General features: G+C 73.8%; 101 protein-coding genes and 1 riboswitch (2 of these 102 running past the window's edge). Of the genes, 50 read left to right on the top strand and 51 right to left on the bottom strand.

Annotated features, from left to right (window positions below):
- A protein-coding gene (gene fabG, locus IE109_RS02790; RefSeq protein WP_189548781.1) for a 3-oxoacyl-[acyl-carrier-protein] reductase crosses the window boundary here: on the bottom strand, positions 1-667 show its 5' portion. Its footprint begins 50 nt before the window's first position; only the first 667 of its 717 coding nucleotides appear in the window; it begins with the start codon at positions 665-667; its stop codon lies off the left edge, out of view.
- A gap of 198 nt (positions 668-865) precedes the next feature.
- Between fabG and IE109_RS02785 the strand changes: the two genes are divergently transcribed.
- The 3 genes from IE109_RS02785 (at position 866) to tyrS (ending at position 5112) form a co-directional block, all read left to right on the top strand.
- Entirely contained in the window at positions 866-2389 is a 1524-nt protein-coding gene (locus IE109_RS02785) for a TldD/PmbA family protein (protein ID WP_189548780.1), read from the top strand.
- Entirely contained in the window at positions 2386-3777 is a 1392-nt protein-coding gene (locus IE109_RS02780) for a metallopeptidase TldD-related protein (protein WP_189548779.1), read from the top strand. The genes IE109_RS02785 and IE109_RS02780 overlap by 4 nt, the downstream gene beginning before the upstream one ends.
- 66 nt (positions 3778-3843) lie before the next feature.
- The gene (gene tyrS, locus IE109_RS02775) at positions 3844-5112 is read left to right on the top strand and encodes a tyrosine--tRNA ligase (RefSeq protein ID WP_189548778.1); all 1269 of its coding nucleotides are present in this window, start codon (positions 3844-3846) and stop codon (positions 5110-5112) included.
- Between the two features lie 89 nt (positions 5113-5201).
- Here the strand turns inward: tyrS and IE109_RS02770 are convergent, their stop codons facing one another.
- Positions 5202-5477: a GlsB/YeaQ/YmgE family stress response membrane protein gene (locus IE109_RS02770; RefSeq protein ID WP_189548777.1), complete on the bottom strand. Its 276-nt coding sequence runs from the start codon at positions 5475-5477 to the stop codon at positions 5202-5204.
- A 229-nt stretch (positions 5478-5706) separates the two neighbouring features.
- Here IE109_RS02770 and IE109_RS02765 point away from each other — a divergent pair, with 229 nt between their 5' ends.
- Both IE109_RS02765 and IE109_RS02760 read left to right on the top strand, forming a co-directional pair.
- Positions 5707-6162, top strand: a complete 456-nt coding sequence (locus tag IE109_RS02765) for a DUF3099 domain-containing protein (RefSeq protein ID WP_189548776.1) — start codon at positions 5707-5709, stop codon at positions 6160-6162.
- Positions 6163-6416: 254 nt separating this feature from the next.
- Positions 6417-6641 carry a hypothetical protein gene (locus IE109_RS02760; protein ID WP_189548775.1) on the top strand — a complete coding sequence of 75 codons (225 nt, stop codon included), beginning with the start codon at positions 6417-6419 and terminating at the stop codon, positions 6639-6641.
- Positions 6642-6659: 18 nt separating this feature from the next.
- Here IE109_RS02760 and moaA read toward each other — a convergent pair whose 3' ends face one another.
- From moaA to IE109_RS02745, 3 genes are all read right to left on the bottom strand, one after another.
- On the bottom strand, positions 6660-7649 hold the full coding sequence (gene moaA / locus IE109_RS02755; RefSeq protein ID WP_189548774.1) for a GTP 3',8-cyclase MoaA: 990 nt from the start codon (positions 7647-7649) through the stop codon (positions 6660-6662).
- Between the two features lie 163 nt (positions 7650-7812).
- Positions 7813-9453 (bottom strand): monocarboxylic acid transporter, encoded by a 1641-nt coding sequence (locus IE109_RS02750; protein ID WP_189548773.1) that lies wholly within the window; start codon positions 9451-9453, stop codon positions 7813-7815.
- Positions 9450-9827, bottom strand: a complete 378-nt coding sequence (locus IE109_RS02745) for a DUF485 domain-containing protein (protein WP_189548772.1) — start codon at positions 9825-9827, stop codon at positions 9450-9452. Before IE109_RS02745 ends, IE109_RS02750 begins: the two co-directional genes overlap by 4 nt.
- Before the next feature lie 240 nt (positions 9828-10067).
- On the opposite strand from IE109_RS02745, the gene IE109_RS02740 reads away from it, so the two are divergent.
- The 8 genes from IE109_RS02740 (at position 10068) to IE109_RS02705 (ending at position 21616) form a co-directional block, all read left to right on the top strand.
- Positions 10068-11609: a S8 family peptidase gene (locus IE109_RS02740; protein ID WP_189548771.1), complete on the top strand. Its 1542-nt coding sequence runs from the start codon at positions 10068-10070 to the stop codon at positions 11607-11609.
- 211 nt (positions 11610-11820) lie between these two features.
- A complete protein-coding gene (locus IE109_RS02735; protein ID WP_189548770.1) occupies positions 11821-13230 on the top strand; it encodes a CoA transferase in 1410 nt (469 codons plus the stop codon).
- A gap of 185 nt (positions 13231-13415) precedes the next feature.
- The gene (locus tag IE109_RS02730) at positions 13416-16523 is read left to right on the top strand and encodes an NACHT domain-containing protein (RefSeq protein ID WP_229890466.1); all 3108 of its coding nucleotides are present in this window, start codon (positions 13416-13418) and stop codon (positions 16521-16523) included.
- A 131-nt stretch (positions 16524-16654) separates the two neighbouring features.
- Positions 16655-17641, top strand: a complete 987-nt coding sequence (locus IE109_RS02725) for a DEDDh family exonuclease (RefSeq protein ID WP_189548768.1) — start codon at positions 16655-16657, stop codon at positions 17639-17641.
- Between the two features lie 66 nt (positions 17642-17707).
- Positions 17708-17944, top strand: a complete 237-nt coding sequence (locus tag IE109_RS02720) for a metallothionein (RefSeq protein WP_064071372.1) — start codon at positions 17708-17710, stop codon at positions 17942-17944.
- Positions 17945-18243: 299 nt separating this feature from the next.
- Positions 18244-19041 carry an SURF1 family cytochrome oxidase biogenesis protein gene (locus tag IE109_RS02715; protein WP_189548767.1) on the top strand — a complete coding sequence of 266 codons (798 nt, stop codon included), beginning with the start codon at positions 18244-18246 and terminating at the stop codon, positions 19039-19041.
- 30 nt (positions 19042-19071) lie between these two features.
- Positions 19072-20856, top strand: a complete 1785-nt coding sequence (locus tag IE109_RS02710) for a glycoside hydrolase family 15 protein (protein WP_189548766.1) — start codon at positions 19072-19074, stop codon at positions 20854-20856.
- A gap of 4 nt (positions 20857-20860) precedes the next feature.
- On the top strand, positions 20861-21616 hold the full coding sequence (locus IE109_RS02705; RefSeq protein WP_189548765.1) for an SDR family oxidoreductase: 756 nt from the start codon (positions 20861-20863) through the stop codon (positions 21614-21616).
- Positions 21617-21749: 133 nt separating this feature from the next.
- Here the strand turns inward: IE109_RS02705 and amaP are convergent, their stop codons facing one another.
- From amaP to IE109_RS02680, 5 genes are read right to left on the bottom strand one after another with little or no spacing between them, the layout of a single operon-like run.
- Entirely contained in the window at positions 21750-22313 is a 564-nt protein-coding gene (amaP, locus tag IE109_RS02700) for an alkaline shock response membrane anchor protein AmaP (RefSeq protein ID WP_189548764.1), read from the bottom strand.
- Between the two features lie 5 nt (positions 22314-22318).
- Positions 22319-22918, bottom strand: a complete 600-nt coding sequence (locus IE109_RS02695) for a DUF6286 domain-containing protein (RefSeq protein WP_189548763.1) — start codon at positions 22916-22918, stop codon at positions 22319-22321.
- On the bottom strand, positions 22915-23373 hold the full coding sequence (locus tag IE109_RS02690; protein ID WP_189548762.1) for a hypothetical protein: 459 nt from the start codon (positions 23371-23373) through the stop codon (positions 22915-22917). The genes IE109_RS02695 and IE109_RS02690 overlap by 4 nt, the downstream gene beginning before the upstream one ends.
- Positions 23348-23539 carry a hypothetical protein gene (locus tag IE109_RS02685; protein WP_189548761.1) on the bottom strand — a complete coding sequence of 64 codons (192 nt, stop codon included), beginning with the start codon at positions 23537-23539 and terminating at the stop codon, positions 23348-23350. The genes IE109_RS02690 and IE109_RS02685 overlap by 26 nt, the downstream gene beginning before the upstream one ends.
- A gap of 22 nt (positions 23540-23561) precedes the next feature.
- Complete coding sequence (locus tag IE109_RS02680) at positions 23562-24071, bottom strand: Asp23/Gls24 family envelope stress response protein (protein WP_189548760.1); 510 nt, start codon at positions 24069-24071, stop codon at positions 23562-23564.
- Positions 24072-24161: 90 nt separating this feature from the next.
- Between IE109_RS02680 and IE109_RS02675 the strand changes: the two genes are divergently transcribed.
- On the top strand, positions 24162-24893 hold the full coding sequence (locus IE109_RS02675) for an Asp23/Gls24 family envelope stress response protein (protein WP_189548759.1): 732 nt from the start codon (positions 24162-24164) through the stop codon (positions 24891-24893).
- 94 nt (positions 24894-24987) lie between these two features.
- Here the strand turns inward: IE109_RS02675 and IE109_RS02670 are convergent, their stop codons facing one another.
- The 3 genes from IE109_RS02670 to IE109_RS02660 all read right to left on the bottom strand — a co-directional run bounded on the left by IE109_RS02670 (position 24988) and on the right by IE109_RS02660 (position 28139).
- Positions 24988-25788: an enoyl-CoA hydratase/isomerase family protein gene (locus tag IE109_RS02670; RefSeq protein ID WP_189548851.1), complete on the bottom strand. Its 801-nt coding sequence runs from the start codon at positions 25786-25788 to the stop codon at positions 24988-24990.
- 146 nt (positions 25789-25934) lie between these two features.
- Positions 25935-26156 (bottom strand): helix-turn-helix domain-containing protein, encoded by a 222-nt coding sequence (locus IE109_RS02665; protein ID WP_006123601.1) that lies wholly within the window; start codon positions 26154-26156, stop codon positions 25935-25937.
- 384 nt (positions 26157-26540) lie between these two features.
- A complete protein-coding gene (locus IE109_RS02660) occupies positions 26541-28139 on the bottom strand; it encodes an ABC-F family ATP-binding cassette domain-containing protein (protein ID WP_189548758.1) in 1599 nt (532 codons plus the stop codon).
- Positions 28140-28555: 416 nt separating this feature from the next.
- Between IE109_RS02660 and IE109_RS02655 the strand changes: the two genes are divergently transcribed.
- Complete coding sequence (locus tag IE109_RS02655) at positions 28556-28960, top strand: VOC family protein (RefSeq protein WP_189548757.1); 405 nt, start codon at positions 28556-28558, stop codon at positions 28958-28960.
- Between the two features lie 4 nt (positions 28961-28964).
- Here IE109_RS02655 and IE109_RS02650 read toward each other — a convergent pair whose 3' ends face one another.
- From IE109_RS02650 to IE109_RS02640, 3 genes are all read right to left on the bottom strand, one after another.
- Positions 28965-30380 carry a hypothetical protein gene (locus IE109_RS02650; protein WP_373297611.1) on the bottom strand — a complete coding sequence of 472 codons (1416 nt, stop codon included), beginning with the start codon at positions 30378-30380 and terminating at the stop codon, positions 28965-28967.
- Positions 30381-30561: 181 nt separating this feature from the next.
- A complete protein-coding gene (locus IE109_RS02645) occupies positions 30562-31689 on the bottom strand; it encodes an alpha/beta hydrolase (RefSeq protein ID WP_189548756.1) in 1128 nt (375 codons plus the stop codon).
- 111 nt (positions 31690-31800) lie between these two features.
- Positions 31801-32451 (bottom strand): class II aldolase/adducin family protein, encoded by a 651-nt coding sequence (locus tag IE109_RS02640; protein ID WP_189548755.1) that lies wholly within the window; start codon positions 32449-32451, stop codon positions 31801-31803.
- 400 nt (positions 32452-32851) lie between these two features.
- On the opposite strand from IE109_RS02640, the gene IE109_RS02635 reads away from it, so the two are divergent.
- The 9 genes from IE109_RS02635 to cobC all read left to right on the top strand — a co-directional run bounded on the left by IE109_RS02635 (position 32852) and on the right by cobC (position 42760).
- Positions 32852-34117 carry an inorganic phosphate transporter gene (locus IE109_RS02635; protein ID WP_189548753.1) on the top strand — a complete coding sequence of 422 codons (1266 nt, stop codon included), beginning with the start codon at positions 32852-32854 and terminating at the stop codon, positions 34115-34117.
- 12 nt (positions 34118-34129) lie between these two features.
- On the top strand, positions 34130-34351 hold the full coding sequence (locus IE109_RS02630) for a hypothetical protein (protein ID WP_189548750.1): 222 nt from the start codon (positions 34130-34132) through the stop codon (positions 34349-34351).
- Positions 34352-34519: 168 nt separating this feature from the next.
- Positions 34520-34602: riboswitch (cobalamin riboswitch) on the top strand.
- 120 nt (positions 34603-34722) lie between these two features.
- Entirely contained in the window at positions 34723-35673 is a 951-nt protein-coding gene (locus IE109_RS02625) for a cobalamin biosynthesis protein (protein WP_189548748.1), read from the top strand.
- Positions 35670-37184, top strand: a complete 1515-nt coding sequence (locus IE109_RS02620) for a cobyric acid synthase (protein WP_189548747.1) — start codon at positions 35670-35672, stop codon at positions 37182-37184. Before IE109_RS02625 ends, IE109_RS02620 begins: the two co-directional genes overlap by 4 nt.
- Positions 37181-39220, top strand: a complete 2040-nt coding sequence (locus tag IE109_RS02615; protein WP_189548746.1) for a putative cobaltochelatase — start codon at positions 37181-37183, stop codon at positions 39218-39220. The genes IE109_RS02620 and IE109_RS02615 overlap by 4 nt, the downstream gene beginning before the upstream one ends.
- Positions 39220-39828 (top strand): cob(I)yrinic acid a,c-diamide adenosyltransferase, encoded by a 609-nt coding sequence (gene cobO / locus IE109_RS02610; RefSeq protein ID WP_189548745.1) that lies wholly within the window; start codon positions 39220-39222, stop codon positions 39826-39828. Before IE109_RS02615 ends, cobO begins: the two co-directional genes overlap by 1 nt.
- On the top strand, positions 39822-41198 hold the full coding sequence (locus tag IE109_RS02605) for a cobyrinic acid a,c-diamide synthase CobB (protein ID WP_189548744.1): 1377 nt from the start codon (positions 39822-39824) through the stop codon (positions 41196-41198). Before cobO ends, IE109_RS02605 begins: the two co-directional genes overlap by 7 nt.
- Entirely contained in the window at positions 41195-41614 is a 420-nt protein-coding gene (locus IE109_RS32945; protein ID WP_373297610.1) for a cobalamin biosynthesis protein, read from the top strand. Before IE109_RS02605 ends, IE109_RS32945 begins: the two co-directional genes overlap by 4 nt.
- 78 nt (positions 41615-41692) lie before the next feature.
- The gene (cobC, locus tag IE109_RS02600; RefSeq protein ID WP_229890462.1) at positions 41693-42760 is read left to right on the top strand and encodes an Rv2231c family histidinol phosphate aminotransferase CobC; all 1068 of its coding nucleotides are present in this window, start codon (positions 41693-41695) and stop codon (positions 42758-42760) included.
- Positions 42761-42773: 13 nt separating this feature from the next.
- Here cobC and IE109_RS02595 read toward each other — a convergent pair whose 3' ends face one another.
- From IE109_RS02595 to IE109_RS02585, 3 genes are all read right to left on the bottom strand, one after another.
- Positions 42774-44741: a caspase family protein gene (locus tag IE109_RS02595; RefSeq protein WP_189548743.1), complete on the bottom strand. Its 1968-nt coding sequence runs from the start codon at positions 44739-44741 to the stop codon at positions 42774-42776.
- Positions 44738-45124, bottom strand: a complete 387-nt coding sequence (locus IE109_RS02590; RefSeq protein WP_189548742.1) for a hypothetical protein — start codon at positions 45122-45124, stop codon at positions 44738-44740. The genes IE109_RS02595 and IE109_RS02590 overlap by 4 nt, the downstream gene beginning before the upstream one ends.
- A gap of 126 nt (positions 45125-45250) precedes the next feature.
- Positions 45251-46171: an SCO1860 family LAETG-anchored protein gene (locus IE109_RS02585; RefSeq protein ID WP_189548741.1), complete on the bottom strand. Its 921-nt coding sequence runs from the start codon at positions 46169-46171 to the stop codon at positions 45251-45253.
- A gap of 333 nt (positions 46172-46504) precedes the next feature.
- Between IE109_RS02585 and IE109_RS02580 the strand changes: the two genes are divergently transcribed.
- Positions 46505-48577: a penicillin acylase family protein gene (locus tag IE109_RS02580; protein ID WP_189548740.1), complete on the top strand. Its 2073-nt coding sequence runs from the start codon at positions 46505-46507 to the stop codon at positions 48575-48577.
- Entirely contained in the window at positions 48564-49130 is a 567-nt protein-coding gene (locus tag IE109_RS02575) for a GNAT family N-acetyltransferase (RefSeq protein ID WP_189548739.1), read from the top strand. The genes IE109_RS02580 and IE109_RS02575 overlap by 14 nt, the downstream gene beginning before the upstream one ends.
- Before the next feature lie 81 nt (positions 49131-49211).
- On the opposite strand, the gene IE109_RS02570 is transcribed toward IE109_RS02575, so the two are convergent.
- On the bottom strand, positions 49212-50297 hold the full coding sequence (locus tag IE109_RS02570) for an amidohydrolase family protein (protein ID WP_189548738.1): 1086 nt from the start codon (positions 50295-50297) through the stop codon (positions 49212-49214).
- A gap of 77 nt (positions 50298-50374) precedes the next feature.
- On the opposite strand from IE109_RS02570, the gene IE109_RS02565 reads away from it, so the two are divergent.
- Complete coding sequence (locus IE109_RS02565; RefSeq protein WP_189548737.1) at positions 50375-51478, top strand: pyridoxal-phosphate-dependent aminotransferase family protein; 1104 nt, start codon at positions 50375-50377, stop codon at positions 51476-51478.
- A 39-nt stretch (positions 51479-51517) separates the two neighbouring features.
- Here the strand turns inward: IE109_RS02565 and IE109_RS02560 are convergent, their stop codons facing one another.
- Positions 51518-52522, bottom strand: coding sequence for a LysR family transcriptional regulator (locus IE109_RS02560; protein WP_189548736.1), 1005 nt, complete (start codon positions 52520-52522; stop codon positions 51518-51520).
- Between the two features lie 563 nt (positions 52523-53085).
- Between IE109_RS02560 and ectA the strand changes: the two genes are divergently transcribed.
- The 4 genes from ectA (at position 53086) to thpD (ending at position 56384) form a co-directional block, all read left to right on the top strand.
- Positions 53086-53631: a diaminobutyrate acetyltransferase gene (gene ectA, locus IE109_RS02555; RefSeq protein WP_189548735.1), complete on the top strand. Its 546-nt coding sequence runs from the start codon at positions 53086-53088 to the stop codon at positions 53629-53631.
- A gap of 166 nt (positions 53632-53797) precedes the next feature.
- Positions 53798-55066 (top strand): diaminobutyrate--2-oxoglutarate transaminase, encoded by a 1269-nt coding sequence (gene ectB, locus IE109_RS02550; RefSeq protein WP_189548734.1) that lies wholly within the window; start codon positions 53798-53800, stop codon positions 55064-55066.
- Positions 55067-55097: 31 nt separating this feature from the next.
- On the top strand, positions 55098-55496 hold the full coding sequence (locus tag IE109_RS02545) for an ectoine synthase (RefSeq protein WP_189548733.1): 399 nt from the start codon (positions 55098-55100) through the stop codon (positions 55494-55496).
- A 3-nt stretch (positions 55497-55499) separates the two neighbouring features.
- Complete coding sequence (gene thpD, locus IE109_RS02540) at positions 55500-56384, top strand: ectoine hydroxylase (protein WP_189548732.1); 885 nt, start codon at positions 55500-55502, stop codon at positions 56382-56384.
- A 164-nt stretch (positions 56385-56548) separates the two neighbouring features.
- Here thpD and IE109_RS02535 read toward each other — a convergent pair whose 3' ends face one another.
- Both IE109_RS02535 and IE109_RS02530 read right to left on the bottom strand, forming a co-directional pair.
- Positions 56549-58099, bottom strand: coding sequence for a glycoside hydrolase family 53 protein (locus tag IE109_RS02535; protein ID WP_189548731.1), 1551 nt, complete (start codon positions 58097-58099; stop codon positions 56549-56551).
- A gap of 80 nt (positions 58100-58179) precedes the next feature.
- Positions 58180-60201: a beta-galactosidase gene (locus tag IE109_RS02530; protein WP_189548730.1), complete on the bottom strand. Its 2022-nt coding sequence runs from the start codon at positions 60199-60201 to the stop codon at positions 58180-58182.
- Positions 60202-60415: 214 nt separating this feature from the next.
- Here IE109_RS02530 and IE109_RS02525 point away from each other — a divergent pair, with 214 nt between their 5' ends.
- The 4 genes from IE109_RS02525 (at position 60416) to IE109_RS02510 (ending at position 64759) form a co-directional block, all read left to right on the top strand.
- Complete coding sequence (locus IE109_RS02525; RefSeq protein WP_189548729.1) at positions 60416-61741, top strand: ABC transporter substrate-binding protein; 1326 nt, start codon at positions 60416-60418, stop codon at positions 61739-61741.
- 134 nt (positions 61742-61875) lie between these two features.
- Entirely contained in the window at positions 61876-62769 is an 894-nt protein-coding gene (locus tag IE109_RS02520) for a carbohydrate ABC transporter permease (RefSeq protein WP_189548849.1), read from the top strand.
- Positions 62766-63692, top strand: coding sequence for a carbohydrate ABC transporter permease (locus IE109_RS02515; protein WP_189548728.1), 927 nt, complete (start codon positions 62766-62768; stop codon positions 63690-63692). Before IE109_RS02520 ends, IE109_RS02515 begins: the two co-directional genes overlap by 4 nt.
- 23 nt (positions 63693-63715) lie before the next feature.
- Positions 63716-64759 carry a LacI family DNA-binding transcriptional regulator gene (locus IE109_RS02510; RefSeq protein ID WP_189548727.1) on the top strand — a complete coding sequence of 348 codons (1044 nt, stop codon included), beginning with the start codon at positions 63716-63718 and terminating at the stop codon, positions 64757-64759.
- Between the two features lie 7 nt (positions 64760-64766).
- On the opposite strand, the gene IE109_RS02505 is transcribed toward IE109_RS02510, so the two are convergent.
- A complete protein-coding gene (locus IE109_RS02505; protein WP_189548726.1) occupies positions 64767-65849 on the bottom strand; it encodes an alkene reductase in 1083 nt (360 codons plus the stop codon).
- A gap of 122 nt (positions 65850-65971) precedes the next feature.
- Between IE109_RS02505 and IE109_RS02500 the strand changes: the two genes are divergently transcribed.
- On the top strand, positions 65972-66586 hold the full coding sequence (locus IE109_RS02500) for a MarR family winged helix-turn-helix transcriptional regulator (protein ID WP_189548725.1): 615 nt from the start codon (positions 65972-65974) through the stop codon (positions 66584-66586).
- On the opposite strand, the gene IE109_RS02495 is transcribed toward IE109_RS02500, so the two are convergent.
- The 4 genes from IE109_RS02495 to IE109_RS02480 form a co-directional block, all read right to left on the bottom strand.
- A complete protein-coding gene (locus IE109_RS02495; protein WP_189548724.1) occupies positions 66538-67581 on the bottom strand; it encodes an aminotransferase class V-fold PLP-dependent enzyme in 1044 nt (347 codons plus the stop codon). The genes IE109_RS02500 and IE109_RS02495 overlap by 49 nt on opposite strands.
- A 69-nt stretch (positions 67582-67650) precedes the next feature.
- Positions 67651-68349, bottom strand: coding sequence for a DsbA family oxidoreductase (locus tag IE109_RS02490; RefSeq protein ID WP_189548723.1), 699 nt, complete (start codon positions 68347-68349; stop codon positions 67651-67653).
- 313 nt (positions 68350-68662) lie between these two features.
- Positions 68663-69274: a DUF1349 domain-containing protein gene (locus IE109_RS02485; protein WP_189548722.1), complete on the bottom strand. Its 612-nt coding sequence runs from the start codon at positions 69272-69274 to the stop codon at positions 68663-68665.
- A 4-nt stretch (positions 69275-69278) separates the two neighbouring features.
- Positions 69279-70808, bottom strand: coding sequence for an aldehyde dehydrogenase (NADP(+)) (locus IE109_RS02480; protein ID WP_189548721.1), 1530 nt, complete (start codon positions 70806-70808; stop codon positions 69279-69281).
- A 110-nt stretch (positions 70809-70918) separates the two neighbouring features.
- On the opposite strand from IE109_RS02480, the gene IE109_RS02475 reads away from it, so the two are divergent.
- The 8 genes from IE109_RS02475 to IE109_RS02440 all read left to right on the top strand — a co-directional run bounded on the left by IE109_RS02475 (position 70919) and on the right by IE109_RS02440 (position 79847).
- Positions 70919-71689, top strand: coding sequence for an IclR family transcriptional regulator (locus IE109_RS02475; RefSeq protein ID WP_189548720.1), 771 nt, complete (start codon positions 70919-70921; stop codon positions 71687-71689).
- Positions 71690-71847: 158 nt separating this feature from the next.
- The gene (locus IE109_RS02470) at positions 71848-72915 is read left to right on the top strand and encodes an FAM174 family membrane protein (RefSeq protein ID WP_229890460.1); all 1068 of its coding nucleotides are present in this window, start codon (positions 71848-71850) and stop codon (positions 72913-72915) included.
- Positions 72912-74162 (top strand): sensor histidine kinase, encoded by a 1251-nt coding sequence (locus IE109_RS02465; protein WP_229890458.1) that lies wholly within the window; start codon positions 72912-72914, stop codon positions 74160-74162. Before IE109_RS02470 ends, IE109_RS02465 begins: the two co-directional genes overlap by 4 nt.
- Before the next feature lie 29 nt (positions 74163-74191).
- Positions 74192-74821: a response regulator gene (locus IE109_RS02460; protein ID WP_229890490.1), complete on the top strand. Its 630-nt coding sequence runs from the start codon at positions 74192-74194 to the stop codon at positions 74819-74821.
- A gap of 147 nt (positions 74822-74968) precedes the next feature.
- The gene (locus IE109_RS02455) at positions 74969-76417 is read left to right on the top strand and encodes a peptidoglycan D,D-transpeptidase FtsI family protein (RefSeq protein WP_189548719.1); all 1449 of its coding nucleotides are present in this window, start codon (positions 74969-74971) and stop codon (positions 76415-76417) included.
- A gap of 121 nt (positions 76418-76538) precedes the next feature.
- On the top strand, positions 76539-76928 hold the full coding sequence (locus IE109_RS02450; RefSeq protein WP_189548845.1) for a hypothetical protein: 390 nt from the start codon (positions 76539-76541) through the stop codon (positions 76926-76928).
- Positions 76929-77016: 88 nt separating this feature from the next.
- Positions 77017-78045: a LacI family DNA-binding transcriptional regulator gene (locus tag IE109_RS02445; protein WP_189548718.1), complete on the top strand. Its 1029-nt coding sequence runs from the start codon at positions 77017-77019 to the stop codon at positions 78043-78045.
- A gap of 635 nt (positions 78046-78680) precedes the next feature.
- Positions 78681-79847 (top strand): GH12 family glycosyl hydrolase domain-containing protein, encoded by a 1167-nt coding sequence (locus IE109_RS02440; RefSeq protein ID WP_189548717.1) that lies wholly within the window; start codon positions 78681-78683, stop codon positions 79845-79847.
- Positions 79848-79993: 146 nt separating this feature from the next.
- Here the strand turns inward: IE109_RS02440 and IE109_RS02435 are convergent, their stop codons facing one another.
- From IE109_RS02435 to IE109_RS02360, 16 genes are all read right to left on the bottom strand, one after another.
- Positions 79994-81382, bottom strand: a complete 1389-nt coding sequence (locus IE109_RS02435) for a glycoside hydrolase family 6 protein (RefSeq protein ID WP_229890457.1) — start codon at positions 81380-81382, stop codon at positions 79994-79996.
- A gap of 22 nt (positions 81383-81404) precedes the next feature.
- Complete coding sequence (locus tag IE109_RS02430) at positions 81405-83513, bottom strand: cellulase family glycosylhydrolase (RefSeq protein ID WP_229890455.1); 2109 nt, start codon at positions 83511-83513, stop codon at positions 81405-81407.
- A 240-nt stretch (positions 83514-83753) separates the two neighbouring features.
- Complete coding sequence (locus IE109_RS02425) at positions 83754-85037, bottom strand: pectate lyase family protein (RefSeq protein ID WP_189548716.1); 1284 nt, start codon at positions 85035-85037, stop codon at positions 83754-83756.
- Between the two features lie 23 nt (positions 85038-85060).
- Complete coding sequence (locus IE109_RS02420) at positions 85061-85870, bottom strand: rhamnogalacturonan acetylesterase (RefSeq protein ID WP_189548715.1); 810 nt, start codon at positions 85868-85870, stop codon at positions 85061-85063.
- A gap of 449 nt (positions 85871-86319) precedes the next feature.
- Positions 86320-87675, bottom strand: coding sequence for an ABC transporter substrate-binding protein (locus IE109_RS02415; RefSeq protein ID WP_189548714.1), 1356 nt, complete (start codon positions 87673-87675; stop codon positions 86320-86322).
- Between the two features lie 2 nt (positions 87676-87677).
- Positions 87678-89675, bottom strand: a complete 1998-nt coding sequence (locus IE109_RS02410) for a pectinesterase family protein (RefSeq protein ID WP_189548713.1) — start codon at positions 89673-89675, stop codon at positions 87678-87680.
- Positions 89676-89712: 37 nt separating this feature from the next.
- Positions 89713-91287 (bottom strand): glycoside hydrolase family 43 protein, encoded by a 1575-nt coding sequence (locus IE109_RS02405; protein WP_189548712.1) that lies wholly within the window; start codon positions 91285-91287, stop codon positions 89713-89715.
- A complete protein-coding gene (locus tag IE109_RS02400) occupies positions 91284-92114 on the bottom strand; it encodes a DUF6807 domain-containing protein (protein ID WP_189548711.1) in 831 nt (276 codons plus the stop codon). The genes IE109_RS02405 and IE109_RS02400 overlap by 4 nt, the downstream gene beginning before the upstream one ends.
- Positions 92111-93256 carry a Gfo/Idh/MocA family protein gene (locus IE109_RS02395; RefSeq protein WP_189548710.1) on the bottom strand — a complete coding sequence of 382 codons (1146 nt, stop codon included), beginning with the start codon at positions 93254-93256 and terminating at the stop codon, positions 92111-92113. Before IE109_RS02395 ends, IE109_RS02400 begins: the two co-directional genes overlap by 4 nt.
- Before the next feature lie 3 nt (positions 93257-93259).
- Positions 93260-94171 (bottom strand): carbohydrate ABC transporter permease, encoded by a 912-nt coding sequence (locus tag IE109_RS02390; protein WP_189548709.1) that lies wholly within the window; start codon positions 94169-94171, stop codon positions 93260-93262.
- Positions 94168-95106 carry a carbohydrate ABC transporter permease gene (locus tag IE109_RS02385; protein ID WP_189548708.1) on the bottom strand — a complete coding sequence of 313 codons (939 nt, stop codon included), beginning with the start codon at positions 95104-95106 and terminating at the stop codon, positions 94168-94170. Before IE109_RS02385 ends, IE109_RS02390 begins: the two co-directional genes overlap by 4 nt.
- A gap of 92 nt (positions 95107-95198) precedes the next feature.
- Entirely contained in the window at positions 95199-96923 is a 1725-nt protein-coding gene (araD, locus tag IE109_RS02380; RefSeq protein ID WP_189548707.1) for an L-arabinonate dehydratase, read from the bottom strand.
- Complete coding sequence (locus tag IE109_RS02375) at positions 96920-97822, bottom strand: dihydrodipicolinate synthase family protein (protein ID WP_189548706.1); 903 nt, start codon at positions 97820-97822, stop codon at positions 96920-96922. Before IE109_RS02375 ends, araD begins: the two co-directional genes overlap by 4 nt.
- Before the next feature lie 20 nt (positions 97823-97842).
- Positions 97843-98490, bottom strand: coding sequence for a GntR family transcriptional regulator (locus IE109_RS02370; RefSeq protein ID WP_189548705.1), 648 nt, complete (start codon positions 98488-98490; stop codon positions 97843-97845).
- A 499-nt stretch (positions 98491-98989) separates the two neighbouring features.
- Positions 98990-100180 (bottom strand): hypothetical protein, encoded by a 1191-nt coding sequence (locus IE109_RS02365; RefSeq protein WP_189548704.1) that lies wholly within the window; start codon positions 100178-100180, stop codon positions 98990-98992.
- The gene (locus tag IE109_RS02360) at positions 100177-101106 is read right to left on the bottom strand and encodes a 5-dehydro-4-deoxyglucarate dehydratase (protein ID WP_189548703.1); all 930 of its coding nucleotides are present in this window, start codon (positions 101104-101106) and stop codon (positions 100177-100179) included. The genes IE109_RS02365 and IE109_RS02360 overlap by 4 nt, the downstream gene beginning before the upstream one ends.
- Positions 101107-101350: 244 nt before the next feature.
- Here IE109_RS02360 and IE109_RS02355 point away from each other — a divergent pair, with 244 nt between their 5' ends.
- Genes IE109_RS02355 through IE109_RS02345 form a run of 3 tightly spaced genes read left to right on the top strand, consistent with a single transcriptional unit; the run spans position 101351 to position 103688 of the window.
- A complete protein-coding gene (locus IE109_RS02355; protein ID WP_189548702.1) occupies positions 101351-102160 on the top strand; it encodes an NAD-dependent epimerase/dehydratase family protein in 810 nt (269 codons plus the stop codon).
- 44 nt (positions 102161-102204) lie between these two features.
- Positions 102205-102435, top strand: a complete 231-nt coding sequence (locus IE109_RS02350) for a hypothetical protein (RefSeq protein WP_189548701.1) — start codon at positions 102205-102207, stop codon at positions 102433-102435.
- 44 nt (positions 102436-102479) lie between these two features.
- Positions 102480-103688, top strand: a complete 1209-nt coding sequence (locus IE109_RS02345) for a TerD family protein (protein ID WP_189548842.1) — start codon at positions 102480-102482, stop codon at positions 103686-103688.
- On the opposite strand, the gene IE109_RS02340 is transcribed toward IE109_RS02345, so the two are convergent.
- Positions 103663-106851 (bottom strand): cytochrome P450, encoded by a 3189-nt coding sequence (locus IE109_RS02340; protein ID WP_189548700.1) that lies wholly within the window; start codon positions 106849-106851, stop codon positions 103663-103665. The genes IE109_RS02345 and IE109_RS02340 overlap by 26 nt on opposite strands.
- 74 nt (positions 106852-106925) lie before the next feature.
- Between IE109_RS02340 and IE109_RS02335 the strand changes: the two genes are divergently transcribed.
- Positions 106926-107564: a helix-turn-helix transcriptional regulator gene (locus tag IE109_RS02335; protein ID WP_189548699.1), complete on the top strand. Its 639-nt coding sequence runs from the start codon at positions 106926-106928 to the stop codon at positions 107562-107564.
- Between the two features lie 31 nt (positions 107565-107595).
- Positions 107596-108363, top strand: a complete 768-nt coding sequence (locus IE109_RS02330; RefSeq protein WP_189548698.1) for an SDR family NAD(P)-dependent oxidoreductase — start codon at positions 107596-107598, stop codon at positions 108361-108363.
- A 49-nt stretch (positions 108364-108412) separates the two neighbouring features.
- Here IE109_RS02330 and IE109_RS02325 read toward each other — a convergent pair whose 3' ends face one another.
- Positions 108413-109879, bottom strand: coding sequence for an amino acid adenylation domain-containing protein (locus IE109_RS02325; RefSeq protein WP_189548697.1), 1467 nt, complete (start codon positions 109877-109879; stop codon positions 108413-108415).
- A gap of 197 nt (positions 109880-110076) precedes the next feature.
- On the opposite strand from IE109_RS02325, the gene IE109_RS02320 reads away from it, so the two are divergent.
- Positions 110077-111957 carry a DUF8508 domain-containing protein gene (locus IE109_RS02320; protein WP_189548696.1) on the top strand — a complete coding sequence of 627 codons (1881 nt, stop codon included), beginning with the start codon at positions 110077-110079 and terminating at the stop codon, positions 111955-111957.
- A gap of 279 nt (positions 111958-112236) precedes the next feature.
- Here the strand turns inward: IE109_RS02320 and IE109_RS02315 are convergent, their stop codons facing one another.
- From IE109_RS02315 to IE109_RS02295, 5 genes are all read right to left on the bottom strand, one after another.
- Positions 112237-112374 (bottom strand): hypothetical protein, encoded by a 138-nt coding sequence (locus tag IE109_RS02315; RefSeq protein ID WP_189548695.1) that lies wholly within the window; start codon positions 112372-112374, stop codon positions 112237-112239.
- Positions 112375-112568: 194 nt separating this feature from the next.
- The gene (locus tag IE109_RS02310) at positions 112569-112850 is read right to left on the bottom strand and encodes a DUF4235 domain-containing protein (protein WP_189548694.1); all 282 of its coding nucleotides are present in this window, start codon (positions 112848-112850) and stop codon (positions 112569-112571) included.
- A gap of 8 nt (positions 112851-112858) precedes the next feature.
- Positions 112859-113116: a DUF3618 domain-containing protein gene (locus IE109_RS02305; RefSeq protein ID WP_189548693.1), complete on the bottom strand. Its 258-nt coding sequence runs from the start codon at positions 113114-113116 to the stop codon at positions 112859-112861.
- The gene (locus IE109_RS02300) at positions 113113-113502 is read right to left on the bottom strand and encodes a phage holin family protein (protein ID WP_229890453.1); all 390 of its coding nucleotides are present in this window, start codon (positions 113500-113502) and stop codon (positions 113113-113115) included. The genes IE109_RS02305 and IE109_RS02300 overlap by 4 nt, the downstream gene beginning before the upstream one ends.
- A gap of 257 nt (positions 113503-113759) precedes the next feature.
- Positions 113760-113927, bottom strand: the 3' portion of a protein-coding gene (locus IE109_RS02295) for a hypothetical protein (protein ID WP_189548692.1). 39 nt of this gene lie beyond the right edge of the window; the window shows 168 of its 207 coding nt (coding positions 40-207); the start codon falls outside the window, past its right edge; the stop codon is at positions 113760-113762.

Below are 113927 nucleotides of genomic sequence, written 5' to 3'. Positions count from 1 at the left end.
TGTACGAGGCGTCGTCGGACGCGAGGAACCGCACCGCGGCGGCGATCTCGTCGGGCTGCGCGTAGCGGCCGAGCGGCACCTGGGCGACGATGCCCGCCCGCTGCTCCTCGGTCAGCACCTTGGTCATGTCGGTGTCGACGAAACCGGGTGCGACGACATTGAACGTGATGTTGCGCGAGCCGAGCTCGCGGGCGAGGGAGCGGGCGAAGCCGACCAGCCCGGCCTTCGAGGCGGCGTAGTTCGCCTGGCCCGCCGAACCCAGCAGGCCGACCACGGAGGAGATCAGGACGACCCGGCCCTTCTTGGCGCGCAGCATGCCGCGGTTGGCGCGCTTGACGACCCGGAAGGTGCCGGTGAGGTTGGTGTCGAGGACGGACGTGAAGTCCTCCTCGGACATCCGCATCAGCAACTGGTCCTTGGTGACACCGGCGTTGGCCACCAGCACCTCCACCGGACCGTGCTTCTCCTCGATCTCCTTGTAGGCCTGCTCCACCTGCTCGGCGTCGGTGATGTCGCACCGGACGGCGAGGAAGCCCTCCCCGGCGAGCTCCGCCGGGTCGCCCGAGCGGTACGTGATCGCGACCTTGTCGCCGGCGTCGGCGAAAGCGCGGGCGATGGCGAGGCCGATGCCCCGGTTACCTCCGGTGACGAGAACCGAGCGGCTCAACGGATCACCCTTTCCATAGCGGTGTGGTACCTCGGAAACCTATCGGTCCGGCCCCCGCTACGGAGAATCGACCCCTGACAGTGGCGTACGGGTGTCACTGTCGGGTCCCTACAGAAAGGGCCCGCCGAAAGCACTGGGCACGGGGCGGCCCGGCGCGACATGATCGGGACGACCGGTCTCATACGACAGGAGACATTCGTGCCTCATTCCATCGACGAAGCCTTCACGGCACTGCCGCTGCGGGCGCTCGCCGACGCGGCGCTCGCGCGGGCCAGGGCCCTCGGCGCCGACCACGCGGACTTCCGCTTCGAGCGTGTGCGCAGCGCCTCGTGGCGGCTGCGGGACGCCAAGCCCGCCGGGTCCTCGGACACCACCGACCTCGGGTACGCGGTACGGGTGGTGCACGGCGGGGCCTGGGGGTTCGCCTCCGGCGTCGACCTGACCATGGACGCGGCCGCCAAGGTGGCGTCGCAGGCCGTGGCCATGGCGAAGCTGTCGGCGCAGGTGATCGCGGCGGCGGGGTCGGACGAGCGCGTGGAGCTGGCCGACGAGCCGGTGCACGCGGACCGGACGTGGGTGTCCTCGTACGAGATCGACCCGTTCGCGGTGCCGGACGCCGAGAAGAGCGGGCTGCTGGCGGACTGGAGCGCGCGGCTGCTGCGCGCCGACGGCGTGGCGCACGTGGACGCCTCGCTGCTGACCGTGCACGAGAACAAGTTCTACGCGGACACCGCGGGGACCGTCACCACCCAGCAGCGCGTACGGCTGCACCCGCAGCTCACGGCGGTCGCGGTGGACGGGACCACCGGCGAGTTCGACTCGATGCGGACGATCGCGCCGCCGGTCGGGCGGGGCTGGGAGTACCTGACGGGCACCGGCTGGGACTGGGACTCCGAGCTGGAGCGGATCCCGGAGCTGCTGGCCGAGAAGATGCGGGCGCCGAGCGTGGAGGCGGGCCGGTACGACCTGGTCGTCGACCCGTCGAACCTGTGGCTGACGATCCACGAGTCGATCGGGCACGCCACGGAACTGGACCGGGCGCTCGGTTACGAGGCGGCGTACGCGGGGACGTCGTTCGCCACCTTCGACCAGCTGGGGAAGCTGGCGTACGGCTCACCGATCATGAACGTGACCGGCGACCGGACCGCCGAGCACGGGCTGGCCACGATCGGGTACGACGACGAGGGCGTCGAGGCGCAGAGCTGGGATTTGGTGAAGGACGGCACCCTGGTCGGCTACCAGCTGGACCGGCGGATCGCGAGGCTGACGGGCCTGGGCCGGTCCAACGGCTGCGCGTACGCGGACTCGCCGGGGCACGTGCCGGTGCAGCGCATGGCGAACGTGTCGCTCCGGCCGGACCCGGGCGGGCTGTCCACCGAGGACCTGATCGGCGGCGTGGAGCGCGGCATCTACGTGGTCGGCGACCGGTCCTGGTCGATCGACATGCAGCGGTACAACTTCCAGTTCACCGGGCAGCGGTTCTTCCGCATCGAGAACGGGCGGCTGGCCGGTCAGCTCCGCGACGTCGCGTACCAGGCGACGACGACGGACTTCTGGGGCTCCATGGAGAAGGTCGGCGGCCCGCAGACCTATGTGCTGGGCGGCGCCTTCAACTGCGGCAAGGCCCAGCCGGGCCAGGTCGCGGCGGTCTCGCACGGCTGCCCCTCGGCCCTGTTCCGGGGCGTGAACATCCTTAACACCGCGCAGGAGGGTGGCCGATGAGCCCCGCAGCCAAGCCGTACGAGATCGTCGAGCGGGCGCTGGAGCTGTCCCGCGCCGACGGGTGCGTCGTCATCGCGGACGAGCACTCGTCCGCCAACCTCCGCTGGGCGGGCAACGCCCTGACCACCAACGGGGTCACCCGCGGCCGGACCCTCACGGTCGTCGCCACCGTCGACGGGGCGGAGGGCACCGCGTCCGGCGTGGTGTCCCGGTCGGCGGTCACCGCCGCGGAGCTGGAGCCGCTGGTACGGGCGGCCGAGGCCGCCGCGCGCGCCGCCGGCCCGGCGGAGGACGCCCAGCCGCTGGTGACCGGGGGCGAGGCGTCGCCCGGCTTCACGGACGCGCCCGCCGAGACGTCCTCGGCGGTGTTCGCGGACTTCGCGCCCGCGCTGGGCGAGGCGTTCTCCCGGGCCCGCGCGGGCGGCCGGGAGCTGTACGGGTTCGCGAACCACGAGCTGACCTCGACGTACCTGGGCACGTCGACCGGGCTGCGGCTGCGCCACGACCAGCCGTCGGGGACGCTGGAGCTGAACGCCAAGTCGCCGGACCGGACGCGCTCGGCGTGGACGGGGCACTCGACGCGGGACTTCAAGGACGTCGACCCGACGGCGCTGGACGCGGAGCTGGCGCAGCGCCTGGGCTGGGCCGAGCGTCGCGTCGAGCTGCCCGCGGGGCGGTACGAGACGCTGCTGCCGCCCACCGCCGTGGCGGACCTGCTGATCTACCAGATGTGGTCGTCGGCCGCCCGCGACGCCGCCGAGGGCCGCACCGTCTTCTCCAAGCCGGGGGGCGGCACCCGGATCGGTGAGACGCTCACGCCGCTGCCGCTGACCCTGCGCAGCGACCCGAACGAGCCGGGGCTGGAGTCGGCGCCCTTCGTGATCGCGCACGCCTCGGGCGACGACTCGTCGGTCTTCGACAACGGGCTGCCGCTGGCGCCGACCGAGTGGGTGCGGGACGGCCGGCTGGAGCACCTGGTGACCACGCGGCACAGTGCCGGGCTGACCCGGCTGCCCGTCACGCCGGGGATCGGCAATCTGGTCCTGGACGGCGGTGGCGAGCGGACGCTGGAGGAGATGGTCGCCGCCACGGAGCGCGGGCTGCTGCTGACCTGCCTGTGGTACATCCGCGAGGTCGACCCGGCGACGCTGCTGCTGACCGGGCTGACCCGGGACGGTGTGTACCTGGTCGAGAACGGCGAGGTCGTCGGCGAGGTGAACAACTTCCGGTTCAACGAGTCGCCGGTGGACCTGCTGTCCCGGGCCACCGAGGCCGGCCGGACGGAGCGGACGCTGCCGCGCGAGTGGAGCGACTGGTTCACCCGGGCCGCGATGCCGCCGGTGCGGGTGCCCGACTTCAACATGAGTTCGGTCAGCCAGGGCGTGTGACCCCCATAGACTGGCGGGGAACACCGCACCTGTTCGACCCCATTTCGCTCAAGGAGAGACGTCACCGTGACGGACATCGTCGACGAACTGCAGTGGCGGGGGCTCATCGCCCTCTCCACTGACGAGGACGCACTGCGCAAGGCGTTCGCGGACGGTCCCGTCACGTTCTATTGCGGCTTCGACCCGACGGCGCCCAGCCTGCACCTGGGCAATCTGGTCCAGATCCTCACCATGCGCCGGATCCAGCAGGCGGGCCACCGGCCGCTGGGCCTGGTCGGCGGGGCCACGGGCCTGATCGGCGACCCGAAGCCGAACGCGGAGCGCACTCTGAACGCGCCGGAGGTCGTCGCGGGCTGGGTGGAGCGCCTGCGGGCGCAGATCGAGCGGTTCCTCGACTTCGAGGGTCCGTACGCCGCGACCATGGTGAACAACCTGGACTGGACGTCGGGGCTGTCGGCGATCGACTTCCTGCGGGACGTCGGCAAGTACTTCCGCGTCAACAAGATGATCGCCAAGGAGGCGGTCTCGCGGCGGCTGAACTCCGACGCCGGCATCAGCTACACCGAGTTCAGCTACCAGATCCTCCAGGGGATGGACTTCCTGGAGCTGTACCGGCGCCACGGCTGCGTCCTGCAGACCGGCGGCAGCGACCAGTGGGGCAACCTCACGGCGGGCACCGACCTGATCCACCGGGTCGAGCCGGACGCCGCGGTGCACGCCCTGGCGACGCCGCTGATCACGAAGGCCGACGGCACCAAGTTCGGCAAGACCGAGTCGGGCACCGTCTGGCTGGACGCCGAGCGGACCACGCCGTACGCGTTCTACCAGTTCTGGCTGAACGCGGACGACCGGGACGTGTCGAAGTTCCTGCGCATCTTCAGCTTCCTGTCCCGCGAGGAGATCGAGGAGCTGGAGCGGCTGACCGAGGAGCGTCCGCAGGCGCGTGCCGCCCAGCGCGCGCTCGCGGAGGAGCTGACGACGCTGGTGCACGGCGCCGAGCAGTGCGCCGCGGTGATCGCCGCATCGAAGGCGCTGTTCGGGCAGGGAGAGCTGGCGGAGCTGGACGAGGCGACGCTGGCGGCGGCCCTCGCGGAGCTGCCGCACGCCCGGGTGACCGGGCCCGGCGCGGTGACCGACCTCTTCGCGGAGGTGGGCCTGGCGCCGAGCAAGTCGGCGGCCCGCCGCACCATCAAGGAGGGCGGCGCGTACGTCAACAACGTGAAGGTGACCGCCGAGGACGCCGAGGTCACCGCCGACGAGCTGTTGCACGGGCGCTGGCTGGTGCTGCGGCGCGGCAAGAAGAACCTGGCGGCGATCGAGGTCGCCGCGGGCTGACGCACCGCGTCACCGCGCCGGGGTCGCGCCCCGGCGACGGGGTGCGCCCCGGGTGCGTGGAGCACCCGGGGCGCCACCGCGCGCGTCCGTCAGGCTCGCTGTCTCCTGCCGCGCATCGACATGTAGAGCATGTCGCCGAGGCCGACGATGACGACCGCGGCCACGACCTGGAGGGCGTGCCTGCCCCAGTCGATGCCCGGGGTCGCCTCGATGCCGAATGCCCTGGCGAGGGCGTTGCCGACGATGGCGCCGATGATGCCGAAGATGGTGGTCAGCCACAGCGGACTGTGCTGTTTGCCCGGCAGGATCGCCTTCGCCAGCAGGCCCAGCACGAATCCGACGATAATCGCCCACAACCAGCCCATGGCTGCCTCCTCGGTGCGGATTGACGTGAGCAGTCCCGACAAGTCTCGGCCGGACCGGCATACGGCGCATGTCGGGCGACTCCATTCGGGGGACGCCGCCGGCGGGATGCCCGTCGGCGGCCGACCTCCCGGCGGCCCCGGTCTCGTACCACCGGGAGGGCGGGCGTACGGTGGTAGACAGGCCGGTCCGGGGAGTGTCCGGCGCGAGTGCGGCGGGTGGTGGAACGCGATGCGGAAGCGCGGGAGCGACGAGGTCTTCCGGATCACCGGCGCCCGTCAGGGACTGGCGGACGACGTGCGCGGCCGGCAGCGGCGATACGTCATCTCGATGTCGGTGCGGACCGTCGCGGTGATCGCGGCCGCGTCCCTGTGGAACGTCCAGCGGCAGGTGGCGATCGTCGCGCTGGTCCTGGGGGCGGTGCTGCCGTACGTCGCGGTGGTGATCGCCAACGCGGGCCGCGAGACCGCGCCGCCGCCGCCACGGAGCTACGTCCCGCCGCCGGCCGAGCGCCCGGTGCTGGCGCCGGGGCGCTCCTCGGACGAGACCGGCGGACGCCCGGGGGCGACCGGAACCGGTCCGGCGGCCGACCCCCCTGCGGAACCGGAACCCATGGCGGAACCGGCCGCGGAGGATCGCGAGCCGGACCGGGATACCCGGCAGGAACGCCAGTACGAGCAGAGCTGAGCCGTCACCGGTCCGCCGGCGGTCCACCACCGGCCCGGCGCCGGCGCGCCACTGACCTGCCACCGGCCCGCGCAGCTCAAGAAAAGCTCAGATCAATCATGTGGTTTCCGTGCACTCCACCCCGGTCCCCGTGACATACTTCGTAGGCGCTCCGCATCCCCCGTCGGAGCGACGGACCGACGCCGGGCAGCTCCCCCCGTGGCTGCCCGGCGTCGCCTTTGTCCGGGTAGTTCGGGCCTGTGTTGGGACGTGTTGTGAGCGACGAGACCACCCCCATCTGTTCCGCCAAGGGCTGCCGTGCGCCGGCGGTGTGGGTGCTGGCGTGGAACAACCCCAAGCTGCACACCCCCGAGCGTCGCAAGACCTGGCTGGCCTGCGACGATCACCGCGAGCACCTGTCCCGGTTCCTGGGTGTACGGGACTTCCTCAAGGACGTGGTCACGCTGGCCGAGTGGGAGTCCCGCCCCTCCGGGGAGTGACCGGAGCCGGCCGGCGGGTCAGCCGCCGATCGCCGACATCGGGCGCTCCGGCTGGAGGAAGCTCGGGTCGTCCAGCCCGGAGCCGGCCTTCTTCCCCCACATCGCGAGCCGCCATATGCGGGCGACCTCCTCGTCCGGCGCGTCCGACCGCAGGGCCGCCCGCAGGTCCGTCTCCTCCCGGGCGAACAGGCAGGTGCGCACCTGGCCGTCGGCCGTGAGCCGGGTCCGGTCGCAGGCCCGGCAGAACGGGCGGGTGACGGAGGCGATGACCCCCACCCGGTGCGGACCACCGTCGACGATCCAGCGCTCGGCGGGTGCCGAGCCGCGCGCCTCGTCGGGCTCGGGGTCGAGGGTGAAGCGGGTGCGGAGCGACTCCAGGATGTCACCGGCGGTGATCATGCCGTCGCGCTTCCAGCCGTGCTGGGCGTCCAGCGGCATCTGCTCGATGAAGCGCAGCTCGTAGTCGTTCTCCACGGCCCAGGCGAGGAGGTCGGGGGCCTCGTCGTCGTTGAGGCCCGGCATCAGGACGGTGTTGACCTTGACCGGGGTCAAGCCGGCGTCCCGGGCGGCCTGGAGGCCCTCCAGCACGTCCTTGTGACGGTCGCGGCGGGTCAGGGTCTTGAACACCTCGGGCCGCAGGGTGTCGAGGGAAACGTTGACCCGGTCCAGGCCGGCGGCCTTCAGGGCGGTCGCCGTCCGCCGCAGACCGATGCCGTTGGTGGTCAGCGACATCCGCGGGCGGGGCTCCAGGGCCGCGCAGCGCTCGACGATGCCCACCAGGCCGGGGCGCAGGAGGGGCTCGCCGCCGGTGAAGCGGACCTCCTTGACGCCGAGGTCGGTGACGGCGATGCCGATGAGCCGGACTATCTCGTCGTCCGTGAGGAGGTCGGGCTTGGCGAGCCACTGCAGGCCCTCTTCGGGCATGCAGTAGGTGCACCGCAGATTGCACCGGTCGGTGAGCGAGACGCGCAGGTCGGTGGCCACTCGGCCGTATGTGTCGATGAGCACGGTGGGCGCCCTCCCCCGGTTACCAGGTTGCGTATACCAAGGAGCGTACGTGACCCCGCCGACAACGACACGGGCCATTGTCCACAGGAGCGGACGGGCCGCGTCGTAGGGATCTACGACGATCCCCACGGCGCGGCCCGTCCGGTCGCACAGGGTGTGCGGGTCAGTGCGCTCCGACGCCGGTGAGGGACTTGACCTCCAGCTCGGCGTACTTGCCGCGGTCCGGCTCCTCCTTGGACAGCAGGGAGCCGAGCCAGCCGAGCAGGAAGCCCAGCGGGATGGAGATGAGGCCCGGGTTCTCCAGCGGGAACCAGGCGAAGTCGGCGTCCGGGAACATGGAGCTGGGCTTGCCCGAGACGACCGGGGAGAACAGCACGAGCACCACGGAGGCGGTCAGGCCGCCGTAGATGGACCACAGGGCGCCCTGGGTGGTGAACCGCTTCCAGAACAGGCTGTAGAGGATCGTCGGCAGGTTCGCCGACGCGGCGACCGCGAAGGCGAGGGCGACGAGGCCGGCCACGTTCAGGTCGCGGGCCATCGCCCCGAGCGCGATGGAGACGATGCCGATGAGGACCGTCGCCCAGCGGGCGGCGCGTACCTCCTCCTTCTCGGTGGCCCGGCCCCGGCGGATCACGTTCGCGTAGATGTCGTGCGCGAAGGACGAGGACGAGGCGAGGGTGAGTCCGGCGACGACGGCGAGGATGGTGGCGAAGGCGACCGCGGAGATCACCGCGAGCAGGATCGCGCCGCCGGTGGAGCCGCCACCGCCGCCGATCTCCAGCGCGGCCAGCGGCGCCGCGGTGTTGCCCGCCTTGTTGGAGGCGATGATGTCGGCGGGCTTGAGCAGGGCGGCGGCGCCGAAGCCCAGCACGATGGTCATCAGGTAGAAGGCGCCGATGATGCCGATGGCCCAGTTGACGGACTTGCGGGCGGCCTTGGCCGTCGGGACCGTGTAGAAGCGGATCAGGATGTGCGGCAGGCCGGCGGTGCCGAGCACCAGCGCGATGCCGAGCGAGATGAAGTCGAGCTTCGAGGTGCCGGTGGCGCCGTACTTGAGGCCCGGTTCGAGGAAGGCCGAGCCCTTGCCGCTGTTGGCGGCGGCGGTGCCGAGCAGGTCGGAGAGGTTGAAGCCGAACTTCAGCAGGATCAGGAAGGTGATGAGCAGGGTGCCGGCGATGAGCAGGACGGCCTTGACCATCTGCACCCAGGTGGTGCCCTTCATGCCGCCGATCGTCACGTACACGATCATCAGAACGCCGACGAGGGCGACGATCGCGACCTTGCCGCCGTCCGAGGTGATGCCGAGCAGCAGCGAGACGAGGACGCCCGCGCCGGCCATCTGGGCGAGCAGGTAGAAGATCGAGACGACGATGGTGGAGGTGCCGGCGGCGGTGCGGACGGGGCGCTGGCGCATCCGGTAGGCGAGGACGTCGCCCATGGTGTACCGGCCGGAGTTGCGCAGCGGCTCGGCGACCAGGAGCAGCGCGACCAGCCAGGCGACCAGGAAGCCGATGGAGTAGAGGAAGCCGTCGTAGCCGAAGAGGGCGATAGCGCCCGCGATGCCCAGGAACGACGCCGCGGACATGTAGTCGCCGGAGATGGCCAGCCCGTTCTGGAAGCCGGTGAACTGGCGGCCGCCCGCGTAGAAGTCGGAGGCGTTCCTGGTCTGGCGGCCGGCCCAGACGGTGATGCAGAGGGTGGCGACGACGAAGAGGCCGAAGAGGGTGATGATCAGCGGCCGGTGCTCCGAGGCGTCGGACGCGGCGGCCAGCAGGGCGGTTCCGGTGGCGGTGCTGCTGCTCATGCGTCGGCCTCCATGCCGGACTCCATGCGGGACTTGATGAGCTCGGCCTTGGGGTCGAGCTTCCCGGCGGCGTGCCGGGAGTAGAACCAGGCGATGAGGAAGGTGGTCAGGAACTGGCCGAGGCCGAGGACCAGCGCGACGTTGACGTTGCCGAAGAGCCTGGTGCCCATGAAGCCGCCCGCGTAGTTGGACAGCAGGACGTACAGCAGGTACCAGGCGATGAAGGCGATGGTCAGGGGGAAGGCGAAGGAGCGGTGGGCACGGCGCAGTTCGCCGAATTCCGCGCTCTGCTGCACCTCGACGAACGACTCTGTCGTGGGCTGGGCGGGACTGGTGTCCGTACCGCCCTCGGGCGGCGGTGCATCGGTGACCACGGGAACTCCTCGCGACGCTGGTGCGCTGGGCATGGACAAGAACCTCAGGGTGGGGGCCGGTACTCGCTCGTGCTCTCCCCTGTCAACGGCACGGAGGCCACGGCGACGCGGTTCACCTGGGACCTTTTTCTTCCCCGAAGTCATTGATGGGCCGGGATGATCGGCGATAGCTTCGCTCGTCATGCACCCGTCCACACGCAACCGGTGTGTGGACGGATCTCAGGATGATGTGGAGAACCCATGGCTCATCTGCGATCCGGACGCGCGCGAATACTCGCGCTGCCCGCCGGCCTGGCGCTCACGGCCTCGCTCGGCCTGCTTCCGGCCGCCGCCTCGGCCGCCCCGCTGGACGAGGCCCCGGCCGCCGGGTCCGCCGCCGTCGTGACGGACGGCCCGAAGATGTCCTACGTCGTGAACGTGAAGGGCGGTCACTCCACCGCCAAGGCGGTGAAGAAGGCGATCGCCGCGGCGGGCGGCACCGTCGTGATCTCGTACGACCAGATCGGCGTCATCGTCGTCCACTCGCAGAACCCGGACTTCGCCCGGACGATCCGCGGGGTGCGGGGGGTGAAGTCGGCGGGGGCCACCAGGACCGCGCCGCTCGCCGCCCAGTCCACCACCGACATCGGCGCGGAGCAGCCGCTGTCCGCCGCCGAGGCGCGGGCGGCGGCCGACCGGGCGGACGCCGGCCAGGACCCGTTCGAGCCCCTGCAGTGGGACCTGCCCGCCATCAAGGCGGACAAGGCCCACGAGAAGTCCCTCGGCAGCAAGAAGGTCACCGTGGCCGTCCTGGACACGGGTGTCGACGACACCCACCCGGACCTGGCCCCCAACTTCGACCGCGCGGCGTCCGCGAACTGCGTGACGGGCGCCCCGGACACCACCGACGGCTCCTGGCGGCCGGGCCCCACGGAGAGCGACCACGGCACGCACGTGGCCGGCACCATCGCCGCCGCGAAGAACGGCGTCGGGGTCACCGGTGTGGCGCCGGGCGTGAAGGTCTCCGGCATCAAGGTGTCCAACCCGGACGGGTTCTTCTACACCGAGTCCGTGGTCTGCGGTTTCGTCTGGGCGGCCGAACACGGAGTCGAGGTGACGAACAACAGCTACTACGTGGACCCGTGGCTGTACACCTGCAAGAACGACCTCGACCAGGGTGCCCTGGTGGAGGCGCTGCAGCGGGCCACGCGGTACGCGGAGCGCAAGGGCGCGGTCAACGTCGCGGCGGCCGGCAACGCCCGCACGGACCTGGCGGCCGACGAGATCGTCGACAAGACCAGCCCGAACGACACCACCCCGGTGGAGCGGGTCGTCGACCCCGAGGTGTGCCCGGACGTACCCACCATGCTGGACGGTGTGGTGACGGTCTCCGCCACGGGCGCGAAGGGCCTGAAGTCCTCGTACTCGAACTACGGCCTCGGAGTGGTGGACATCGCCGCCCCGGGCGGTGACTCGACGGCGTTCCAGCCGCCGGAGGCCCCGGCCACCAACGGGCTGATCCTGTCGACGCTGCCGGGCGGCAAGTACGGCTACAAGGCCGGTACGTCGATGGCGTCTCCGCACGTGGCCGGTGTGGCCGCGCTGATCAAGTCGACGCGCCCGCACGCGTCGCCCGCCGAGGTCAAGGCGCTGCTGTACAAGCAGGCCGACGACACCGCGTGCACCGACCCGTACGACATCAACGGCGACGGCACGGTCGACGCGGTGTGCGAGGGCGGCAAGCGCGACAACGGCTTCTACGGCAAGGGCCTGACCGACGCCCTGGACGCGGTCCGGCGCTGACGGTCCGCCACCGGCCCGGCACCGCCTTGGTGCCGGGCCGGTGGTGACCGGCCGGGTGCATCAAGTCCGGGCGCATCCGGTCCGGGCGCATCCGGTCCGGGTGCACCCGGACCGGCATTGATGGCCCCGGGCGCGGTGTGGTTCGCCGTGTCCGGGGCCGTCGTCGTCGCGGGGTCTTCACGAGCCTGGCACTGAGTGCCATAGTGCCGGTATGAACAGTGACTTTTCCGCCGGTACATCCGCCGCGTGGGCGGCACTCGGTGCCGATCCGGCGCTGCTGGAGCGGGTCTCCTACGGCGGCTCCTCGGGCGGTCTGCCCGCGCGGCTGCCCGTCATGGAGCTGGCGCGCGCGACCGTCGCGGTCTGCTCCCTCGCCGCCGCCGAGCTGGCCGCCGTCCGCTCCGGACGCCCGGTGCCGGCGGTGCGCGTCGACGACGGGGCGGTCGCCACGGCGTTCCTCAGCGACCGGCTGGTCCGGGTCGACGGGCGGGCGTGGACGGCGTTCGCACCGCTGTCGCGGTTCTGGCGGGCGGCGGACGGATGGGTCCGCACGCACGCCAACTACCCGCACCACCGCGAGCGGCTCCTCCTCGCGCTGGGGCTGCCGGACGGCGCCGGGGCGGACGCGGTCGCGGGGGCGATCGCCGAGCGGCGCGCCGAGGAGGTGGAGGACGCCGTGTACGCGGCGGGCGGTCTGGCCGTCGCGGTGCGCGAGGTGGCGCGGTGGGCGGCGCACGAGCAGGGCGCCCTGGTGCCCACCCGGCCGCTGCTGACGCTGGAGCGCCTGGACGGCACCCGGGAGGCGGTACCCCCGCGCGCGTGGAGCACGGCCACCGGTACGCCGCTCCTGCCGTGCGCCGGGCTGCGCGTGCTCGACCTCACGCGGGTGCTGGCGGGGCCGGTCGCCACGCGGACGCTGGCGCTGCTGGGCGCGGACGTCCTGCGGATCGACGCGCCGCACCTTCCCGAGAGCCAGGAGGCGCACAACGACACCGGGATGGGCAAGCGTTCGACGACCCTGGACCTGGAGCGCGGCGCGGACCACCGCGTGTTCGAGGATCTCCTCGCGGACGCCGACGTGGTGGTCACCGGCTACCGGCCGGGCGCGCTGGACCGGTTCGGGCTCTCCGCCGAGGCGCTGGCCGAGCGCCGCCCCGGCCTGGTCGTCGCCCAGTTGTCCGCGTGGGGCCGGTACGGGCCGTGGCGGGGGCGGCGCGGCTTCGACAGCCTGGTCCAGGCGGCGACGGGCATCTCCCTGCTGGAGGGCTCCGACGGCGAGCCGGGCGCACTGCCCGCCCAGGCCCTCGACCACGGCACCGGCTATCTGCTGGCCGCCGCCGTGCTGCGGGCGCTGAGCGAGCGGTACGGCCCGGACGGCGGCGGGACCCGCCTCGCCCGGCTCGCCCTGACGCAGACCGCGCACTGGCTGGTGCACGGCCTGGCGAGCACCCCGGAGCGGGGCGGCGGCCCCGACCCGGAGCGCTGGACGACCACCACGGACAGCCCCATGGGCCGGCTGCTCCACGCGCTGCCCCCGGTGTCGTACGAAGGGGGCCCCGCCGACTGGGCGCGCCCGCCGGGCCTGTGGGGCACCGACGCCGCCCGGTGGGCCACGGCCTGAACCGGGCGGCTCCGCGCCGCACCGGACGGCTCCCCGGCCGGACCGGACGGCTTCGGCCTGAAGGGCCGGTTTCGGCCTGAACCCGACGACTACGAACCGGACCGGGCGGCTTCGGCCGCGTCCGCCCGGCGGGCGTCGTACGATCCGGTCGGGCCGTCTCGGGGGGAGCAACGACGTTGCAGGGCATGGAACTTGTGGTCACCCGTCTGGCGGGCACGGTGCTCGGCGCCGTGGCCAGGTCGCTCGTCGCCCCGCGGACGGGCGCCGGCCTCGTCGAGGGCCCGCTGCGCCCGCTGCCGCGCCCGCCGAGGCCCGACCGGCTGGCGAGGATCCTGTCCGGCCGCCTCGCGGAGACGTACGGTTCCCTGCCGGAGAACGAGCGGCTGGCCGCCGTCGACGCCGTGCGCGACAGCTTCGCCGCGGCGGGCGAGATCGGCGCGGACCAGCTCTTCGCGGTGGACCTGGACCCGGCGCGGCTGAGCGCGCGACTGCGCTCGGCGGCGGCGGTCCGTCAGCTCGCCCCGCGGGCCGCGGACCTGTACGAGGAGCTCCTCGCCCTGTGCTGCGCGCACGTGGTGGACCAGCTCACGGCGCAGCCGTCCTTCCCCGCGCGGGCGGCCGTGGAGCAGACCCGCACGGCCGGCCGCACCCACGCCCTGGTGGCGGACCTGGCGGCGGGCCGCCGCCGCCCGGACGCGGTGGCGCTGGAGTTCGAGCAGCGGTACGCGGACTACGTGGTGGCGACGTACGGCCGGCTGGAGCTGTTCGGGCTGACGCTGGGGCGGTCGACGGGCGAGTGGCCGCTGGACACGGCCTACATCAGCCTGGCGGTGAGCGGCGAGGGCGTCCGCCACGAGGGGTTCGGCCCTCCCGGCCCCGGACAGGTCGCCCTCACCGCGGAGCAGGCGCTCGCCGACACCGACCGGGTCCTGCTGCGCGGTCCGGCGGGTTCCGGCAAGAGCACCCTGGTGCAGTGGCTGGCGGTGAACGCCGCGCACCGCCGCTTCGGCCGCGACCTCGACGACTGGAACCGGTGCGTCCCCTTCGTCCTGCGGTTGCGCACCTTCTCGCCCTCCGGCGCGCTCCCCGGCCCCGGGGAGTTCCTGCGGGCGGCGGGGGTGCCGCTGCACGGTGCCGCGCCGGCCGGGTGGGTGGAGCGGCTGATGGCCGACGGCAGGGCGCTCGTCCTCGTGGACGGGGTCGACGAGGTGCCGGCGCGGCTGCGCAAACGGACCCAGGAGTGGCTCAGGAGCCTGATCGCGGCGTTCCCGCACGCGCGGTACGTGGTGACGACGCGGCCGTCCGCGGTGCCGGAGGACTGGCTGGCCCTCCACGGTTTCGCCGCCCACTCGCTGCTCCCCATGGAGCGGGACGACATCCGGGCCTTCATCGAGCACTGGCACGAGGCCGCGCGCCAGGAGTGCGCCGCGCCGGCCGAGCGGGACCGGCTCGACACGTACGAGAGGTCGCTGCTCCACGCCGTGGGCACCCGGCGGGCCCTGGGCCGGCTGGCCACGAACCCGCTGATGTGCTCGTTGTTGTGCGCGCTCAACCGGGACCGCCGGATGCAGCTGCCCCGGGCGCGCAAGGAGCTGTACGACGCCGCCCTCGACATGCTGCTGGTGCGCCGGGACACCGAGCGCGAGGTGGTCGGGGTGGAGGGCGTCGACCTCACCCGCGAGGAGCAGATGGCGCTGCTCCAGCGGTTCGGGTACTGGCTCATCCGCAACGGGCAGGTGGAGGCGGATCGGGCCGACGCGGTGGAGATGGTGGCGCGGTGGCTGGGCGCCATGCCGCAGGTGGAGGGCACGGCGGAGCAGGTGTTCTCGCACCTGCTGATCAGGAGCGGGCTGCTGCGCGAGCCGCGGCCGGGTGCCGTCGACTTCGTGCACCGGACGTTCCAGGACTATCTGGGCGCCAAGGCCGCCGTGGAGTCGCGGGACTTCGGCGTGCTGGTGCGGCACGCGCACGACGACCAGTGGGACGACGTCGTGCAGATGGCGGTGGGGCACGCGCGCGTGGACGAGCGGGCCCGCCTGCTGACGGACCTGCTGCGCAGGGCGGACGACGAGCCGTGCCACCGCCACCGGCTGGTGCTGCTGGCGGCGGCGTGCCTGGAGCACGCCCCGGAGCTGGACCCGAGGGTGCGCCGGGCGATCCAGGACCGTACGCAGGGCCTGCTGCCGCCGCGCAGGCAGAGCGACGCCGAGGAGCTGGCGAAGGTCGGCGAGCTGGTGCTGGAGCTGCTGCCGGGCCCGGAGGAGGCGCTGGACGAGCACGGCGCGGCGGCGGTGGTGCGGACGGCCGCCCTGATCAAGGGGGACGCCGCGTTCGGCGTGGTCGCGCGGTTCCGGCACGACACGCGCGCGCCCGTCGCGTTCCAGCTGTCGCAGGCGTGGGGCTCGTTCGAGACGGAGACGTATCTGCGGGAGGTGCTGGCCGGGCGCACCTGGGAGGAGGACTACCTGCATGTGAAGACGGCGGAGCAGTTCCGGGCACTGCGGCACGTCCCGGAGGTCCGCTCGCTCCACATGGAGGGAGACCACGCCGACCTGTCACCGCTGCACGCCCTGGACGACCTGCGGCGGCTCTTCGTGTTCGAGAACGCCGCGCTGCGCGACCTCTCCCCGCTCGCGCGCTTTCCCGGCCTCTACGGCGTCGGCCTGAGCCGGTGCTCGTCGCTGACCGACCTCTCGCCCCTGGCGGGGCCGGGGCTGGAGTGGCTGTCGCTGTACGAGGTGGGTCCGGGCGTCCGCGTCGAGCCGCTGGGTGACATGCCGGACCTGAGGATGCTGCACCTGGGCCACGCCCTGCTCATCGAGGCACTGGACGAACTGCCCGTGGGACCGCGGCTCACCAGCCTCACGCTCCAGCGCCAGGTGCGGTACGTGGCTCTCGACGGGATCGAGCGGTGGCCGTCCCTCACCTCGCTCGCGCTGTCCAGCCGCACGCAGTTGCGGCAGTTGACCCGCATGGCGTCGCCGCCCCGGCTGACCTCCCTGACGCTCAACGACTTCGCACCGCTGGACCTGGGGGCGCTCACCGGGCTGGCCACGCTGGAGAGGCTCTTCCTCTGGCGCTGTGCCCTGACCGGCGGACTCGCCCCGCTGCGGGACCTCCCCGGGCTGACCGAACTGGAGCTGTGGCAGTGCGAGACCGGCGACGGCCCGGTCGACCTCGGCCCCCTGGCGGACCGGGAGGACCTGACGGTCACCGTCACCGACGACATGCCCCTCACGGGCGGCGAGCTCCTCGGCGCCGGGCGGCTCGTCCTCCGCTCGGCACAGAACTGACCTGCCCGGCGGGCGGAGTGGGCCCAGGTCAACTGCCGTCAGCCGCACGGGAACAGGGGTACGGGGCGTCAACCCGGGAGCGTACGGGACAAGCCCGGCGGCGGCGTTGTCAGTGGCGGGCTCTATTCTCAGTGACCATGCTCGACGACCGTACGACAGCAGCACCGTGGCCGACCGCCTACCCGACCCAGGGGTACGCGGTCGTCGACGTGGAGACCACCGGCCTCGCCCGCGACGACCGGATAGTGTCCGCAGCCGTCTACCGGCTCGACGCGCAGGGCAATGTGGAGGACCACTGGTACACGCTGGTCAACCCGGAGCGCGACCCCGGACCGGTGTGGATCCACGGGCTGACGAGCGACCTGCTGGAGGGAGCCCCGCTCTTCGGGGACGTCGCGGCGGAGTTCTCCGCGCGGCTCGACGGCCGGGTGCTCGTGGCGCACAACGCGATGTTCGACTGGTCGATGATCGCCCGTGAGTACGCGCGGGCGGACCGGACGGCGCCGGTGCGGCAGCGGCTGTGCACCATCGCGCTCTCCAAGGAACTGGGCCTGCCGCTGGCCAACTTCAAGCTGGAGACGCTGGCCACGCACTTCGGCGTCGTCCAGCGCCGGGCGCACCACGCGCTGGACGACGCGCGCGTGCTGGCCGAGGCGTTCCGTCCGAGCCTGCACGCGGCGGCGGAACGGGGCGTCAGGCTGCCGCTGCTGGAGTGCCGTCCGCTCACCGAGTGGGCGTCCTCCCCCGCCGCCTCGACCGTGCCGCGCATCGGGCAGCAGGCGTCGTACCGCGGGAACAGCTGGCGGCCTTCCCGCAAGCGGCCCGCCTGCCCGTACCCCAACCCCGGACGCTATGAAGCGGACAAACCACTCAGGCAGGGCATGCGGGTGGCGTTTTCGGGTGACACCTCCATCGACCGGGAGCTGCTGGAGGACCGGGCGGTCGAGGCGGGCCTCCATGTGGCCACCAGCGTCTCCCGGCTGACCAGCCTGCTGGTCACCAACGACCCGGACGCCGCCACCTCCAAGACGGTCAAGGCCAAGTCGTTCGGCACGCCGGTCGTCGACGAGGCGGCCTTCACCCAGCTGCTGCGTGACGTGGCCCCGGCAGACGAGTAGGCAGACGGGTGACCGCCCGGGCGTTTCGCCGCCCCTCGGGGAGCGCCGGACCGCACCCTGTGGCGCATGGCACGTTGTGAGGTCTGCGGAAACGATTACGGCATGTCCTTCGAGGTGCACGCGCAAGGCGCCGTGCACGTCTTCGACTGCTTCGCCTGCGCCATCCACCGCATGGCGCCCATCTGCGAGCACTGCCGGGTCCAGATCATCGGCCAGGGCGTCGAAGCCGACGGCCAGTGGTTCTGCGGGGCGCACTGCGCCCGGGCGGAGAAGGGACAGGTGGGCATCGTCGACAAGGTGTGACCCGTCGCGGGACCGCCCGGTGCTCGCGGGCGACACACGGCTCCCGGCCGGGAACGCTTCCCCGTCCACGGCCGGGACCGCGCGGGGCGGCCGCCGCACGGCGCCGCTCCGGGCAGGCCGGGACGACACCCCCGCCGCAAGCCCCCCCGCACGGCAGCCTCCCGCCGCCACCCGCCCCCGCCGCTGCCGCCACGGCCCCGGACCCGTGCCGCACGGTCCGCGCCGCCCGGACGGTCCGCGTCCGGGCCGGACGGGACCCACTTCCCGGGGCCGGCGCACGAGCAGGTACGGTCGAAGCCGTGTACCGCTTCCTGTTGTCCCGGCAGTGGGTGATCCTCACCCTCATCGCCCTCGTTCTCATCCCCGTGATGATCGAGCTGGGCTTCTGGCAGTTCCACCGCCACGAGCACCGGGTCGCCCAGAACCAGCTGATCGAGGACAACCTGAAGGCGAAGCCCGTCCCGGTGACGGAGCTCACCTCCCCCGGCCACACCGTCCCCCGCTCCGACTACTGGCGGCGGGTCACCGCCACCGGCACCTTCGACACGGCGCACGAGGTCGTCGTACGCCGCCGGACCAACGCCGACGAACGGATCGGCGTCCTCGTCCTGTCCCCCCTCGTCCTCCGGGACGGCCGCGCGGTCCTCGTCAACCGGGGCTGGGTCCCGGCGGCCACCGACCAGCAGGCGTACCCCGAGGTGCCGCCCGCCCCCAAGGGTGAGGTGACCGTCACCGGGCGGCTCAAGGCGGACGAGACGACCGGCGCCAGCGGCATCAAGGACCTCAGCGGGCTGCCGCCCCGCCAGGTCATGCTGATCAACAGCGAGCAGCAGGCGGAGAGCCTCGGCCGCGAGGTGCTCGGCGGCTACCTGGAACAGACCGCGCCGGCCCCGGCCGGGGACACCCCGGAGCAGATCCCGGAGCCCGACCACGACTCCATCGGCCCGCACATGGCGTACGCGGTCCAGTGGTGGCTGTTCGCGGCGGGCGTGCCGGTCGGCTGGGTGGTGCTGGTACGCCGGGAGAAGCGCGACCGCGAGGCGGGGCCCGCCACCGGCGACGACGCACGCGAACCGGCCGCACACGCGCCCGCTTAGCGGACGGCCCGGGCGGGAAGACGCCTGAGCGTGACGCAACGCATCGAGGACTACGCGCTCATCGGGGACCTGCAGACGGCGGCGCTGGTCGGCAAGGACGGTTCGATCGACTGGCTTTGCCTGCCACGCTTCGACTCGGCGGCCTGCTTCGCCGCGCTGCTCGGCGACGAGGAGAACGGCCACTGGCGCATCGCCCCGAAGGACGCCCACACCTGCGCCCGCCGCCGCTACGTGGGGGACTCCCTCGTCCTGGAGTCCGTCTGGGAGACCCGTACCGGCACGGTGAAGGTGCTGGACTTCATGCCGCAGCGCGACGAGGCCCCCGACGTCGTCCGCATCGTCGAGGGCGTCAGCGGCACGGTCGAGATGGCGTCGGTGCTGCGCCTGCGGTTCGACTACGGGTCCGTGGTGCCCTGGGTGCGCCGGACGGACGGGCACCGGGTGGCGATCGCCGGTCCCGACTCGATATGGCTGCGCAGCGAGCCGGCGGTCAAGACCTGGGGCCAGCAGTTCAGCACCTGCTCCTCGTTCACGGTCGACGCGGGCGAGAAGGTGGCGTTCGTCCTGACCTGGCACCCCTCGCACCGGCCGCGCCCGCCGCTGATCGACCCGTACGAGGCGCTGGAGCACACGCTGGAGGACTGGGAGTCCTGGTCGGCGCAGTGCACCTACGAGGGACCGCACCGCGAGGCCGTGATGCGCTCGCTCATCACCCTCAAGGCACTGACGTACGGCCCCACGGGCGGGATCGTCGCCGCGCCCACGACCTCGCTCCCGGAGGACATCGGGGGCGTGCGCAACTGGGACTACCGCTTCTGCTGGCTGCGCGACGCGACGCTGACCCTCGGCGCGCTGCTGTCGGCCGGCTACCTCGAAGAGGCCGCGGCGTGGCGCGACTGGCTGCTGCGGGCGGTGGCCGGTGACCCGGCGGACCTCCAGATCATGTACGGGGTCGCCGGTGAACGCCGGCTGCCGGAGACGGAGCTGCCGTGGCTGCGCGGGTACGCCGGGTCGGCTCCCGTGCGGACCGGCAACGCGGCCGTGCGGCAGTTGCAGCTCGACGTGTACGGGGAGGTCATCGACTCCCTGTACCTGGCGCGGGAGGCGGGGCTCGCGTCCAAGTCGCACGCGTGGAACCTCCAGCTGAGCCTGCTCGGCTTCCTGGAGTCGACGTGGCGACAGCCCGACGAGGGGCTGTGGGAGGTGCGGGGGCCGCGCCGCCACTTCGTGCACTCCAAAGTCATGGCCTGGGTCGCCGCCGACCGCGCGGTGCGCACCCTGGAGCGGGACCCGACGCTGAGCGGGGACGTGGGCCGCTGGCGGGTGATGCGCGACGAGGTGCACCGGGACGTGTGCGAGAAGGGGTACGACCCGGAACGGAACACCTTCACGCAGTCCTACGGCTCCCGTGAGCTGGACGCGGCGACGCTGCTGATCCCCCGGGTCGGTTTCCTGCCGCCGGACGACCCGCGCGTGGTCGGCACGGTGGACGCGGTGTACGCCGAGCTGAACCACAACGGGCTCATCCGCCGGTACACCACCGAGGGCGTGCCCGTCGACGGGCTGCCCGGTGACGAGGGGACGTTCCTCGTCTGCTCGTTCTGGATGGCGGACGCGCTGCGCATGACCGGCCGGACCAAGGAGGCCCACGACCTGTTCGACCGGCTGCTGGCGCTGCGCAACGACGTCGGGCTGCTGGCCGAGGAGTACGACGCCTCCGCCCGGCGGCAGCTGGGTAACTTCCCCCAGGCGTTCAGCCACATCGGCCTGGTGGGGACGGCCCTCGCGCTGGCCCGGGAGGAGACGGCAGGATAGGCCCATGGATCTTGGACTGAAGGACCGTGTGTACGTCGTGACCGGTGCCTCCCGCGGCCTGGGCAACGCCTCCGCGCGCGCCCTGGTGGCGGAGGGCGCGAAGGTCGTGCTCGCGTCGCGCGACGAGAAGGCGGTGACCGGGGCCGCCGCCGAGCTGGGGGCGGGCACCGTGGGCGTCGCGGCGGACAACGCCGACCCCGCGACCCCCGAGCGGCTGATCGCCGCCGCCCGGACGCACTTCGGGCGCTTCGACGGCGTCCTCGTCAGCGTGGGCGGCCCGCCCCCGGGGTGGGCGGCGGACAACACGGACGAGCAGTGGCAGGCGGCGTTCGACGCGGTGTACCTGGGCGCGGTGCGGATGGCCCGGGCCGCGGCCGCCGCGCTGCCGGACGGCGGGGTGATCGGGTTCGTGCTCTCCGGCTCGGTGCACGAGCCGATCCCGGGACTCACCATCTCCAACGGGCTGCGCCCGGGCCTCGCGGGCTTCGCCAAGTCCCTCGCGAACGACCTGGGGCCGAGCGGCATCCGGGTGGTCGGCCTGCTGCCGGGCCGCATCGACACGGACCGGGTGCGCGAGCTGGACGCCCTGTCCGGGGACCCGTCGGCGGCCCGCGCCGCGTCCGAGTCCCGGGTGCCGCTGCGCCGCTACGGCACGCCGGAGGAGTTCGGCAACGCCGCGGCGTTCCTCCTCTCGCCGGCGGCCTCCTACCTGACGGGCGTGATGCTCCCCGTCGACGGCGGCGCGCGCCACGGCTTCTGACCCGGCGGACACCGGACCCGCCGGCCGCGCCCCGCCGTCGTCGGCTCAGGGACGGTGGGCCGGTCGGCCGGGCGCCGGGCGGGCGGGCGACGGCGGGCGGGGGCGCCCGCCGCGTACGGCCGGGGCGGGAGGGTCAGGTGACGCGGCGCGCGGTGTGTCTGGCGGCGCGCAGCTGGGCCTCCGCGGGAAGCTCCTGGAGGCCCGCCGATTCGCGGGCGTGCCGCAGCGCGCCGTCCCGGAGGCGCGCCAGGGCCTCGTCCGGCGACACATGGGGCTCCAGCAGCAGCGACACCCGCGCCGAGGGCGCCGTACGCCGGCCGGTGAGCCGGACACGGGCGCGCGTCACACCGTCCAGGGCCTCCGCCTCCGCCTCCGCGGCGCCCTCCAGCGCCCGGCCCCGCAGCACCGCGCTCTCCCCGTCCCGGCTGTCGATGAGCACCTCGGCGAGCCGGTGCCGCCGCAGCTGGGCCGTCAGCCACCACAGCGCCAGGAGCACCAGCAGCGCGAGCACGGCGACCACGACCGGCCGCCCCCACCGCGTACGCGCCGAGTCGCTGAGCACCGCGGTGTCCGATCCGCGCCACGGCCACCAGGCCGGCACGTCCAGGTCCAGGCCGGCCGCGAGGGCGGCTCCTCCCGCGCAGATCAGTACCGCTCCGGCCAGGCCCAGCACGACCCGGTTGACGGTCCTCAGCATGCCCTTCACCCCTTCCGGGCCGGTCGCGCGACGTGCACGGACAGGTGCGGCGGCCGGGCGAGGCCGAGTTCCCCGACCGCGGCCCGCAGCGCGGTGTCCAGGTCGGCGTGCACATGGTCGAGTTCGCGGAAATGGGCCACCGCCCGTACCGCGGCCTTGTGGCGCCCGGCCCGTACCCGTACGGACTGCACGCCCGCCACCGCCATCGCCCGGTCGCGCAGCACGACCTCCACCGCCTCGCGCCGGAGCCCGGCGTGCAACGGCCCGTCGCCGCGCCGCATGGTCAGGACGGAGCGCAGGCCGGGTGTGCAGGCCAGGGCCAGGAGCCACAGGCCCAGGGCGACGGCGACCGCGGCTCCGGCGAGCACCGCCACGTCGTCGAGCTGCCGGACGGCCAGGTCGTCCGCGAGGGTGCGGCGCCAGCGCATCCCGGGCCGCCCGGCCCACACCGAGGCGACGTCGTACAGCACCAGGCCCGCACCGGCCAGGACCAGCAGGGCGAGCAGGGCGGCCGGGACGCGGCGCACGGACCAGAAGCGGTGCGGACCGCCCCGCGCCGGCTCCTCCAGCACGGGTACGGGTCCGCCGGGCGCGGCCGAGCTCATCGGACCCTCCCGACGCTCTTGTCGTGCCCCCGGGTGTACGGGGAGTGCAGCCGTTCCACCTGGACCGCCACCTCAGGCACCTCCATGCCCGCCAGGGTCCGCACGCGCCGGACCACCTGGCGGCGCACGGCGGCGCACTGGGCGCCGATGTCGCAGGGGTAGCCGAGTTCCAGGCTGATGCGGACGCGCGCGCTGTCCCGGTGCACGACCACGGCCGCCTGCGGCGGGCGGCCGTGGACGGCGCCTCCCGTACCGCGCGCACCGCCCTCGCCCGTCCGGCCGGCGCCCGTGCCGCTCTCCCCCGTACCGCCGTCGTCCGGCGGTGCGCCTTCGAGCGCCTCCCGTGCCGCGTGGGCGGCGATCTTGGCCACCACGCGGTCGGCGATCGTGGTCGCGCCCCGCTCCGCCGCCAGGACCCCCGTCACCGCGTCACCGCCGCCGGTCCTCGCGGTCACGGCTCCGGAGGAGATCACCGGGCTCCAGATCCCCGTCCAGGAACCGCCCGGCCACGAAGCCCACCGCCCCCAGGGCGGCCACCAGCAGAAACGCCCCGAAACCGCCGAAGTATCCGGCGAAGCCGAGCGCCATTCCGGCCAACAGGCCGATCATCGCCATGCTCATCGTGCGCTCCTCAAGCGGCCGGCTACTGGAGCCGGCTCTCCGGCTCTTCTTCCTCGTCCTCCGGCAGCTTCACATCGCTCACCGCGACGTTCACCTCGACGACCTCCAAACCGGCCATCCGCTCGACCGCCGAGACGACGTTCTCGCGCACCGCGCGGGCGACGTCCCGGATCGAGACGCCGTACTCGACGACGATCTCCAGGTCCAGTGCCGTCTGCACCTCTCCGACCTCGGCCTTCACCCCACGCGTGACGTCCGGCCTGCCCCCGGGGACCCGGTCGCGCACCGCGCCGAACGTGCGGGACATACCGCTGCCCATCGCGTGGACGCCGACGACGTCGCGCGCCGCCAGCCCGGCGATCTTCTCGACGACCCCGTCGGCGACGGTGGTGCGCCCGCGGGACGCCGGGTCACCGGTGCTCCCGCCCCGCTTGGCCATGGAGGCCCTCCTGGTCTCCTCGGCCGCCGGTTCCTTGACCCGGGCCGCCTTCGCGGCCTCGTCGGCCTGGGTGGACTGCGACGCGTCGGTCATCACCATGTCCCTTCGGGGGGCTTTGGTCTCTTTCGCTCACATTAAGGGTGGTATCCGGATCTCGCGCCGGGGATACGGCAGGCTGGGGGGATGACGACGTCTGACGGATGGGTGGCAACGGTCAGGAGCCGGATCGGTCTGGGCCGGCTGCTCGCGCTGGGTGGCCCCGCGGACGGGGCGTGGATCGCGGAGCACGCCGTGGACGCGGTGCTGCGGCGGGCGGCCCGGCAGGTGCCGGGGGTCGATCCCGGCCGGCTGCGGATCGGGCTCGCGGAGCCGGGTGGCGCGTCCACGCCCGCCCTCCCGGCCCCGCCGGCGGCGGTACCGCCGGGGCCGCTGCGGATCGAGGCGGACTTCGCCGCCGGGTACGGCGTACCGCTGCCGGAGGTGGCGGAGCGGTTGCGGACGGCTCTGGCGGTGGCGTCGGAGCAGCGGCTCGGGCTGACCGTGTCGGCGGTGGACCTGCGGGTGACGGCCCTCCTGGACGCTCCGCCGGATCCGCCGGCCGCCGCTCCCCCACCCGGGGGAACCGCCCCCGCGGACCCCCCGGTGGAGCGGTCCGCGCCCGCGGAGCCCGACCCCGCGGACCCGGCGGACCCCGCGGATCCCGTGGCGGTCGCGGCGGCCGCCGTTCCCGGGGTGGCACGGCTGACGGCGGTGCTGGGCCCTCCCGTGCACCGGATGGCCGGCCGGCTGCGGGTGGAACTGGCGACGGCCCCGGGCCACCGTGCCCTGGACGTGGCACGGGCGGTGCGCGGGGCCGTCGGCGGCGACCTGCCGGTGACCGTGGTGGTCACCGACGTCGTCGCCGAGCCGGGCTAGGGCGTCGGGTGACGGGGGCCATCAGCGGCCGACCACCACGCGGCATACGCGCGTGCGGGGGCACGCGAGGCCGGCAGTATCCGGAGGTCAGGCCCTAGTCGGCCAGACCGGCCAGGTCGCGCAGGCGGCGCGCCTGCGCGGCACGCTCGGCCGTCCGCTGCTCCTCGTACGTACGCTCCTGGGCGCCGCGCAGCAGTGCCTTGGTCTCGATGACCGCGTCGCGCGGTGCCGCCAGCAGCGCGCCCGCCAGGTCCCGTACCGCGCCGTCGAGGTCGCCGGCGGCCACGACGAGGTTGGCCAGCCCGATGCGCTCGGCCTCGTCGGCGTGGACGAACCGGCCGGTGGCGCAGATCTCCAGCGCGCGGGCGTAGCCGACCGCCGCGACGAGCGGGTGCGTGCCGGTCAGGTCGGGCACGAGGCCCAGACCGGTCTCGCGCATCGCGAACTGCACGTCCTGCGCGACGACCCGGAGGTCGCAGGCCAGGGCGAGCTGGAAGCCCGCGCCGATCGCGTGCCCCTGCACGGCCGCGATCGACACGATGTCGTTACGGCGCCACCAGGTGAATGCCTCCTGGTACTCGGTGATGACGGCGTCGAGTCCGGCGTCGGAGCCGCGTGCCAGATCGAGGAACGACGGCTCACCGTCGAAGCCCTCCGGCGTGAACGCCTGCCGGTCGAGTCCGGCGGAGAAGGACTTGCCCTCACCGCGCAGCACCACGACCCGCACGTTGCCCGGCAGCAACCGGCCGGCCTCCGTCAACGCCCGCCACAGAGCGGGGGACTGGGCGTTGCGCTTGGCCGGATTGGTCAAAGTCACCGTGGCAACGGCGTCCTCGACGGTGAGCCGTACACCGTCCTTGTCGAGCACTTCGAGGACTGGGTCGAGCGAGGTCATGGGGCGCCTCCGGGTCCGGTGGAGCAGTGCAGCCATCAAGTGACTGAACAGTAACCACCCGGTCGACACTGCGATCGACCGGGTGGCCCTGCCGGAACCGGTGGGGCCGGACGAGCCGCGCTCGGGATGTCGGGTCGCTGGGGCCGTCAGGCCGAAGCGGCCTTCTTGCCTCGCGTCGCTCCGCCGCGTCCACGCAGCGTGACTCCGGATTCGCTCAGCATCCGGTGGACGAATCCGTAGGACCGGCCCGTCTCCTCGGCCAATGCCCGGATGCTCGCACCGGAGTCGTACTTCTTCTTCAGGTCTGCCGCGAGCTTGTCGCGCGCGGCGCCGGTCACCCGGCTGCCCTTCTTCAGAGTCTCGGCCACCCGTGCCTCCTCATGGGAAGTGCGCTCTGGTCTTCTCATGATCACCCCTCGGGCGCCTCCTGGCCAGCCATTCGACAAGGTCCGTGCCGCAAGGTTTCGCCGCCCCGGGCCCGCCGTCCGGGCCGAGAGCCCGCGCCCGGACCGGCGCAGGAGGCGTCGTACCAGGTCAGCGGGGTGGAGGGAAAGAAAACGCGGCGTGGTGCCGGGCCGGGAAGTCCGCTCGGCGCCACGCCGCGGTACGAGACGTACTCACTCAGATGATGGATCACGCGTAAGCCGAATGATCCAGACACGGACGCTCGGAGCTCCGGTCACACGCCGCGCGGGCCGCACCGGCGGCTCGTGGGGACCCGGCCGGGTCCCGCGCCGGGGTCCCGCGCCGCGTCACGCCAGGGCCACGAGGTCCGCGTAGTCGGCGCCCCACAGGTCCTCGACGCCGTCCGGCAGCAGGATGATCCGCTCCGGCTGGAGCGCGTCGACGGCGCCCTCGTCGTGCGTGACGAGGACGACGGCGCCCTTGTAGGTGCGCAGGGCGCCGAGGATCTCCTCGCGGCTGGCCGGGTCGAGGTTGTTCGTCGGCTCGTCGAGGAGCAGGACGTTGGCCGAGGAGACGACCAGGGTGGCCAGCGCCAGCCGGGTCTTCTCACCGCCGGACAGGACGCCCGCGGGCTTGTCGACGTCGTCGCCGGAGAAGAGGAAGGAGCCGAGTGTCTTGCGCACCTCGACGAGGTCGAGGTCGGGCGCGGCGGACCGCATGTTCTCCAGGACGGTGCGGTCGGGGTCCAGGGTCTCGTGCTCCTGGGCGTAGTAGCCCAGCTTGAGGCCGTGCCCCGGGGTGACCTGGCCGGTGTCGGGCTTCTCCACCCCGGCGAGCAGCCGCAGCAGCGTCGTCTTGCCCGCGCCGTTGAGGCCGAGGATGACGACCCGCGACCCCTTGTCGATGGCGAGGTCCACGTCGGTGAAGATCTCCAGCGACCCGTACGACTTCGAGAGCCCCTCGGCCGTGAGCGGGGTCTTCCCGCAGGGCGCGGGCTCGGGGAAGCGGAGCTTGGCGACCTTGTCGGAGGCGCGGACCTCTTCGAGTCCGGACAGCAGCCGCTCGGCGCGGCGGGCCATGTTCTGCGCGGCGACGGTCTTGGTCGCCTTGGCCCGCATCTTGTCGGCCTGCGAGTTCAGGGCCGCGGCCTTCTTCTCGGCGTTGGCGCGCTCGCGCTTGCGGCGCTTCTCGTCGGCCTCGCGCTGCTGCTGGTAGAGCTTCCAGCCCATGTTGTAGATGTCGATCGTCGACCGGTTGGCGTCCAGGTAGAAGACCTTGTTCACGACGGTCTCGACGAGGTCGACATCGTGGGAGATGACGATGAAGCCGCCCCGGTACGTCTTGAGGTAGTCGCGCAGCCAGACGATCGAGTCGGCGTCGAGGTGGTTGGTCGGCTCGTCGAGGAGCAGGGTGTCGGCGTCCGAGAACAGGATGCGGGCCAGCTCGACGCGGCGGCGCTGGCCGCCGGAGAGGGTGTGCAGCGGCTGGCCGAGGACCCGGTCGGGGAGTCCGAGGGCGGCGGCGATGGTGGCGGCCTCGGCCTCGGCGGCGTACCCGCCCTTGGTGAGGAACTCGGTCTCCTGCCGCTCGTACTGGCGCAGCGCCTTCTCGCGGGTGGCGCCCGAGCCGTTCGCGATGCGCTCCTCGTTCTGCCGCATCTTGCGCAGCAGGGTGTCGAGACCGCGGGCGGAGAGGATCCGGTCCCGGGCGAGGACGTCGAGGTCACCGGTGCGGGGGTCCTGCGGGAGGTACCCCACCTCGCCGGAGCGGGCGATCGTGCCGCCCGCCGGGACCCCCTCGCCGGCGAGGCACTTGGTGAGGGTGGTCTTGCCGGCGCCGTTGCGGCCGACCAGGCCGATGCGGTCGCCCTTGGCGATGCGGAACGAGGCGGACTCGATGAGGACGCGGGCGCCGGCGCGCAGCTCGATGCCGGAAGCGGTGATCACGGACAGACTCCAGGGCGGTGGGGAAGACGGCGGAAGGACGGCGGGTGCGGTGGCTTCGACGCCGGTCTAATGCACGGGGAGAATGGCCATACGGGCCAGTCTAACGGGCGGCTGCAACTGCTTTTCGGTCACGCTGGAGCCCGGAGCGACCCGCCGCCGGGCGCGGCGGGCGGTGGCCGCGCGGGCCGCCACGACCGCGCGCCCGGCGCCCGGCGCATGCACGGCGGCCGCGTCGCCGGTGGCGACACGGCCCGGCTCAACACCTTCCGGTGAGCGGCGAGCGCTCCGGACCCCGTCGCCGGGGGCGGCTGCCAGACTGGGCACCAGCCGAGAACCGGATCACCGTCGCACGGTCGAAAGGTCGAAACCCCAGGTCATGAGGTCGGGGACGAGCGCCGAATCGGAGAGTGATCAGCATGACGCACGTACCGAGCATCTATCCGACGATCCTGTACGAGGACGCGAAGGCGGCCATCAGAACGCTGAAGGAGGCGTTCGGCTTCACCGAGGTGAGTGTGTACGAGGGCGAGGACGGCCGCGTGGTCCACTCCGAGCTGGCGCACGGGAACGGCATGGTGATGCTGGGCACCAGGGGCGGGGACGGGGTCTTCGCCAGGGCCATGGCGGGCGCGGGCCCGGTCGGGGTGTACGTGGTGGTGGAGGACCCCGACGCGCACCACGCCCGGGCCGTGGAGCACGGGGTGGAGATCCTCATGCCGCCCACGGACCAGGAGTACGGCTCGCGGGACTACATGGCGCGGGACGCCGAGGGGAACGTCTGGAGCTTCGGGACGTACGCCCCCGGCGGCGCCGCGGTCTAGGGGGTCACGCCCCGCCGGTGTGGACCTGGAAGGCCGCGCGGCGCACCGCCTTGGCGAGGGCGGGGTCGGGGTGTGCCGCGGCCAGGGCCACCAGGACCTGGACGGTGCGGGGGTGGCCCACCGCCCGGACCTCGTCGAGCAGGGCGGGGACGGTCCCCTGGACGGCGGACTCCAGGTGGCGGACCAGGAGGGTGCTCTCGCCGTGGTCGGCGACGGCGGCCGCGGTGTCGACCCAGAGCCAGGTGGCCTCCTCGCGGGTCAGGACGTCGGGGGCGTCGTCGGGGTCGGCGCCCTCGTACTCGGCGAGCCAGAGCAGCGCGTAGGGGCGCAGGCAGACCTCTTCGGCCGCGGCCCGGACCTCGGCCTCCGCGGGGGCGCCGACGACCCGGAGCGCTTCGAAGGCGAGGCCGCGCAGCAGGGCGTCCTCGCCGCGCGCGACGGCGAGCAGCTCGGTGACGGCGCTGCCGACGGGGCGCGCGGCGAGCCAGGCGCGGTACTCGACGCGGGCGGGGCCGGGGGTGAGGCGGGCGCAGCCGCGCAGCATGTCCTCGGCGGACTGCTCGATGTGGCCGGCCGGGCTCTGCGCGGCCACGCAGATCTGCTCCAGCTTCACCCACACGGCCCAGTTGCCGAGCGGGGTGAGCGTGGCCTGGCCGTCGCCGAGGGTCAGCGCGCCGACGGCGGCGAGGCCCTCCAGGGCCCAGTCGAGCAGGCGGGGCAGCGAGTCGGGGTCCGGGTGGGGTTCGGTCCAGGGCTCGGGGGCCTGCCCGTTCGCGGCGGACTCCCCCCGGTGGCGGGCGGGGACCTCACAGCGCTCCTCGCGGAGTTCGGCGACCCGCTGGCGGAGCAGGTCGAGCAGGGCCGGGACGAGTACCGGGCCGGCGGAGAGCTGGAGGAGGGAGAGCACCTGGGGGACGGCCTCCACGACCTCGGCGACGGAGGCGGGGGCGACGTCGCCGGGCGCCGCGTGGACGAGCGACCAGGCGTCGAAGAGGGCGACCCAGCCGCGCAGCACGGCGGAGTCGTCCCGGTCCCAGGCGCGCAGGCGCCAGCCGGGGCGCGCGGTGTCGCCGTGCAGTTCGACGAGTCCGGCGAGCCGGGCGCGGTCCCAGCCGGCGCGCACTTGAGCGGGCGTCAGGCCGAGGGCGGCGGCCGCCCGTTCGGTGGCGGACGTGGCGTGGGGGTCGTGATCGCGGTCGCGCTCGACGGCGGCCCAGCGGGCGATGCGCACGGCGTCGGCGAGCACCGCCCTCGCCTGTCGGGCCAGTTCGGCGGGCGGCGGGGTCCCCTCAGGCGGCCGCGGCACCGGCCGGGTACGCCGGGTCGTCACGGCCCGTCGGGCCGTGGTGAGAGGCCGCGGACGGACGAGTCGGAGTCTGGAATTGCGCGCCAGTTGCTCATCAGGCTTTCGAGACGTCACAAGGGCAGTCTTCCCGCTGACGCCCCGAAAGCCCAAACGGAATCCGATTCGCCGGGTTCGCACCCCGGGCGGGACCCGTTCACCCGCCGTTCGCGGGTGCCGTGCGGAGACCGGGCGGGGTCGCGAGCGGGGCCTCGGTTGAGGGGTCCCCGGCGGGCAGGGGTCCCGGGTGGGGCGGGGGTCAGATCAGGGAGGTGAGGAAGCGGCGCAGCGCCTCCTCGTAGCGGTGCGGGTCGGCGTTCCACATGGCGGCGTGGGAGGCGTCGCGGACGGTGTGGAGGGTGACCAGGTCGGCGCGGCGGGAGGCGAGCTCGCGGGAGGTCCGCCAGGGGGCGAGGTGGTCGTCGGGGCCGTGGAAGACCAGGGTCGGCACGCGGAGGCCGTCCGGGTCGGCCGCTTCGGCGAGCCGGTCGCCGTGCACGCCGGTGCTGCCCTGGGCGGCGCGGACGGCCAGCGGGAGCAACGGGGCGGGGACGCGGCGGGCGGTGGCCAGGGCCCGCAGCGTGGCCTCCCAGTCCAGGACCGGGGAGTCGAGGACGAGGCCGCTGATCCGGTCGCGCAGGCCGCAGCCGGCGGCGGCGTGCAGGGCCATGGAGGCGCCGGTGGACCAGCCGAGGAGGACGACCCGTTCGGCGCCGTGCCGCACGGCGTGGCGGATCGCGGCGTCGAGGTCGCGCCACTCGGAGTCGCCGAGGTGGCCGAGGCCGCCGGCGGGGCGGGGCGCTCCGGGGTCGCCGCGGTAGGCGAGGGCGAGGACGGGGAGGCGCATCCGGTTCAGGAAGCCCATGAGGTTCATGGGGTGCTCGCGGGTGGTGCCGAGGCCGTGGACGGCGATGACCCAGGTGGACCGGGCCGCGGGAACGAACCAGGCGGGCAGGGGGCCGAGTTCGCCCGGCATCTCCACGTCCTCGTGGGCGAGGCCCAGGGCGTCGGAGGGGGTGCCGGTGTGGAGCTGCGGGGTGAGCCCGACGTGGCCGCCGACCTCCAGCCGGCCGACGACGACGCGTTCGAGGCGGCGTACGACGGTGTCGGCGCTGTGCGGCACGTCGTCCAGGACGGGGCCGACGACGGCGTGGACACCGGGGCCCGACAGGCCGTAGGTGCCGGGGCGCCGGGAGGCGAGGCACCGTGTCAGGGCGACCTGGCCCGCCGCGGTGGCGTGCACGGTGAGCCGGGGCTCGCCGGGCAGGGGCCGGCCGGGCGGCACCTTGAGCGCGGCGCTGCTGGCGTACCGGCCGGCCGCGACCGTGGCCGCGCCGGCGCCGATCAGGGTGGTGACGGCCGCTGCCGTCGCTGTAGCCGGGCGCATCGTTCCAGTGTCGGCACCGGTGGGGGCGGATGCCAGTGGGCGGCGTTCCCCGGCGTGGCGCCGGACGCGGCGGTGGGCGCGGCGCCCGGCGCGGGGGGCGGGGCCGCCCGGTCAGCGGGGCCGGCCGTAGCCGCGGAACTTCTCCGCGACCTCGTCCAGTTCGGCGGCCGACAGCAGGCTGGGGGCCAGGCCGGGCACGGAGCTCGCGGTGAGCCACACGCGGCACATCCACTCCAGTTGGGCCGTGCGGTCGTACGCCTGGTCCAGATCGTCGCCGTAGGTGACGGTGCCGTGGTTGCGCAGCAGGCAGCCGGTGCGGCCGTCGAGGGCGCGCAGCACGTGCGCGGCCAGCTCCTCGGTGCCGTACAGGGCGTACGGGGCGACGCGCACCGGGCCGCCGAGGGCCGCGGCCATGTAGTGGATCAGGGGGAGCTCGGTGACGAGGGCCGAGACGGCGGTGGCGTGCACGGCGTGGGTGTGGACCACGGCGCGGGCCGTGGTGCGGCGGTAGATCTCCAAGTGCATGGGCAGCTCGCTGGTGGGGGCGAGCCGGCCCCGTATCCGGGTGCCGTCGAGGTCGACGGCCACGAGGTCGGCGGGGGTGAGGCGGTCGTAGGGCACGCCGCTGGGCGTGACGAGGACGAGGTCGCCCACCCGTGCGGAAACGTTTCCTGAGGTGCCGACGACCAGTCCGTCCGTGACTGTCCTGCGGGCGGTGCCGACCACCGCGTCCCACGCCTGCTCGATCGCGTCCTGTGTCATGCGCCCGATCCTGTCAGCAGCCGGGAGCACCGTCCCGGCGGTCCCGGGCATCCGGGCGGGCCCGTGGCCGGGGGAAGACCGGCGGGGCCGTCCGGCGCGCGTGTCCGCGGCGCGGCGGACCGGCAGGGGCGCGGCGGGCCCGTGGCCGGGAGATGACCGGCGGGGCGGCGGGGTGACCAGGATCTCTTCCGCCGGGCGGGGCGCCGGCCGGAGAACCTTCACCGAAGGCCCGAAACGCCCGGATCGCCGGGCCCACGGCCCCCGGGGCCCACCCGGCGACCGGAAGCGGAACCGGTCGGCATCGGTGGGGGTCACCATGACGCCCGACCCAGTTCACCTTCCGTTCACTCAGGTTGCCTACGTTCACCATGCCACTGACGTCGAACGATTGCCTGGGTAAATGGAACACATCACGCTGCTGCTCGCCATTGTGGTCGTGACAGCTCTAGTGTTCGATTTCACGAACGGTTTCCATGACACCGCCAACGCGATGGCGACCACCATCTCGACCGGCGCGATGAAGCCCAAGACGGCGGTGGCCATGTCCGCCGTGCTCAACCTGGTCGGTGCCTTCCTCTCCGTCGAGGTCGCCAAGACGATCTCCAGCGGCCTCATCAACGAGGACGGCATCAAACCCGAAGTGATCTTCGCGGCCCTCGTCGGCGCGATCCTGTGGAACCTGCTGACCTGGCTGGTCGGTCTGCCGTCCAGCTCCTCGCACGCCCTGATGGGCGGCCTCGTCGGCGCCACCATCGCCTCGGTCGGCATCGGCGGCGTCAACGGCGGCGTCGTCGTCACCAAGGTCCTCATCCCGGCCGTCGCCGCACCCGTCGTCGCCGGCGTCGCCGCGATGCTCGCCGCGCGCCTGACGTACAAGGCCGGCTCGAAGATCGACGACAAGACCGGCCGCAAGGGCTACCGCGCCGGCCAGATCGCCTCGGCCGGACTGGTCTCCCTCGCCCACGGCACCAACGACGCCCAGAAGACGATGGGCATCATCACCCTGGCCCTGGTCGCCGGAGGCGTCCTCGTCCCCGGCTCGAACCCGCCGGTCTGGGTGATCGTCTCCGCCGGTACGGCCATCGCGCTCGGCACCTACCTGGGCGGCTGGCGCATCATCCGCACCATGGGCAAGGGCCTCACCGACCTCCAGCCGCAGCAGGGCTTCGCCGCCCAGACCAGCGCGGCGGCCGTCATCCTGGCCTCCTCCAACCTGGGCTTCTCGCTCTCGACGACGCACTCCTGCTCCGGCGCCGTGATGGGCGCGGGCCTGGGCCGCAAGGGCGGCGTGGTCCGCTGGTCCACGGCCACCCGCATGTTCGTCGCCTGGGGCCTGACCCTGCCGGCCGCCGGCCTGGTCGCCGCCGCCTCGGAGTTCGTCACCCAGCAGGGTGACTGGGGCGTCGCCGTCGTCGCGGTCTTCCTGGTCGCCTCCTGCGCCGCGATCTGGCTGATCTCCCGCCGCCAGGTCGTCGACCACACCAATGTCAACGACGTGGACACCGAGGGCGAGGGCGAGCCCGCCGGCGTCGTGACCACCGCCATCGCGGCCGTCACCCCGCCGCCGGCCGGCGCCGTCACGGCCCACGCCTCGGACGACCTCAAGGCCACCATCCCGGCTCCGGCCGGCGAGACCACCACTCCGGCTCCCGCCGCCACGGTGTAAGGACAGAACAGCATGAAGATCGACTGGGCAGCTCTCGGCTCCGTCTTCGGGGTCAGCCTCCTGGCCACCGTCGCACTGGTGGGCCTCTTCACCCTCGGCATCGTCGGCCTCTCCCGCCAGGAGCAGGCGGCGGCGAACGGCGGCTCGGCCGTCGTGGCCCGCACCGGCGCGTACGCGGCCTTCGCGCTGTGCGCGGCGGCCGTGGCCTACGGGATCTTCCTGATCGTCACCTGATCGGGACCGGCTCTCGGCGCCCCCGGAACGGTTCGTCGTTCCGGGGGCGCCGTCGTACGTGCCCACGCGCCGGTGTGTGCCTCGGCACACCTCCCGTCGCAGGTCAACGGCGAGTTGACGGGCGTTCGCGGGGCGTGGTGGACTGCCGGGGCCATTACGGCGGCAGGAGAGGAAGCCGGTGCGAATCCGGCGCGGTCCCGCCACTGTGAGTCCGGCCCACCGAACAGGAGGGCCGGATGAGTCAGGAACTCTCGTCGCCGGACACGTCGAGCCAGGGCGCGGACCCTGAGTGAGGACATCGCCCATGCGCGGCCACCCCTACAGACATCTCCGTCCCCATGCCCGGCGAGGCGTATCGGCGGACTGACCCGATGCGCAGCGACCATGCTTTCGCGTACGGCGCCGCCGCAGGGCTGGCCGCCGATCTGCTCCTCGCCGACCCCCGCCGCGGGCATCCCGTCGCCGCGTTCGGGCGCGCCGCCGGCGCGGTCGAGGGCCTGTTGTGGCGCGACGACCGCGCCTGGGGCGCGCTGCACGCCGTGGTGTGCGCCGGGGGCGCGGCCGGGGCTGCCGCGCTCGTCACCGGGGCGGTACGGAACCGGGGCCTCCTCCCCGTGGCACTGACCGCCGTCTCCGTCTGGGCCGTCGTCGGCGGCACGTCGCTGGGCCGCGAGGCCCGCGCCGTCGGCGGCGCGCTGGCCGCGGGCGACCTGGACGTCGCGCGGGAGCGGCTGCCGCACCTGTGCGGGCGCGACCCGCAGGCCCTGGACGGGCCCGGCATCGCCCGCGCGGTCGTCGAGTCGGTCGCCGAGAACACCTCCGACGCCGTGGTCGGCGCCCTCGTGTGGGGCGCGGTCGGCGGCGTACCGGGGCTGGTGGCCTTCCGGGCGGTGAACACCCTGGACGCGATGGTCGGGCACAAGTCGCCGAGGTTCCGCCGCTTCGGGTGGGCCTCGGCCCGCCTGGACGACGTGGCCGGCTGGCCCGGCGCCCGCCTGACGGCCGCCCTCGCGGCGGTCGCGGGCGGCGACCCGCGCGGTGCGGTACGGGCCTGGCGGGCGGACGCGGCGAAGCACCCGAGCCCGAACGCGGGTCCGGTCGAGGCGTCCTTCGCGGGCGCGCTGGGCGTACGGCTGGGCGGGACGCTCTCGTACGGTGGCCGCGTCGAGCACCGGCCCGTGCTCAACGGGGCGGGCCGGGCCGTGGAGGTGCCGGACATCGAACGGGCGGTGCGGTTGTCGCGCCGGGTGAGCGCGCTGGCCCTCGCGGTGTGCGTGGGCGGGCGGCTGGCGTACGGGGCGATCGAGCGGAGGCGTACATGAGCAAGGGTGGGGGGCTGCTCGTCGCGGGCACCACGTCCGACGCGGGCAAGAGCGTCGTCACGGCAGGCATCTGCCGCTGGCTGGTGCGGCAGGGCGTGAAGGTCGCGCCGTTCAAGGGGCAGAACATGTCCCTCAACTCGTTCGTCACCCGTGAGGGCGCGGAGATCGGGCGCGCCCAGGCCATGCAGGCGCAGGCGGCACGCGTCGAGCCGACGGCGCTGATGAACCCGGTGCTGCTCAAGCCGGGCAGCGACCGCTCCAGCCAGGTCGTGCTGATGGGCAAGCCGGTCGGCGAGCTGAGCGCGCGCGGCTACCACGGCGGCCGGCAGCAGGCCCTGCTCGGCACGGTCGTGGAGTGCCTTCAGGAGCTGCGGAGCACGTACGACGCGGTCATCTGCGAGGGCGCCGGCAGCCCGGCCGAGATCAACCTGCGGCGCAACGACATCGTCAACATGGGCATCGCGAGGGCCGCGCGTTTCCCGGTGGTCGTGGTCGGCGACATCGACCGGGGCGGGGTGTTCGCGCAGTTCTTCGGGACGACGGCGCTGCTGGCGCCCGAGGACCAGGAGCTGGTCGCGGGCTACCTGGTGAACAAGTTCCGGGGCGATGTGACCCTGCTGGAGCCGGGCCTGGACATGCTGCTGGACCTGACGGGGCGCCGGACGTTCGGTGTCCTGCCGTACGCGCACGGCCTCGGCATCGACGAGGAGGACGGGCTCAGGGTGTCCCTGCGCGGGGCCGTCCGCGAGTCGGTCGTGGCGCCGCCGGTCGGCGAGGACGTGCTGCGGGTCGCCGTCTGCGCCGTACCGCTGATGTCGAACTTCACCGACGTCGACGCGCTGGCCGCCGAGCCGGGCGTGGTCGTCCGGTTCGTGGACCGTCCCGAGGAGCTCGCCGACGCGGACCTGGTCGTGGTGCCCGGCACCCGGGGGACGGTGAGGGCGCTGGCGTGGCTGCGCGAGCGGGGCCTCGCGGACGCGATCGTCCGGCGGGCCGCCGAGGGCCGCCCGGTGCTGGGCGTCTGCGGCGGTTTCCAGGCGCTGGGCGAGCACATCGACGACGAGGTCGAGTCCCGGGCCGGTGAGGTGGCGGGCCTCGGCCTGCTGCCGGTACGGGTGCGGTTCGCGCCCGCCAAGACCCTCGCGCGGCCGGTGGGCGAGGCCCTCGGCGAGCGGGTCGAGGGGTACGAGATCCACCACGGCGTCGCGGACGTAAGGGGCGGGGAACCGTTCCTGGACGGCTGCCGCGTCGGGGCCGTGTGGGGCACCCACTGGCACGGCTCGCTGGAGAGCGACGGCTTCCGCCGGGCGTTCCTCACCGAGGTGGCGCGGGCGGCCGGCAGACGGTTCGTCCCGGCGCCCGACACGTCGTTCGGGGCGCTGCGCGAGGAGCAGCTGGACCGGCTCGGCGACCTGATCGAGGAACACGCGGACACGGACGCCCTCTGGAAGCTCATCGAGCAGGGCCCGCCCACCGGACTTCCCTTCATCGCACCCGGAGCACCTTCATGAGCAACGCACCCCACTACCCCTTCACCGCGATCGTCGGGCAGGAGGACCTGCGGCTCGGGCTGCTGCTGAACGCGGTGTCCCCGGCCGTCGGCGGTGTCCTGGTACGCGGTGAGAAGGGCACCGCCAAGTCGACCGCCGTCCGCGCCCTGGCCGCCCTGATGCCGGACGTCGACGTCGTCGCGGGCTGCCGCTTCTCCTGCGCGCCCGGCTCCCCGGACCCCGGCTGCCCGGACGGCCCGCACACCGGCGCCGGGGCCGTGCACCGGCCGGCCCGCATGGTGGAGCTGCCCGTCGGCGCGTCCGAGGACCGGCTCGTGGGCGCCCTCGACATCGAGCGGGCGCTCGCGGACGGCGTCAAGGCGTTCGAGCCGGGACTGCTGGCGGACGCCCACCGGGGCGTGCTGTACGTCGACGAGGTGAACCTTCTCCACGACCACCTGGTGGACCTGCTGCTGGACGCTGCCGCCATGGGCGCCTCGTACGTGGAGCGGGAGGGCGTCTCCGTACGCCACGCCGCGCGGTTCCTGCTGGTCGGGACGATGAACCCGGAGGAGGGCGAGCTGCGGCCGCAGCTGCTGGACCGGTTCGGGCTGACCGTGGAGGTCGCCGCCTCGCGGGAGCCCGGACAGCGGGTCGAGGTGGTGCGGCGGCGCCTGGCGTACGACGACAACCCGGCCGCCTTCGCGGCGCGCTGGGCCGGCGAGGAGGCCGTGCTGCGGGAGCGGATCGTGGCCGCGCGGACGCTGCTGCCCTCGGTGACGCTGGGGGACGCGGCGCTGCGGCAGATCGCGGCGACGTGCGCGGCCTTCGAGGTGGACGGCATGCGCGCCGACATCGTGATGGCGCGGACGGCGACGGCGCTGGCCGCGTGGGCCGGGCGTACGGACGTGACCTCGGACGACGTACGGCAGGCGGCGCTGCTCGCGCTGCCGCACCGGCGCAGGCGCAACCCCTTCGACGCGCCGGGGCTCGACGAGGACAAGCTGGACGAGACGCTGGAGGAGTTCGGGGGCGGGGACGACGACCCCGACCCCGGCCCGGACGGCCCCGGTGGCGGCCCCGGCGGAGGTGGCGGCGTGCCCCCGCAGGGCGGGGAGCCGGATGGTGCCGCCGCGCCCGGGGACGCGCCCGGCGAGGCACCCGGGGACGCGCCCGGCGAGGCACCCGCCCCGGCGCCCGCGCGCGGCGGGGGCGCCGAGCAGGCCCCCGTCCGGGCCGCCGAGCCGTTCCGCACGAAGGTGCTGAGCGTGCCGGGCCTGGGCGAGGGCGCGGCGGGGCGGCGCTCCCGGGCGCGTACCGAGCACGGCAGGACGACCGGGGCGCGCCGGCCGCGCGGAACGCTGACCAAGCTGCACCTGGCGGCGACCGTTCAGGCGGCGGCCCCGCACCAGAGGGCGCGCGGCCGGTCGGGGCCGGGGCTGGTGGTACGGCGGGACGACCTGCGGCAGGCGACGCGCGAGGGGCGGGAGGGGAACCTGGTGCTCTTCGTGGTGGACGCGTCCGGGTCGATGGCGGCCCGGCAGCGGATGGGCGCGGTGAAGGGTGCCGTGCTGTCCCTGCTGCTGGACGCCTACCAGCGGCGCGACAAGGTGGGGCTGGTGACCTTCCGGGGCTCGTCGGCCGACCTGGCGCTGCCCCCCACGTCGTCCGTCGACGCCGCCGCCGCCCGCCTGGAGCAGCTGCCGACCGGGGGGCGCACCCCGCTGGCGGCCGGGCTGCTGAAGGCGCACGACGTGCTGCGGGTGGAGCGGCTGCGCGATCCGGCGCGCCGCCCCCTGCTGGTGGTCGTCACGGACGGCCGGGCGACCGGCGGGCCGGAGCCCGTGCCGCTGGCCGCGCGCGCGGCCGGGCTGCACGCGGCGGAGGGCACCGCGTCGGTGGTCGTGGACTGCGAGACCGGGCCGGTACGGCTGGGAATGGCCGCCGAACTGGCCGGCCGCCTCGGCGGCACCGCCGTCACACTGGACGAACTGCGGGCGGACGCCATCGCGGGTCTCGTCAGGGATGTCAGAGCAACTACCGGAAGGGCCGCTTGATGCCGCAGGGACAGCCGACCGTCGTACCGGACGACGGACTCACCACCCGTCAGCGCCGCAACCGCGCGCTGGTGATGGTGCACACGGGCGTGGGCAAGGGGAAGTCGACCGCCGCCTTCGGGATGGCGCTGCGCGCCTGGAACCAGGGCTGGCCGATCGGGGTGTTCCAGTTCGTCAAGTCCGCCAAGTGGAAGGTCGGCGAGGAGAACGCCCTCAAGGCGCTCGGCGAGACCGGCAAGGGCGGGACCGTCACCTGGCACAAGATGGGTGAGGGCTGGTCCTGGATCCAGCGCGAGGTCGCCGAGGGCGAGCAGTCGCACGAGGACAAGGCCCGCGAGGGGTGGGAGCAGGTCAAGCGCGACCTCGCCGAGGAGCGGTACACGTTCTACGTCCTCGACGAGTTCGCGTACCTGCTGCACTGGGGGTGGATCGACACCGCCGAGGTCGTCGAGGTGCTGCGGAACCGGCCCGGCAGGCAGCACGTGGTGATCACCGGCCGGAACGCGCCGGCCGAGCTGTGCGAGTTCGCCGACCTGGTCACCGACATGTCGAAGGTCAAGCACCCGATGGACGCGGGGCAGAAGGGCCAGCGGGGCATCGAGTGGTAGCACGTCTCGTCATCGCCGCGCCGTCGTCGGGCGCGGGCAAGACCACGGTGGCGACCGGCCTGATGGCCGCGTTCGCCGGCCGTGGTCTCGCGGTGTCCCCGCACAAGGTGGGGCCCGACTACATCGACCCGGGCTACCACGCGCTCGCCACCGGCCGCCCGGGCCGCAACCTCGACTCCTACATGTGCGGTACGGGTCTGGTCGCGCCGCTCTTCGCGCACGGCTCGCGCGGCTGCGACCTGGCGGTCGTCGAGGGCGTGATGGGGCTGTACGACGGTGCCGCCGACCAGGGCGAGCTGGCGTCCACGGCGCAGGTGTCCAAGCTGCTGAAGGCGCCCGTGGTGCTGGTGGTGGACGCCTCGTCGCAGTCCCGGTCGGTGGCCGCGCTGGTCCACGGGTTCGCCTCGTGGGACCCGGAGGTGCGGATCGGCGGGGTGATCCTCAACAAGGTGGCCACCGACCGGCACGAGCACCTGCTGCGGGAGGCGCTGGGCGAGTCGGGCGTGCCCGTGCTGGGCGTGCTGCGGCGGGCGCCGGCGGTGGCGACGCCGTCCCGGCACCTGGGCCTGGTGCCGGTCGCCGAGCGGCAGGCGGCGGCCGTGGAGGCGGTGGCGGCGCAGGCGGAGCAGGTGCGGGCCGGATGCGACCTGGACGCGCTGCTGGCGTTGGCGCGCTCGGCGCCGCCGTTGCCGGACGCGCCCTGGGAACCGGCCCTGGTGCCGGTCGCCGGGCGGCCGGTGGTGGCGGTCGCCGGGGGCGCCGCGTTCACCTTCTCGTACGCCGAGCACGCGGAGCTGCTGACGGCGGCGGGCGCGGAGGTGGTGGCGTTCGACCCGCTGCGGGACGAGGAGTTGCCGGAGGGGACCCGCGGGCTGGTGATCGGCGGGGGCTTCCCGGAGGTGTACGGGGCCGAGCTGTCGGCCAACGCCCGGCTGCGGAAGGCGGTCGCGGAGCTGGCGGCGTCGGGGGCGCCGGTCGCCGCCGAGTGCGCCGGGCTGCTGTACCTGGCGCGGTCGCTGGACGGGCAGCCGATGTGCGGTGTCCTGGACGCGGACGCCCGTATGTCGCAGCGGCTGACGCTGGGCTACCGGGACGCGGTGGCCGTGAGCGCCAGTCCGCTGGCTGCGGCGGGGGCGCGGATGCGGGGGCACGAGTTCCACCGCACGGTGATCGAACCGGGCGCGGGCGGGGCGCCCGCGTGGGGGCTGCGGCAGCCGGACGTGGGGGTGCCCCCCGCTGGAGCGGAGTCGAGAGCCCGGGGGCGGGTGGAGGGCTTCGTGCAGGGCGGTGTGCACGCGAGTTACGTGCACACGCACTGGGCGGGCGTGCCGGAGGTGGCGCGGCGGTTCGTGGAGCACTGCGCGCGATGACGGTGGTGGTCGGTGTGGGCGCCGGGCGGGGGGTGTCCGCGCGTTCGGTGCTGGGGCTCGTCGAGATGGCGCTGCGGGAGGCGGGGCTGCCCCTGTCCGCCGTGGCGGAGCTGGCGACGGTGGACTCCAAGGCGGGCGAGGCGGGGATCGCCGAGGCGGCGGCCCATCTGGGCGTGCCCGTGCGGGCCTACCCCGCCCGTGAGTTGGCGCTGGTCGACGTACCGCATCCGTCGGACGCGGTGCTGGCGGCCGTCGGGACGCCGTCGGTGGCGGAGGCGGCGGCGCTGGCGGGCGGTGGCGAACTGCTCGTGCCCAAGCGGACGTCGGCGAGGGAGCGGGTGACGTGCGCGGTGGCCCGCAGGCGATTGTTGAATGTGGGTCACGGGTACACCGGTGGGGAGACACCGGAGTGTTAGACCCTGTTCATGGAGCGCTTCCGGGAGACCCCACGTCTCCCGTCCCCCACCCCCCACTTCACCCACACGCTGGCGGCCATGTATACGCACACCGACACTCACGATCTGCGGCACCACGGTGACGCGGAGGTCCGGGACGAGAAACTGACCGATCTCGCGGTCAACGTCCGCGCCCACACCCCGCCCGCCTGGCTGCGGGAACGGATCGCGGCCTCGCTGACCGGGCTCGCGGCCTACCCGGACGGGCGGGCGGCGCGGGCCGCCGTGGCGGCGCGGCACGACCTGCCCACCGAGCGGGTGCTGCTGACGGCGGGGGCGGCGGAGGCGTTCGTGCTGCTGGCGCGGGCGCTGCCGGTACGGCGCCCGGTGGTGGTGCACCCGCAGTTCACGGAGCCCGAGTCGGCGCTGCGGGACGCGGGGCACGAGGTGCGGCGCGTGCTGCTGCGCGAGGAGGACGGGTTCCGGCTGGACCCGGAGGCGGTTCCGGAGGACGCCGATCTGGTGATGGTCGGCAACCCGACGAACCCGACGTCGGTGCTGCACCCGGCGGCCCTGCTGGCGCGGCTGGCCCGCCCCGGGCGGACCCTGGTGGTGGACGAGGCGTTCATGGACGCGGTGCCCGGGGAGCGGGAGGCGCTGGCGGGACGGACGGACCTGCCCGGTCTGGTGGTGCTGCGCAGCCTCACCAAGACGTGGGGCCTGGCCGGGCTGCGGATCGGGTACGTGCTGGCCGGGCCGGAGACGGTGGCGGCGCTGGAGCGGGCGCAGCCGCTGTGGCCGGTGTCGTCGCCGGCCCTGGCGGCCGCGGAGGCCTGCATGTCGCGGGCGGCGCTGGCGGAGGCGGAGCACGCGGCGCACCGGATCGCGGTGGAGCGGGCCCACCTGCTGGCGGGACTCGCGGAGTTCGAGGAGGTACGGACGGTGGCGGCGGCGGAGGGCCCCTTCGTGCTGGTCCGCATGGAGGGCGCGGACGTGGTGCGGGAGCGGCTGCGGTCGCTGGGGTTCGCGGCGCGGCGCGGCGACACCTTCCCGGGGCTCGGGCCGCAGTGGCTGCGGCTCGCGGTCCGGGACCGGGCGACGACGAACCGGTTCCTCCAGGCCCTGGACCAGGCGCTGGTGATGGCGGGGCACGCGGAGGGACGCTGAGCGGGCTGGGGCGTCAGGTGATGTTGGCGGCGATCACGATGGCGATGAGGCCCAGCAGCGCGAGGACGAACACCGGGAGGGCGAGGGCCTTCGCTGACCAGTCGAGGAGGCTGGTGGCGGCGGCCCGCTGCCTGCTGTAGAGGGCGGGCGAGGCTCGGAGGGCGTGCTGGGCGAGGCCGGCGAGGATCAGCGAGAGCAGCGTCAGGACCAGGCAGATCACCAGGTCGCGGGTGGACTCGCGCGCGAAGTGGCTCTGGATGAGGACCCAGGTCTGCCCCGCCTGTACGAGCCGGACCGCCTCGGCGGCCGCCTTGATTCCGAGGGCGAGGGCGGCGATCGCCGACGCCAGGGCGGCGACGGCCAGTGCGGGGGCGCGGTACGCCAGGGGGCCGGTCCGCGGGGCCGGCGCCGCGGGCCGGGCACCGGACCGGAGCGGCTCACCGGTCGGGGGCCGCAAAGGCTCGGGCACCGGGGGCGCGGGCGGCGGCTGAGGAGGCCGGGGCTGCGGGGGTTCGGCCGTCGCGGGCGGGGGCGCGGCCGTCGCGGGCGGGGGCGCGGGCTGCGGGGGTTCGGCCGTCGCGGGCGGGGGTTCGGCCGTCGCGGGCGGGGGCTGTGGTGTCCGCGGGGGTCGTGGGGGCCGCGGAGGGTGCGGCGGCCGGGACTCCGGCGGCCGGGGTCGCGAGGGCGGTGTGTCGACCGGCACCGTCCTGCTCTCCCGTACCTCCGCCTCCACCTGGACCACCGCTTCGCCCACGAACCCCTTGAGGAGCAGGTCGCCGCTCCACCGCCCCGGCGCCGCCGTGTCCACGGTGATGTCGAAGCCGTCCCCGGACGGGGTGACGTGCAGCCAGTCGCACTCGGTGCGGGGCGTGCAGTGGCGGGCGAGCGGTGGGCCGAGCAGGCGCACGTGCTGCCGCGGCGGCACCGCGTGCCGGTCCACCGGGCCGAAGCGCAGGGCGGCCGGGTCGGGGGTGATCCGGATGGTGCCGAGGGCACGGCCCGCCTCCTGGGCGACGGTCTGGATGTCGTCGCGGGCGACCCCCTTGAGCGCCTCGTACGCGCCCGCGGCGAGGGCCGGGTCGGGGTGTTCCAGGCGCGTGCGGAGATCGGTGACGGCTCCCAGCCTGGTGAGGTCCTCCTCGCCGGCGAGGGCGGCCCGCAGCCGTGGCGGGAGGGGGGCCGGGACGATCCGCCGCCGTTCGCTGCGGGCGAGGTACAGGTCGCCCTGGAGATCGGACTTGCAGCTCGGCGTCTGGTTCCGGTTGTCCCGGCGCACCCGCTCGCAGACGTAGTCGTACAGCTCCCTCAGGGCCACCATGCCGTCCTCGTCCTTGTCCGCCTCCCCGGTGGAGAGGCCGGACACCACCGCGCTGGTGAACACGGACGGCTTGGTGCTCCCCCCGTCGGCGAGCCGGGCGCCCTCGAAGGCGTACTGCATGGCGTTGGAGGCGGTGATGACCGCCCATCCGCGTCCGCCACCGCCGAGCTTCTCCCCGGCGAAGTTCTCGAGGACGTGGGCGTCACCGGCCGCGCGGGCGACCGTGCCCGGGGAGAAGGCGCCGCCGTAGCAGCAGTCCAGGAACAGCACGGTGGTGCGGGCCAGGGTGTCGGCCATGCACGTCTGCACGAATTCGGCGGCGATCCCGGTGGCCTTGAGCCTTTTCGGCCGCGTGTCGGGGGCCGCGAAGTACAGCTCGCCGGATTCGCTTTTGAGCCCGTGGCAGGAGAAATGCAGGAGCAGCATGTCATCGCGCCTGCGGTCCGAGAAGAAGTCCTCGATGCGCACGCGGATCTCGTACGACGGCCGGTTGCGCACCACGTGGACGTCGAATCCCCCGATACGCGGGTCCCCCAGCACCTCGGCGAGGGCCTCGGCGTCCGCCGCGGGTGAGGAGAGCTTTTGCAGGCCGCCTTCCTGGTAGTCGTCGTTGGCGACGATCAGGGCGTGACGGGAGTGGTTCATGGCGGTGCCCCTGGTCATGCCCCGACGGTGGAGTGCTTGGTGATGAACGTCTCGAAGGCTTCGGCGACTTGGTCGGGGGACGCCTCGGAGAGTTCGAGCACGTCGCCGTCCATCGTCAGCCGCATGGACGGGCGCGCTTCCTGGAACCGGGACCACCAGCCGTGCAGGAGCCCGGCGACCTGGCGCACGGCGGTGGCGGACTGCCCGAGGGTCACCAGCAGCGCGCCGACCTCCACCGGCCCGAAGGCCCGCGCTCCGGCCGGGATTTCCTCAGCGGGGAGCGTTTCCACGTTGTCGACGTCGAGCCGGAGGAGTTCCCGGCGGAGATTTCCGGTCATCCGGTCGATCCGCTCGGGGTCGCTTCCCTCCTCGGAAAGGTGAATTTGCAACCGCTTTTCCATGGGAGCCCCCTTCTCGTGTGAGGGCGAGCTTCCCTTTCTTTTCCAGTCTGTGCGCCTGTCGTCGCCACCGCAAGAATCACCGGGCGGTGCACGGCGCGCCCGCGGGGAGCGCCGTGCACCGTCCCGTCAGTCGCGTGCGCGGGCGGCGCGGGCGCGGCGGTTGAGGGCCAGGGCACCCGCTCCGGCGGCGAGGAGGGCGAGGGAGCCGCCCGCCAGGTAGGGCGTGAGCGAACTGCCGCCGGTCTCGGCGAGGTCGGCCTCCGACGGGCCGCCGGCCGTCTGGGGCCGTACGTCGGCGGGCTCGTTCCCGGTGGGCTTCGCGGGCGCCTTGGGGGTCTCGCAGGTGGCCTCGGCAAGCGTGACCGTGCCGGTGACGTCGGCGACGTTCGCCTTCAGCGGGTTCACCGACACCCTGAGGGCCAGGGCGGTGGCGGCGGCGGTACGGGAGGTGGTGCGGGTCTTCGACAGGTCGAGCGTCACCTCGCCGACCCCGGGGACCTCGGCCCTGGTCGTCCCGCCGGTCGTGAGCGTGACGCGCTTGCCGAGGACGGTGACGGCGCCGAGCAGGTTCGCCTCGGCGACCGGCCGGGCGCCCGCCTCGCAGAGCGCGCGGGAGGTGACCTTCTCGACCTCGATCAGCGACAGCAGGGGCAGGCCGGGGACGTGCAGCTTCGCGTGGGCGAGTTCGGTGCGCCCCTCCGAGCGGCGCTCGTCGGCGGTCGCTTCGGCGGTGGCGACGTCGGCCTTGAGAACGCTGACCGGCCTGCCCTGTTCGACCCCGTCGAGGGTGACGGTGAGGGCGGTCCTGCGGGCGCTCGCGGGCGCCTGGACCTCGTTGAGCGTGGCGGCCAGCGGGACGTGCACGGTCTTGTCGAGCAGGGCCACGTCCAGATCGGTGCGCAGGACGACGGCGGTCGCCCGCCCCTTGTCGCCGGTGGCGTGCGCGGCGGGCGCGGCGAGGAGCGCCGGGCCGGCGGTGAGCGCCGCGGCGGCGACGGCGGCGAGGGTGCGGCGGCGGACGGGCGGGCGCAGGGTGGTGCTGTTCACGGTGGTGGAACCCCCACAGAAAGACAGGGCGTCGCGGACCCGGCTCATGGGGAACGCATGAGCGGCGCGACGCGGGACACCGGAATCTTTACGCACGGAGAGTGAAGGGGCGTCAACCTGACGTGAGTTCACCCCAAAGGGCGGTTTCCGTTCTCATTTTCGAATCTTTCGGCACAAGGGTTCGCCATATCCCCACCCGGCACGCCGAACGCCGGAAAGGACTAACGGCCCGGACCAGGGGATCGTCACGGGGCGTCAACGCGACCCGGGATTGCTTCTCGTCCGACCGTGCTTTAAGTTAGGCCAGCCTAACCTAAAGAGATCGGGACAAGAGTGAGCATCGAGGTCTACCGGGACACCTGGGGCATCCCGCATCTCCGCGCCGCCGACACGCACGAACTCAGCCACGCCCAGGGCCGCACCACCGCCCTGGACCGGGCCTGGCAGCTGGAGGTCGAGCGGCACCGCGCCCAGGGCACGACCGCCGCCTTCCTCGGCCCCGAGGCCCTCGACTGGGACGTCTTCGCCCGGCGCGCCCGGCTGGCCGACACCGCCCGCCGCTGCTTCGACGCGCTCGACGAGCCCACCCGTGCCTGGGTGCGCGCCTACGTGGACGGGGTCAACGCCGGGCTCGCGGCGGGCGCCCGCCGCTCCCCCGAGTTCGCCGCCACCGGGCTGGCCCCCGGGCGGTGGGAGCCGTGGACCCCGCTCGCCGTCTGGCTCTCGACGCACATCCTCTTCGCCGGCTTCCCCACCAAGCTGTGGCGCGACCACGTCGCCCGCCGGCTCGGCGAGGAGTACGCCGAACTGTTCGCCACGGACGCCCCCGGCACCGCCGGAAGCAACGGCTGGCTGGTGACCGGTGACCGCACCGCGACCGGGGCCGCGCTCATCGCGGGCGATCCGCACCGGTTCATCGAGTCCCCCGGCGTGTACCAGCAGATCCGGCTGGCCTGCCCCGAGTACGACGTCGTCGGGCTCGCCGTCCCCGGCGTACCCGGCCTGGCCCACTTCGGCCACACCGGCACCGTCGCCTGGGCCATCACCAACGCCATGGCCGACTACCAGGACCTCTACCGGGAGCGGCTGCGGCGCACCGGGGACGGCGGGATCGAGGCGCTGGGCCCGGAGGGCTGGGCGTCCGCCCGCGCGCACACCGAGACCATCGAGGTGAAGGGTGCCGAGCCGGTCACCGTCGAGGTCGTCGAGACCGCGCGCGGACCGGTGGTCATCGACGGTCCGGACGACGTGATCAGCCTGCGGTACCCGCCCCGGGTCACGCACCGGCTGGGCTTCGCCACCCTGCCCGCGCTGCTCGCCGCCCGCACCGTCGAGGACGTCGACCGGGCCTTCGACCCCTGGGTGGAGCCGGTCAACGTCGTCCAGGCCGCCGACACCGCGGGCGGTACCCTCCACCGGGTCGCCGGCCACGTCCCGCTGCGCCGCCACGACAACCGGCTGCGGGTCGTCCCCGCCTGGGAGCCGGGCCACGAGTGGCACGGCGCCCACGAGCCGATGCCCCACGAGCCGATGCCCCGCGAACCGGTCGACGGCGTGGCCGTGATGGCGAACGCGCGCGGGATCGCGAGCCCCCTGGGCGTGGAGTTCGCCCCACCGCACCGGGCCCGGCGCATCGCCCACCTGCTGGACGGACGCGAGGACTGGACCGGCCCCGGCATGGCGGCCGTCCACACGGACACCCATCTGGCCTCGGCACGGCCCCTGCTGACCCTCGTGGCCGGCCTGGCCGACCTCAGCCCGAAGGCCCGCGAGCTGCGCGACCGCCTGCTGTGCTGGAACCGCCGTATGACGGCCGACAGCATGGACGCGGCCGTCTTCGCGGCCGTACGCGGCGCGGTCGTACGCCGCCTGGCCGCGCACCCCGCGCTCGCCGTGCTGGCCGAACCGCCCGCGTACCCGGCGCTGTTCCAGCCGTGGCTGGCGCTGGTCCCGCGCGTGGCGTACGCCCTGGAGACGCTCCTCACGGGCGGTCCGGTGCCGGAGGCCGACCGGTCGGCCGCGGTCCACGCCGCCGTGGAGGAGGTCGCCGCGGCCCCTCCGGCTGAGCCCTGGGGCGCCACGCACCGCCTCGCGCCCTGGGCCGCGCTCCCCGACCCCGCCGACGCGTGGCCGGGTCTGGACGGCGACCACGACTGCGTGCTGTCGGCCTCCAGCGTCCCGGGGGTCACGGACCTCGCCGCCCGCGGCCCGGCCGCCCGCTACGTCTGGGACCTGGCGCGGCGCGAGGACAGCCTGTGGGTGGTGCCCTTCGGCGCCTCGGGCGTCCCCGGCGACCCGCACCGACGCGACCAGCTTCCCCTGTGGCTACGGGGCGATCTGGCCCCCGTCGTCACCGACTGGAACCAGCTCACCGAGGAGCACGAGGAACACCATGACCACGACTGAGTACGTGTACGAGCAGGCCGTCGACGGCTTCGGGACGGTCCGTCTCGCCCGCGTCGACCCGGGGCGCGACGCGGAACTGCTGCACGGCTGGGTCGGCGAGGAGCGCGCCCGGTTCTGGGGCATGCGGGAGACGACCGTCGAGGACGTGCGCGAGGTCTACGCCCATCTCGACTCGCTCACCACGCACCACGCGTTCCTGGTGTACCGCGACGACGTGCCGGTCGCGCTCTTCCAGACGTACGAGCCGGAAGCCGACCGGGTCGGCGAGTGCTACGACGTCCGCCCGGGCGACATCGGTGTCCACCTGCTGATCGCGCCCACGAACGCGCCCGAGCGCGGCTTCTCGACGCACCTGGTGTCGGCGCTCGTCTCGTACGCGCTGGAGGGCCACGAGCGGATCGTCGCCGAGCCGGACGCCGCGAACGGCAAGGCGATCGCCCTGCTGGAACGCAGCGGCTTCGAGGCGGGCCCCGAGGTGGTGCTGCCAGAGGTCGTGCTGCCCGAGGTCCACATCGCCGAGAAGCGCGCCCGCCTGCTGTTCCTCACCCGCTGAGCGGCCGGTGACCGGTGCTCACCCGGTGAGCGGCGGACGGCCGGTGCGGGGGCCGGGCGGCGGTCGGGGCCGGCGCGCCCGTCATCCGACGACGCGGCCGGCGAGGACCACCCGCCGGGGTGCGGCGAGGACGCGGACGTCCGCGCGCGGATCCTCGTCGTAGACCACCAGGTCGGCCGGGGCGCCCTCCTCCAGGGCGGGCCGTCCCAGCCAGGCCCTGGCCCCCCAGGACGTCGCCGACAGCGCCTCCAGCGGCGGGATCCCGGCCTTGACCAGCTCGGCGACCTCGGAGGCCACCAGACCGTGCGCCAGGGAGCCGCCCGCGTCGGTGCCGACGAAGACCGGGACGCCCGCGTCGTACGCGGCGCGCACGGTGTCGTACCGGCGCTCGTGCAGCCGCCGCATGTGGCCGGCCCAGCGGGGGAACTTGGCCTCTCCCCCGTCCGCCAGCCTCGGGAACGTGGCGATGTTGACGAGCGTCGGCACGATGGCGACGCCGCGCTCGGCGAACAGCGGGATGGTGTCCTCGGTCAGGCCCGTGGCGTGCTCGACGCAGTCGATCCCGGCCTCGACGAGGTCCCGCAGCGACTCCTCGGCGAAGCAGTGGGCGGTGACGCGCGCGCCCAGCCGGTGCGCCTCGGCGATCGCCGCCTCGGCCTCGGCGCGCGGCCAGCAGGCGCCCAGGTCGCCCTTCTCGCGGTCCAGCCAGTCGCCGACCAGCTTGACCCAGCCGTCACCCCGCCGCGCCTCCCGGCCGACGTACGCGACGAGGTCGGCGGGCTCGATCTCATGGGCGTAGTTGCGGATGTAGCGGCGGGTGCGGGCGATGTGCCGGCCGGCCCGGATGATCTTCGGCAGGTCGTCGCGGTCGTCGATCCAGCGGGTGTCCGCCGGGGACCCGGCGTCCCGGATCAGCAGGGTGCCCGCGTCCCGGTCGGTGAGGGCCTGCTTCTCGCTGGTGGCCTCGTCCACGGCGCCGTGGGCGTCGAGGCCCACGTGGCAGTGCGCGTCGACCAGGCCGGGCAGCGCCCAGCCGCGTACCGTCCTGACGTCCCCGGCGTGCGCCGGCCGGTCGTAGGTGACCCGCCCGTCGACCACCCACAGTTCGTCCCGTACGTCCTCGGGGCCCGCCAGCACCCGCCCCGTCACATGCAGCACCACGCTCATGTGCAGCACTCTACGAGGGCGCAAGTACGCTCGGCGGAGCAGTCCGTACGTGAACGCACCGGAAGAGAGCTCCCCCCGTGACGCACCCCCTCCTCGACCTGCCTCCGCTGACCGCCGACCGCTTCGCGGCCATCGAGCGGCGGGTGGCCGCGCTGCTGGACACCGAGCAGGACGTGGTGATCGCCCAGGGCGAGGCGCTGCTGCCGCTGGAGGGGTGCATCCGCAGCGGCGCGCGGCCCGGCTCGACGGCGCTGAACGTGGTGACCGGTCCGTACGGGCAGACCTTCGGCGACTGGCTGCGCGACTGCGGCACCACCGTGGTGGACCTGGAGGTGCCGTTCCACACGGCGGTGACCGCCGGGGAGATCGCCGGGGCGCTGGAGCGGAACCCGGAGATCGACTTCGTGTCGCTGGTGCACGCGGAGGCCGCGACCGGCAACACCAACCCGGTCGCGGAGATCGGCGAGGTGGTCCGGGCGCACGGCGCGCTGTTCCACCTGGACGCGGTGGCGTCGATCGGCGCCGAGCCGGTGCGGCCGGACGCCTGGGGCGTGGACCTGTGCGTCATCGGCGCGCAGAAGGCGATGGGCGGCCCGGCGGGTGTGTCGGCCGTGTCGGTCAGCACGCGCGCGTGGGAGCGGTTCGCGGCCAACCCGGCGGCGCCGCGCCGCTCGTACCTCTCCCTGCTGGACTGGAAGGAGCGCTGGATCGACGGTGGTCGCAAGGCGCTGCCGCACGCCCCGGCCCAGCTGGAGATGCTGGCGCTGGAGGCGTGCCTGGAGCGCATCGAGGCGGAGGGCCTGGACGTGCTGATGGCCCGTCACGCGTCGGCCGCGGCGGCCACCCGCGCGGGGGTGCTCGCGCTCGGGGGCGGGCTGGAGCCGTACGTGTACGACGCGAAGGACGCCGCCCCGGTGGCCACGACGCTGCGGACGCCCGCCGGGGTGGACGCCTCCGGGCTGGTGGCCGCCGCCCTGGCCGCGGACCCCTCGCTGCCCCTGGCGGCGGGCGGCGGGGCGCTGGCCAAGGAGATGGTGCGGGTGAACCACTACGGCACGGACGCGGACCGGGAGGTCGTGGAGTCCTCGGTGGCGGCGCTCGGTACGGCCCTCGGCCGGCTGACCGGCGCGGCGGTGGACGTGGCGGGCGCGCGCCGGGCGGTCACCGAAGCCTGGGCGTGACCGCCACGGGGGGCGCGACCGGCCGGGGGGCGTGACCGGTCAGCCCGGGGTGGGCGTGACCGCTCCGGGATATGGGCCCACGCACGCGGCGGCCGGTACGGGCGCGGGCGTCGTCGCGGACGCCGGTGGGAGCGCGGGCGCCGGGGCGGCGGGGCCGTGCGGGGCGGCCCCGGTGGCGGCCAGCGCGTCGAGCAGCGCCTGTACCGCCGGGGTGGGCGGGCGCCCGGCCGGGACGGCGAGAAGGACCGGGACGGTGAGGCCGGGCAGGGCCCGGAACGTGATCCGGCCGGTCGGTGGGAGCGGTCCTGCCGGGTGGAACACCGTCCAGGACGGGTCCGGGTGGGCGGCCAGCTCGGTGAGCGCGTCCCGGAGGGTGGTGAACGACGGGCCGGGAGTCCGGTCGGGGAGCGCGGCGGTCACCAGGTCGTGGAAGTCGGGGTCGGCGGCGCGCGGGGGGAGCCGCAGGGGCAGCCGGGCCAGCCGGTCGAGGCTGGGCGGCTCGTCGCCGGCGAGGCCGAGCACCGCCGCGTGGGCCGCCGGCAGGGCGGCGACCAGCGCGTCCGTCCACAGCGGGTGCAGGACCACCCCTTCGGCGTGCCGCACGCCGCGTACGAGGGCGGCGTCGAAGGTTCCGGAGCGCACGGCCGCGAGGCGGGCGTCCTGGGGCGCCCGCTCCAGCCGGACGCGCAGTCCGGGGCGGCGGGCGGCCAGCGTGTCGAGGGCGCGGTAGACACGGTCGGCGAAGGACCTGGAGGTGCCGAGCCGGACGAGTCCTTCGGTCCCGGCGGTGATGCCCGCCGCGGTGTCCCGGAGCCGGGCGGCGGCGGCGAGCGCGGCGCGGGCCTCGGGCAGCAGTCGCTCGCCCGCGGCCGTGAGGCGCAGGTGCCGGGGGGAGCGGTCGAAGAGCCGCAGGCCCAATTCCGTCTCCAGCAGGGCGAGTTGCCGGCTCACCGCCGCCCGGGCGATGTGCAGCCGCTCGGCGGCCCGGCCGAAGCCGAGCTCCTCGGCGACCGCCACGAAGCACTCCAGCTGTCGCAGCTCCACTCCTGACCCCCACCCATCACCGTTGATGATCACTGTGGTCGTCAACCGCTTCCCGGCCGGCTCTTCTTCCCGGCATCTACTTGTCTTCCGGCGTGCGCGCGGCGTCGAAACACAGGTACGGGCGAGAGGACCGGAACGACTCATCAGGTGGCGCGGCGGAGGGCGGCACGGCGCGCGGCGCGGCGGGCGGCGCCGGTGGGGCCGGCCCGCGCGGGATCATATGACGTCGACTTCACTTGAATGGGGAATTCGTGTTGATACCCGGATACCCACGGGTGTTATATAGGGGGTGACTTCCCGCGTTCTCCTGCCCCGTTTCAGCGAGGCTAAACGCAAAGATTCCATAAGGGCGGCGCGGTCAATTCGAGCGCCCGCCAGGCCGGTTACCGACGTGTGATCGACTCCACATCACGCCCGTTTTGCCAGGACATGTCCGGGCAAATAACGGCCTCCTGCGGACTCTCCCCCGTTGCACTCGCGCCCGCGCGATAACACAGGTCAGTGCCTCGCCCAACCCCATACGGCGATGCAATTTCAGAAATTGCTGGGTAAGTTCAATCCGCATGACCGCCGCACAAGCCGACCTTGCAGGTGCCCGAAACGAATTCCACCGACCGGCCGCACCGGCCATCGGTATCGACGCCCCACGAGTGGAGGACGGAGCCGCGATATGGCGCATAGCCCGCGACTCCGAGGTGCTGGACCTCAACTCCTCGTACAGCTATCTCCTGTGGTGCCGTGACTTCGCCGGCACGTCCCTGGTGGCGCGGGGCGCCGACGGGGAGCCCATCGCCTTCGTCACGGGGTACGTCAGGCCGCAGCGGCCGCGGACCCTCGTCGTCTGGCAGGTCGCCGTGGACAAGGCGCACCGCGGCCGGGGGCTGGCCGGTGTGCTGCTGGACGCGCTGACCGCGCGCGTGGCCGGACAGGGCGTCGACACCGTGGAGACGACCGTCACACCGGACAACACGGCGTCCGACCGGCTCTTCACGTCGTACGCGGAGCGCCGGGGCGCGTCCCTGGAGCGCGAGGTGCTGTTCGACGGGGGGCTGTTCCCGGAGGGGAGCCACGAGCCCGAGGTGCTCTACCGCATCGGCCCGATCACCTGACGACCCGGCGCGGAACCCGACACCCGGCGCGGAACCGGAAACACCCGCGCCGAACGCCCTCCCGGCCCCCGTCGGACCCCCGCCCGCCCCGCGCCGCGCCGCCCCTCCCGCCCGCCCGCCGCCCGACACGTACGACCGAGACACCCCCACGAGGAGACGAACCGCTGTGACCATCACCCCGCCCGCCCTGAGCGTCTTCGAGACCCTGGAGTCGGAGGTGCGCAGCTACTGCCGCGGTTGGCCCGCCGTCTTCGACCGCGCCCAGGGTGCCCGCCTCACCGACGAGGACGGCCACACCTACCTCGACTTCTTCGCCGGCGCCGGTTCCCTCAACTACGGGCACAACAACCCCGTGCTGAAACGCGCGCTGCTCGACTACATCGAGCGGGACGGCATCACCCACGGCCTCGACATGGCCACGACGGCCAAGCGCGCGTTCCTGGAGTCGTTCCAGAACGTGGTCCTCCGGCCGCGCGACCTGCCGTACAAGGTGATGTTCCCCGGCCCGACCGGCACCAACGCCGTGGAGGCCGCGCTGAAGCTGGCGCGCAAGGTGAAGGGGCGCGAGTCGATCGTGTCGTTCACCAACGCCTTCCACGGCATGTCGCTGGGCTCGCTCGCCGTCACCGGCAACGCGTTCAAGCGCGCCGGGGCGGGCATCCCGCTGGTGCACGGCACGCCGATGCCGTTCGACAACTACCTCGACGGCCGGGTGCCGGACTTCCTGTGGTTCGAGCGCCTCCTGGAGGACCAGGGCTCCGGGCTGAACAAGCCGGCCGCCGTGATCGTCGAGACCGTGCAGGGCGAGGGCGGCATCAACGTCGCCCGGCCCGAGTGGCTGCGGGCCCTGCGGGAGCTGTGCGACCGGCAGGACATGCTGCTGATCGTCGACGACATCCAGATGGGCTGCGGCCGCACGGGGGCCTTCTTCTCCTTCGAGGAGGCGGGCATCACCCCCGACATCGTGACCCTGTCCAAGTCCATCAGCGGCTACGGCCTGCCGATGTCGCTGTGCCTGTTCATGCCGGAGCTGGACGTGTGGGGTCCCGGCGAGCACAACGGCACCTTCCGGGGCAACAACCCGGCGTTCGTCACCGCCACCGCCGCGCTCGACACCTACTGGGCCGACGGCCAGATGGAGAAGCAGACCATCGCGCGCGGCGAGCAGGTCGAACAGGCGCTGCTGGCCATCTGCGACGAGAACTCCGCCTACGGCGCCCACTTCCGGGGCCGTGGCCTGGTCTGGGGCATGGAGTTCACCGACAAGGCGCGCGCCTCCGCCGTCTGCGCCCGCGCCTTCGAACTGGGCCTGCTGGTCGAGACCTCGGGCCCGCGGAGCGAGGTCGTCAAGCTGCTGCCGCCGCTGACCATCACGCCCGACGAGCTCGACGAGGGGCTGCGGACCCTGGCCCGCGCGGTCCGCGAGACCGCCTGACCCCCACCCGTACGAAGGAAGGTGCACCACCGTGATCGTCCGATCGTTGAAGGACATCGAGAACACCGAGCGCCATGTCAAGGCGGCCTCGGGTACCTGGGAGTCCAAGCGCATCGTGCTCGCCAAGGAGAAGGTCGGCTTCTCGCTGCACGAGACCGTGCTGTACGCCGGGACCGAGACGTCCATGTGGTACGCCAACCACATCGAGGCCGTGCTGTGCGTCGAGGGCGAGGCCGAGCTGACCGACGACGAGACGGGTGAGACCCACTGGATCGAGCCCGGCACGATGTACCTGCTCGACGGCCACGAGCGCCACACCCTGCGCCCGAAGACCGACTTCCGGTGCGTGTGCGTGTTCAACCCTCCCGTCACCGGGCGGGAGGACCACGACGAGAACGGTGTCTACCCGCTGCTCACGGAGGAGGACTGAACCATGACGGCGACGAGCACGAGCACGACCACGCAGGACCTGTACCCCACCCGAGGCGCGTCCGAGGTGGTCACGCCCCGGCGCGACCCGGTCGTGTGGGGGCCGCTCACCCCGGAGCTGGAGTCGTTCGAGCGTGACGGCTTCCTCGCCGTCGACCAGCTGATCACCGAGGAGGAGGTCGCCGTCTACCGCGCCGAGCTCGACCGGCTCGTCGGCGACCCGGCGATCCGGGCCGACGAGCGCTCGATCGTCGAGCCGAAGTCCCAGGACGTGCGGTCGGTCTTCGAGGTGCACCGGATCAGCGAGGTCTTCGCACGGCTGGTGCGCGACGAGCGCGTGGTGGGCCGGGCGCGCGAGATCCTCGGCTCGGACGTGTACGTCCACCAGTCGCGGATCAACGTGAAGCCGGGCTTCGGCGCCTCGGGCTTCTACTGGCACTCGGACTTCGAGACCTGGCACGCGGAGGACGGGCTGCCGCGCATGCGGACCGTGTCCGTGTCGATCGCGCTGACCGAGAACCTCGACACCAACGGCGGCCTGATGATCATGCCGGGGTCGCACCGGACGTTCCTGGGCTGCGCGGGCGAGACGCCGAAGGACAACTACAAGAAGTCGCTCCAGATGCAGGACGCGGGCACCCCGTCGGACGAGGCGCTCACCCGGTTCGCGGACGCCCACGGCATCCGGCTGTTCACCGGCCGGGCGGGTTCGGCCACCTGGTTCGACTGCAACGCCATGCACGGCTCGGGCGACAACATCACGCCGTTCCCGCGCAGCAACGTCTTCATCGTGTTCAACAGCGTGGAGAACACGGCGGTGGAGCCGTTCGCGGCCCCGGTCCGGCGCCCGGAGTTCATCGGGGCCCGGGACTTCACGCCGGTGCGGTGACGCGCCGGACGCACATGCGGAGGGGCGGGACCCGGGTGGGGTCCCGCCCCTCGCGGCTCGGTGGGCGAGGCGGCTCAGCTGGGCGCCGGGGCTCAGCGGTGGGCGAGGCGGCTCAGCGGCTGGCACCGGGGCTCAGCGGTGGGCGCCGGGGCTCAGCGGCCGGCTCAGCGGTGGCGGAACCAGTTCGCCGCCGGCAGCAGCCTGCCGTCGTAGTCGAACAGGGCCTGGTTCTCCCAGGCGTTGCCCGACGCCGGGTCGGCCGGGTCCCAGCCGCTGCCGGTGACGGCCGTCCAGGCGGGCTCCCAGTAGACGACGCCGAGGCCCCGGCCGCCCGGCACCGCCTCCACGACGTTCATCACGTCCCGCAGGTTCGCGGCCTGGCCCGCCGGGGTGGCCGGGTAGCCGGGCGCGAGGATGTCCGCGGTGGCGACGTTGTTCTCCAGGAAGTCGTCGTCGGCCAGCGTGTGCGCGTACGCCGTCTCCGCGACCAGCACCGGCTTGCCGTAACGGGCGGCGACGTCGTCGAGGTTGGCCTGGAGACCGGACAGCGGGCCGTGCCAGTAGCCGTAGTACGACAGGGCGATGACGTCGAAGGGCACCTTGTACGCCACGGCCTGGTCGAACCACCAGCGGGTGCCCTCGTTGTCGCCGCCCTTCGCGAGGTGCAGGGCCACCTGCGTGGCCGGTGAGACGGCCTTGGCGGCGTTCGCGCCGGACGTCAGCAGGCCGGCCAGCTGCGGCCAGTTCGACGTGCGGCCCTCCTCCCAGAGCATGCCGCCGTTGAGCTCGTTGCCGATCTGCACCATGTCGGCGGTCGTGCCCTGCGCCTTGAGCGCGCCGAGGACGTCGTGGGTGTGGTCGTACACGTCCTTCCTCAACTGCTCGTACGTGTGCGAGGACCAGGCCGCGGGCTTGTACTGCTTGCCCGGGTCGGCCCAGGTGTCCGAGTAGTGGAAGTCCACCAGGACCTTCATGCCCTGGGCCTTGGCGCGCTTGGCCATGGCGAGCACCTTGGCCTTGTTGTTGTAGCCGTCGGCGGGGTTCACCCAGACCTTCAGGCGGACGTAGTTCATACCGGCGGACTTCAGGACGGTCATCGCGTCGCCGCTCGTGCCGTTCGCGTACCGGTAGGCCGCCCCGTGGGCCTCGTTCTTGGGGAGCGTGGACAGGTCGCCGCCCTTGACCGCGAGGCCCGTGGTGCCCCGGGTGAAGGTGATGTCGTCGAAGTTGGCCCACTCTCCCGCGTGCGCGTCCGAGTTGAGGCTGACGGTGCACTGGCCGCCGGTCACCTTGACGGAGGTGACGATCCGGATCCAGGCGCCGTTCGCGGTGGGCGGCAGGTCGGTGCGCTGCTCGGCCCCGCCGCAGTTGCGCAGGGCGATGTACGCCGCGTTCTGCCCTCCGCTGGAGCGGACGCGGGCGCTGAGCGTGTACGTGCCGTCGGTGAGTCCGCTGAGGTACTGGTAGGTCTCCACCGCGTACGCGGAGGACGACCAGTGGGAGAGCCTGGTGGTGCCGCTCGCCCCGCCGGCCTCGGTGAACGAGGCGCTGTTCCGGCCGGTGGCCGAGTAGGTGGACCAGCCGGTGGCGCCGCTCTCGAAACCGGCATTGGTGAGCGTGGCCGCGGCGGTGGCCGTGGTCGCGGGCAGCCCGGCGAGGACCAGGCCCGCGGCGGCGGTGACGGCGGCGGCGGCCGTTCTGGTGGTGCCGTACATGTCGTGTCCCTTCGACGATGTGCGTGGCGGTGGTGCGGGGTGTGACGGTGGTGCGGGGTGAGGCGGTGAGGCGGTGAGGGTCAGGCGAGCCGGACGACGCGGACCGCGCCGGCCGGGACGGCGAGGTGACCGGTGACGGCCTCGCCGCCGAACAGCTCCGTGCCGGGACCGTCCAGCGGCACCTTGGCGTCGGCGGAGGTGTGGTTGAGGGCGAACAGGTAGGTACCGCCCTCGCCGGTGCGCCGCACCACCTCCACGTCGCGGGGCAGCTCGGAGCGCGCTGCGATGCCGGCGTCCTCGCAGGCCGCGCCGATGATCGCGTCCAGGGCGGGCGGGGCGAGCCGGGTGGAGACGTACCACGCGGTGCCCTCGCCGAGGCGGTGGCGGGTGACGGCGGGGCGCCCCGCGGCGGGGCCGTCGGCGTAGGTCCACACCGTTTCGGCGCCGCGCGGGACGACGAACTCGGTCCAGACGTCGCCGGTCAGCGCCCGGTCCCCGGCCCGTTCGGTGAGGCGTACCGTCTCGCCCTCGCCCAGCGGCGACCACTCCTCCACGGTGAGCCCGAGGACGTCCCGCAGCGCGCCGGGGTGGGCGCCGGGGTGGACGGCGTCGTGCTCGTCGACGATGCCGGAGAAGTACGACACCACGAGGGTGCCGCCGTTCTCGACGTAGGAGCGCAGGTTGCGTCCCGCCGCCTCGGTGGTGAGGTACAGGGCGGGGACGACGACCAGCGGATGGGCGGACAGGTCGGCCTCGGGGTGGGCGAAGTCGACGGTCAGGTGCCGGTCCCAGAGGGTCTCGTAGAAGCTGTCGGCGCGCTCACGGGCGTCGAGGTCCTCGCTGGGGCGCCACTCCAGGCTCTGCGCCCACCAGGAGTGCCAGTCCCAGACCATGGCGGCGTCGGCGACGGTCCGCGTGCCGCGCAGCCCGGCCAGCGCGCCGAGGTCGGCGCCGAGTGCGACGACCTCGCGCCAGACGCGGGAGTCGGTGCCGGCGTGGGGCACCATCGCGGAGTGGAACTTCTCGGCGCCGCGCCGGGACTGGCGCCACTGGAAGAACATGGCGCCCTCGGAGCCGCGCGCGACGTGGGCGAGGGAGTTGCGGGCCATCTCGCCGGGGCGCTTGGCGGGGTTGCGGGGCTGCCAGTTGACGCCGCTGGTGGAGTGCTCCAGCAGCAGCCAGGGGGCGCCGCCGGCGACGGAACGGGTGAGGTCGGCGGCCATGGCGAGGTTCACCTGGGTGCGGCGGCCGTCGGTGATCAGGTAGTGGTCGTTGGTGACGAGGTCGACCTCGCGGCCCCAGGCCCAGTAGTCGACGCTGTCGCACTGGCTGAGGGCGGTCATGAAGTTGGTGGTGACCGGTACGCCGGGGGCCAGGCGGTGCAGGATGTCCCGTTCGCGGACGAAGTTGTCGCGCATGGTGGCGTCGGCGAAGCGCCGGTAGTCCAGCTGCTGGGCCGGGTTGCCGACGGTGGGCGTGACGCGGGGCGGGTCGATCTGGTCGTACGCGGTGTAGTGCTGGCCCCAGAAGGCGGTGCCCCAGGCGTCGTTGACCGCGCCGACGGAGCCGTAGCGGGCGTCGAGCCAGTGGCGGAAGCGGTCGGCGCAGGTGTCGCAGTAGCAGGCGCTGACGGGGACGCCGTACTCGTTGTGGACGTGCCAGAGCGCGAGGGCGGGGTGGGAGCCGTAGCGGTGGGCGAGGCGCTCGGTGATGTCCGCCGCGGCGGCGTGGTACGCCGGTGAGCTGTGGCAGATGGCGCCGCGGGAGCCGAAGGCGTACCGGGTGCCCTCGCGGGTGACGGGCAGCGCCTCGGGGTGCGCGCGGTAGAACCAGGCGGGCGGGGCGACGGTGGGCGTGCCGAGGTCGGCGCGGATGCCGTGCTCGTGGAGCAGGTCCAGGAGCCGGTCGAGCCAGCCGAAGTCGTGGACGCCGGGCTCGGGTTCCAGCCTGGCCCAGGAGAAGATGCCGACGCTGACCATGGTCACGCCCGCCTCGCGCATCAGCCGGACGTCCTCCTGCCAGACGCTTTCCGGCCACTGTTCGGGGTTGTAGTCCCCGCCGTAGGCGAGCCGGTGCAGGCCGGTGGGAGTGGTCTCCGGCATGGGGTTTCTCCTGATTCCTGAGGGAGGCTTCCGACGGCGCGGCCATCAAGTGGGAACGTGCACACACAGACTGCGCCGCCGGAACGCAACATAACCGCACAGCATCAACCATTGACAAGTGTCTGGGATGTTTCTCTACTGTGAACGCTCACAGAAGCATGGCAGGCCTCCCACCACGGCGGAGGCCGCCCCCCTCGGTCAGGGAGAAGCCCCCATGCCGCACGCGCTGCGCCGCCGCATTTCCGCCATCGCCACCGCCACCGCCGTCGTCCTCGGCGCCTCCGCCCTCACCGGGTGCGGGACGTCCGGCGACGGCGGGGAGGCCGCGTCCGGCCCCGTCTCACTGACGTACTGGGCGTGGGCGCCCGGTATGGACAAGGTCGCCGCCCTGTGGAACGACAAGCACGGCAAGGAGGCGGGCATCACGGTCACCGTGAAGAAGCAGGCCTCCGGCGACGACCTGGTCACGAAGATCATCACGGCGGCCAAGGCGCACCAGGCCCCCGACCTCGTCCAGGCCGAGTACCAGGCGCTGCCTACGCTGGTCAGCAACGACGCCCTGGCGGACATCTCCGCGGAGGCCGGCGACGCCCGGAAGGCGTTCGCCCCGGGCGTCTGGCAGCAGGTCACGCTGGGCACCGACGCGGTGTACGCGCTGCCCCAGGACTCCGGGCCGATGATGTTCTACTACCGCGCCGACCTGTTCACCCAGTACGGGCTGAAGGTCCCCACCACCTGGGACGAGTTCGCCGCGACCGCCCGCGCGCTCAAGAAGAAGGCCCCGGACAAGGCCCTGACGACCTTCTCCGCCAACGACTCCGGCCTGTTCGCCGGGCTCGCCCAGCAGGCGGGCGCCAGGTGGTGGACGACCGAGGGAGAGAAGTGGAAGGTCGGCATCGACGACGCGGCCACCAGGAAGGTCGCCGATTTCTGGGGCGGCCTGGTCGCGGAGGGCGCCGTCGACAACCAGCCGATGTACACCCCGGCCTGGAACAAGGCGCTCAACACCGGCAAGCAGATCGCCTGGGTGAGCGCGGTGTGGGCCCCCGGCACCCTCACCACCGCCGCGCCCGCCACCAAGGGCAAGTGGGCGATGGCCCCGCTCCCCCAGTGGACCAACGGCACCAACTCCACCGGCAGCTGGGGCGGCTCCACCACCGCCGTCACCACCGACTCCACGCACAAGGCCGCCGCGGTGAGGTTCGCCACCTGGCTGAACACCGACCCGGAGGCGCTGGCCGCGCTGGTGAGGGAGAGCGGTGTGTACCCCGCCGCCATCGCCGCCCAGTCCGGTGGCGCGCTCGCCCAGCCGCCCGCGTTCTTCGCCAACCAGCCGGACTTCTACACCCGCGCCGCCGCGATAGCCAGGACCACCGCGCCCGCCGCCTGGGGGCCGAACGTCAACGTCGCGTACACCGCCTTCAAGGACGAGTTCGGCAAGGCCGCCAAGGCGAAGTCGGGCTTCGGCACCGCGCTCACGGCGATGCGGAACGCCACGGTCGCGGACCTGAAGAAGCAGGGCTTCGAGGTCGCCCCGTGACGGACACCCGCCGCACCTCGCCCGGCGTGGCGGACGCGCCCCGGCACGGCGCCGGGGACGCGCCCGGCCCGGGCGGCGCACCCCGCACGACCACCGCGCGCGTCCACGCCTCGCCCGGTGCCGCGCGGCGACGGGTGCGGAACGCGCCCTATCTGTTCCTCCTCCCGGCCGGGCTCCTGTTCGCCGTCTTCTTCGCCCTGCCCATCGGCTACGCGGTCTGGCTGAGCCTGCACCGGATCGAGGTCAAGGGCCTCGGCCTGGGCCGGGGCGCCCGCCAGGAGGTGTGGGCGGGCCTGGCCAACTACACCGCCGCGCTCACCGACTCCGAGCTCGCCCGCGGCGCGCTGCGCATCCTCGGGTACGGCGCGATCGTCGTGCCGGTGATGCTGGGGCTGGCGCTGCTGTTCGCGCTGCTGCTGGACACCGAGCGGGTCCGGGCGCGGTCCTTCTCGCGGCTGGCGATCTTCCTCCCGTACGCCGTCCCGGGCGTGGTCGCGGCGATGCTGTGGGGGTTCCTGTACCTGCCGGACGTCAGCCCGTTCCACTACGCGCTCGACGCCGTCGGGCTGCCGCGGCCCGACCTGCTGGACGGCGGGCCGCTGTTCCTGGCGCTGGCGAACATCGCCGTGTGGGGCGGTACCGGCTTCAACATGATCGTCATCTACACGTCGCTGCGGTCCATCCCGGCGGAGGTGTACGAGGCGGCGAAGCTGGACGGGGCCACCCCGCTCCAGATCGCGCTGCGCATCAAGATCCCGATGGTGGCGCCGTCGCTGGTGCTGACCTTCTTCTTCTCGATCATCGCGACGCTCCAGGTCTTCAGCGAGCCGACCACCCTGCGTCCGCTGACCAACGGCATCCCGACCACCTGGAGCCCGCTGATGAAGGTGTACAACGACGCCTTCGTCGGCGGGAACGTCCACGCGGCGTCGGCGACCGCCGTCGTCCTCGCCGTCGCGACCTTCGTGCTGTCGTTCGGCCTTCTGCGGGCCTCCAACTCCGGAAGGAAGCAGGGACGGACCCGATGACCGACCTCACCGCTCCCCCGACGCGCAAGGCCGCCCCGGCGGCCGGCACCACACCGGGCACCTCGCAGGGCCCGCCGTCCGTCCGGCCCCGCCCCGGCCGGATCGCCCCGCTGCCCACGGCCGCCCTGCTGCTCGGGGCGCTGTACTGCCTGCTGCCGGTCGCCTGGGTGCTCGTGGCGTCCACCAAGTCCGGCACGGAGCTGTTCTCCACGTTCACGTTCCTGCCGGGCAGCGGCCTCGGCGACAACCTGGCCGACCTCGGCGCCTACCGCGAGGGGGTCTACTGGCGGTGGATGGCCAACTCCGCCTTCTACGCGGGCTTCGGCGCCGTCCTGTCCACGGCGGTGTCGGCGGTCTCCGGCTACGCGCTGGCGGTCTACCGCTTCCGCGGGCGGGAAGCCGTCTTCAACGTCCTGCTGACGGGTGTGCTGATGCCGCCGGTCATCCTCGCCATCCCGCAGTACCTGCTGGTGGCGAAGGCCGGGATGGCCGACACGTACCTGTCCGTGCTGCTGCCGCTGGTCCTGTCCCCGTACGGCGTCTACCTCGGCCGGATCTACGCGGCGGCCGCCATCCCCATGGAGCTGGTGGAGGCGGGCCGGATGGACGGGGCGGGCGAGTGGCGGATCTTCCTGCGGATCGCGGTCCCGATGATGTCGCCGGGTCTCGTCACGATCTTCCTCTTCCAGTTCGTGGCGATCTGGAACAACTTCCTGCTCCCCTACATCATGCTCGGTGACGACGAGAAGTTCCCGATGACGGTGGGGCTCTACACCCTGCTCGCGCAGGGGGCGGCGACCCCGGCGCTCTACACGCTGGTGATCACCGGTGCCATGCTGGCGGTCGTCCCGCTCATCGCCCTCTTCCTGGTCATCCAGCGGTTCTGGAGCCTGGACCTGCTGTCCGGGGCCGTAAAGTCCTGATGACACCGAGGGGAACGCCAAGCATGAGCCGCAGCAGCACGAGCCGCAGCGCGGAGGGCCGCCGCCGTCCGCCGACCATCCACGACGTGGCCCGGGAGGCCGGGGTGTCCCGCGGCACGGTCTCGCGAGTCCTCAACGGCGGGCACTACGTCAGCCCCGCCGCCCAGGACGCCGTCAACGCGGCGATCCGCAAGACGGGGTACGTCGTGAACCGGCACGCCCGCTCGCTGATCACCGGCAAGTCGGACTCGGTGGCGTTCCTGCTGACCGAGCCGCAGGAGCGGTTCTTCGAGGACCCCAACTTCAACGTGCTGCTGCGGGGCTGCACCCAGGCGCTGGCCGACCGGGACATCCCGCTGCTGCTGATGATCGCGGGCACGGCCGACGAGCGGCGGCGCAATCTGCGGTACATCGAGGCGGGTCACGTCGACGGGGTGCTGCTGGTGTCCAGCCACTCCGGCGACCCGGTGGTGACGCAGCTGCGCCGGGCGGGCGTCCCGCTGGTGGCGTGCGGCAAACCGCTCGGCCAGACGTCGAAGGTCAGTTACGTCGCCGCCGACGACCGGGACGGCGCGCGGGAGATGGTGCGGTACCTGTACGCGTCGGGGCGCCGCCGCATCGCCACGGTGACCGGCCCCGCGGACACCCCGGGCGGGGTCGAGCGGCTCGCGGGGTACCGCGAGACGCTGGCCGAGTGCGGGCTGCCCGCCGACGAGGCGCTGATCGTGCCGGGCGACTACAGCCGGGCGAGCGGTGAGGCGGCGGCGGGGCTGCTGCTGGAGCGGGCACCGGACGTGGACGCGGTGTTCGTGGCGTCCGACCTGATGGCGCAGGGCGTGCTCGACACCCTGGCGCGGGCCGGGCGGCGGGTGCCGGAGGACGTGGCGGTGGGCGGCTTCGACGACTCGCCGGCGGCGGTGTCGTCCCGGCCGCCGCTCACCACGATCCGCCAGCCGTGGGACCGGATCAGCGCCGAGATGGTGCGGGTGCTGCTGGCCCGGATAGGCGGGGAGGAGGCCGCCGCGGTCATCCTCCCCACCGAGCTGGTGCGCCGGGAATCGGCGTGAGCCCGCGCTACCGTACGGCCAGGGCGGGGTAGTCCGTGTAGCCGCGGTGGTCACCGCCGTAGAAGGTGGCCGTGTCCGGTGTGTTGTAGGGGCCGTTGGCCCGGAGCCGGGCCGGCAGGTCGGGGTTGGCCAGGAACAGGGCGCCGAACGCCACGAGGTCGGCCGTGCCGTTCTCGACGAGCGCCAGGTCCTCGGCGCTGGTGGGCCCCTCGGTCGCGGGGTTGAGCACCAGGGTGCCGGAGAAGAGCTTGCGCAGGGCCAGGGTGAGTTCGCGGGTGGCCGGGGAGCTCTCCAGGACGTGCAGGTAGGCGAGGCCGAGCGGTTCGAGGGCCGTCACCAGCGCGGTGTACGCCTCCTCCGGCTCGGGCTCGTCGATGTCGTTGTAGCCGTTGCCGGGGGAGATCCGCAGGCCGGTGCGCTCCGGCCCGATCTCGGCGGCGACCGCCGTGACGACCTCGACGGCGAAGCGGACGCGGTTCTCCACGGAGCCGCCCCAGGCGTCGGTGCGCCGGTTGGTGCCGGGGGCGAGGAACTGGTGGATCAGGTAGCCGTTGGCGCCGTGCAGCTCGACGCCGTCGAAGCCGGCGGCCACGGCGTTGCGGGCGGCGGCCACGAAGTCCGCGATCGTCTCCCGCACCTCGGCGTCGGTGAGCTCGCGCGGGGTGACGAAGTCCTTGGGGCCCTCGGCCGTGTAGACCTGTCCCTCGGCGGCCACGGCGGACGGGGCGACGGGGTGGAGGCCGCCGGGCTGGTCGGCGAGCAGGTCGGGGTGGCCGATGCGGCCCGCGTGCATGAGCTGGGCGAAGATCCGGCCGCCCGCGGCGTGCACGGCGTCGGTGACCCGGCGCCAGGCGGCGGTCTGCTCCGCGCTGTGCAGTCCGGGGGTGTCGGGGTAGCCCTGGCCGGCCGGCGAGGGCTGGATGCCCTCGGTGATGATCAGACCGGCCGAGGCGCGCTGGGCGTAGTACTCGGCGGTGAGGACGGTCGGCACGCGCCCGGCGCCGGCACGGCTGCGGGTCATCGGGGCCATGACGATGCGGTTGGCGAGGGGCGTGCCGGACAGGTCGATGGGGTCGAAAGCGGTGGTCATCGGAGGCTCCCAAGACAATGTGTGGTCGGCCAAGTATTTCTGCCTGACGTCACTGTAGCGCATTCATTGGCCGACCAAGGTAAAATCGGCGGCATCGACCGACAGTCCCGCGAGGAGCCCCGATGACCGGCCCGCAACACCCCGAGGAGGGCGCCGAGCGCGCCGCCTGTACCGACGCGCCGCCCTCGGCGGCGCAGTGCGGCCCGCTGAGCCACGCCCTGTCGCGGGTGGCCCGGCTGCACCGCATCGCCGCGGGCCGGTTCCTCAAGGAGGCCGGCATCTACCCCGGCCAGGAGTTCGTGATGATGCACCTCTGGGACGCCGGCCCGGTGCGCCAGTCGGAGCTGATCAAGGTCCTGGACCTCGACCCGTCCACGGTCACCAAGATGCTCCAGCGCCTGGAGCAGACCGGCCACGTGCGCCGCTCCCCCGACCCCGCCGACCGGCGCGCCGTGCTGGTGGAGGCGACGGCCGCCAGCTGCACACTGCACGCGCAGGTGACCGGGGCCTGGAGCCGGCTGGAGGAGCTGACCCTCGCCGGGCTCGACGCGCCCGAGCGCGCCGAGCTGTCCCGGCTCCTGGGCAAGGTCGAGGCGAACCTGTGCAAGGGCACGCCGGGGTGCCCCGACACGCCGCCGCCGGCCCGGGACGGCACGGCCGGCGCGGCCCGGGGCGGCATGTCCGGGGATCAGGACAGCGCGTCCAGCGCCCGGTCCACGTCGGCGGCCGAGTTGTAGAGGTGGAAGGCGGCCCGGAGGTTGCCGGCCCGCGCGGAGACGACGACGCCCGCCTCCGCCAGTTCCGGCCGCCGCGCCCCCAGCCCCGGCACGCCGACGACGGCCGAGGTGCCGGGCACCGGCGAGTGGCCGAGGCGGACCAGGCCCTCCCGGAAGCGGGCGGCGAGCGCCGTCGCGTGGGCGTGCACGGCGTCCACGCCGATCTCGCCGAGCAGGGCCAGCGACTGCTCGGCCCCGTGGTACGACAGGAAGGCGGGCGGCTCGTCGAACCGGCGGGCCGTGTCGGCGAGCCGGGCGGCCGGGCCGTAGGGGTCGTCCAGGTCGGCCGCCGCGAACCAGCCCGCGTGGATGGGCACCAGCGACTCCTGGGCCTCCTCGGTCACGGTCAGGAACGACGCGCCCCTGGGGCACATCAGGAACTTGAACCCGGCCGTCACCGTGTAGTCGTACGCCCCCGCGTCCAGCGGCAGCCACCCCGCCGACTGGGTCGCGTCGAGGAGCGTACGCGCGCCGTGCGCGGCCGCCGCCTCCCGTACCGCCGCCAGGTCCGCCACCCGGCCGTCCGCCGACTGGACGGACGAGAAGGCGACCAGCGCCGTGCCGGGCCGCACCGCGTCCGCGAGGTCCTCCAGCGGCACGAACCGCGCCTTGAGGTCGCCACGCACCGTGAACGGCGTGATCAGCGACCCGAAGTCGCCCTCCACGAAGAGGACTTCAGCCCCTGGCGGCAGCGAGTGGGCGACCAGGCCGACGTGGACGGCGACCGAACCGCCCACCGCGACCCGGTCGGGGCTCACGCCCGCCACCCGCGCGAACCCGCGCCGCGCGCCGTCCACCGCCTCGAAGCTGCCGGATCCGCCCGCCGTCCCGGCGGCCACCGCCTCCGCCAGCGCGGTCACCGCGGCCACGGTCCTGCGGGGCAGCAGCCCGCAGCGGGAAGTGTCCAGATACGTCCGTGCGGGCGCGAACTCGCCGCCACCGAGAGAGGTTTCCATTCCCCCACCCTGGTCCGGGCGCCGCGCCGGGTCAATCGCCTTCGTCCGGCGCGGCCCGGTCCGGCGGGTTCACACCTCGCAGGTGCCGTCCACGTCGCAGGCCGCCGCGCCGGCGCCGGCCGGCTGGATCGCCCGGCCCTGCCAGGCCCGCTCCAGCGCCTGGGTGAAGACCTCGGCGGGCTGGCCGCCCGAGACGCCGTAGCGCCGGTCGAGGACGAAGAACGGCACGCCCGTGGCACCCAGCCCGGCCGCCTCGCGCTCGTCGGCCCGTACGTCCTCGGCGTAGGCGTCCTCGTCGGCCAGCACGCGGCGCACCTCGTCCTCCGGCAGCCCGGCCTCCTCGCCGAGCCGGGCCAGGACCCCGGGGTCGAAGACGGACCTCTCCTCGGCGAAGTTGGCCCGGTAGGCGAGGTCCAGCAGCGCGTCCTGCCGGCCGTGCGCCCTGGCCAGGTGCAGCAGCCGGTGGATGTCGAAGGTGCTGCCGTGGTCCCGTCCCTCGGTGCGGTACTCCAGCCCCTCGGCGCGCGCGTTGGAGGCCACGTGCTCCTCCATGGCGCGCGCCTCCTCGCGGGTGCGCCCGTACTTCTTCGCCAGCATGTCGATCACCGGAGCGGTGTCGCCCTTGGCCCGGCCCGGGTCCAGCTCGAAGGAGCGGTGCACCACTTCGACCTCGTCGCGGTGGGCGAAGGCCGCGAGCCCCTTCTCGAAGCGCGCCTTCCCGATGTAGCACCACGGGCAGGCGATGTCGCTCCAGATCTCGACGCGCATGTCTTCGTTCTCTCCAGGTCGTGAGGCGCGGCCGGGCCGCGCGGAGGCCGCCTCCGCTCACGGCCTCAACCGCTCGGCGCGCCGGTTCATTCCCCCCCCCCCGTTGGTCTGCCGTCGGTGAACACCACCCCGAGCGGGCGCAACGGTCATGACCGTCCAGTCGCATGACGAGCGTCCGGGTCGTGCGGCGGGCGCAGGGCGCCGGCGTCCGGGGTCGAGCGCCAACCGCTGTACCGATGTTCCCCGGGCCAGGAGCCCGGGTCCGGAGCCCGGGTCCGGAGCCCGGGTCCGGGTCGGGCCGGGGCGGGGTGGCTCAGGAGCCGTCGCGCAGGTCCGCCGGGCCGTACGGGCGGTACGCGATCCGGTCGAAGGCGACCGCGCACCCCTCCCCCACCGGCGACTGCGCGGCGAAGCCGACCAGCGCCGCGCCCGCCCGCGCCGCGTCGCCGAGGGCGAAGACCCGGACGAAGGTCCAGTGCGCACCGTCCGCCGAGGCGTGGAACGCGAACGCCCGGCCCGTGCGGCTGACCCGCAGCCACACGGTGTCGCCGTCCACCACGAAGGAGTTGGCGTCGTCCGAGTGGCCGCGGGTGACGACCGTGCACACGGTCGGACGGTCCGGCGACAGTTCCAGACAGAGCTTGGCCCACTCCCGCTCACCGACGTGGACGTAGAGGGCGCCCGCGTCGAACGCGGCCGTGAGGCCCGCCCTGACCCGGGCGACCAGCTGGAAGTCGCCCTCCGGCGGCGCGCCGAGTAGGCGCGGCGCGTCGGAGGACGGCTCCAGGGCGTCGCCCGCCGGCGGGACGAAACGGTCCTGGCGCGGGCCCGCCCGGCCGGTCAGCGTCCCCCGCTCGTACGACCAGCCGGCGTCGGGGCCGTACGGCCGCAACGGGAAGGGCAGCTCGGGGAGCGCGGTGACCACCGGATCAGCGCTCCATGGTTCCGTCGACGCGGCGCGGGAGGCCCAGCGGGTTGTCGTCGCGCAGCTCCGGCGGGAGCAGCGCCTCGGGGGTCGACTGGTAGGTGACGGGGCGCAGCCAGCGTTCGACGGCGGTGCCACCGACGGAGGTGGAGGTGGAGGTGGTGGCCGGGTAGGGGCCGCCGTGGTGCTGGGCGGGGGCCACGGCGACACCGGTGGGCCAGCCGTTGACGAGGACGCGCCCCGCCAGCGGGGTGAGTTCGGCGAGGATCTCGGCGCCGCGGCCCTCGCCGGACGCCTCCCGCGAGGAGAGGTGGACGGTGGCCGTGAGATTGCCGGGCAGCCGGGACAGGACGGCGGTGACCTCGTCCTCGTCCTCGTACCGGGCGACCACCGTCACGGGGCCGAAGCACTCCTCCAGCAGCAGGTCGTGCGCGCCCTCCTCGGTCAGCTTGGCGGCCGGCACGGTCAGGAACCCGGGGCTGACGGTGTGCTCGTCACCGGCGCCGGGCGTGACGGGGGCCTCGACGTCCGGCAACGCGGCCCGGTCGGTGACGCCCGCGACGAAGTTGTCCCGCATCCGGTGGTCGAGGAGCACCCCTTCACCGGCGCCCTTGACCGCGCCGGCGAGGGAGGCGATCAGTTCGTCGCCGCCGGGTCCGGCCGGTGCCAGCACCAGTCCGGGCTTGACGCAGAACTGGCCCACCCCGAGCGTCATGGACCCGGCGAGGCCGGTGCCGATCTGCTCGGGGCGCTCGGCGGCGGCCTCCTGGGTGACCACCACCGGGTTGAGGGAGCCCAGTTCGCCGTGGAAGGGGATGGGTACGGGCCGGGCGGCGGCCGCGTCGAACAGCGCCCGCCCGCCGCGTACCGAGCCGGTGAACCCGGCGGCGGCGATCAGCGGGTGCTTGACCAGTTCGACGCCCGCCTCGAAGCCGTGGACGAGGCCGACGACGGCCTGCGGGATGCCGTGCTGCGCGGCGGCCTGGCCGAGGACGGCGGCGACCAGCTCGGAGGTGGCCGGGTGGTCGGGGTGGGCCTTGACGACGACCGGACAGCCGGCGGCGAGGGCGCTGGCGGTGTCGCCGCCGGGCACGGAGAAGGCGAAGGGGAAGTTGGAGGCCGAGTACACGGCGACGACCCCGAGGGGGACCTTGTAGCGGCGCAGGTCCGGGATGGGCGGGGTGGCGGTGTCGTCGGGGTGGTCGATGATGACGCCGAGGAAGTCGCCCTCGTCGACGATGCCGGCGAAGGCCCGCAGCTGGAAGCAGGTGCGGGCCAGTTCTCCGGTGAGGCGGGCGGGACCGAGGGCGGTCTCGGCGTCGGCCGCCGCCACCAGCCGGTCCTTGGCGCCGTCGAGGAGTTCGGCGGCGGTACGCAGGAACGCGGCGCGCACCGCGCGGTCGGCGAGGGCGCCGCGGGCGGAGTGCGCCGCCCGTACGACCCGGTCGACGTCCTCCGGCGTCGCCTCGACGGCAACCTGCTCCCGCTGCTTCCCGGTTCGGGGGTCGACACTCCAGACTTGTACTGCTGACACCACTACGTCCTTCCAGCCCACCGTGATTGTTCGGTATTCTGAACAGCGTTCCTGATGATGAATGGGACTCTATTAACGGGCGCGGCGTGACCACAAGAGGGGCGAGTCGAATGTCAGCTACCGATTCCGGCGGGGCGCAGGTCAAATCCGCCGTCCGCACGGTGGAACTGCTCGAGTTCTTCGCGGGCAGCCCCGGCATGCACTCCCTGGCCGCCGTCCAGGAAGCCGTCGGCTACCCCAAGTCCAGCCTCTACATGCTGCTGCGCACCCTGGTCGAGCTCGGCTGGGTGGAGACCGACGCGACGGGCACGCGGTACGGCATCGGCGTGCGCGCCCTGCTGGTCGGCACCTCGTACATCGACGGCGACGAGGTCGTCGCGGCCGCCCGCCCCACCCTGGACCGGCTCTCGGACGACACCACCGAGACCATCCACCTGGCCCGGCTCGACGGCACCAACGTCGTCTACCTCGCCACCCGCCAGTCGCAGCACTACCTGCGGCCGTTCACCCGCGTCGGCCGCCGGCTGCCCGCCCACTCCACCTCGCTCGGCAAGGCGCTGCTGGCCACCCACAGCGACGAGCAGGTCCGCAAGATGCTCCCGGAGACGCTGCCGGCGCTCACCGAGCACACGATCACCGACCGCGAGAAGCTGATCGAGGAGCTCCACTCCGTCCGCGAGCAGGGGTACGCCGTGGATCGCGAGGAGAACACCCTGGGCCTGCGCTGCTTCGGTGTCGCGATCCCCTACCGCACCCCGGCCCGGGACGCCATCAGCTGCTCGGTCCCGGTCGCCCGGCTCACCCCGGCGCACGAGCAGATGGTCAAGGACGCCCTGTTCGACGCGCGCGACCGGCTGACGCTCGCCACCCGCCGGCTCTGACGGCCCGTCCGCTCCGAAGCCCGGGATGTCGCGCGCGGCGCGGGGGGACCGGTGGGGTGGCGCTCCTCCCTCGCGGCTGAGGGCCTCCGCCGCGCGGGGGAGGCGGTTCACCGCCGGGGACGAGGTGCGGGGACCGCGCGGACGGGAGCGTGGGGGTCATGACGACGAACCCGCCCACTTCCGCCCCGACTCCCCCTTCCGCCTCGACCGGCCCGCCCACCACCGTCCCGGCGGACCCGCCCGGCTCCGGCCCGGCGGGGCGGCCGCCCTCGGCGGGTCCAGCGTCCGAGGTGACCCGGCCGGGGCCGGCGCGCCGGGCGCTGCGCGCCCTCGCCGTCGTCTCGTGCGTCCCGTACGTCTCGCTCAAGATCGCCTGGGTGTCCGGCAGCCGCGTCGGGATCCCCGAGGGCAGTGCGCTGCTGGACGATCCGGACCTGATGGCGGCGGCCAACCTGGTCACCGTGCTGATGGACGCCGCCGTCGTCGTCCTGGCGCTGCTGTTCACCCAGCGCTGGGGGCGGGCGGTGAGGGCGTGGCTGCTCGCGTTCCCGATGTGGGGGGCGACCGGCCTCCTGGCGCCGATCATGGTGGCCTACCCGGCCCAGATGGCGGCCGGGCACACGGCGTCCACCGAGCCCTTCCTCGACGAGTGGGTCTTCACCGTCGTCTACAGCGGCTTCATCGTCCAGGGCCTCACCCTCGGCACCCTGTTCGCCCTGTACGCCCGCGACCGCTGGGGCGGGGTGTGGCGGGGCCGGGTGCGCGACGTGTCCCCGGCGCTGTTCCGGCCCGTGGTCCGGGTCGTCGCCGTGGCGGCCTCGGTCCTGCTCCTGGTGCCGGCGGCGCTGCACGTGCTGTGGCTCTCCGGCTCCACCCGGGGACTCTCGGCGGGGCGGATCGCGGAGCGCGGCAGTGACTTCTTCGTCCTGGAGGGCGTCCGCCTGCTCTTCGCCGCCGCCGCCATCGTGGGGGTGCTGACGATGGTGTTCCGTCTGGGGCGCCGGCTGCCCCTGAAGGCACCGCTGGCGCTCGCCTGGGTCGGTACGGCCGGGGTCGGCTGCTGGGGTGGCTGGCTGCTGCTGGCCGCCCTGGTGCCGCAGAGCGATCCCGCGAACGAGCCCACCGCCGCCATGCTGCTGGCCTACGCTGGCGAGATGATCACGGGGATGCTGCTGGGCGCCTGCGTGGCCGTCCTCCTGCGGCGGCGTGCGGAGCGCCCGGCGTGAGGGCGCCGGTCAGGGCGCTGCTGGGGCGGCGCGCACGGCTGCGATGGGTGCACCTGATCCTGGGCGGTGCGCTGCTGATGCCGTACTGGCTGCTGGGCACGCTGGTCGTCGCGCCGTTCGCGGGCGGGGACGGGATGTTCTCCGGCTCGCCGGCCGCGCAGTTCGGGGCGTACGCGGTCGCCCTGCCGCTGGCCGCCGTGACGGCGCTGTTCCCTCTGGCCCGGCCCATGTCGGTGGCGGCGGCGCGGACGCTGTGCGGGGTTCCGGCGGACCGGTTCGCGGACGGGCCGGCGAGGTCGCGGGCCGCCAGGGCGCGCACCGCCGGGTGGTTCACGCTGCACGTGGGGCTGGGCGGGCTCGTCAGCGGGGCGTCGCTGGCGCTGCCGCCGTTCGCCGTGTCGGTGATGGCGCTGCCCTTCTCGGCCGCGCTGCGGGAGTCGGAGCTCGAGCGGTTCTGGGCGCTGGACCAGCGGTGGCTGGTGTACGGCGGGGTGCCGGCCGGGCTCGCGATGCTGGCCGCCCTGGCGGCGGTGGCCGCGGGGGCGGGGGCGCTGCTGGCCCGGCGGGCCCCGCTGCTCCTCGGGCCCACGCCGGCGGACCGGCTGGCGGCGGCCGAACGGCGCGCCGAGGAACTGGCCGTGCGCGACCGGCTCGCCCGTGAGCTGCACGACTCGGTGGGCCACGCGCTGAGCGCGGTGACGCTCCAGGCGGGCGCGGCGCGCAAGGTGCTCGACAGCGACCCGCGGTTCGTACGGGAGGCGCTGGGCGCCATCGAGGAGACGGCACGCCGCACGGTCGGCGAACTGGACGCCGTGCTCGGCCTGTTGCGCCGGGGCGAGGAAGACGCCGAGCTGCCGGGCCGGCCGGGCCTGGAGGCGCTGGACGCGCTGCTGGCCGCGACCGGGCGGCACGTGTCGCTGAGCGTGCGGGACGGTGACGTCACCGGCGTACCGGAGGCGGTGTCCCGCGAGGCGTACCGGATCGTGCAGGAGGGCCTGACGAACGCGGCCCGGCACGCGGGCGGCGAGCCGGTGTCGGTGACCGTCGGACGGGACGGGGACGCGTTGGAGATCACCATGGAGAACCCGCTGCCCGCCCGGCCCCCGGTGGCCCGCCCCGGCGGCGGCCGCGGCCTGCGGGGCATCGGCGAGCGGGCACGACTGCTGGGCGGCACCGCCGAGGCCCGCCCGGTGGACGGTGTGTGGCGGCTGGCGGCCCGCCTGCCGCTGCGAGGGGCCGCCCGGTGATCCGGGTCGTGCTGGCGGACGACGAGCGGATGGTGCGTACCGCCCTGCGGGTCATCCTGGACGCGGAACCGGACCTGGAGGTGGTCGGCGAGGCGTCGACCGGCGCGGAGGCGGTGTCCGTGGTGCGGGAGCTGCGGCCGGACGTCGTCCTGATGGACGTGCGGATGCCCGGGGTCGACGGGATCCGCGCCACCGAGCGGATCCTCGCCCCGGGGCCGGGGCCCGCGCCCCGGATCGTGGTGGTGACGACGTTCGAGAACGACGCGTACGTGTACGACGCGCTGCGCGCGGGGGCGGCCGGGTACCTGCTGAAGCGGGCGGCGGCGGAGGACCTGGTGGCCGCGGTGCGGCTGGTCGCCCGCAGCGACTCGCTGCTGTACCCCGCCGCGCTGCGGGGTCTGGCGGCGGACCGGGCGCACCTGCGCCCGGAGGCCGCCCCGCCCTGGGTGGCGCGGCTGACCGAGCGGGAGGCGGAGGTGCTGCGGCTGATGGCGACGGGCCTGACGAACGCGGAGATCGCCCGGCGGATGGGGGTCGGCGCGGCGACGGCGAAGACGCATGTGGCGGCGGTGCTGGCCAAGACGGGGACGCGGGACCGCACCCAGGCGGTGATCGCGGCGTACGAGTCCGGCTTCATCGCCCCCGGCCCGGACGGATGAACGGCCGGGGTGGACGGCGGGGGCGGGTGGACGGCCGTGGCCGGCGCACGGCCGTGGCCGGGCGTCCCCCGTCCGCCGATGAACGTTCCCTGAGAAAACGGGCGATCCGGAACCCTCCCGCCGCTCCCGTTCGTCATTCCGGGCGCGATGAACAAGACGATCAGAAGAGCCGCCGGCTTCACCCTGCTGCTGGTGTTCGCCCTGCTGCTGCGGGCGACCTGGGTGCAGGCGTACGAGGCCAAGGCGCTCGCCGACGACACCCACAACCGGCGGAACACCATGGAGCGGTACGCCCGGCCGCTCGGGGACATCGTGGTGGCCGGCTCGCCGGTCACGGGCTCGAAGCGGAGCCGGAGCGGGGACCTGCGCTACCAGCGCACGTACAAGGACGGCGAGCTGTACGCGGCCGTCACCGGTTACGGCTCGCAGGCCTACGGGGCGAACCAGCTGGAGGGCGTCTACGCCGGCGTCCTGGACGGGACGGACCCCCGGCTGAGGGACCCGCTCGACGCGCTCACCGGCAAGCGCGCCGAGCCGGGCGACGTGCTGACGACGATCGACCCGGCCGTCCAGAAGGCGGGTTTCGCTGCGCTGGGCGACACCAAGGGGGCGGCCGTCGCCCTCGACCCGAGGACCGGACGCGTCCTGGGCATGGTCAGCACCCCGTCGTTCGACCCCTCGGACATCGCCGGGACGACGGACGGCGCCGCCTGGAAGGAGCTGACCGGGGACGCCGACAAGCCGCTGGTGAACCGGGCGATCCGGCAACCGGTGGCGCCGGGTTCCACGTTCAAGCTGGTCGTCGCGGCGGCGGCGCTGGAGGACGGCCTGTACGGCTCCGTCGACGAGCCGACGAGCAGCCCGAACCCGTACCGGCTGAAGGGCACCGTCACCGACCTGCGGAACGAGAACCCGTCCGCGCCGTGCGAGAACGCCTCGATCCGGGTGGCGCTCCAGTACTCCTGCAACAACGTCTTCGGCAAGATGGCCGTCGACCTGGGCCGGGACAAGGTGCGGGCCATGGCGGAGAAGTTCGGGTTCAACGACGAGCGGCAGGACGTGCCGGTGCGCGCGTACCCCAGCGTCTACCCCTCGAAGACGGACGACGCGCAGACGGCGCTGTCGGGCATCGGGCAGTTCGACGTGACGGCCACGCCGCTCCAGATCGCCATGGTGTCGGCCGCCCTCGCCAACGACGGGCTGCTGGCGGCCCCGCACATGGTGTCCTCGGTGGTTGACGCGGACGGCGACACCCTGGAGTCGTACGAGGACGGCGAGACCCGGCGGGTCGTGTCGTCGTCGACCGCCGCGCAACTGCGCAGCGCGATGGTCACGGTCGTCGAGGAGGGCACCGGCTCCCGCGCGAGGATCGACGGCGTGGAGGTGGGCGGCAAGACCGGCACGGCGCAGCGGGGCGTCGACAACAGTGAGAAGCCGTACGCGTGGTTCACCTCGTACGCCAAGGACCCCCGGACCGGTGAGCAGGTCGCGGTCGCGGTGCTGATCGAGGACTCCGGCGCGCGGCGGGCGGAGGTCAGCGGCAACGGGCTGGCGGCGCCGGTGGCGCGGAAGATGATGGCGGCGGCGCTGGAGTGAACCCCGGTGGAGTGGCGTTCGCGGCCGCACGGTATGCAGGACCCTCGTACTTCTGTGCGCAGGAAGGACTTCCGTGCGGTCGCTGCTCCGTTCCCGTCCCCGTTCCCCGTCCGGCTGGACGATGGCGGTCTTCGGGCTGCTCGCCACCGCGCTGGGTGTGGTGGGCCTGGTCTCCCCGGACACGCTGCTGACGGTCATGGGCTTCGCACCCGTACCGGACGGCCGGCGCGCGGAGGGGGACCACACCCTGGTGTTCCTGACCGCCTCGTCGATGGCGGCCGTCAACATGGGCGCCTACTACGTGCTGGCGGCGCTGGCCGACTGGAGGGCCTTCTTCCGCTGGACGGTGCCCTTCCGCCTGCTCACCTGCGGGGTGTTCCTCCTCGCGGTCGCCTCCGGGCGCGCCCCGGCCGGTTTCCTGGGCGTCGGCCTGTGGGAGGGTCTGGGCGCGGTGGCGACGGGGGTGGCGCTGCGGTACGAGCGCCGGCCGCCGAGGCGCGCGGCTGCCTGACGGTTCCGGGCCCGCGCCGGCACTTCGTGGCACCGCCGGGTGGGGAGCGCCCGCTTCCGGTGATTCGATGGAGCGTTGGAGGTCACGGATGGTCGGACGGGGACGCGTGGGGCCGCCCACGCTGGAGGAAGTGGCCGCGCTCGCGGGCGTGGGGCGGGGCACGGTGTCCCGGGTCGTCAACAACGCGCCGGGGGTGAAGGCGGCCACGCGGCTGCTGGTGCAGCAGGCGATCGACCGGCTCGGCTACGTACCGAACAGGGCGGCGCGCGCCCTGGCGGCGAGCCGGGCCGACGCGGTGGCGCTGGTGATCCCGGAGAGCACCCGGCGGTTCTTCGCGGAGCCGTTCTTCTCCGACATCGTCCACGGGGTCGGCGCGGCGCTCGCCGACGCGGACATGCAACTGCTGCTGACGCTGGTGCGCACCGACAAGGAGCGGCAGCGGTTCGTGCAGTACGCGCGGGCGGGCCGGGTGGACGGGGTGCTGCTGGTGTCGGTGCACGACAGCGAGCCGCTGCCGGACATGCTGGCGGAGCTGGAGGTGCCGACGGTGCTCAGCGGCCGGCGGCGCAGTGACGAGTCGGTGTCGTACGTGGACTCCGACAACGCCGGCGGGGCGCGGGCGGCCGTCCGGCACCTGGTGGGGACGGGGCGGCGCGCCATCGCCACCATCGCGGGCCCGCCCGACATGTACGCGGCGCAGTGCCGGTTGCGGGGGTACCGGGACGAGATGCGCGCGGCGCTCGGGGAGGTGGACCCGGCGTTGACGGCGTGGGGCGACTTCACCGAGGAGAGCGGGCGGCGGGCGACACGGGAGCTGCTGGCCCGGCGCCCGGAGCTGGACGCGATCTTCGCCGCGTCCGACGTGATGGCGGCGGGGGCGCTGCACGAACTGCGGGCGGCGGGGCGGCGGGTGCCGGGAGACGTGGCCGTGGTGGGCTTCGACGACTCGCCGATCGCGCGGCACACGGATCCCCCGCTGACGACGGTGCGGCAGCCGGTGGAGGAGATGGGCCGGGCGATGGCGGGGGTGCTGCTGGAGGCCGTCCGGGAACAGAGCGCCGCCGCCTGGCGGCACGTCATCCTGCGGACGGAGCTGGTGGAGCGGGCGTCGACCTGACCGGACGCGGCCCGGCGCGAACCCCGTTGGCGAGTGGGCGGGCGTCCGACGTGACCGAGCGCGGCCCGGCGCGAACCCGGTGACCAGGGCGAGGACCATCGCCGCGAGCGGCGGGGCGCACCGGCCTCCCCGGCGGGTGCGGCGGCGTGGCCGGGGGGGCAGGTGCCCGGCCACGCGGCCCTCTCGGGAGGCGGTCGGCCGGCGGGGCGGGGCCGGGCCGCTTCACCGGACCGGTGCGCCGGGAGAGGACGGTCGGGGCGCTGGCGCGGCGGGTCGCGCCGCGGCCGGGCGGCGAGCCCGTGGCATCGAGGGCGGGGCCGCGGGGCTCGTGGGCCGAGGGGTGGCCGGGGCCGGCCGGGCGGGGCGGCGCACGGGGGTCCCTTCGGGGGCGGAGGACGGCGCGGCGGTGGGGATCGGCGTGCACCACCGCCGCGTCGCCGGGTGAGGGCGGCAGGTTTTGGGAGCGCTCCCGCCCTCGCCTTCCACTGTGCTGACATGACGGGCTCACGTCAATGCACGCGCACGACGTCTTGTCACGGCCCCCTGCGCTCCTACAGTCCACCGCGGAGCAGAAACTGGGAGCGCTCCCAATCGGAACCCCTCACACCGACGCCGCCCGAAGGGACACGCACCCCATGACGACCTTCCTCCACCCGGCCCGCCACCGGGCACGCCACCGACGGCACCAGCGCCTGCGCTCCCTGCGCACCGCCGCCACCGCGGCCCTCGTGGCGCTGGGCTCCCTGACCGCGCTCACGACGGCGACCGCCCCGGCGCGCGCCGACACGGTGATCTGCGACCAGTTCGGCTCCACCACCATCCAGGGCCGCTACGTCGTCCAGAACAACCGCTGGGGCACCAGCGCCACGCAGTGCGTCAACGCCACCAGCACCGGCTTCACGCTCACCCGCGCCGACGGCTCCGTGCCGACGAACGGGGCGCCCAAGTCGTACCCGTCCGTCTACAACGGCTGCCACTACACGAACTGCTCCCCCGGCACGAGCCTGCCGAAGCGGATCGACACCATCGGCAGCGCGCCGTCCAGCGTCTCCTACGGGTACGTCGGCGACGCGGTCTACAACGCCTCGTACGACATCTGGCTCGACCCCACGCCGCGCACCGACGGGGTGAACCGCACCGAGATCATGATCTGGTTCAACCGCGTCGGCCCCATCCAGCCCATCGGCTCACCGACCGGCACCGCCTCCGTGGGCGGCCGGTCCTGGGAGGTGTGGACCGGCAGCAACGGCGCCAACGACGTCATCTCCTTCGTGGCGCCCTCGGCGATCACCGGCTGGAGTTTCGACGTGATGGACTTCGTCGACCAGGCCGTCGCCCGGGGCCTCGCCCAGCCGTCCTGGTACCTGACCAGCGTCCAGGCCGGTTTCGAGCCGTGGCAGAACGGCGCCGGGCTGCGCGTGGACTCCTTCTCCTCCACGGTCGTCACCGGCGGCACCGGCCCCGGCGGCCCCGGCACCCCCGCCACCGCGTGCCGCGTCACCTACACGCCCAGCGTCTGGCCGGGGGGCTTCACCACGAACGTGACCGTCGCCAACACCGGCACCGCGCCCGTCGACGGCTGGCGGCTCGCGTTCGCCCTCCCCGCCGGCCAGACCGTGACCCAGGCATGGAACGCGACCGTCAGCCCCGCCTCGGGCACGGTGACGGCGACCGGCACGGCGTCCAGCGCCCGGATCGCCCCGGGCGGCAGCCAGTCGTTCGGCTTGCAGGGCACCTACACGGGCACGTTCGCCAGGCCCGGGCAGTTCAGCCTCAACGGGACGGCGTGCGCGGTGGCGTGACGCCGCCCCCGCCGGCCACCCCCGCCGGCCGCCCCCGGCCGTCCTGACCGGCGGCCCGTACCGGGCCTCCGTGCCGGGCCTCCCTGCCGGCGCACCACGGCCGGCCGTCCCCCCGTGGGCACGGCCGGCCGCTTCGGTGTGCCCCCTCAGGAGACCGGCGGATAGGCGTTGGTGACGAGCATGGAGAACTGCTCGTGGAACCAGTGGCCGGCCAGCGGCGCGCCCGGGAGGGCGCCCGGGGTGGTCACCGGGTCGCACATCGGGTCGGGGCGCTTGCCCTCACCGTTCGGGATGTCGTCGCCCGCGCCGTCGGACTCCCCCGGCGGCTTGACCCACAGGAACGCGTCCAGGTGCGAGTCCGGGTATCCGGCGGGCACCGCGCGCGGCGGTTCGCCCAGGCCCGCCCCGGCGACGTTGCACCACAGCGCACGTCGCGGCCGGCGGTCCGCCCTCGACTCGTCGACGTACGCGTCGAGCGAGGTGCTGGTGCTCTCCGCGGTGGGCCGGGCCGGGCCGCCCCAGCCGTTGCGGGAGGTGTCGACCACCATCCCGGTGGACGCGGGCCAGCCCTGGGCCACCAGTTCGCGGTGGACGGACCGGGTGAAGTCCGCCTCGTCGAAGTGCCCGTTCCACCCGTAGAACGCGCTCGACTTGACCGGCCCCTCGCCCACCACCCGGTCCGGGTCGGTGAGGAACGGCTCCGCGAGCGGGGTGTAGTTGGAGACGTTGGTGACCAGCCCGTCCACACTCGCCAGGCCCGAGGCCGTCCCCTCGACCACGTCCGTGTACAGCCGCACGGTCTGTGTGAGGTTGGAGTCCCAGCCGAGCCAGCCGGAGTGCGCGAAGTCCAGGTAGGTGTACACGTTGGGGATGGCGTGCAGCTTGTCCAGCGCGTACCGGATGGCCTCGACCTGGATGCCGCTGCTCTGCGCCTGGGCGCACTCCGGGTCGCTCAGGTTGGTGACCAGGTTGGGCAGGCCGTCGGGTTCGATGACCGTGGCGACGCGCACGCCCCGGTACTTGGGGCGTGCCAGGACCTCGGCGATGGCGTCGATGTACTCGGTCCGGTAGCGCTCCAGGCCCGCCCGGGTGAGCGGCAGCTCGCCGCTGGACGCCTGGGCGGCGCAGTCACGGCCGGGCAGGTCGTACACCACGAAGGTGGCGACGACCGGCCGCCCGGGCTTCTTGCGGGCGAGTGCCAGGTCGAGGTGCTGGGCGAGGCTCTTGCGGCCCCCGGCGGCGGCCCCGCCGTGGACGGCGCCGATGCGGTCCAGCCACACGGCCGTGGGATGGCGCTTGACCGCCCGCATCCTCGCCCGGAGGGCCGGGTCGGCGGTCCGGGCGGCGGACCCCTCGACAAGGCGGGCGTAGTCGGGGTTGACGTAGAACGACGCGCCCGCGAAGGGGTTGTCCACATGGGCGGGCGGGCGGTGGGCGGGCGGCCGGTGGACGGCCGCGCCGAGCAGGGTGGCGGCGACGGTGGCCATGGCCAGGGTCGCGGCCAGTCCCCGCCGGCGGTTTCCTCGGTAGGACATGGGGGTGCGGCTCCTTCTCGGGTCAGGCTCCGGCGGGCGGTGCGCCCCAGGCGAGGGTGGTACCGGTGTACGCGGGGATCGACGGGGCGTCGCCGTAGGCGGTCGACGCCGAGCGGCTGTGGTCGTCCGCCTCACTGAACGGGGACCAGTCGGACTTGCTCATCCGCAGCTGGATGTCCCCGGTGTCGCTCCCGGCGGCCAGGGAACCGCCGGTGAACGTCACCTCCAGGTAGGCGTCCGCGCCGGCGACCGGCGCCGTCAGCGGGACGACGCGCAGCTTCACCTGCGCGCAGCCCACGGCCGCGTAGTCGCACCAGGCTCCGACGGACGGGGAACCGCCGTCGCGGGTGAAGTAGTAGCGGGCGGACACCGTGCTCAGGTCGAGCGCGGACGAGCCGGTGTTGACCACCTGGAGTCCGGGCCGGATGGCGTTGTCCGTGGGCGACGCGTCGTTGTTCTTGTAGCGGACCTTCACCGCGCCCGACGGGGTGCCGCCCGGTGCGGTGGCCACGTCCAGTACGGCGGAGGGGGCCGACACGTTGCCCGCCGCGTCCCGGGCGCGTACCGCGTACCGGTAGGCGGTGGCCGGGGTGAGGCCGGTGTCGGTGTACGTGGTGCCGGTCACCGGTGCCGCGTTGACCCTGACCGTGCCCCGGTACACGTCGTAGCCGGTCACCCGGACGTTGTCGGTCGCCGCCGTCCACGACAGCGAGACGCTGGTGGCCGTCCGGGCCGTGCTGGTCAGGGCGGCCGGAGCGGTGGGCGCGGTGGTGTCCGCCGGGTCGCCGGGGCCGCCGCCGTCCCCGTACACCTCGCGCAGGCTGACGCCCGTGGTGCTGCCCGTGCCGCCGAGCGGGACCTCGTGGTCGAGGCTGACGAACTTCCCGCCGTGCTGCCACAGGGCTGGCTTCAGCAGCGCGTACTTCTCCTCGTCCCACGACTTCCAGTCACCGAGCAGCAGGCCGCCGGTGTCACCGGAGTTGGGGTTGAGGCACCAGAAGGTCTGGTGGATGCGGTGCTCCACGATCAGGTCCCGCAGGGCCGTCATCCACTTCTGGTTCGGGCCGCCGTCGAGGAAGCCGCCCCACTCGCCGATGAGGAGCGGGGACTTGTTCTCCTTGTGCAGGTAGAGCCAGTTGGGGTCCCACACGTCCCGTTCCAGGGTCGTGCGGTTCCATTCGCCGGTGAACCAGGGCTGGGCGTGAACGAGCGGTCCGTAGTCGTGCGGCGAGTAGACGAGCTGGTCGTTGTGCGCGCCGAGGTCCACGGGGTGGTCGCGGACGCCGCGCAGATTGCCGCCCCACCAGGTGGAGTGGTAGTCGGTCGGGGTGGTGGAGGCCCAGCTCACCCCGGCCTTGGGATGGATTTCGATGCCCTCGCACAGCACCAGGAGGTTCGGGTTGACGGCGAGGATGCGCTTGCCGGCGGTCTCGCAGGCGTACTTGAAGTTGTCCTGGTCGGCCGAACCGTCCCACTTGGCGCGCGGGGTCTCGTTCGCCTTCCCGTGCGGCTCGTTCTTGATGTCCATCGCGACGAGCGTGTCGTCGTCGCGGTAGCGGGCCGTCACCCACTCCCAGGCGGTGTGGAACTGCTCGGTGGTGACGGTGCCCTTCCACCACACCGGGTACACATGGCCGGAGTTGTCGGCCTCGGCGCTGTGCACGTCGAGCATGACCTTGATGCCGTACTGCTTGCACAGGGCGAGCCAGAAGTCGAAAACCTCCAGGGAGGTCTTCCCGGCGATCTCCGGGTTGGCGTGTGCGTTGACGTTCGGGACGGTCGCCCGGCCGTTCTTCCACTCCAGCAGCAGCTGGGTGGAGATCGGTACGCGGACGATGTTGATGCCCCGGTCGGCCATGGACCTGGTGATCTGGGTGATGTTGCCGGACCACAAACCGTGGAAGACCCGCTCGGAGGCGTTGAAGCCGAACCAGTTGGCTCCGGTGAGCCAGACGTCGTCGCCGTTCGCGTCGACGATCCTGTTGCCCTCGGTGTGCAGCCAGTCGTCCCCGGGGGCGGCGACGCCGGCCGTCCCCCGGGCGGCGCTCGCCCCCGGGGCGGCGGCCGGCGCGGCGGTGACCGCCGCGGGGGCGGACCGGGCGGCGGCCGGGGCGGACTGGACGGCGGTCACCAGTAATCCCGCGCTGATCGCACCGGCCGCCAGCGCGCGCAAGCGCCCCCGTGGCCGGTTCCGTTCACGTGACTGTCCCACTGTGTGCCCTTCTGTCGGTTCGGCCGGAACGAGAAGCACGTATAGAAGTGGGAGCGCTCCCAATAGCGTTGTTCATGAAGCCAGGCGCCACAGGAGCTGTCAACCTTCCCGGCAGGATCGGCTCGGGACCGCTCGGCCGACCCTTTCGACGCGGACCGCTCAGCAGACCTTTCCGGCCCCGGCCCGCGCCCCCACGATGGCCGGTACCGCCCGCGCGTCGTCGACCCTGGTCCGCAAACCGGGCGTCCACCCGGCGCCGGAGCGCAGGGGATTGTCCGGGTTCAGCGCGTTGTGGGCGGCGATCAGGTCGGCCGGGCGGCCGTTGACCCGGTTGTCCACGGCGGTGAGCGGCGCCTCCTTCCACTTCTTGAGGATTTTCCCGGCGGCGACCCCCTCGGGCAGGGTGAACGCGTTCTTCTCCGCGTACAGCCGGGACTCGATCCCCACACCGAAGCTGTAGGCGTACGCGGGCACCTGGTCCTTCTTCACCACGTAGTGGTTGTTGTACGCGTCGACCTGGCCGAAGCGGACGCGCGGGGCGCGCTCGACGACGCCGGTGAACAGGTTGTGGTGCAGGGTGACCTTCAGCTTCCCGGCGTCGGTCGCCGCCGCGCCGTCGCTGTTGCCGATCATCAGCGTCTTGTCGTGGTCGGCGAAGACGTTCCAGGACGCGGTGACGTGGTTCGCCCCGCGCACGATGTCCAGCTCGCCGTCGTGCTGCTGGTAGATCTCGCCGAAGTACCGGGGCAGCGAGCTGTCGGGGTACCGCCCGTCAGTGAACGTGTTGTGGTCGATCCACACGTGCGTGGAGCCGTACACGACCATCGCGTCGTACTCCGAGTTCCACGCGCCCGTGGCCCCGTCGGTGGGGTCCCACTGCGGGAAGCAGTCGAGCGGGCTCTCCACGGTGAGGTTGCGGACGATGACGTCGTCGACGTTCTGGATCTGCAGGCTGCCGCCCGTGATCCCGGCGTTCCTGCCGACGCCGACGATGGTGGTGCGGGCGGGGACGTAGACCTTGACGGCCCGCGCCTGCGCCTGGGCTGAGGCGGCGCGCAGGTCCTCCTGGGGGCCGCTGACCGGCGTCTCGTGGCCCCAGACGGCGGGGTCGTAGTCGGCGAGGTACCGGTCGAAGTCGTAACCGTCGGCCTCGAACGCCGCGCAGCCGCCCTCGGTGGCGTCGAGCGTGCCCACCACCCGGATGAGCCTGGGGGCGCCGTCGCCCGGCGCGAGCGCGGCCCTGAACTCGGCCCACGTCCTCACGGTGTGGGTGTGCGCGGCGTCGGCGGCGGCGCCGCCCTTCGTGCCGGCCCCCTCCGACGCCCAGCCGTCGCCGGCCGCCAGGGTCTGGCGCCCCGGGTCGGCCGCCGCGTGGGCGGGGGTGAGGGACAGCACGAGGGCCGTGCATCCGGCGAGCGTGACGCCCATGATTCGGGTACGCATGTCTGGGACTCCTTGTGTGTGGTTCACGGCCAGGTGATCCAAGAGGCGGGGACCGGCTCCTCCAGCCGCCGTACGTCGCGGGCGGCGAGCACCCCGCGTGCGCGCAGCCCGGCCGCCACCAGCCGCGCCACCTCGATGGCGCCGCGCGGCCGGAAGTGGGTGCTGTCCTGCCTGCCGTCCGGGTAGTTGGGCGACTCGCCGGGGGCGAGCCAGGTGAAGTACGCCTTCGACGGCTCGGGCCCGAGCCTGTCCCACTCGGCGAGCGAGGCGGCCTGTACGTCGACGAGCGGCACGCCCTGCTCGGCGGCGAGCGCCCGCATGGCCGCCGGGTACTCCCCGTGCGTCGGCAGGGCGTCGCCCGCGGCGTCGAACCTCCGCCGCTCCACCGGGGTGAGCAGCACGGGCCGCGCCCCACGCGCCCGCGCCCCCGCCACGTACCGGAGCAGGTGCTCGCGGTAGGTCGTCCACGGCTCGGTGTACCGGGCGGGGTCGGCGGCCTTCTGGTCGTTGTGCCCGAACTGGACGAGGAGGAGGTCCCCGGGGCGGATGCCGGCGAGGACGGTGTCGAGGCGACCCTCGTCGATGAAGCTCTTCGAACTCCGGCCGTTCATGGCGTGGTTGGCCACGGCGAGGTGCGGGGTGAGGAAGAAGGGCAGGGCCATGCCCCACCCGGTCTCGGGTGCGGCGTCCGCGTACTTCTGCGCGGCGGTGGAGTCGCCGGCGATCCACACCGTGGCGGTGCGGGGGCGCGCCCCGGCGACCCCGGCGCCGGCGGGCACCAGCGGGAGGGCGGCGGCGAGGGCGGCCACGGTCCGTCTGCGGCTGAGGGACATGGTTGCGGTACCTCTCGTTACGAAGGAGGGGGAAGCCGGCCCGCGTCCGGCAGCGGGCGGGGCCGGCACGGACCGGTCGGCCGCGCCCGGCGGGGTCGGAGCGAACGGGCGACCCGTCGGCGGGGCGCCGGGGCCGGGGCGCCGGGAACCGGTTGCCGGGCGCCCCGGCCCTCGCGGGCGATCGCCGGGCGCCCGGTCCCCGGGGCGGGTCGTCGGGCCGCCCCGCGGCGGGGACCGCCACCGGGCCGGGCGCCCCTTCGGCCTGGCCCCGCAGCGGGCCGTCCGGGCCACGAGCGGGTGAACCCGGCCGTCCCGGTCCCGTACGGGCGGGCTCACCGGCCGGGGCTCCGGCCCCGGGCGGACCGCGCGGGGCCCGGAAGGCGCGCCCGCCGCCCGGCGCGAGGCCCCGTTCCGCGGTGGCCGGCGCTCCGGGCGGGGCGCCGCGCGGATCAGGACTTGTTCTGCTCGTTCCACTCGGCCTGCGCCGTGTTGAGCTGCTCGGCGAGCGTGTCCAGGAACTGCTTCTCCGTCATCACGCCCAGCAGCACCTTCTGGAAGTTCGGCTCGTTGTCGGCCTTGCTGATCTTGTTCCAGTCGGGGAGGTAGTACGGCAGCTCCACGATCCTGGTGGAGCCGTCCGTGAGCGCCGTGGCGCCCAGCTTGGTGGCCTCGGCCTCGTTCATCCACGGGTCGCCGGCGGCCTCCGTGTTCGACGGGATGGCTCCCGCCGACTCGTTCCACTTGCTGTTGGACTCGTGTGACACGGCGAACTCGATGAACTTCCAGGCGGCGGCCTTGTTCTTGCTGCTCTTGAACAGCCCGAGCCCGTCGACGGGGTTGGAGACCTGCACGCGGGTGCCGCTGTCCCCGACCGGGTTCGGGATGCCGGCGAACTTGTCCTTGCCGAGGGCCTTCACGTGGTCGGTGTACGAGCCGAGGTTGTGGCTCAGCATCCCGATCGTGCCGGTGTCGAACTGGGCGACCATCTTCTTGAAGTCGTTGTTGACGTCCGCCTCGGGCGTGGCCGTCTTGAACAGCCCCGTGTACTTCTCCAGCGCCGCCACGTTCTTCGGGTCGTTGACCGTGGTCTTCGTCCGGTCGGCGTTCCAGAAGGACGTGATGCCGGACTGCCCGTACATGGCGTCCAGCGCCTGGGCGATGGAGCCCGCGCCGCCCCGGATGGTGTACCCGAAGCGGTTCCTGCCCGCGTCGGTGAGTTTCGTGGCCGCCGTGTAGAACTTCGCCCAGGTGGTCGGCGCCTCCAGGCCCGCCGCCTTGAACAGGTCGGTGCGGTAGTACAGCGTGCCGTTGCTCGCCGAGGTGGGCACCGAGTACATCTCGTCGCCCCGGCCGCCGGCGGCCTTGACCGACGCGACCATGGTCGGGACGAGCTTGCCCTTGAGCGAAGAGCCCTCGATGCGGTCGCCGACCGGCTCCAGGGCGTTCTGCGCGACGATGTTGGCGAGGTACGCGGCGCCGACGCCGCCGACGTCCGGCAGGCCGCCGCCCGCGATGGCGGTGTCGTACTTGGACTGCACGTCCTCGCTGGGGATGGGGACGTACGTGACCTCGATGCCGGGGTTCTCGGCCTCGAAGTCCTTGATGATCTCCTGCCAGACGGCGGTGCGCACACCCCCGTTGTTGTCCCAGAAGGTGATCGTGCCCTTGCCGGAACCTTCCTCGCCGGCGGCGGCGGTGCCGTCGTCGCCGCACGCGGTGGCGGTCAGGGCGAGCACCGCGGCCAGGGACACGGCCGCCGCGGTGGTACGGCGGCGTCTGGGGGTGGGGGTCTGGGGATCGGTCATGATCAGCTCTTTTCTCCGTGCGTGCGGGTGCGGGAGGTGTGCGGGGCCCAGCCGTCCGGACCCGCGAGGTAGTCGGCGACCTCGTGGCGGGCGGCGTCGGTGTCGGACATCTGCGGGCGGTCGGGGGTGACGGCCGCGCCGGGGCCGTAGGTGCGGTACTCGGCGAAGCGGGCGTCGCGCCACGAGAAGCCGCCCATGTCGGTCCAGGGCGAGGACTTGATGGCCGCGGGCAGTTCGGTCTCCCGGATCAGCACCTGGCCGACCGCGTCCGGGTTGCCGCTGGGGTGCCAGGGCCGGCCGAGGTGGAAGGAGCCGGCCGGGGCGTCGCTGACGATCCGGGAGCCGGTGATCAGGAAGCCGTACGGGTTGTCCTTCCAGGTGCTGGCGGCGGTGACGTACCCGTTGTTGGTGGCCGAGCCGCGGCTCAGCGCCCGGATCAGGGAGCGGTCGATGACGGTGGTGGCCCGGCCGTAGACGAAGTCGACGTCGCCCTCGATGTAGGAGTCGCGGATGTAGACCCGGCTGAGGACGTCCAGCCGGGGGCTGTCGGTCATCAGGGTGTCCTGGTTGCCCTTGAAGGCGGTGTTCTCGAAGACGATCCGGTCACCGGTGGTCTTCATCGCCAGCGCCTGCTCGGCGTTCAGCTCGACCGCCGCCTCGTCGAAGTCGTTGACGAAGGTGAGGTTGCGGGCGGTGACGTCGGAGGCGGCGATCAGGACGGTGGCGCTGCCGGAGGAGCCCCCGTAGGCGTTGGGCGTGTCGTACACGATCACGGTGCCGGAGCGGTCCCGGCCCGTGCCCTGGAAGGTGAGCCGCGGCTTGTCCGCGGGGACGCGGACCTTCTCCCGGTACGTGCCGGGGGCGATCCGGACGGTGACGCGCCCGTCGTTGCCGGCCGGGACGGCGTCCACGGCGGCCTGCACGGTGGGGTACGCGGCGGGCACGTCGAGCACGGTGTCGGTGCCGAGGTTCTTCTGCGGCCCGGAGAAACGCTTCACCAGCGCGGGTACGGCGGCGGCCGGGTCGAGCCGGTAGGCGTAGAAGGCGCGCGGGTCGAAGGCCGCGCCCCACTCGTCGTGGCGGCCGGTGGTGCCCCTCAGGACGGAGCCACGCTCCACCAGTTCGGCCGTGGCGTCGGCCTGGTACGGGTGCTGGACACCCTCGTAGTAGCTGTTCTCGATGACCATGCGGGTGCGGCCGCGGGCCCAGTTCCCGTAGGACCACACCGGATCGCCGTCGGTGACCTGGGCGGAGAGGTAGTTGTTGTAGAGGTGGGCGTAGGCGCAGTTGTCGGCGGAGGGGTTGCGCTGCTTGGTGCCGCTGAACCAGTTGTGGTCGATGGTGATCTGTGTGGTGACGTTGTCCGTCCAGCCGATGCCGAACGCCTTGTTGTGGTTGTCGAAGCGGTTGTACGAGACGGTGACGTACTGGCTGTCCTTGCGGACGTCGAGCAGCCCGTCCCCCATGTGCGTGAAGCGGTTGTGGTCGATCCAGACGTGGTGGACGGAGTCCATCTGTATGCCGTCGAAGTCGCTGGTCTTGCCGTCCCAATCGCCCTCGACGTAGGAGTCGCGGATCGTGAGGTTGCGGATGATGACGTTGTGCGTGCCCGGCTTGAGCTGGAGCTCGCCGTGCACGATCTCGCCGGTGGTGCCGACGCCGACGATCGTCTTGTCGGAGGCGACGGTGACCGACGACCCGAAGGGCTCGACGTCGATGGCGCCGGCGACCCGGATGACGTAGGGCTCGGCGGCACCCGCGTACCGGGCCAGGTCGGCCTGGGTGCGGACGGTGACGACCTTGCCGCCCCGGCCGCCGGTGGTCCCGCCGGCCAGGGAGGCGAAGCCGTGGGGCCGGTCGGCCCAGCGGTCCGCCGCCGGGGGGCGGGGCGCGGGCGGCGCGGCCTCGGCGGGGGTCACCGCGCCGAGCGCGAGGACGGCGACGAGTGCGGTCACGGTGGCCGACACCCTGGTCGGCAAGCGCTTGCTACGTAGTCGCATGGCGGCTCCGATCGACGAAGAGGCGTAACGGGTATGGTCAGGTGACGTGGAACCGGGTGAACGTGGCCGTCCCGGCGCTCCCCTGTCCCGGGGGAGCCACCGCGAACAGGCCGAGCAGGGCGCCGACCCAGCGCCAGGGCGTGGCGGCGAAGACCGGCCCCGACGGCCGCCAGCCGTCGCCGGTGTCGGCGTGGAACCGGCAGCGGGCGCCCGCCGACACCTCGACGCGCAGCCGGACCCGCCCGCCCGTGGAGTCCGGCACCACGCGCGCGTGCGCCGCGTCCCGCTCGTGCTCGGCGACCGCCTCGGCGAACCGGTGGACCAGCCGGAGCCGGCCGTCCACGCCCCGCTCCAGCCCGATCCACGAGAAGGCGTCGCCCAGGACGGCGAGCCCGGCGCGGGCTCCGGCCCCGGTGGCCTCCAGCTCCAGGGAGACCTCCGCCGTGAACGTCTCGGCGGGCAGGCGCTGGGTGAGCACGTTCGGCAGCAGGCGCAGGTCACCGGCGTCGGCGCTCCGCACGCAGGCCAGCCGCAGCCCGTCACCGCCGTGCTCGGCGGTCCACCCGCCGTCGGGGTACCCGCTGCTCGAACGAGGCCGGGAGTCCGAGGGAGGGTTGGCCGTCCACTGCCACTGCCGCCCGTACCGCCCGCCCGGGAACGCGTCGTCGGTGGCGGGCGCCTCCACGGGCTGCGGCGGGGCGATCGGCTTGCGGTGGACGCGCACGGGCTCGCCGTTGTCGCCGAGCACGGGCCAGCCGTCCGCGTCCCACGTCATCGGCTGGAGGTGGACGACCCTGCCGTACGCTCCGCGCGCCTGGAAGTGCAGGAACCAGTCCTCGCCCGCCCGTGTGCGCACCCACCCGCCCTGGTGCGGGCCGTTGACGTCGGTGGAGCCCTGCGCGAGGACGGTCCTCCCCTCGTACGGGCCGAAGAAGTCCCGCGACCGGAAGGCGCCCTGCCAGCCGGTGTCCACTCCCCCGGCCGGGGCGAGAATCCAGAACCAGCCGCCGTGCCGGTAGAGCTTGGGCCCCTCCAGGGTGAACCAGCCGGGGATGCGGTCCCCGTCGACGACGACCTCGCCGTCGTCGAGGAGGGTGCGGCCGTCCCGGCTCATCCGGTGGCCGGTGAGCCGGTTCTTCACACCCGACCGGGACTTGGCCCAGGCGTGCACGAGGTACGCCTCTCCGGTCTCGTCGTCCCACAGGGGGCAGGCGTCGATCAGTCCCTTGCCCGCCTTGAGCAGGTGCGGCTCGCTCCACGGGCCCTCCACGCGCTCGGCGTTGATCTGGTGGATCCCGTGGTCGGGGTCGCCCCAGAAGATCCAGAACCGGCCGTCGGCGTGCCGCAGGGAGGGCGCCCACACGCCCCGGTCGTGGCGGGGCGCGGCGAACTCGGCGGCGGGCTCCAGCCGGTCGAGGGCGTGCCCGACGAGCGACCAGTTGACCAGGTCGCGGGAGTGCAGCAGGGGCAGCCCGGGGGCGCGGCCGAAGCTGGACGCGGTGAGGTAGAAGTCCTCGCCCACGGCGACGACGTCCGGGTCGGACCAGTCGGCGTTCAGGACCGGGTTGCGGTAGGTGCCGTCGCCGAGGTCGGCGGTCCACACGGGTGTCATGACAGGGCCTTCCGTACGAGGGCGGCGGCCTCGCCCCGGTCGGGGGCGCCGTCGGCGACGACGGTGACCACCCGGCGGACGACGGTCGTCCCGGCCGGCACCGTGAGCCGCTCCCGCCAGGCGAGGGAGGAACCGACGCCGGGGTACTCCTCGGTGCGCACGAACCACGGGTCGCGGCGGGTGTCGTCGGTGGCGCCGGCGAAGATCAGCGTCCACGTCGCGCCCCGGAGGGCCAGCCAGTCGGCGGTCCGTCCGTGGACGGCCTCCTCGCCGTCGGCGTCCCGGGTGAAGACGGCCGGAGCGCCGGCCTCCTTGGGGGCGCGCCAGAAGAATCCGCCGTAGCCGGCGCCGGGGCGGCCGTTGGTGGCGGGGGATCCCAGGGAGAGGTCCTCGGGGCCCGGGTTGGTGAGCGAGAAGGTGAAGTCCAGCGCCCAGGCGGTGGGGGTCAGTCCGGCGGTGGAGACGGTGCGGCGTTCGCGCAGCAGCTCGCGGCCCGCGGCGCGCCAGGTGAGGTCCTCGACGAAGCCGTCGGGGTCGCGCAGCTTCCAGTCGTCGTGGTGCTGGACGCCGTGGTTGTCCAGGGCGGTGGGTCCCCGGCCGCGTACGAAGGTGCGACCGCCCCAGAAGTTGTGGCCCGCCACGTCGGGGACGGCGACGGAGACGCCCAGGTGGTGGAGGTGGTCGTCGGGGCGTTCCTCGGTGACCGGGGTGCCCCCGGGGGTGGTGACGGGGTGGAGGTAGGGGCGGGGCGAGAGGCCGGTGGCGAGGTCGGGCCGGTGGAGGTAGCGGGCGACGGGGCGTCCGGCGCAGTGCAGGAGGACGGTCATGGGGAGTTCTCCAGTCCGGGGAGGCCGGGTCGGGGCCGGTCGAGCTCGGAGAAGAGGGACAGGGTGTCGGCGCTCGCCCGGACGAGCGCGTCGACGCCCTTGACCACGCGGCGGTTCCCGTCGGCGTACCAGGTGCCCTCGGGGAGCCGGCGCGGTTCGGGGGCGGTGCGCACGGCGTCGACGAGCCGCATGAAGGCGCCGGTGCGCTCCGGCGGTACGAGCAGGCCGGCGCCGTCGCGCAGGTGGGCGACCAGGTTCTCCAGCAGGTCGGTGCGGCCGTGGAGGGTCTCCTCGGGGCCGTGCCCGGCGCGCTGGAGCAGGACCCGGTCCTGCTTGTACCAGAGGGTGACGCGGCCGTGGCTGCCGTGGACGACGACGTACGGCTCTCCGGGCTCCTCGGCGCACAGGGTCACGGCGACGGTGACGGGCGTGCCGCGTGTCGTGGTGATCCGGGCGCAGGAGGTGTCGTCGGCCTCGATGTCGTTGGCGCGGGCGAGTTCGAGCGCGATGCCGGTGACGTCCTCGGCGCGCGTGCTGCCGTCGAGGGCGAGGGCGGTGGCCACGGCGTGGGCCAGGGGGTTGGTGAGGACGCCGTCGACGACGTCCGTACCGTCGTCCAGGCGCCGTTTCCCGGCCCATGGGGAGCGCCGGAAGTACGCCTCGTCACGGGCCCAGGCACCGGCGGCCCCGATGCCGGTGACCTCGCCGATGGTGCCGGCGGCGACGAGGTCGGCGATGGCGGGCAGGGCGTGGGAGCCGAGGGACTGGAAGCCGATCTGGCAGGCGGTGCCGGCTTGCCGTACCCCGTCGGCCAGGCGCCGGAACTCCGCCCAGGAGGGGGCGGGCGGTTTCTCCAGCAGGACGTGCGTTCCGCGCCGGGCCGCGGTGAGCGCGAGCGTGGTGTGGGTGTCGATGGGGGTGCAGATGACGGCGATGCCCGCGCCGGTGGTGTCCAGGAGGCCGGCGAAGTCGGAGGACTGCGCCACGCCGTCGAAGCCGTCGAGTGCGGCGGCGTCGAGCGGCCGCAGCTCGCAGACGCCCACGAGCCGTACCGCGCCGTGCCGCTGGAGGCGCCGGATGTTGTCCAGGTGCCACCGGCCGTGGCCTCGGGCGCCCGCGAGGACGAGGGGGATCGGGGTCATGGGTCAGCCCTTCACCGCTCCGGCGCTGAAGCCGGTGATGAGCCACTTCTGGATGAACGCGAAGACGATGACCACGGGGACGGCGGCGATGACTCCGCCCGCCGCCAGGGCGCCCAGGTCGACGCTGTCGGAGCCGATGAGGGTGTTGAGGCCGACGGGGATGGTCTGCCGGTCCTGCCGGCTGAGGAACATCAGGGCGAACAGGAAGTGGTTCCAGCTGTGGACGAAGGCGAACGAGCCGACCGCGATGAGTCCGGGCCGCAGCAGGGGCAGGACGACCGCGAGGAAGGCGCGGAGCCGGGAGCAGCCGTCCACCCAGGCGGCCTCTTCCAGGGAGACCGGCACGTTCTTGATGAATCCGCTGATCAGGATGATCGACAGGGGCAGCTGGAAGACGGTCTCGGCGATGATGACGCTGCCCAGCGAGTTGATCATCCGCATCTCGCGAAAGATCTCGAACAGCGGGACCAGCATCAGCGCGCCCGGGATGAACTGCGAGCACAGCAGCGCCAGCATGAAGCCGTTCTTGATCCGGAAGTCGAACCGGGCCAGTGCGTACCCGCCGGTCAGGGCGATCAGGGTGGTGGTCACCAGCGTGGCGAGGCCGACGAGCATGCTGTTCTGGAAGAAGACGGCGAAGCTGCGCTCGTTCCAGACCTTGTCGAAGTGTTCGAAGGTGAGGGGCCACGGGACGAGCGAGGTCGACCCGGCGGGGCGCAGCGCGAACAGCAGCATCCAGTAGAAGGGGACGAGTGTGAAGAGCAGGTACAGCCCGAGCGGGAGATAGATCTGCCAGCGGGGTACGTCGTCGAAGGCGCGTTCCCGCTTGGGGGTGCGGGAGCGGGCGGGGGGCAGCGGTCCCCGGGGCGCGGGCACGCGCGCGTGGGTGCCCTTCTCCGCGAGTTGGGCGGTCATGTGCGGTCGCCTCCGAACTTGCTCAGGCGCAGATAGAGGATCGAGCAGAAGAGGAGGATCACGAACGCGACGGTGGTGAGCGCGGAGGCGTAACCGAAGTCGTGGCCCTCGATACCGGTGTTGGCGATCATCAGCGGCAGTGTCGTCGTGACCCCGGCGGGGCCGCCGCCGGTGAGGGTGTAGAGCAGGTCGACGTTGTTGAACTCCCAGACGCCGCGCAGCAGCGTGGACAGGATGATCGCGTCCTTGAGGTGCGGCAGGGTGATGTGGAGGAACTGCCGCAGCCGGCCGGCCCCGTCGACGGACGCCGCCTCGTACAGGTCCTTGGGGATGGACTGGAGGTCGGCGAGGATGAGGATGGCGAAGAAGGGGACGCCGCGCCAGAGTTCGGCGACGACGGCCGCCCAGAAGACGGTGCCGGTGTCGGAGAGCACGGAGGTGCCGTAGGCCCCGATGCCGAGGTCGGCGAGGTAGCGGCTCATGCCCGTGGAGGGGTTGTAGAGCAGCATCCAGATGGTGGTGGTCAGGACGCCGGAGACGGCCCAGGGCGAGAAGACCAGGGCGCGGGCGACGGCCCGGCCGACGAACGTCTGGTTGACCAGCAGCGCCAGCATCAGCCCGAGGGCGAGTTGCAGGCCGACCTGGACGACGACCCACTTGGCGCTGAAACCGAGCGTCGGCCAGAAGAGCGGGTCCTCGGTGAAGACGCGGGTGAAGTTGTCGAGGCCCGCGAAGCCGTTCTTCCAGGGCTTGGTGACGTTGTAGTTCTGCAGGCTGTAGTAGAAGACGCTCAGTACCGGGTAGGCGATGAAGCCCAGCATCAGCAGACCGGCGGGGGCGATCAGCAGATACGGCAGACGGCGTGGTTCGGCTCCGGTCCCCGTGCGGCGCCGGCCGGCCCGGGGGTGCTTCGCCACGGCTGCGGCTTGGGCCATGACATGTCTCCGTTCGTCATTGCGTGGGGTGAAGCGCTTGCCGGATCGTGTTCGACATGCCGGACAAGAGGATCCGGTCAGAGAAGGACGGTTCAGCCCGCGTAGGGGTCCGGGACCTCGCCGGCCCTGGCGAGGAACGCGAAGTCGCAGCCGGTGTCGGCCTGGGTGATGTGCTCGTTGTAGAGCGCGCCGTAGCCGCGGCCGTACCGGGCGGGCGGCCGGGTCCACTCGGCCCGGCGCCGTCCGAGTTCCTCCTCGGTCACGTCCAGGTGGAGGGTGCGCGCCTGGACGTCGAGGGTGATGAGGTCGCCGGTGCGGACCAGGGCGAGGGGGCCGCCGACGTACGACTCGGGCGCGACGTGCAGGACGCAGGCGCCGTAGCTGGTGCCACTCATCCGGGCGTCGGAGATCCGCACCATGTCCCGTACGCCCTGCTTGAGCAGGTGGTCGGGGATGGGCAGCATCCCGTACTCCGGCATGCCGGGGCCGCCCTTGGGCCCGGAGTTGCGGAGCACCAGCACATGGTCGGGGGTGATGCCGAGGTCCGGGTCGTTGATGGTGCGCTGCATGGTCCGGTAGTCGTCGAAGACGACGGCGGGGCCGGTGTGCTTGAGCAGGTGCGGTTCGGCGGCGATGTGCTTGATGACGGCCCCGTCGGGGCAGAGGTTGCCGCGCAGCACGGCCACCCCGCCCTCGTCCGCGAGCGCCCGGTCGCGCGGCCGGATGACGTCGTCGTCGTGCACCAGCGCGCCGGCGAGCTGTTCGCGCAGGGTGGTGTGGGCGACGGTCGGCCGGTCCAGGTGCAGCAGGTCGGTGATGCGGGAGAGGAACCCGGGCAGTCCGCCGGCGAAGTGGAAGTCCTCCATGAGGTGCCGGCCGCCGGGCCGGAGGTTCGCCAGTACGGGCACGGTCCGGGCGATCCGGTCGAAGTCGTCGAGGGTGAGCGTGACGCCGGAGCGGCCCGCCATGGCGATCAGGTGGATCACCGCGTTGGTGGAGCCGCCGAGGCCGAGCACGGTCGTCACGGCGTCCTCGTACGCCTCCCGGGTCAGGATGTCGGACGGCTTGAGGTCCTGGCGCACCAGGTCGACGATCCGCATTCCGGAGGCGGCGGCCATCCGGTCGTGGCCGGAGTCGACGGCCGGGACGGAGGAGGCGCCCGGCAGGGTGATCCCCAGCGCCTCGGCCGCGGCCGTCAGGGTGGAGGCGGTGCCCATGGTCATGCAGTGGCCGGGCGAGCGGGCGAGGCCGTTCTCCAGTTCGGCCATCTCGCAGTCGCCGATGAGCCCGGCCCGCTTGTCGTCCCAGTACTTCCACATGTCCGTGCCGGAGCCGAGGACCTCGCCCCGCCAGTGGCCGGGCAGCATCGGCCCGGCCGGGACGAAGACGGCCGGCAGGTCGGCGGAGGCGGCGCCCATCAGCAGCGCGGGCGTCGACTTGTCGCAGCCCCCCATCAGCACGGCGCCGTCGACCGGGTAGGAGCGCAGCAGTTCCTCGGTCTCCATGGCGAGGAGGTTGCGGTAGAGCATGGGCGTGGGCTTCTGGAAGGTCTCGGAGAGCGTGGAGACCGGGAACTCGAGCGGGAAGCCGCCGGCCTGCCACACGCCCCGCTTGACGGCCTGGGCGCGGTCGCGGAGGTGGACGTGGCAGGGGTTGATGTCGGACCAGGTGTTGAGGACCGCGATGACCGGCTTGCCCAGGTGCTCCTCGGGGAGGTAGCCGAGCTGCCGGGTGCGGGCGCGGTGGGAGAACGAACGCAGGCCGTCGGTGCCGTACCACTGGTGGCTGCGCAGTTCCCGGGGCGTACGGGGCGTCATGCGGACCAGCCCCCGATCATCGCGGCGACCCGGTCGCGGTCCGGTCCGGGCAGCAGGCGGCTGGGCGGGCGGACGTCGCGGCGGCACAGGCCGAGGGCCGCCAGGGCCTCCTTGACGACGGTGACGTTGTCGGCGGACTGGTCGGCGGCGCGCAGGTCCTCGAAGGGGCGGATCTGCTCCCACACCTTCGCGGCGGCCTGCTGGTCCCCGGCGCGCAGCGCCTGGAGCATGGCGAGGGAGACGGCCGGGGCGACGTTGACCAGCCCGGAGGTGAACCCGGTGGCGCCCATGGTCCAGTAGGCGGGCGCGTACAGCTCGGCGAGGCCGGCGATCCACACGAACCGGTCGAGTCCGGCGTCGCGGGCGACGGCGCCGAACCGGGCGGCGTCGGGCACGGCGTACTTGACCCCGATGACGTTGGGGCACAGCTCGCCGAGCCGGCCGATGGTGGCGCCGTCGAGGAGCGGGTTGCGGACGTAGGGCACGACGCCCAGGTCGGGGACGGCGTCGGCGATGGCGCGGTGGTACGCGATCCAGCCGTCGCGGGAGACGTAGGGGTGCACGGGCTGGTGGACCATGACCATGCCGGCGCCGAGGTCGCGGGCGTGCCGGGCGGCGGCGGTCGCGGTCGGCAGGTCGTGTCCGACGCCGACGAGGACGGCGGCGCGGTCACCGGTCTCCGCGACGGTCAGCTCGGTGACGAGGGTGCGCTCCTCGGGGGTGAGGGCGTAGAACTCGCCGGTGTTGCCGCCCGGGGTGACGGCCCGCACCCCGCCGTCGAGCAGTCGGCGCAGCAGGGCGCGGTAGGTGTCGCGGTCGACGCCGCCTTCGGCGTCGAACGGGGTCACGGGGATCGCGACGACGTCGGCGAGTGCCGACCTCAGCGCTGCGTGGTCCATGCGGCTGTCCTGTTCCGTGGTCACTGGGCGTCCTCCGGGAAGGCCCGCTGGACGAAGGAGGCGATGTGGTCGTGCAGGGCGCGGGCGGCGCCGTCGGCGTCCCCGGCCTCCGCGAGGTGGAGGATGCGCCGGTGTTCGTCGGCCTCGCGGCGCCAGGACGGTTCGGCGCTCCAGGCGACGGTCGACACCAGGGCGGCCTGGTCGCGGACCTCGTCGAGCATCCGGGCCAGCAGCGGGTTGCCGCAGGGCAGGTAGAGGGCGCGGTGGAACTCGCGGTTGGCGAGCGAGCGCTCGGCCTGGTCGGCCGCGGTGTCGGCGGTGGCCAGCGCCAGGCCGGCGGCGTCGAGGGACGCGCGGCGCGTGATCGTCCGGCGCAGCGCCTCGGGTTCGAGGAGCAGGCGTACGTCGTACACCTCGCGCGCCATGGCGGCGTCCACGGTGCGGACGGTGGCGCCCTTGTACTGGCTCATGACGACGAGTCCGGTCCCCGCGAGGGTCTTGAGGGCTTCCCGCACCGGGGTCTTCGACACTCCGTACAGCGCCGCCAGCTCGGTCTCCACCAGGGGCTTGCCGGGGGGCAGTTGTCCGGTGAGGATCGCGTGCTTGATCGCCTCCAGGACGTACTGGGTGCGGGAGGGGATGGGGCTGGGGGCGGCGGCGAAGGCCATAGGGGCGGCTGCTCTCATATCTCGCGTATCGCGTCTCATATATGACGTACGAAGTACGACGCGATGAAGTTAGGGCGGTGGCGGGAGTTCGTCAACGCTTATGACAAAACACGTCCGTTGGGGTTTCGCCCGGGGCGCGGGGGCGCCCGATCCGACCGGGGTGCCCCGGCCGGCACGCTGACGGCGGTCAGCGATCGACGGGGCGGGTGCCGCGGGACCGGAACGCACGCCCGCGTCCGACCGGGGTGGTCGTCTCCGGCTTCGGCTCGGCGGCATGTGGCCGGTGGCCGGCCTGTGCGTCACGTCCCTGCGTGGTCGGACGCCCCGGCGGCGCTGACGGTGTTCGCGATGGGGGCGCCGGTGCGGTGGCGGCCGGGACGGCGGCGGGTGCCGCGCCGTTGCCGCTGCGAGCGGGCCCGGTCGCGGTGACGGACGTGCGTGTCGTGCCGCGCGACGGTGGTGGTGGTGGTGGGTCCGGTGACGGCCGCCGTGCCGGGGCTCAGTCCCCGGCGGCCCCCAGTGCGCGCAGGGCGGCCCTGACGGCGGTCAGGTCCGGGTCGGAGGCCAGGCCCGCGTGGTAGAGCCGCAATTCGGTGGCGCCCAGCTCCCGCGCGCGGGCCGCGTCGGCGGCGAGCGTGGACGGGGAGCCGCCCATGCCGGTCACCACGGTGAAGTTGGCCGCCAGGACGGTCTCCCCGCGCGCGTGGGCCGCGAACGGCGGCAGGACCGTGTCGGCGCCGCCGCCCGTGCAGGGCACGACGACGCCGTCCGCGACGGACAGGACGTGCGCGGGATCCACGCCCGCGTTGGCGCCCGTGCGGTACGGGGCGGGGTCGGCGTGCAGCAGGACGCGGAAGGAGGGGTGGGCGGCCGCCCGGACCGCCGCGACGGCCTCCTCCTGGAGGGTGCGGGCGGCCCGGGTGCGCCACGCGAGCGTGGCCGCGGCGAGGTCGGCGCCCAGCAGCTCCCGCACGGCCGGCCACCCGGTGCCGGACGCCCCGCCGGAGGCCCACACCGGCTCCAGGGCGCGGCGCACCGCCGCGGCGAGCTCGTCCGGGTCGAGGCCCTCCGCCGCGTACCCGGCCCGGCACGACGCGCAGAAGCACAGGGACATCAGGTACTGCGCCGCGTCCCCGAGGGCGACTCCCGCGACCTTGTCGTGGGCGTGCAGGTGGGCCATCCCGTACCAGCCGCACGACTCCAGCTCGGTGCCGCGCGCGCCGGGGCGCACCGCCGCCTCGGCGGCCAGCGCGGTGAGGTAGGCCCTGACCGCGGGCTGCGCTACGCAGGGCGCCCACGGGTAGCGGTCGCCGTAGGCGTTGACCACCGAGGTGCCGGGGCGCTCGGCGCCGAGGCGGGAGCTGTGGGCGAGGACGACCCAGCTGTGCACCTCCAGCCCGGCGGCCTCCAGGGCCCGGGCGGCCTCCCCGTACGCGTCGCCGGGCGCCCAGTCCCCCGCCTCGTACGGCGCCAGGTCCCGGCCGGCCCAGCGGGAGCGGTCCGGCGGGTAGAGGACGGCGGCGTACTCGGCGGTGACGACGCGGTGCGCCGGGTGGCGGGGGGTCAGGGCCCGGGTGGAGTGGTACGCGGAGGCCAGGGTGACCTGCCGGACGCCGAGGTCCGCGATCCGGGCGGCGGCGTCCGGGTCGCCGGTGACGTCCCAGGGGTAGAGGAAGGCGGAGGTCCTCACCGCGGGTCCCCCAGCAGGGCGCGGCCTCGCCCGATGATGGCGGCCAGCTCCTCGAGGTGGGCGGGCGCGGGTTCGCTGAGCGGCGGCCGGACCTCGCCGACGTCCAGGCCGCCCATGCGGACGGCCGCCTTGACCAGCGACACCGCGTAGCCCCGGCCCTTGGCGCGCAGCTCGACCAGCGGCCGGTAGAAGCCGTCGATGAGGCGCTCGACGGTCGCGTCGTCGCCGTTGTCGAGCGCCCGGTGGAAGGCCAGGGCGATGTCGGGGGCGAAGCAGAAGACGGCGGAGGAGTAGAGCGTGACGCCGATGCCCCGGTAGGCGAGGCCGGTGAGCTCGGCGGTGGGCAGGCCGTTGAAGTACAGCAGCTCGAGTCCTTCGGCGCGGACGGCGCTGACGATGCGCTGCATCAGGTCCAGGTCGCCGAGGCCGTCCTTGAGGCCGATGACACCGTCGAGGCGGGCGAGCTCGACGGCCGTCCCGGGGGTGAGGACGGCGTTGTCGCGCTGGTAGACGATGACGTCCAGCCCGGTGGCCCCGGCCAGGGCGGTGTAGTGGCGCAGCAGCCCCTCCTGGTCGGCGACCACGAGGTAGGGCGGCATGGCTAGCAGCCCGTCGGCGCCCGCCTCCTCGGCGATGCGGGCGTAGCGGATCGCGAGGGCGGTGCCGTACCCGGTGCCGGCCACGACCGGCACCCGTCCGGCGGTCTCCTCGACGGCGGCCGTCACGCAGGCGCCGTACTCCTCGGGGGTGAGGGCGTGGAACTCGCCGGTGCCACAGCAGGCGAAGACCGCGCCGGCGCCGGCCTCGACCCCGGCGCGCACGTGCGCGCGGAACGCGTCGAGGTCGAGCGTGCCATCGGGGCCGTACGCGGTGACGGGGAAGAAGAGCAGGCCGTCGAGTCGGCCGGCGAGCGGGGCTGAGGTCACGGGCGCTCCTTGAACCAGGCGTCGTACACAGCTGTGATTAGCGTCCATATTCATGAACGGGATCACGCTAGACCCGCCCCCTCGGGCCGGTCAAGGCGGGGGATGGACGGAAAACCGGCGACTCGGAGACGTGCTCGGCGGGTCCCGCCCCCCTTGACGGTGCTCTCGATCGCTCTCTAGCGTGTCCACGCATGTGAATGCGGCCCAGGTATGTGTGCCGTCCGCCCATCAAGGAGATCCGCCCATGCCCGCTCCCCGCACGGTCCTGCTCACCGGAGCCGCCGGCGGCCTCGGCACCCTCATGCGCGAGCTGCTGCCCGCGTACGGATACGAACTGCGCCTCCTCGACGTCGTCCCCGTCGAGGGCGAGCCCGGCGCGATCGCCGCCGACCTCGCCGACCGGGAAGCCCTGCGCGAGGCCGTCCGGGGCGTCGACGCGATCATCCACCTCGCGGGCATCTCGCTGGAAGCCCCCTTCGAGAAGATCCTGCGCGCCAACATCGCGGGCACGTACAACCTCTACGAGGCCGCGCGCGAGGAGGGGGTGGCCCGGATCGTGTTCGCCTCCAGCAACCACGCCGTCGGGTTCACCCCGCGCCCGCGCGCGGAGGACCCGTTGATCCCGGTCGACACCCCGCGCCGCCCCGACACCCACTACGGCCTGTCCAAGTGCTTCGGCGAGGACCTGGCCCAGCTCTACTGGGACCTGCACGGGGTGGAGACCGTCTCCGTGCGGATCGGCTCCTGCTTCCCCCGGCCCACCTCCGTGCGGATGCTCTCGGTGTGGATGAGCCCCGCCGACTGTGCCCGTCTCTTCCACGCCGCCCTCACCGCCGGGGACGTCGGGCACACCGTCGTGTACGGCTCGTCCGCCAACACCCGCCTGTGGTGGGACCTCTCGTCGGCCCGGGCGCTCGGCTACGAGCCGCAGGACGACTCCGAGCGGTACGCCGCCGCGCTCGTCGCCGAACAGGGCGAACTCGACGACGCCAACCCCGACCACGCCCACCTCGGCGGCCACTTCTGCACCAACCCGCCGCAGTGGCCGCACTGATAACCGGATGACGGGCGCGGCGCCGGCCGGGCAGGATGCGGCCCATGCCCCGACCCCAAGGTTTCCGCTACGCGCGCCACGCCGACGGCACCGTCGAGATCACCCACCGGGACCGCCCCGCGGGGACTCTGCGGGGCTCCCGCGCGGAGCGGTTCCTCACCGAAGCGGAATCGGGTGACGCCCAGCTGGTGATGGCCCGGTGGACCGGCGCGTACAAGCACGGCAACGAGCGGGCCGCCCGCGACCATCCGCGTAACCGGAGTGGCCGTAGGTAAGGGAACGGCAAAGCGATGTCGCTCGTTACCCCGGCATGACAGCTATGACCCCCGGCTCGAACATCCCGCTTCCCGTCACCCGTGTGGCGGTGGACGTCGCCGCGCCCGTGCGGCTCGACGTATCGGGCCTGCTGCTCACCGCCGACGGCAAGGTGCGCTCCGACGACGACTTCATCTTCTACAACCAGCCGGCCGGCCCGGGCGTGACCTACCGGTCGGGCGGCGGCACGGCACCGGACGCGATCATCGTGGACACGGCCGCCGTGCCGCCGGGCATCGAGAAGATCGTCGTCACGGCGAGTCCGGACGCCGCCGGGCAGACGTTCCAGGGCATCGAACCCACCGCGACCATCCGCGACGCCGACGGCGGCAGCGTGCTCGCCACCTTCACTCCGCCGCGGCTCGGCACGGAGACCGCGCTGGTGGTGGTGGAGGTCTACCTCCGCAACGGCGTCTGGAAGGCCCGCGCCGTGGGCCAGGGGTACGCCGACGGGCTGGCCGGCATCGCCACCGACTTCGGTGTCTCGGTCGACGAGGAGCCGGCGCAGGCCGCCCCGGCGCAGGCCCCGGCTCCGGCCCGGGCAGCTGCGACGCCCCCGGCACCCGCCGCGCCCGCCGCCCAGGCCGCGCCCCCGGCCCCTCCCGCCGCTGCCCCGGCACCCGCCCCCGGAGCCGGGAAGATCAACCTCGACAAGGGCCGGGTCAACCTCCAGAAGAACCAGACCGTCTCCCTCGTCAAGAACGGCCGCCCCCTCCTCTCGCAGGTCAAGATGGGCCTCGGCTGGGAGCCCGCGTTCCGGGGCAAGGACATCGACCTCGACGCCTCCGTCATCGCCTACGGCCCCCAGCGCAACCACCTGGACAGCTGCTACTTCGGCAAGCTGACCATCCTGAACGGCGCCGTCAAGCACTCCGGCGACAACCTGACGGGCGAGGGCGCGGGCGACGACGAGGTGATCGTGGTCGACCTGGGCCGCCTGCCCGCCGACGCCACCGGCCTGGTCTTCACGGTGAACTCCTTCTCCGGCCAGAAGTTCACCGAGGTCGCCAAGGCGTACTGCCGGCTGATGGACGCGGCCACCGGCGAGGAGCTGGTCCGCTTCGACCTCACCTCCGCCGAGCCGCAGACCGGCGTCATGATGGCGAAGCTGATCAAGCAGTTCACCGGCGAGTGGGAGATGACGGCGATGGGCGATTTCGTGAAGTCGCGGACCGTGCGCGGCATGGTCAAGCCGGCCGCGCAGGCGCTGTAGGACCCGCCCCGTAGACGTCCTCGACGTAGCGGCCCTCCGCGACGAGGCGGTCCAGCCAGGCCCGGGCCTCCTCGTCGCCGGCGCCCGGCGTGTGCCGCGCGTACAGCGTGCGGAACGCGTCCCGCACACCGGGCGCCATCCTCGTCGCGTCCCCGCACACGTACACCCGCGCGCCCGCCCGGAGCAGCGGCCACAGCTCGGCCGACTCCGCGTCGACGCGGTGCTGGACGAACCGCGCGCCGGCGACCGGGGCCTCGCTGAACACCGGCCGGACCGAGACCGCGCGCTCGGCCTCGGCCGCCCGCAGCTCGTCGGCGTGCAGGTAGTCGGCCTCCGGGGCGTCGCAGCCGAAGTAGAGCACGGCCGGCCCCAGCCCGGTCGTACCGGCCGCCAGCAGGGCGCGCCGGTCGGCGACGACGCCCCGGAAGGGCGCGAGCCCCGTCCCGGCGGCGACCAGGATCAGCGGTTCGCGGCCGTGCCCGATCCGGAACGCCTCCCGGCACGGCTGGACCCGGGCCAGGACCGTGTCCCCGGGCCGCACGGCGGCGAGGTACGCCGAGCCCGTGCCCGGGGCGGCGGCCGACACCATCAGGTCCACGTGGCGCGGGTCCACGGCCGGTGACGACGACACCGAGTACGTGCGCGGCCGCATCGGCTCCAGCAGTTCCAGCAGCACCGGCCAGGGCAGCGCCTCGCGGAGCGCCGGATACGCCTCGATCAGCTCCGCGAGGGTGGCCCCGCCGGGGCGGGCCGCGCGCAGGGCGGCCTTCTCGGGCGGGCAGGGATTCAGGTCGGCCAGCCGGACCAGCTGTGCGGCGCCCGGCCGGTGGCCGAGGTCCACGTGGTGGGTGAGCAGGTCGCGTACGGTCACGGGCCGGTCGACCGCGAGGGCGGGGCGCCCGGACCCGGCCGGGACGATGCTCAGCACGGTGTCCGGGTCGGCGCCCAGGAGGCGGATCGCGCGATCCACCTGCGCGGGCGCGTTGGCGGGCAGCACGGTGAGGTGGTCGGCCGTGCGGTAGGTGACCCCTTCGGGCAGCGCCAGCCGTACGAACCGCTTCACGCGCGCGTACCCCGGCCCGGTCAGGCTCCGGCTGCCGGTCACCGTCATGGGGACGAGGCCGTACCGGCGCGCCGCCTCGCCGAGCGGGCCGCCCGTCAGCTCGGTGACGGTGTACGCGGGGCCGCCGCCGGCCGCCTGGGACGCGCGGACTCCGCTCGTCGCCCCCGCCGGGGAGCCGCCGCCGCTCGCCGCCCGGGACGCGGGATCGCCGTAGCGTTCCAGGAGCGCCGCGAGGAGCCGACCGGTGAACGCGCGCACCGCTCCGCCCAGGTCGCCGGACGCGTCCGCCTCCCCCCGCGCCAGCAGCCGGTCGCCGCCCAGGTCCGCGAGGCGCTCGTCGACGAAACCGGGCACCCGCTGGTAGGTGGCGGCCCAGTTGCGGTCGCCGACGCCCAGCACGGCGTACCGGACCCCGTCCGCCGAGCCCGCCTCCGCCTTCTCCAGCCACTCGGCGAACCCGGTCGCGTCGTCCGTCGGACGGCCGTTGTAGGAGGCGGCGACGATCACGACCGGCCGGCCGGCGGGCGGGCCGTCCTCGTACGCGTCCAGCGGCGCCACCTCCGTCGCGCAGCCGATGCCCTCCGCCGCGGCCGCCAGGTCCCCGGCGAAGCCCCGGCACGTACCGTAGTTGCTGCCGTGCAGCACCAGCAGCTCCGTCCCGGGCAGCACGCGGCCGGCGCCGCGCACGCCGTCCCCGGTCACGACCGCCTCCGCGCGGCGGGCGAACCGCTCCGTACGGGGCAGGAGCGTCAGCGTGAAGCCGTCCGGCTTGAGCGTGAGCGACTCCTTGACGCGCAGCCGGTAGCCGTCGTGGTCGACGGGCCGGAACCGGTGCACGAGCATGGCGAGCAGCATCGTCGCCTCGTGCAGCGCGAACTGCCGCCCGATGCAGGCGCGTTCCCCGGTGCCGAAGGGCTTGTAGGCGTGGACCGGGCGGGCCGCCTCCGCCTCCGCCTCCGGGTCGAACCGGGACGGGTCGAACAGCTCGGGGTTGTCGCCCCAGACGGCCGCGTCGCGGTGCAGCGCCGGCACGACGACGGTGGCCGCGTCGCCCGCCCGCAGCGGGATCCGGCCGCCCAGGAGGGTGTCCACGCGCGCGCGGCGGCTGAACGCCGCGGCCGTCGGCCACAGCCGCAGCGCCTCGTTGAGGACCTGCCGGGTGCGGCGCAGCAGGCCGATCTCCTCGAACGTGGGCTCCACCTCCGCCGTGCCGCCCCACAGCTCGTCCACCTCGCGCTGCACGGCGCGCAGTTCACCGGGGTGCTTCACCAGGTAGTACAGGGCGAACGACAGGGCGCCGGACGTCGTCTCGTGCCCGGCGATGAGGAACGTGATCACCTGGTTGCGGATGTTCTCGTGATCCAGGCCGGAGCCGAGCATCAGCCCCATCAGGTCGTCCTGCCCCGGGTCGCCCGCCGCCCCGCCCGTCCCCCCGCGCGCTCCCCCGCGTGCGGTGATCACCTCGTCCACGACCGAGGCCAGGTAGCCGGCGTCGGCGCGGAACGCCGCGTCCTCGGCGCCGTGGTCCCCGCCGGGCGCGCGCCCGAGACGGTTCATGGACCACTCCAGGCAGCGGACCATGGCCTGGACGAAGGGATGCGGCTCGGCACGCCCGAACGACCCGAAGTCGTAGCCGAATCCGGCGAGGCCGATGGTGTCGAGGGTCATCCGGGTCATGTCCTCGGGCACGTCGACGGGGGTTCCCCCCGCGGCGTGCGCGTCCCAGGAACGGATCAGGCGCCGCGCCACCCGCAGCATCACCGGGTGGTAGGCGCGCATCGACCCGAGTGCGAAGGCGGGCATCAGCACGTCGTGCGCCTTCGCCCAGTTGGGTTCGTCGTCGTACGCGGTGAACAGCCCGTCTGCGGTGAACTCCCGGACGTTCTCCAGGGCGGGGCCGACATGCTTGGCGAACCGTTCCTCGTCGCAGAGGTCGGCGACCAGGCCGGCGTCGGCGACGAAGAGGGTGTCCCGGCCGTGCAGCCGGCGCCGGATCACGGGGCCGTGCTCGCGGAGCAGGTCCATGACCTGCTGGAGGGGAGTGTCCGTCACCCCGGTGCCGGAGATGTCGACGACGGGGACGGAGGTGTCGTTGCTCATGCCCTTCAGCGTGGCCCCGGGCACCCGCCCGCTCCGGCGCGTCCTCTACATGATTCTGTAGTGCCATGCACGGCATGCCGCAGGACATTCTCGAGAACGGGGACCTCGTCGACTGGCGCAACCGCGCGCTGCTGGTGTTCGACCGGGTGCCGGTGCCGGTCGCGGTGTGCCGGACCGACGGGGTGGTGCTGCTGGCCAACCCGGCCATGGCGGCGGAGTGGGGCACGAGTCCGGGCCGGCTGCCGGGGCGGAACGTCCTGGAGCTGTTCCACCCCAGCTCGGCGGAGCAGGTCCACCGGATCGTCGAGGCCGTCCGGCGGGGCCGCCGCTCCCGTTACCCGATGCGGGTGGAGTGGACGGGGCCGGACGGGCGCGGGCGGTACGGGGAGCTGACCGCCGACACGGTCAGCGACTCGGCGGACGCCCCGCTGTGGCTGCTGGTGCTGCTGAACGTGCTCGGCACCCGGGCGGAGCCGGCCCGCCCCGCGGCCGTCGAGGTGACCGGTACCGAGAAGCGGATCCTCGCTCTCGCCGCGTCGGGGGCGACCACCGAGCGGATCGCCCGCTCGGTGGGCCTCACCGTGGACGGCGTCAACTACCACCTGACCCGCCTCTGCCGGCGCTGGGGCGTGCCGGGCCGTACGGCGCTCGTGGCCCGCGCGTACGTGCTGGGCGTGCTGGCCGCCGACGCCTGGCCCCCGGCGCCCCGGTGACGGCATCTCACTTCCACCGAAAGGCGTACCCATGAACGTTCCGGACACCGGCCGCCGGGTGCTCGTCAGCGGGGCGTCCCGGGGCCTCGGCCGCGCCGTCGCCCGGGCGTTCGCCCGGAACGGCGACCGGGTCGCGGTGCACTACGGCTCACGCGCCGACGAGGCGCGCGCCACGCTGGCGTCCCTGCCGGGCACGGGCCACGTCCTGACGGGCGGCGACCTCACCGACCCGGCGGAGGCGGCCCGGATCGCCGACGCCGCCGCCGACGCGCTCGGTGGCCTGGACGTCCTCGTCAACAACGCGGCGGTCAACACCCCGCACCCACTCCCCGAGACCCCGTACGACGCGTGGGTGGCGGCCTGGCAGCACCACGTCGCCGTCAATCTGCTCGCCACCGCGCACCTGAGCCACCTGGCCGCCCGCCGCATGATCGACCAGGGTACGGGCGGACGCATCGTCAACATCGGGTCGCGCGGCGCCTTCCGGGGCGAGCCGGACCACCCCGCCTACGGCGCCACCAAGGCGGCCGTGCACGCCCTCGGCCAGTCGCTGGCGGTCTCCCTCGCCCCGCACGGCATCGCCGTCGCCTCGGTCGCCCCCGGCTTCTTCGCGACGGAGCGCGTCGCGCCCCGCCTCACCGGCCCGGAAGGCGCCGCGATCCGCGCCCAGAGCCCCTTCGGCCGGGTGGCCACGCCGGAGGAGATCGCGGCGGCGGTCCTCTGGCTCGCCTCACCGGCCGCCGAATGGTCCTCCGGCACCGTCCTCGACCTCAACGGCGCCTCCCACCTGCGTACCTGACCGCCCCCGCCCGGTGCGGCCCCGGCGGCACCGGGGCCGAGTCCCCGGCTCAGTCAGCCGTCCGGGACCGGGCCTTGAACGCGGCCTTGCGCGCCTCCTTGGCCACCCGCTTGTCGCGGTGCAGCCGGCCCATCGCCTCCAGGACCTCCGGCGTGGCCGGGTGCTCCACCCGCCACGCGGAGTCGAAGAACCCGCCGTGCCGGCTCGTCAGCCCCTCGACCAGCTCCTGGAGTTCCTCCAGGTCCCCACCGCCGACCGCGTCCAGCTGCGCGGCGATCGTGTCGATGGCCAGCCAGAAGATCATCGGCTCCGGCGGTGCCGGCACGTCCGCCGCCTCGCGCTCCGCGAGCCAGACCCGCGCGAGGCCGCCCAGCTCGGGGTCGTCGAGGACCTCCCGTACCGCCGGCTCCGCCTCGGCGCCCACCAGGGACAGCGCCTGCTGGCAGTGGAGCCGGCGCAGCGGCGAGCCGGCGTCCGTGCCCTTGGCGGCGGCGAGCAGTTCGCGCGCGGCCGGCAGCGGCTCCCGGCGGGCCAGCCACGCGTGCGTCTCGGCCCGCGCCGACGCCTCCGGGTAGCGGGCGACCCCGTCGAGGAGGACGTCCGCGCCCTTGTCGGCCAGGTCGCCGACCGCGGGGGCGTCCACTCCCGCCTCCAGCATCCGAGCGCGGACGCCGTACAGCCCGAGCGGGGTGAGCCGGACCATGCCGTACCGGGACACGTCCTCGTCGTCGCCCTCCTGGGCCGGGGCGGGCTCCTCGCCCTCCTCGGCCATGAGCGACTCGTCGACCGGCTGGTACTCGACGAGCCCGACCGGCTCCAGTACCTGGAACTGGTCGTCCAGCCGCATCATCGCGTCGGAGACCTGCTCCAGGATGTCGTCGGTCGGCTCGCCCATGTCGTCGGGCACGATCATCGACGCGGCGAGCGCCGGCAGCGGTACGGGCGCGTCCCCGGAGCCGCCCTCGGTGACGGTGAGGAGGTACAGGTTGCCGAGGACGCCGTCGAGGAACTCGGCCTCGGCCTGCGGGTCCCAGTCCAGCGCGTCCAGGTCGAGGTCGCCGTCCTCGCCGAGGAGGCCGGCGAGGTCGTCGAGCAGCGGCGCGGTCGCGTCGGCGAGCGCCGTCTCCAGGGCGTCGAGCCACAGCGCGAGGACGTCCTGCGGCGCGCCGCCGGTGACCAGGGCGAGCTGCCCGCCCGCCTCGACGGAGCCGTCCTCACCGCCGCCCTCGTCGTCCTGCGGCTCCTCGACCACCACGAGTCCGGTGTCGACGGCGACCCGCCACGCCTCGCTGGCGTACGCCGCCCCGTCGTCGTCCGGTGTGAGCCCGAGCGCCTCGGCTGCGGCCGGGAGCTGGTCCTCGACGAGTTCGCCGCCGGCGCCGACCCGGGTCTCCGGCCCCGCCCAGCGGGCGAGCCGAACGGCCCTGGCGAGCAGCGGGGCGACGAGCGCGTCCCGCGCCAGCTCCGCGTCCGAGGGCAGCCGCACCGGCGGCAGAGTGGGGCGATCCGACGACATCAGCGGTTTCTCCTCGGCACGTACGTGGGGGTCGGGCGGCCCCCAGCGTAGACGTATTCGGACCCCCTCCCGGCAGTTCATGTACCGGTCAAGACCCGTCCACCCGCGAACCCTTGACAAGGACAGGCCCCAGACCAGAGATTGACGCGCGTAGAGCTACCCCTCAGTACCTCCCACGAACCCCATCGGAGCCCGTGATGCCTTCCTCCCTGCCGAGAACCGCGCGGACGTCCGCGTCGCCGCTGTCGCGCACCGCGCCCCGCACCGCCGCCGTCTCGGCCGTCCTCGCCGCCGCCCTCGCCGCGGGCCTGCTGGCCACGGGGCCGGCCACGGCCGCCGACACGGCCGACGCGGTGCGCGTCCACGACATCCAGGGCACCACCCGGATATCCCCGCTCGCCGGGCAGCAGGTCACCGGGGTGACCGGCGTCGTCACCGGCGTACGGACCTACGGCTCGCGCGGCTTCTGGTTGCAGGACACGCAGGCGGACGACAACCCCGCCACCAGCGAGGGCGTCTTCGTCTACACCGGCTCCGCGCCCACCGTCGCCGTCGGTGACGCGGTCACCGTCTCCGGCACGGTCACCGAGTACGTCCCCGGCGGGGCCTCCTCCGGCAACCAGTCGCTCACCCAGATCACCAAGCCGGCCGTCACCGTCACCTCCTCCGGCAACCCGGTCCCCGCGCCGGTCGTGGTCTCGGCGCGCTCCGTCCCCGCCGCGTACGCCCCCGAGGGCGACCCGGCGGCCGGCGGCTCCGTCAACGGCCGGACGCTGGAGCCGGGCCGTTACGCCCTGGACTACTACGAGTCCCTGGAGGGCACCAACATCCGGATCGGCTCCTCCCGGGTCGTCGGCGCGACCGACCCGTACAACGAGCTCTGGGTGACGGTGAAGCCGCACGAGAACGACAACCGGCGCGGCGGCGCGGTGTACGGCTCGTACACCGCGCAGAACACCGGCCGCCTGCAGATCCAGTCGCTGGTCCCGATCTCGCAGACGCCGTTCCCGAAGGCGAACGTGGGCGACTGGCTGACCGGGACCACCGAGGGCCCGCTGGACTTCAACCAGTTCGGCGGCTACACCCTCACCGCCCGCACCCTGGGCACGGTCGCCGACCGGGGCCTGGAGCGGGAGAGCACCGAGAAGCAGCACCGCGGCGAGCTGGCGGTGGCGACGTACAACGTCGAGAACCTCGACCCGACGGACGCCCAGGAGAAGTTCGACGCGCTGGCGAAGGCCGTCGTGGAGAACCTGGCCTCGCCGGACATCCTCGCCCTGGAGGAGATCCAGGACGACAACGGCGCGAAGAACGACGGCACGGTCGCCGCCGATCAGACGCTGAAGAAGTTCACCGACGCGATCGTCGCGGCCGGCGGCCCGGCGTACGAGTGGCGCGGCATCGACCCGGCGAACAACAAGGACGGCGGCGAGCCCGGCGGCAACATCCGCCAGGTCTTCCTCTTCAACCCCGAGCGCGTGTCGTTCACCGACCGCGCGGGCGGCGACGCGGCCACCGCGACCGGTGTCGTGCGGGAGAAGGGCCGGGCGGCCCTCACCCACTCCCCCGGCCGGATCGACCCGGCGAACACCGCGTGGGACAACAGCCGCAAGCCGCTGGCCGGCGAGTTCACCTTCCGGGGCCGGACGGTCTTCGTCATCGCCAACCACTTCGGGTCGAAGGGCGGTGACGAGTCGCTGGTCTCGCACCACCAGCCGCCGAACCGTTCCTCCGAGGCCAAGCGGCTTCAGCAGGCGCAGGCCGTCAACGCCTTCGTCAAGGACGTCCTCCAGGTGCAGCGCACCGCCGACGTCGTGGTCCTCGGCGACATCAACGACTTCGAGTTCTCCGCGACGACGCGGGCGCTGACCGACGGGGGCGCGCTCCACGCGGCGGTCACCTCGCTGCCGCGCAGCGAGCGCTACTCGTACGTCTACCAGGGCAACAGCCAGGTGCTGGACCAGATCCTGACCAGCCCGTCGATCCGCCGCTTCGAGTACGACAGCGTGCACATCAACGCCGAGTTCGCCGAGCAGAACAGCGACCACGACCCGCAGGTGCTGCGCTTCCGCCCCTGACGCCGGTCAGGACACGCCCGCGCCCGACCTCGGCGCGGGCGTGTACCGCCGCGGCGTTCAGCAGGCCGCTGCGGTACAGCGCGCAGGGCCTCGGGGCGCTGCGCACGGCACCCGGCACGGCGGCGTCGGGGCCGGCGTTCCGGTCGTCCCGCCGGGTCCGGGCGAAGTCCTGGCGGGCCCGCTCGTCCGTCCACTGCGCGTAGTACAGCAGCGTGTCCCCGTCCACGCCGGTGTACACGCGGTACGAGACAGCCCCGGGTCCGGCCGGTCGCGGCTGCGTCAGGCCGCCGCGACGGCGTCGACGGCGGCCCGCTGCCGCTCCGGCGTCCCGACGCGCCACGTGTCGACCTCGACGACACCGACGCCGGGGCGGCGGAGGTCCGGACGGGCCGCGGCGGCTTCGTCGATTACGGTCATGGGTGTCCCCTCGGATGATGACGGACGCCGCGCCACCCCGTGCGGGGCGGCCATGACCATGCTGAAAGGTCAAGCGCGGTCGAGGTCAACCACCCGCGGGGCCTTGTCCGGACACGGCCGCGCGGCCGTACCCGGATCCCGGATACGGCCGCGCACCGGTGCGGCTCGGCCACCCGCCCCCGGCTCTGCGCCGGTCAGCCCGGCCAGGAGCCCGTGACGCGCCGGACGCCCATGGCGCCGGAGCGGTCGACCGCCGCCTTGACCACCGCGAAGATCGCGCCCTGGACGGCGGCGGCGAGAAGGATCTCCTTCCACTCCCGCTCCTCGTCCATGGCGTCCGGGGCGTCGCCGTCCCCGATCGCCGCCCACGCCTTGGCGAACAGCGTGCTGGCCACGGCACCGCTCGCCATGCCCAGCAAGATGCCCACCGGCCGGTAGAGCAGCTTCTGCTTGCGCTTCCTCTTCTGCTTCGCCATTCCCGTCCTCATCCCCACTTTCCACTGCGTCGCAACTGCCAGAGCACCACACCCGCGACCACCACGGCGGCGACCGCCGCGAGGAGCGGTCGTGAGTGTTCACGCACCGGCTCCGGGGTCTTGTCGTGCACCAGGTGGGCGGCGCGCGCCTTCACGTCCGTCTTGGCCATGAGCTGGTCGATGGTCTCGCCCAGTTCCTGCCGCTTGCGTGCCGCCTGGAGGCGGAGTTCGTCAGGTCCAGGGGTGTGGTGCGTGTCCCGCGTCATCGGTGGACCCTCTCCTTGATCTCGTGGACGTCCGAGCGCACGCCGTCGATCGCCCGCTCCGGCTTCGGCGGCACGGCGCGCTTCAGCTGCGCGCGGCCCAGCACGGCGAGGACACCGGCCAGGATCAGGAACAGCACGGTCGCGATGAGCACGGCGGCCCACACGTCGAGCGCCACCGCCAGCGCGGCGGCCACGGTCGCCCACACCCCGATGAGGCCGACGTAGCCGACGGCCGCCGCGGCCCCCAGCATCCCGCCGCCCTTGCCGGCGCGCTTCCCCTTCTGCATCATCTCGGCCTGCGCGGTGCGCATCTCGGTCTTCACCAGGTCGGAGAGCTGTTCAGACGCCTGCTTCACCAGCTCGCCGACCGACGGTTCTCCGGCCACGCGGATCGCCTCCCATCTCGTACGGGAAGCATCGGGTACCCCGTCGAGCGACCGCGCAACCAGCCCACTCTTCAGCAGCGCTCACCCATGACCGCGTGAGAATCAAGAACGCCTACGACGTCGTGCGCCGGCCGGCTTCCGCTCCCCGGCCCCGGGGGAGCCGCTGGACGGACGGTGCCCCGGTCCGCGCACGCGAACGCCGCAGCCCGCCGGCCGGGAGGCGGCCGACGGGCTGCGGCGGTGTGCGAGGAACCGGCTCAGGAACCGACGACCTCGTTGTGACCGAGGACGGCGACGTGCTCCAGCACGTCCTCCATCGGGTCGTCGATCTGACCGATCGACACCAGCGTGAGGTGGGGCCCTGGGCCCGAGGCGCGGTGGGCCTCGTCGGCGTGGGCGGCACCGGGCGCCAGCGCCGCCACCAG

The sequence above is a fragment of the Streptomyces lavendofoliae genome (genome assembly GCF_014649735.1).
In the GTDB taxonomy this organism is placed as follows: domain Bacteria; phylum Actinomycetota; class Actinomycetes; order Streptomycetales; family Streptomycetaceae; genus Streptomyces; species Streptomyces lavendofoliae.
This window is presented reverse-complemented; position numbering and strand designations above follow the sequence as displayed.

Excerpts from the sequence above, each read along its gene's own strand:
- IE109_RS02315 (WP_189548695.1), bottom strand. The coding sequence starts at position 112,374 with ATGACCGTAATCGACGAAGCCGCCGCGGCCCGTCCGGACCTCCGCCGC.
- IE109_RS02500 (WP_189548725.1), top strand. The coding sequence starts at position 65,972 with ATGACCGGCCCGCAACACCCCGAGGAGGGCGCCGAGCGCGCCGCCTGT.
- IE109_RS02730 (WP_229890466.1), top strand. The coding sequence starts at position 13,416 with ATGGAACTTGTGGTCACCCGTCTGGCGGGCACGGTGCTCGGCGCCGTG.
- IE109_RS02460 (WP_229890490.1), top strand. The coding sequence starts at position 74,192 with ATGGTGCGTACCGCCCTGCGGGTCATCCTGGACGCGGAACCGGACCTG.
- IE109_RS02740 (WP_189548771.1), top strand. The coding sequence starts at position 10,068 with ATGGCTCATCTGCGATCCGGACGCGCGCGAATACTCGCGCTGCCCGCC.
- IE109_RS02705 (WP_189548765.1), top strand. The coding sequence starts at position 20,861 with ATGGATCTTGGACTGAAGGACCGTGTGTACGTCGTGACCGGTGCCTCC.
- IE109_RS02620 (WP_189548747.1), top strand. The coding sequence starts at position 35,670 with ATGAGCAAGGGTGGGGGGCTGCTCGTCGCGGGCACCACGTCCGACGCG.
- IE109_RS02440 (WP_189548717.1), top strand. The coding sequence starts at position 78,681 with ATGACGACCTTCCTCCACCCGGCCCGCCACCGGGCACGCCACCGACGG.
- IE109_RS02355 (WP_189548702.1), top strand. The coding sequence starts at position 101,351 with ATGCCCGCTCCCCGCACGGTCCTGCTCACCGGAGCCGCCGGCGGCCTC.
- cobC (WP_229890462.1), top strand. The coding sequence starts at position 41,693 with ATGTATACGCACACCGACACTCACGATCTGCGGCACCACGGTGACGCG.
- IE109_RS02475 (WP_189548720.1), top strand. The coding sequence starts at position 70,919 with ATGTCAGCTACCGATTCCGGCGGGGCGCAGGTCAAATCCGCCGTCCGC.
- IE109_RS02435 (WP_229890457.1), bottom strand. The coding sequence starts at position 81,382 with ATGTCCTACCGAGGAAACCGCCGGCGGGGACTGGCCGCGACCCTGGCC.
- IE109_RS02400 (WP_189548711.1), bottom strand. The coding sequence starts at position 92,114 with ATGACCGTCCTCCTGCACTGCGCCGGACGCCCCGTCGCCCGCTACCTC.
- IE109_RS02590 (WP_189548742.1), bottom strand. The coding sequence starts at position 45,124 with ATGGAAAAGCGGTTGCAAATTCACCTTTCCGAGGAGGGAAGCGACCCC.
- IE109_RS02645 (WP_189548756.1), bottom strand. The coding sequence starts at position 31,689 with ATGCGCCCGGCTACAGCGACGGCAGCGGCCGTCACCACCCTGATCGGC.
- IE109_RS02655 (WP_189548757.1), top strand. The coding sequence starts at position 28,556 with ATGACGCACGTACCGAGCATCTATCCGACGATCCTGTACGAGGACGCG.
- IE109_RS02335 (WP_189548699.1), top strand. The coding sequence starts at position 106,926 with ATGCCGCAGGACATTCTCGAGAACGGGGACCTCGTCGACTGGCGCAAC.
- IE109_RS02525 (WP_189548729.1), top strand. The coding sequence starts at position 60,416 with ATGCCGCACGCGCTGCGCCGCCGCATTTCCGCCATCGCCACCGCCACC.
- IE109_RS02415 (WP_189548714.1), bottom strand. The coding sequence starts at position 87,675 with ATGACCGATCCCCAGACCCCCACCCCCAGACGCCGCCGTACCACCGCG.
- IE109_RS02420 (WP_189548715.1), bottom strand. The coding sequence starts at position 85,870 with ATGTCCCTCAGCCGCAGACGGACCGTGGCCGCCCTCGCCGCCGCCCTC.
- IE109_RS02670 (WP_189548851.1), bottom strand. The coding sequence starts at position 25,788 with ATGACCTCGCTCGACCCAGTCCTCGAAGTGCTCGACAAGGACGGTGTA.
- IE109_RS02385 (WP_189548708.1), bottom strand. The coding sequence starts at position 95,106 with ATGGCCCAAGCCGCAGCCGTGGCGAAGCACCCCCGGGCCGGCCGGCGC.
- thpD (WP_189548732.1), top strand. The coding sequence starts at position 55,500 with ATGACGGCGACGAGCACGAGCACGACCACGCAGGACCTGTACCCCACC.
- IE109_RS02340 (WP_189548700.1), bottom strand. The coding sequence starts at position 106,851 with ATGAGCAACGACACCTCCGTCCCCGTCGTCGACATCTCCGGCACCGGG.
- IE109_RS02750 (WP_189548773.1), bottom strand. The coding sequence starts at position 9,453 with ATGAGCAGCAGCACCGCCACCGGAACCGCCCTGCTGGCCGCCGCGTCC.
- IE109_RS02770 (WP_189548777.1), bottom strand. The coding sequence starts at position 5,477 with ATGGGCTGGTTGTGGGCGATTATCGTCGGATTCGTGCTGGGCCTGCTG.
- amaP (WP_189548764.1), bottom strand. The coding sequence starts at position 22,313 with ATGCTGAGGACCGTCAACCGGGTCGTGCTGGGCCTGGCCGGAGCGGTA.
- IE109_RS02425 (WP_189548716.1), bottom strand. The coding sequence starts at position 85,037 with ATGCGTACCCGAATCATGGGCGTCACGCTCGCCGGATGCACGGCCCTC.
- IE109_RS02330 (WP_189548698.1), top strand. The coding sequence starts at position 107,596 with ATGAACGTTCCGGACACCGGCCGCCGGGTGCTCGTCAGCGGGGCGTCC.
- IE109_RS02470 (WP_229890460.1), top strand. The coding sequence starts at position 71,848 with ATGACGACGAACCCGCCCACTTCCGCCCCGACTCCCCCTTCCGCCTCG.
- IE109_RS02410 (WP_189548713.1), bottom strand. The coding sequence starts at position 89,675 with ATGCGACTACGTAGCAAGCGCTTGCCGACCAGGGTGTCGGCCACCGTG.
- IE109_RS02575 (WP_189548739.1), top strand. The coding sequence starts at position 48,564 with ATGACCACGACTGAGTACGTGTACGAGCAGGCCGTCGACGGCTTCGGG.
- IE109_RS32945 (WP_373297610.1), top strand. The coding sequence starts at position 41,195 with ATGACGGTGGTGGTCGGTGTGGGCGCCGGGCGGGGGGTGTCCGCGCGT.
- IE109_RS02765 (WP_189548776.1), top strand. The coding sequence starts at position 5,707 with ATGCGGAAGCGCGGGAGCGACGAGGTCTTCCGGATCACCGGCGCCCGT.
- IE109_RS02450 (WP_189548845.1), top strand. The coding sequence starts at position 76,539 with ATGGCGGTCTTCGGGCTGCTCGCCACCGCGCTGGGTGTGGTGGGCCTG.
- IE109_RS02390 (WP_189548709.1), bottom strand. The coding sequence starts at position 94,171 with ATGACCGCCCAACTCGCGGAGAAGGGCACCCACGCGCGCGTGCCCGCG.
- IE109_RS02445 (WP_189548718.1), top strand. The coding sequence starts at position 77,017 with ATGGTCGGACGGGGACGCGTGGGGCCGCCCACGCTGGAGGAAGTGGCC.
- IE109_RS02505 (WP_189548726.1), bottom strand. The coding sequence starts at position 65,849 with ATGACCACCGCTTTCGACCCCATCGACCTGTCCGGCACGCCCCTCGCC.
- ectA (WP_189548735.1), top strand. The coding sequence starts at position 53,086 with ATGACCGCCGCACAAGCCGACCTTGCAGGTGCCCGAAACGAATTCCAC.
- IE109_RS02405 (WP_189548712.1), bottom strand. The coding sequence starts at position 91,287 with ATGACACCCGTGTGGACCGCCGACCTCGGCGACGGCACCTACCGCAAC.
- IE109_RS02720 (WP_064071372.1), top strand. The coding sequence starts at position 17,708 with ATGGCACGTTGTGAGGTCTGCGGAAACGATTACGGCATGTCCTTCGAG.
- IE109_RS02595 (WP_189548743.1), bottom strand. The coding sequence starts at position 44,741 with ATGACCAGGGGCACCGCCATGAACCACTCCCGTCACGCCCTGATCGTC.
- IE109_RS02455 (WP_189548719.1), top strand. The coding sequence starts at position 74,969 with ATGAACAAGACGATCAGAAGAGCCGCCGGCTTCACCCTGCTGCTGGTG.
- IE109_RS02515 (WP_189548728.1), top strand. The coding sequence starts at position 62,766 with ATGACCGACCTCACCGCTCCCCCGACGCGCAAGGCCGCCCCGGCGGCC.
- IE109_RS02395 (WP_189548710.1), bottom strand. The coding sequence starts at position 93,256 with ATGACCCCGATCCCCCTCGTCCTCGCGGGCGCCCGAGGCCACGGCCGG.
- IE109_RS02570 (WP_189548738.1), bottom strand. The coding sequence starts at position 50,297 with ATGAGCGTGGTGCTGCATGTGACGGGGCGGGTGCTGGCGGGCCCCGAG.
- IE109_RS02695 (WP_189548763.1), bottom strand. The coding sequence starts at position 22,918 with ATGAGCTCGGCCGCGCCCGGCGGACCCGTACCCGTGCTGGAGGAGCCG.
- IE109_RS02625 (WP_189548748.1), top strand. The coding sequence starts at position 34,723 with ATGCGCAGCGACCATGCTTTCGCGTACGGCGCCGCCGCAGGGCTGGCC.
- IE109_RS02510 (WP_189548727.1), top strand. The coding sequence starts at position 63,716 with ATGAGCCGCAGCAGCACGAGCCGCAGCGCGGAGGGCCGCCGCCGTCCG.
- IE109_RS02325 (WP_189548697.1), bottom strand. The coding sequence starts at position 109,879 with ATGTCGTCGGATCGCCCCACTCTGCCGCCGGTGCGGCTGCCCTCGGAC.
- IE109_RS02780 (WP_189548779.1), top strand. The coding sequence starts at position 2,386 with ATGAGCCCCGCAGCCAAGCCGTACGAGATCGTCGAGCGGGCGCTGGAG.
- IE109_RS02535 (WP_189548731.1), bottom strand. The coding sequence starts at position 58,099 with ATGTACGGCACCACCAGAACGGCCGCCGCCGCCGTCACCGCCGCCGCG.
- IE109_RS02490 (WP_189548723.1), bottom strand. The coding sequence starts at position 68,349 with ATGCGCGTCGAGATCTGGAGCGACATCGCCTGCCCGTGGTGCTACATC.
- araD (WP_189548707.1), bottom strand. The coding sequence starts at position 96,923 with ATGACGCCCCGTACGCCCCGGGAACTGCGCAGCCACCAGTGGTACGGC.
- IE109_RS02495 (WP_189548724.1), bottom strand. The coding sequence starts at position 67,581 with ATGGAAACCTCTCTCGGTGGCGGCGAGTTCGCGCCCGCACGGACGTAT.
- IE109_RS02370 (WP_189548705.1), bottom strand. The coding sequence starts at position 98,490 with ATGGCCTTCGCCGCCGCCCCCAGCCCCATCCCCTCCCGCACCCAGTAC.
- IE109_RS02305 (WP_189548693.1), bottom strand. The coding sequence starts at position 113,116 with ATGACGCGGGACACGCACCACACCCCTGGACCTGACGAACTCCGCCTC.
- IE109_RS02680 (WP_189548760.1), bottom strand. The coding sequence starts at position 24,071 with ATGACCGACGCGTCGCAGTCCACCCAGGCCGACGAGGCCGCGAAGGCG.
- IE109_RS02375 (WP_189548706.1), bottom strand. The coding sequence starts at position 97,822 with ATGGACCACGCAGCGCTGAGGTCGGCACTCGCCGACGTCGTCGCGATC.
- IE109_RS02320 (WP_189548696.1), top strand. The coding sequence starts at position 110,077 with ATGCCTTCCTCCCTGCCGAGAACCGCGCGGACGTCCGCGTCGCCGCTG.
- IE109_RS02345 (WP_189548842.1), top strand. The coding sequence starts at position 102,480 with ATGACCCCCGGCTCGAACATCCCGCTTCCCGTCACCCGTGTGGCGGTG.
- IE109_RS02735 (WP_189548770.1), top strand. The coding sequence starts at position 11,821 with ATGAACAGTGACTTTTCCGCCGGTACATCCGCCGCGTGGGCGGCACTC.
- IE109_RS02530 (WP_189548730.1), bottom strand. The coding sequence starts at position 60,201 with ATGCCGGAGACCACTCCCACCGGCCTGCACCGGCTCGCCTACGGCGGG.
- IE109_RS02615 (WP_189548746.1), top strand. The coding sequence starts at position 37,181 with ATGAGCAACGCACCCCACTACCCCTTCACCGCGATCGTCGGGCAGGAG.
- IE109_RS02685 (WP_189548761.1), bottom strand. The coding sequence starts at position 23,539 with ATGAGCATGGCGATGATCGGCCTGTTGGCCGGAATGGCGCTCGGCTTC.
- IE109_RS02640 (WP_189548755.1), bottom strand. The coding sequence starts at position 32,451 with ATGACACAGGACGCGATCGAGCAGGCGTGGGACGCGGTGGTCGGCACC.
- IE109_RS02310 (WP_189548694.1), bottom strand. The coding sequence starts at position 112,850 with ATGGCGAAGCAGAAGAGGAAGCGCAAGCAGAAGCTGCTCTACCGGCCG.
- IE109_RS02635 (WP_189548753.1), top strand. The coding sequence starts at position 32,852 with ATGGAACACATCACGCTGCTGCTCGCCATTGTGGTCGTGACAGCTCTA.
- IE109_RS02630 (WP_189548750.1), top strand. The coding sequence starts at position 34,130 with ATGAAGATCGACTGGGCAGCTCTCGGCTCCGTCTTCGGGGTCAGCCTC.
- IE109_RS02350 (WP_189548701.1), top strand. The coding sequence starts at position 102,205 with ATGCCCCGACCCCAAGGTTTCCGCTACGCGCGCCACGCCGACGGCACC.
- IE109_RS02675 (WP_189548759.1), top strand. The coding sequence starts at position 24,162 with ATGACGACGTCTGACGGATGGGTGGCAACGGTCAGGAGCCGGATCGGT.
- cobO (WP_189548745.1), top strand. The coding sequence starts at position 39,220 with ATGCCGCAGGGACAGCCGACCGTCGTACCGGACGACGGACTCACCACC.